At 72.2% G+C, this 102413-nt stretch carries 101 protein-coding genes and 1 tRNA gene; 48 read left to right on the top strand and 54 right to left on the bottom strand.

Annotated features, from left to right (window positions below; genetic code table 11):
* Nucleotides 1-447 precede the first annotated feature (447 nt).
* The 3 genes from VFJ21_15625 to VFJ21_15615 are packed head-to-tail and all read left to right on the top strand — an operon-like array spanning nt 448 to nt 1139.
* Nucleotides 448-699, top strand: a complete 252-nt coding sequence (locus VFJ21_15625) for a type II toxin-antitoxin system Phd/YefM family antitoxin (protein HET7408553.1) — start codon at nt 448-450, stop codon at nt 697-699.
* Complete coding sequence (locus VFJ21_15620) at nt 696-950, top strand: Txe/YoeB family addiction module toxin (protein HET7408552.1); 255 nt, start codon at nt 696-698, stop codon at nt 948-950. The genes VFJ21_15625 and VFJ21_15620 overlap by 4 nt, the downstream gene beginning before the upstream one ends.
* 60 nt (nt 951-1010) lie before the next feature.
* Nucleotides 1011-1139 carry a hypothetical protein gene (locus VFJ21_15615; protein HET7408551.1) on the top strand — a complete coding sequence of 43 codons (129 nt, stop codon included), beginning with the start codon at nt 1011-1013 and terminating at the stop codon, nt 1137-1139.
* A gap of 199 nt (nt 1140-1338) precedes the next feature.
* Here VFJ21_15615 and VFJ21_15610 read toward each other — a convergent pair whose 3' ends face one another.
* Together VFJ21_15610 and VFJ21_15605 are read right to left on the bottom strand one after the other, a co-directional pair.
* The gene (locus VFJ21_15610) at nt 1339-2502 is read right to left on the bottom strand and encodes a DUF222 domain-containing protein (GenBank protein HET7408550.1); all 1164 of its coding nucleotides are present in this window, start codon (nt 2500-2502) and stop codon (nt 1339-1341) included.
* 248 nt (nt 2503-2750) lie between these two features.
* Nucleotides 2751-3974 (bottom strand): cytochrome P450, encoded by a 1224-nt coding sequence (locus VFJ21_15605; protein ID HET7408549.1) that lies wholly within the window; start codon nt 3972-3974, stop codon nt 2751-2753.
* 100 nt (nt 3975-4074) lie between these two features.
* Between VFJ21_15605 and VFJ21_15600 the strand changes: the two genes are divergently transcribed.
* The gene (locus tag VFJ21_15600) at nt 4075-4266 is read left to right on the top strand and encodes a hypothetical protein (GenBank protein ID HET7408548.1); all 192 of its coding nucleotides are present in this window, start codon (nt 4075-4077) and stop codon (nt 4264-4266) included.
* Nucleotides 4267-4279: 13 nt separating this feature from the next.
* Here VFJ21_15600 and VFJ21_15595 read toward each other — a convergent pair whose 3' ends face one another.
* On the bottom strand, nt 4280-5554 hold the full coding sequence (locus VFJ21_15595; protein HET7408547.1) for an MFS transporter: 1275 nt from the start codon (nt 5552-5554) through the stop codon (nt 4280-4282).
* Nucleotides 5555-5580: 26 nt separating this feature from the next.
* The gene (locus VFJ21_15590; GenBank protein HET7408546.1) at nt 5581-6423 is read right to left on the bottom strand and encodes an acyl-CoA thioesterase domain-containing protein; all 843 of its coding nucleotides are present in this window, start codon (nt 6421-6423) and stop codon (nt 5581-5583) included.
* Nucleotides 6424-6535: 112 nt separating this feature from the next.
* Between VFJ21_15590 and VFJ21_15585 the strand changes: the two genes are divergently transcribed.
* The 7 genes from VFJ21_15585 to VFJ21_15555 are packed head-to-tail and all read left to right on the top strand — an operon-like array spanning nt 6536 to nt 14079.
* Nucleotides 6536-8413: a CocE/NonD family hydrolase gene (locus VFJ21_15585; protein HET7408545.1), complete on the top strand. Its 1878-nt coding sequence runs from the start codon at nt 6536-6538 to the stop codon at nt 8411-8413.
* Nucleotides 8410-9189, top strand: a complete 780-nt coding sequence (locus tag VFJ21_15580) for a thioesterase family protein (GenBank protein ID HET7408544.1) — start codon at nt 8410-8412, stop codon at nt 9187-9189. Before VFJ21_15585 ends, VFJ21_15580 begins: the two co-directional genes overlap by 4 nt.
* Before the next feature lie 3 nt (nt 9190-9192).
* Entirely contained in the window at nt 9193-10488 is a 1296-nt protein-coding gene (gene selA, locus VFJ21_15575; GenBank protein ID HET7408543.1) for an L-seryl-tRNA(Sec) selenium transferase, read from the top strand.
* Nucleotides 10488-12257 (top strand): selenocysteine-specific translation elongation factor, encoded by a 1770-nt coding sequence (gene selB / locus VFJ21_15570; GenBank protein ID HET7408542.1) that lies wholly within the window; start codon nt 10488-10490, stop codon nt 12255-12257. Before selA ends, selB begins: the two co-directional genes overlap by 1 nt.
* Nucleotides 12258-12278: 21 nt before the next feature.
* On the top strand, nt 12279-13265 hold the full coding sequence (moaA, locus tag VFJ21_15565) for a GTP 3',8-cyclase MoaA (GenBank protein ID HET7408541.1): 987 nt from the start codon (nt 12279-12281) through the stop codon (nt 13263-13265).
* A complete protein-coding gene (locus tag VFJ21_15560) occupies nt 13262-13828 on the top strand; it encodes an NTP transferase domain-containing protein (GenBank protein ID HET7408540.1) in 567 nt (188 codons plus the stop codon). Before moaA ends, VFJ21_15560 begins: the two co-directional genes overlap by 4 nt.
* Nucleotides 13825-14079: a DUF6457 domain-containing protein gene (locus VFJ21_15555; GenBank protein ID HET7408539.1), complete on the top strand. Its 255-nt coding sequence runs from the start codon at nt 13825-13827 to the stop codon at nt 14077-14079. Before VFJ21_15560 ends, VFJ21_15555 begins: the two co-directional genes overlap by 4 nt.
* A 1-nt stretch (nt 14080) precedes the next feature.
* Here the strand turns inward: VFJ21_15555 and VFJ21_15550 are convergent, their stop codons facing one another.
* Nucleotides 14081-14260 carry a hypothetical protein gene (locus VFJ21_15550; GenBank protein ID HET7408538.1) on the bottom strand — a complete coding sequence of 60 codons (180 nt, stop codon included), beginning with the start codon at nt 14258-14260 and terminating at the stop codon, nt 14081-14083.
* Nucleotides 14261-14425: 165 nt separating this feature from the next.
* On the opposite strand from VFJ21_15550, the gene VFJ21_15545 reads away from it, so the two are divergent.
* Complete coding sequence (locus VFJ21_15545; GenBank protein HET7408537.1) at nt 14426-14641, top strand: dodecin; 216 nt, start codon at nt 14426-14428, stop codon at nt 14639-14641.
* Nucleotides 14642-14645: 4 nt separating this feature from the next.
* Here the strand turns inward: VFJ21_15545 and VFJ21_15540 are convergent, their stop codons facing one another.
* Genes VFJ21_15540 through VFJ21_15530 form a run of 3 tightly spaced genes read right to left on the bottom strand, consistent with a single transcriptional unit; the run spans nt 14646 to nt 18454 of the window.
* Nucleotides 14646-16019, bottom strand: a complete 1374-nt coding sequence (locus tag VFJ21_15540) for a metallopeptidase TldD-related protein (protein ID HET7408536.1) — start codon at nt 16017-16019, stop codon at nt 14646-14648.
* Entirely contained in the window at nt 16016-17554 is a 1539-nt protein-coding gene (locus VFJ21_15535; protein ID HET7408535.1) for a TldD/PmbA family protein, read from the bottom strand. Before VFJ21_15535 ends, VFJ21_15540 begins: the two co-directional genes overlap by 4 nt.
* A 36-nt stretch (nt 17555-17590) precedes the next feature.
* The gene (locus VFJ21_15530; protein HET7408534.1) at nt 17591-18454 is read right to left on the bottom strand and encodes a hypothetical protein; all 864 of its coding nucleotides are present in this window, start codon (nt 18452-18454) and stop codon (nt 17591-17593) included.
* Nucleotides 18455-18583: 129 nt separating this feature from the next.
* On the opposite strand from VFJ21_15530, the gene VFJ21_15525 reads away from it, so the two are divergent.
* On the top strand, nt 18584-19057 hold the full coding sequence (locus VFJ21_15525) for a hypothetical protein (GenBank protein ID HET7408533.1): 474 nt from the start codon (nt 18584-18586) through the stop codon (nt 19055-19057).
* Nucleotides 19058-19067: 10 nt separating this feature from the next.
* Here the strand turns inward: VFJ21_15525 and VFJ21_15520 are convergent, their stop codons facing one another.
* The 3 genes from VFJ21_15520 to VFJ21_15510 form a co-directional block, all read right to left on the bottom strand.
* A complete protein-coding gene (locus VFJ21_15520; protein ID HET7408532.1) occupies nt 19068-19814 on the bottom strand; it encodes a sulfite exporter TauE/SafE family protein in 747 nt (248 codons plus the stop codon).
* Nucleotides 19815-19821: 7 nt separating this feature from the next.
* Nucleotides 19822-20583 carry a class II aldolase/adducin family protein gene (locus VFJ21_15515; GenBank protein ID HET7408531.1) on the bottom strand — a complete coding sequence of 254 codons (762 nt, stop codon included), beginning with the start codon at nt 20581-20583 and terminating at the stop codon, nt 19822-19824.
* Between the two features lie 94 nt (nt 20584-20677).
* Complete coding sequence (locus VFJ21_15510) at nt 20678-21139, bottom strand: hypothetical protein (protein ID HET7408530.1); 462 nt, start codon at nt 21137-21139, stop codon at nt 20678-20680.
* 104 nt (nt 21140-21243) lie between these two features.
* On the opposite strand from VFJ21_15510, the gene VFJ21_15505 reads away from it, so the two are divergent.
* Both VFJ21_15505 and VFJ21_15500 read left to right on the top strand, forming a co-directional pair.
* Nucleotides 21244-21552 (top strand): DUF3039 domain-containing protein, encoded by a 309-nt coding sequence (locus tag VFJ21_15505; GenBank protein HET7408529.1) that lies wholly within the window; start codon nt 21244-21246, stop codon nt 21550-21552.
* Nucleotides 21553-21664: 112 nt separating this feature from the next.
* The gene (locus VFJ21_15500; protein HET7408528.1) at nt 21665-21895 is read left to right on the top strand and encodes a hypothetical protein; all 231 of its coding nucleotides are present in this window, start codon (nt 21665-21667) and stop codon (nt 21893-21895) included.
* Nucleotides 21896-21898: 3 nt separating this feature from the next.
* Here VFJ21_15500 and sepH read toward each other — a convergent pair whose 3' ends face one another.
* Complete coding sequence (sepH, locus tag VFJ21_15495) at nt 21899-22744, bottom strand: septation protein SepH (GenBank protein ID HET7408527.1); 846 nt, start codon at nt 22742-22744, stop codon at nt 21899-21901.
* Nucleotides 22745-22781: 37 nt separating this feature from the next.
* Between sepH and VFJ21_15490 the strand changes: the two genes are divergently transcribed.
* Nucleotides 22782-23684, top strand: coding sequence for a TIGR03619 family F420-dependent LLM class oxidoreductase (locus VFJ21_15490; GenBank protein HET7408526.1), 903 nt, complete (start codon nt 22782-22784; stop codon nt 23682-23684).
* 19 nt (nt 23685-23703) lie between these two features.
* Here the strand turns inward: VFJ21_15490 and VFJ21_15485 are convergent, their stop codons facing one another.
* Together VFJ21_15485 and VFJ21_15480 are read right to left on the bottom strand one after the other, a co-directional pair.
* Nucleotides 23704-24447: an MBL fold metallo-hydrolase gene (locus VFJ21_15485; GenBank protein HET7408525.1), complete on the bottom strand. Its 744-nt coding sequence runs from the start codon at nt 24445-24447 to the stop codon at nt 23704-23706.
* Nucleotides 24444-25835 (bottom strand): wax ester/triacylglycerol synthase family O-acyltransferase, encoded by a 1392-nt coding sequence (locus VFJ21_15480; protein HET7408524.1) that lies wholly within the window; start codon nt 25833-25835, stop codon nt 24444-24446. The genes VFJ21_15485 and VFJ21_15480 overlap by 4 nt, the downstream gene beginning before the upstream one ends.
* A 129-nt stretch (nt 25836-25964) precedes the next feature.
* Between VFJ21_15480 and panC the strand changes: the two genes are divergently transcribed.
* The 3 genes from panC to panB are packed head-to-tail and all read left to right on the top strand — an operon-like array spanning nt 25965 to nt 28182.
* A complete protein-coding gene (gene panC, locus VFJ21_15475) occupies nt 25965-26861 on the top strand; it encodes a pantoate--beta-alanine ligase (protein HET7408523.1) in 897 nt (298 codons plus the stop codon).
* Nucleotides 26862-26878: 17 nt separating this feature from the next.
* A complete protein-coding gene (panD, locus tag VFJ21_15470) occupies nt 26879-27337 on the top strand; it encodes an aspartate 1-decarboxylase (GenBank protein ID HET7408522.1) in 459 nt (152 codons plus the stop codon).
* The gene (gene panB, locus VFJ21_15465) at nt 27334-28182 is read left to right on the top strand and encodes a 3-methyl-2-oxobutanoate hydroxymethyltransferase (GenBank protein HET7408521.1); all 849 of its coding nucleotides are present in this window, start codon (nt 27334-27336) and stop codon (nt 28180-28182) included. The genes panD and panB overlap by 4 nt, the downstream gene beginning before the upstream one ends.
* Here the strand turns inward: panB and VFJ21_15460 are convergent.
* The 4 genes from VFJ21_15460 to VFJ21_15445 all read right to left on the bottom strand — a co-directional run bounded on the left by VFJ21_15460 (nt 28173) and on the right by VFJ21_15445 (nt 31348).
* Complete coding sequence (locus VFJ21_15460; protein HET7408520.1) at nt 28173-29420, bottom strand: DUF222 domain-containing protein; 1248 nt, start codon at nt 29418-29420, stop codon at nt 28173-28175. The two genes, panB and VFJ21_15460, sit on opposite strands and share 10 nt — an antisense overlap.
* Before the next feature lie 201 nt (nt 29421-29621).
* The gene (locus VFJ21_15455; protein HET7408519.1) at nt 29622-29972 is read right to left on the bottom strand and encodes a VOC family protein; all 351 of its coding nucleotides are present in this window, start codon (nt 29970-29972) and stop codon (nt 29622-29624) included.
* A 61-nt stretch (nt 29973-30033) separates the two neighbouring features.
* Complete coding sequence (locus VFJ21_15450) at nt 30034-30471, bottom strand: SRPBCC family protein (protein HET7408518.1); 438 nt, start codon at nt 30469-30471, stop codon at nt 30034-30036.
* Between the two features lie 31 nt (nt 30472-30502).
* A complete protein-coding gene (locus VFJ21_15445) occupies nt 30503-31348 on the bottom strand; it encodes a hypothetical protein (GenBank protein HET7408517.1) in 846 nt (281 codons plus the stop codon).
* Between the two features lie 73 nt (nt 31349-31421).
* Here VFJ21_15445 and VFJ21_15440 point away from each other — a divergent pair, with 73 nt between their 5' ends.
* A complete protein-coding gene (locus VFJ21_15440) occupies nt 31422-31553 on the top strand; it encodes a hypothetical protein (GenBank protein HET7408516.1) in 132 nt (43 codons plus the stop codon).
* Nucleotides 31554-31601: 48 nt separating this feature from the next.
* Here VFJ21_15440 and VFJ21_15435 read toward each other — a convergent pair whose 3' ends face one another.
* Together VFJ21_15435 and VFJ21_15430 are read right to left on the bottom strand one after the other, a co-directional pair.
* On the bottom strand, nt 31602-33062 hold the full coding sequence (locus VFJ21_15435) for an amidase family protein (GenBank protein ID HET7408515.1): 1461 nt from the start codon (nt 33060-33062) through the stop codon (nt 31602-31604).
* On the bottom strand, nt 33059-33907 hold the full coding sequence (locus VFJ21_15430) for a MaoC/PaaZ C-terminal domain-containing protein (GenBank protein HET7408514.1): 849 nt from the start codon (nt 33905-33907) through the stop codon (nt 33059-33061). Before VFJ21_15430 ends, VFJ21_15435 begins: the two co-directional genes overlap by 4 nt.
* Nucleotides 33908-34072: 165 nt before the next feature.
* Here VFJ21_15430 and VFJ21_15425 point away from each other — a divergent pair, with 165 nt between their 5' ends.
* Together VFJ21_15425 and VFJ21_15420 are read left to right on the top strand one after the other, a co-directional pair.
* Entirely contained in the window at nt 34073-34750 is a 678-nt protein-coding gene (locus VFJ21_15425; GenBank protein ID HET7408513.1) for a hypothetical protein, read from the top strand.
* Nucleotides 34751-34754: 4 nt separating this feature from the next.
* Nucleotides 34755-35567, top strand: a complete 813-nt coding sequence (locus VFJ21_15420; GenBank protein HET7408512.1) for a maleylpyruvate isomerase family mycothiol-dependent enzyme — start codon at nt 34755-34757, stop codon at nt 35565-35567.
* Nucleotides 35568-35608: 41 nt separating this feature from the next.
* Here VFJ21_15420 and VFJ21_15415 read toward each other — a convergent pair whose 3' ends face one another.
* From VFJ21_15415 to VFJ21_15395, 5 genes are read right to left on the bottom strand one after another with little or no spacing between them, the layout of a single operon-like run.
* A complete protein-coding gene (locus tag VFJ21_15415) occupies nt 35609-36625 on the bottom strand; it encodes a hypothetical protein (protein ID HET7408511.1) in 1017 nt (338 codons plus the stop codon).
* 10 nt (nt 36626-36635) lie between these two features.
* A complete protein-coding gene (locus VFJ21_15410; protein HET7408510.1) occupies nt 36636-39707 on the bottom strand; it encodes an MFS transporter in 3072 nt (1023 codons plus the stop codon).
* Nucleotides 39704-41971, bottom strand: a complete 2268-nt coding sequence (locus VFJ21_15405; protein ID HET7408509.1) for an ABC transporter permease — start codon at nt 41969-41971, stop codon at nt 39704-39706. Before VFJ21_15405 ends, VFJ21_15410 begins: the two co-directional genes overlap by 4 nt.
* Nucleotides 41961-42143 (bottom strand): hypothetical protein, encoded by a 183-nt coding sequence (locus VFJ21_15400; GenBank protein ID HET7408508.1) that lies wholly within the window; start codon nt 42141-42143, stop codon nt 41961-41963. Before VFJ21_15400 ends, VFJ21_15405 begins: the two co-directional genes overlap by 11 nt.
* Nucleotides 42144-42164: 21 nt before the next feature.
* Nucleotides 42165-43982 carry a hypothetical protein gene (locus VFJ21_15395; GenBank protein ID HET7408507.1) on the bottom strand — a complete coding sequence of 606 codons (1818 nt, stop codon included), beginning with the start codon at nt 43980-43982 and terminating at the stop codon, nt 42165-42167.
* Nucleotides 43983-44049: 67 nt separating this feature from the next.
* Between VFJ21_15395 and VFJ21_15390 the strand changes: the two genes are divergently transcribed.
* The 3 genes from VFJ21_15390 to VFJ21_15380 all read left to right on the top strand — a co-directional run bounded on the left by VFJ21_15390 (nt 44050) and on the right by VFJ21_15380 (nt 45859).
* The gene (locus VFJ21_15390) at nt 44050-44655 is read left to right on the top strand and encodes a helix-turn-helix domain-containing protein (protein ID HET7408506.1); all 606 of its coding nucleotides are present in this window, start codon (nt 44050-44052) and stop codon (nt 44653-44655) included.
* 68 nt (nt 44656-44723) lie between these two features.
* Complete coding sequence (locus VFJ21_15385; protein HET7408505.1) at nt 44724-45170, top strand: prepilin-type N-terminal cleavage/methylation domain-containing protein; 447 nt, start codon at nt 44724-44726, stop codon at nt 45168-45170.
* Nucleotides 45171-45196: 26 nt separating this feature from the next.
* Nucleotides 45197-45859, top strand: coding sequence for a nitroreductase family protein (locus tag VFJ21_15380; protein HET7408504.1), 663 nt, complete (start codon nt 45197-45199; stop codon nt 45857-45859).
* A gap of 7 nt (nt 45860-45866) precedes the next feature.
* Here VFJ21_15380 and VFJ21_15375 read toward each other — a convergent pair whose 3' ends face one another.
* Entirely contained in the window at nt 45867-47144 is a 1278-nt protein-coding gene (locus VFJ21_15375) for a DMT family transporter (GenBank protein ID HET7408503.1), read from the bottom strand.
* 96 nt (nt 47145-47240) lie between these two features.
* Here VFJ21_15375 and VFJ21_15370 point away from each other — a divergent pair, with 96 nt between their 5' ends.
* A complete protein-coding gene (locus VFJ21_15370) occupies nt 47241-48887 on the top strand; it encodes an MFS transporter (GenBank protein ID HET7408502.1) in 1647 nt (548 codons plus the stop codon).
* Here the strand turns inward: VFJ21_15370 and VFJ21_15365 are convergent.
* Both VFJ21_15365 and VFJ21_15360 read right to left on the bottom strand, forming a co-directional pair.
* A complete protein-coding gene (locus VFJ21_15365) occupies nt 48869-50188 on the bottom strand; it encodes a cytochrome P450 (protein ID HET7408501.1) in 1320 nt (439 codons plus the stop codon). The genes VFJ21_15370 and VFJ21_15365 overlap by 19 nt on opposite strands.
* A 30-nt stretch (nt 50189-50218) precedes the next feature.
* Nucleotides 50219-51538: an ammonium transporter gene (locus tag VFJ21_15360; protein HET7408500.1), complete on the bottom strand. Its 1320-nt coding sequence runs from the start codon at nt 51536-51538 to the stop codon at nt 50219-50221.
* Nucleotides 51539-51609: 71 nt separating this feature from the next.
* On the opposite strand from VFJ21_15360, the gene VFJ21_15355 reads away from it, so the two are divergent.
* Nucleotides 51610-52989 carry an FAD-binding oxidoreductase gene (locus tag VFJ21_15355; GenBank protein HET7408499.1) on the top strand — a complete coding sequence of 460 codons (1380 nt, stop codon included), beginning with the start codon at nt 51610-51612 and terminating at the stop codon, nt 52987-52989.
* A 23-nt stretch (nt 52990-53012) separates the two neighbouring features.
* The gene (locus VFJ21_15350; GenBank protein HET7408498.1) at nt 53013-54251 is read left to right on the top strand and encodes a class I SAM-dependent methyltransferase; all 1239 of its coding nucleotides are present in this window, start codon (nt 53013-53015) and stop codon (nt 54249-54251) included.
* On the opposite strand, the gene VFJ21_15345 is transcribed toward VFJ21_15350, so the two are convergent.
* From VFJ21_15345 to VFJ21_15335, 3 genes are all read right to left on the bottom strand, one after another.
* Nucleotides 54248-55822, bottom strand: coding sequence for an AMP-binding protein (locus VFJ21_15345; protein ID HET7408497.1), 1575 nt, complete (start codon nt 55820-55822; stop codon nt 54248-54250). The genes VFJ21_15350 and VFJ21_15345 overlap by 4 nt on opposite strands.
* A complete protein-coding gene (locus tag VFJ21_15340; GenBank protein HET7408496.1) occupies nt 55819-57330 on the bottom strand; it encodes a carboxylesterase/lipase family protein in 1512 nt (503 codons plus the stop codon). The genes VFJ21_15345 and VFJ21_15340 overlap by 4 nt, the downstream gene beginning before the upstream one ends.
* 112 nt (nt 57331-57442) lie before the next feature.
* Nucleotides 57443-58312, bottom strand: a complete 870-nt coding sequence (locus VFJ21_15335) for an MOSC N-terminal beta barrel domain-containing protein (GenBank protein HET7408495.1) — start codon at nt 58310-58312, stop codon at nt 57443-57445.
* Here VFJ21_15335 and VFJ21_15330 point away from each other — a divergent pair.
* On the top strand, nt 58311-58970 hold the full coding sequence (locus VFJ21_15330) for an acVLRF1 family peptidyl-tRNA hydrolase (GenBank protein ID HET7408494.1): 660 nt from the start codon (nt 58311-58313) through the stop codon (nt 58968-58970). The two genes, VFJ21_15335 and VFJ21_15330, sit on opposite strands and share 2 nt — an antisense overlap.
* On the opposite strand, the gene VFJ21_15325 is transcribed toward VFJ21_15330, so the two are convergent.
* From VFJ21_15325 to VFJ21_15305, 5 genes are all read right to left on the bottom strand, one after another.
* Nucleotides 58963-59673: a histidine phosphatase family protein gene (locus tag VFJ21_15325; GenBank protein ID HET7408493.1), complete on the bottom strand. Its 711-nt coding sequence runs from the start codon at nt 59671-59673 to the stop codon at nt 58963-58965. The two genes, VFJ21_15330 and VFJ21_15325, sit on opposite strands and share 8 nt — an antisense overlap.
* Before the next feature lie 81 nt (nt 59674-59754).
* Nucleotides 59755-60078: an antibiotic biosynthesis monooxygenase gene (locus VFJ21_15320; protein ID HET7408492.1), complete on the bottom strand. Its 324-nt coding sequence runs from the start codon at nt 60076-60078 to the stop codon at nt 59755-59757.
* Nucleotides 60079-60115: 37 nt separating this feature from the next.
* Nucleotides 60116-60988, bottom strand: a complete 873-nt coding sequence (locus tag VFJ21_15315; protein ID HET7408491.1) for a 1,4-dihydroxy-2-naphthoate polyprenyltransferase — start codon at nt 60986-60988, stop codon at nt 60116-60118.
* Entirely contained in the window at nt 60985-62091 is a 1107-nt protein-coding gene (gene menE / locus VFJ21_15310) for an o-succinylbenzoate--CoA ligase (protein ID HET7408490.1), read from the bottom strand. Before menE ends, VFJ21_15315 begins: the two co-directional genes overlap by 4 nt.
* Nucleotides 62092-62144: 53 nt before the next feature.
* Entirely contained in the window at nt 62145-63056 is a 912-nt protein-coding gene (locus VFJ21_15305; GenBank protein ID HET7408489.1) for a 1,4-dihydroxy-2-naphthoyl-CoA synthase, read from the bottom strand.
* Between the two features lie 97 nt (nt 63057-63153).
* Between VFJ21_15305 and VFJ21_15300 the strand changes: the two genes are divergently transcribed.
* Both VFJ21_15300 and menD read left to right on the top strand, forming a co-directional pair.
* Complete coding sequence (locus VFJ21_15300) at nt 63154-64071, top strand: o-succinylbenzoate synthase (GenBank protein ID HET7408488.1); 918 nt, start codon at nt 63154-63156, stop codon at nt 64069-64071.
* Nucleotides 64068-65756 (top strand): 2-succinyl-5-enolpyruvyl-6-hydroxy-3-cyclohexene-1-carboxylic-acid synthase, encoded by a 1689-nt coding sequence (menD, locus tag VFJ21_15295; protein ID HET7408487.1) that lies wholly within the window; start codon nt 64068-64070, stop codon nt 65754-65756. Before VFJ21_15300 ends, menD begins: the two co-directional genes overlap by 4 nt.
* Here menD and VFJ21_15290 read toward each other — a convergent pair.
* Entirely contained in the window at nt 65746-66966 is a 1221-nt protein-coding gene (locus VFJ21_15290) for an isochorismate synthase (protein HET7408486.1), read from the bottom strand. The genes menD and VFJ21_15290 overlap by 11 nt on opposite strands.
* A gap of 13 nt (nt 66967-66979) precedes the next feature.
* On the opposite strand from VFJ21_15290, the gene VFJ21_15285 reads away from it, so the two are divergent.
* A complete protein-coding gene (locus VFJ21_15285; protein ID HET7408485.1) occupies nt 66980-68293 on the top strand; it encodes an alkyl sulfatase dimerization domain-containing protein in 1314 nt (437 codons plus the stop codon).
* 19 nt (nt 68294-68312) lie between these two features.
* On the opposite strand, the gene VFJ21_15280 is transcribed toward VFJ21_15285, so the two are convergent.
* The gene (locus VFJ21_15280) at nt 68313-68915 is read right to left on the bottom strand and encodes a phosphatase PAP2 family protein (GenBank protein HET7408484.1); all 603 of its coding nucleotides are present in this window, start codon (nt 68913-68915) and stop codon (nt 68313-68315) included.
* Nucleotides 68916-69022: 107 nt separating this feature from the next.
* Here VFJ21_15280 and VFJ21_15275 point away from each other — a divergent pair, with 107 nt between their 5' ends.
* The gene (locus tag VFJ21_15275) at nt 69023-69856 is read left to right on the top strand and encodes an SDR family oxidoreductase (protein ID HET7408483.1); all 834 of its coding nucleotides are present in this window, start codon (nt 69023-69025) and stop codon (nt 69854-69856) included.
* Between the two features lie 61 nt (nt 69857-69917).
* Here VFJ21_15275 and VFJ21_15270 read toward each other — a convergent pair whose 3' ends face one another.
* On the bottom strand, nt 69918-70436 hold the full coding sequence (locus tag VFJ21_15270; protein ID HET7408482.1) for a hypothetical protein: 519 nt from the start codon (nt 70434-70436) through the stop codon (nt 69918-69920).
* A gap of 193 nt (nt 70437-70629) precedes the next feature.
* Here VFJ21_15270 and VFJ21_15265 point away from each other — a divergent pair, with 193 nt between their 5' ends.
* Complete coding sequence (locus VFJ21_15265) at nt 70630-71004, top strand: GYD domain-containing protein (GenBank protein HET7408481.1); 375 nt, start codon at nt 70630-70632, stop codon at nt 71002-71004.
* Nucleotides 71005-71056: 52 nt separating this feature from the next.
* Here the strand turns inward: VFJ21_15265 and VFJ21_15260 are convergent.
* Nucleotides 71057-71142: transfer RNA gene (locus tag VFJ21_15260), tRNA-Leu, on the bottom strand.
* Nucleotides 71143-71222: 80 nt separating this feature from the next.
* Nucleotides 71223-72353: a lytic murein transglycosylase gene (locus tag VFJ21_15255; protein ID HET7408480.1), complete on the bottom strand. Its 1131-nt coding sequence runs from the start codon at nt 72351-72353 to the stop codon at nt 71223-71225.
* Nucleotides 72354-72447: 94 nt separating this feature from the next.
* Between VFJ21_15255 and VFJ21_15250 the strand changes: the two genes are divergently transcribed.
* Nucleotides 72448-73764 (top strand): M20/M25/M40 family metallo-hydrolase, encoded by a 1317-nt coding sequence (locus tag VFJ21_15250; protein ID HET7408479.1) that lies wholly within the window; start codon nt 72448-72450, stop codon nt 73762-73764.
* 12 nt (nt 73765-73776) lie between these two features.
* Here the strand turns inward: VFJ21_15250 and VFJ21_15245 are convergent, their stop codons facing one another.
* The 3 genes from VFJ21_15245 to VFJ21_15235 all read right to left on the bottom strand — a co-directional run bounded on the left by VFJ21_15245 (nt 73777) and on the right by VFJ21_15235 (nt 76080).
* Entirely contained in the window at nt 73777-73962 is a 186-nt protein-coding gene (locus tag VFJ21_15245; protein HET7408478.1) for a DUF5703 family protein, read from the bottom strand.
* Entirely contained in the window at nt 73955-74926 is a 972-nt protein-coding gene (locus VFJ21_15240) for a class I SAM-dependent methyltransferase (GenBank protein HET7408477.1), read from the bottom strand. Before VFJ21_15240 ends, VFJ21_15245 begins: the two co-directional genes overlap by 8 nt.
* Before the next feature lie 185 nt (nt 74927-75111).
* Nucleotides 75112-76080 (bottom strand): aldo/keto reductase, encoded by a 969-nt coding sequence (locus VFJ21_15235; protein ID HET7408476.1) that lies wholly within the window; start codon nt 76078-76080, stop codon nt 75112-75114.
* A 27-nt stretch (nt 76081-76107) separates the two neighbouring features.
* Between VFJ21_15235 and VFJ21_15230 the strand changes: the two genes are divergently transcribed.
* Genes VFJ21_15230 through VFJ21_15220 form a run of 3 tightly spaced genes read left to right on the top strand, consistent with a single transcriptional unit; the run spans nt 76108 to nt 78113 of the window.
* The gene (locus VFJ21_15230; protein HET7408475.1) at nt 76108-76794 is read left to right on the top strand and encodes a histidine phosphatase family protein; all 687 of its coding nucleotides are present in this window, start codon (nt 76108-76110) and stop codon (nt 76792-76794) included.
* Between the two features lie 36 nt (nt 76795-76830).
* Entirely contained in the window at nt 76831-77391 is a 561-nt protein-coding gene (locus tag VFJ21_15225) for a DUF3090 domain-containing protein (GenBank protein HET7408474.1), read from the top strand.
* Nucleotides 77388-78113: an SCO1664 family protein gene (locus tag VFJ21_15220; GenBank protein HET7408473.1), complete on the top strand. Its 726-nt coding sequence runs from the start codon at nt 77388-77390 to the stop codon at nt 78111-78113. The genes VFJ21_15225 and VFJ21_15220 overlap by 4 nt, the downstream gene beginning before the upstream one ends.
* A 25-nt stretch (nt 78114-78138) precedes the next feature.
* Here the strand turns inward: VFJ21_15220 and VFJ21_15215 are convergent, their stop codons facing one another.
* A complete protein-coding gene (locus VFJ21_15215) occupies nt 78139-79431 on the bottom strand; it encodes an AMP-binding protein (protein HET7408472.1) in 1293 nt (430 codons plus the stop codon).
* A 40-nt stretch (nt 79432-79471) separates the two neighbouring features.
* Here VFJ21_15215 and mshC point away from each other — a divergent pair, with 40 nt between their 5' ends.
* Nucleotides 79472-80689: a cysteine--1-D-myo-inosityl 2-amino-2-deoxy-alpha-D-glucopyranoside ligase gene (mshC, locus tag VFJ21_15210; protein ID HET7408471.1), complete on the top strand. Its 1218-nt coding sequence runs from the start codon at nt 79472-79474 to the stop codon at nt 80687-80689.
* Between the two features lie 10 nt (nt 80690-80699).
* On the opposite strand, the gene VFJ21_15205 is transcribed toward mshC, so the two are convergent.
* The 3 genes from VFJ21_15205 to VFJ21_15195 are packed head-to-tail and all read right to left on the bottom strand — an operon-like array spanning nt 80700 to nt 82961.
* Nucleotides 80700-81575: a PAC2 family protein gene (locus VFJ21_15205; protein HET7408470.1), complete on the bottom strand. Its 876-nt coding sequence runs from the start codon at nt 81573-81575 to the stop codon at nt 80700-80702.
* Nucleotides 81572-82504: an alpha/beta hydrolase gene (locus VFJ21_15200; protein HET7408469.1), complete on the bottom strand. Its 933-nt coding sequence runs from the start codon at nt 82502-82504 to the stop codon at nt 81572-81574. The genes VFJ21_15205 and VFJ21_15200 overlap by 4 nt, the downstream gene beginning before the upstream one ends.
* A 7-nt stretch (nt 82505-82511) precedes the next feature.
* Nucleotides 82512-82961 (bottom strand): universal stress protein, encoded by a 450-nt coding sequence (locus tag VFJ21_15195; protein ID HET7408468.1) that lies wholly within the window; start codon nt 82959-82961, stop codon nt 82512-82514.
* Between the two features lie 124 nt (nt 82962-83085).
* On the opposite strand from VFJ21_15195, the gene metH reads away from it, so the two are divergent.
* Together metH and VFJ21_15185 are read left to right on the top strand one after the other, a co-directional pair.
* The gene (metH, locus tag VFJ21_15190) at nt 83086-86568 is read left to right on the top strand and encodes a methionine synthase (GenBank protein ID HET7408467.1); all 3483 of its coding nucleotides are present in this window, start codon (nt 83086-83088) and stop codon (nt 86566-86568) included.
* Nucleotides 86565-87242, top strand: a complete 678-nt coding sequence (locus tag VFJ21_15185; GenBank protein HET7408466.1) for an HAD family phosphatase — start codon at nt 86565-86567, stop codon at nt 87240-87242. Before metH ends, VFJ21_15185 begins: the two co-directional genes overlap by 4 nt.
* A gap of 14 nt (nt 87243-87256) precedes the next feature.
* Here the strand turns inward: VFJ21_15185 and VFJ21_15180 are convergent, their stop codons facing one another.
* From VFJ21_15180 to VFJ21_15170, 3 genes are all read right to left on the bottom strand, one after another.
* Nucleotides 87257-89797 carry an FtsX-like permease family protein gene (locus tag VFJ21_15180; GenBank protein ID HET7408465.1) on the bottom strand — a complete coding sequence of 847 codons (2541 nt, stop codon included), beginning with the start codon at nt 89795-89797 and terminating at the stop codon, nt 87257-87259.
* 12 nt (nt 89798-89809) lie between these two features.
* The gene (locus VFJ21_15175; protein ID HET7408464.1) at nt 89810-90529 is read right to left on the bottom strand and encodes an ABC transporter ATP-binding protein; all 720 of its coding nucleotides are present in this window, start codon (nt 90527-90529) and stop codon (nt 89810-89812) included.
* A 181-nt stretch (nt 90530-90710) separates the two neighbouring features.
* Complete coding sequence (locus VFJ21_15170) at nt 90711-91577, bottom strand: RecB family exonuclease (GenBank protein HET7408463.1); 867 nt, start codon at nt 91575-91577, stop codon at nt 90711-90713.
* 114 nt (nt 91578-91691) lie between these two features.
* Here VFJ21_15170 and VFJ21_15165 point away from each other — a divergent pair, with 114 nt between their 5' ends.
* The 7 genes from VFJ21_15165 (at nt 91692) to prcA (ending at nt 99255) form a co-directional block, all read left to right on the top strand.
* Nucleotides 91692-92849 (top strand): site-2 protease family protein, encoded by a 1158-nt coding sequence (locus tag VFJ21_15165; protein HET7408462.1) that lies wholly within the window; start codon nt 91692-91694, stop codon nt 92847-92849.
* Nucleotides 92846-93754, top strand: coding sequence for a tRNA (adenine-N1)-methyltransferase (locus VFJ21_15160; GenBank protein ID HET7408461.1), 909 nt, complete (start codon nt 92846-92848; stop codon nt 93752-93754). The genes VFJ21_15165 and VFJ21_15160 overlap by 4 nt, the downstream gene beginning before the upstream one ends.
* Nucleotides 93755-93887: 133 nt before the next feature.
* Complete coding sequence (gene arc / locus VFJ21_15155) at nt 93888-95648, top strand: proteasome ATPase (GenBank protein ID HET7408460.1); 1761 nt, start codon at nt 93888-93890, stop codon at nt 95646-95648.
* A gap of 22 nt (nt 95649-95670) precedes the next feature.
* On the top strand, nt 95671-97194 hold the full coding sequence (gene dop / locus VFJ21_15150) for a depupylase/deamidase Dop (protein ID HET7408459.1): 1524 nt from the start codon (nt 95671-95673) through the stop codon (nt 97192-97194).
* 150 nt (nt 97195-97344) lie between these two features.
* Nucleotides 97345-97560: a ubiquitin-like protein Pup gene (locus VFJ21_15145; GenBank protein ID HET7408458.1), complete on the top strand. Its 216-nt coding sequence runs from the start codon at nt 97345-97347 to the stop codon at nt 97558-97560.
* A 65-nt stretch (nt 97561-97625) separates the two neighbouring features.
* Nucleotides 97626-98489, top strand: a complete 864-nt coding sequence (gene prcB, locus VFJ21_15140; protein ID HET7408457.1) for a proteasome subunit beta — start codon at nt 97626-97628, stop codon at nt 98487-98489.
* 40 nt (nt 98490-98529) lie between these two features.
* Nucleotides 98530-99255, top strand: a complete 726-nt coding sequence (gene prcA / locus VFJ21_15135; GenBank protein HET7408456.1) for a proteasome subunit alpha — start codon at nt 98530-98532, stop codon at nt 99253-99255.
* 80 nt (nt 99256-99335) lie between these two features.
* On the opposite strand, the gene VFJ21_15130 is transcribed toward prcA, so the two are convergent.
* From VFJ21_15130 to VFJ21_15120, 3 genes are all read right to left on the bottom strand, one after another.
* Nucleotides 99336-100181 (bottom strand): serine protease, encoded by an 846-nt coding sequence (locus VFJ21_15130; GenBank protein HET7408455.1) that lies wholly within the window; start codon nt 100179-100181, stop codon nt 99336-99338.
* Between the two features lie 150 nt (nt 100182-100331).
* On the bottom strand, nt 100332-101042 hold the full coding sequence (locus VFJ21_15125) for a dienelactone hydrolase family protein (protein ID HET7408454.1): 711 nt from the start codon (nt 101040-101042) through the stop codon (nt 100332-100334).
* A 92-nt stretch (nt 101043-101134) separates the two neighbouring features.
* A partial coding sequence (locus VFJ21_15120) for a hypothetical protein (GenBank protein ID HET7408453.1) occupies nt 101135-102413 on the bottom strand: 1279 nt, incomplete at its 5' end.

Below are 102413 nucleotides of genomic sequence, written 5' to 3'. Positions count from 1 at the left end.
GTGCGCACCGCCAGGCGACCTCGACCTCGACCTCGACATGCCGTTTGTCAGCGGCGAACGTGTTGGCCAGCCCGTCAGCGTCGAAGATTGATCGTTGAGCGTTGACAGGCGGACACGACATCTTTCGGTCGAAATGCTGTACGCGCGCCGCGCGGGCGAGGAATCGACTTGCCGGGTCGGCGAACAGTCGTTACGACCCCGTTGCCGCCGACGTCGGGGGGGAGAGGATTCACGTGAAGTGCGGCGCGGGCGTCATGCAGCTGTTGTGCAGGTTCTGGTTGATGTTGCGTACGCAAGAAAGCCCGGAAAAGCCCGAAGATCATTAGTGGGTAGGGCGGTTACCGTCGGTACGCAGCGGTCCGTCGCGGGCGGTCGCGGAAAGAAGTTTCCGCAGGTCGCACGGTATAACTCTGTCTGCCGTGCGGCCGAAGTGCCAGGTGGCGAAGGGTGTCACAAAACCCCCATCGGCGGGTTCGATTCCCATCCGCCTCCGCCACCTGTCCGGCGTCCGGGCCGGTGCGGTCGACGGCTGAGTTCACGTCGCGCCGCGGGGACGCCGTCTTGCTCTCCCGTCAGGAGTACGACGCGCTACAAGAGACAGCGCACCTTCTGCACGGGCCCCAGAACGCCCGCCGGCTTCTGGAGAGCCTCGAGCAGGCGCTGGCTGGTAAGCGCGAGGAGCACGAGCTGCAACGGTGAGGCTTGTCTTCACGCCGCATGGCTGGGAGGACTACCAGCACTGGGTCCAGACCGATCGAGCAACGCTCACGCGGATCAACCGGCTCATCGACGACGCCCTTCGCGACCCATTCACCGGCATCGGCAGGCCGGGGCAGCTCCGCGACGTCCTCTTCGGAGCATGGTCGCGACGAATCACCGAGGAGCACCGGCTCGTGCATCTCGTCGACGACGACGACCTGGTGATCCTGCAGGCTCGATACCACTACTGAGGTGCCGCTTCGCGGCAGTGGCCTCGGCGTAAGAGGTCCTGCTGTCCATACGGTTGTCGCGTGGCAGTCCAACGGATGGACACCATGGGCATCGTCGTCGAGGACCTCGCCGATCCGTGCCCGAATCTCCCGCCCGACGCCTTCGGTTGCGAGTCGGGACCGGATCGCGTCCTCGATGACCTGCGCTGACGTATCCCGTCTTTGCGGCCGAATGCGTCAGCGCAAGCACCAACAGCGGATATGCGATCCCCGATAGGCCCGACCCGAAGGCCGACAGCAACTGCCCCGACTGCAGCAGCATGAAGTCGCGGTTGCGCCACAGCGGTGCCCCGTGCATCGGGCGCAGGACTGCCAGAACCACACCAGCCCGGCCGGGAAGAATATGAGTTCATTCCCGTTGGGGTGGGTCGCGCCAGGTGCGGCCGTGCGGATCGGTCCACTCGACGGTGCCGTCGGGCAGGCGCCGGTAACGCCAGCGGGTGAACGTCTTGAGCCGGTGGTGCCGCCGGCAGAGCGGCACGAGGTTGTCCCGGTCGGTCTTCCCGCCTGTGCCGTGGGGGATCCGGTGGTCCAGGTCGGCGCGCTGGGCCGGCGTGGTGCAGCCGGGGAACCGGCAGCGCCGGTCGCGGGCCTGGATGAACTCCCGCAGTTTGCGGCTCGGCCGGTAGCGCGGGGTGCCGAGGTCGAGCAGCTCCCCGCTGACCGGGTCGGTGATCCACCGCTGCCAGTCCGCGTCTCCTGCCAGCGCCCGGCCCACCGCTGGCGGCAGTGGTCCGTAGCCGGGCAGCGAGACGGGATTGTCCGCTAGGCCGAGCGCGGTCGGCAGGTCGATCGTGACCTGCACGAGCGGCTGCAGCTGCGGCGCTTCGGCCTGTCCGGTGCACAGGGCGACCAGCGCGTCGGCCCGGCGCTGGTCCAGGGTCCGCTCGTCGTCGGTCCACGTCTCGGCTGTGCGGGTGAGGGCCTGCCAGACCGCATGGCCGTGCTCGGCGGTGAGCTGCGCGCACAGCGTGAACATGCCGTCCGGCTCGTTCCAGTGCTGCACCTGCCGGCCGGCCCGCGCCTGCTCCCGCCGCTGTGCCGCCCCTTCCGGGTCGGCGGCGATCACGGCCCGCCGGACAACGTTGCGGAACCGGCCCGGTGTCAGCTCGACCGCCTTGTCCAGCACCTGCTTGGTCACGAGTCGCGCGGTGTCGTCGTCGACCGCCTGCGTCTCCTCGATCAGCCCGATCGCCTGGATCACCGACAGCTGACCGGCTTCCATCGCGTCACGGGCGGCGATCAGCCGACCATCCAACACCTTCGCGTGCTCGATGCGCCGGTGCGCGGCTGCCGGTGAGATGGTGAGCGCGAGAGCAACGTGCTCGCGGGTGAAGTCCTCACTGTCCAGGGGATCGTCCGGGTCGGGAGCAGCCGCTGCCGCCAGGCACGCAGCCTTGCGGGCCTCCACCCAGGCGCTGACCCGCTCCCAGTCGGCGAGCGCGTCGAGCCGATCCACGGGAGACAGCTCCCACGGGTCGGTCCCCGCCAGCCGGGTCAGCAACTCCAACATGCGACCGACACTACGCGTGAGGTCTGACAGTTTCGGCGTACAGAAAACGCCTGTGGACAAGGAAAAACAGCGCACTGCCGACGCGGCGAGAGCACCCCTCAGCGGTTCCCCAAGGAGGAAGAAGCGCCCGCAACGAACTGCCCCGGCGCGTCGTAGCGGCAGGGAATCAGGCCGGCTTGTAACCGACTGCGGACCAGCCGGCCTCACGGGTCTTCACCTGCACGCCGACGCCCGCGCCGCTGCCGTGCTTACAGGACGTCCCAGGCGACCGGCAGGGTGAGCGGACCGCTGATGCCGACGACCGGCTTCCACGGCGCCGGGCCGGTCTGCCGGATGTTCGGCATCCGCTGCGCCATCAGGACCAGCGCCTCGGCCAGCTCGGCTTTCGCGAGGTGCACGCCGAGGCAGTAGTGGATCCCGCCGCCGAAGGTCAGCATCATCGAGTCCGGCCGGCGAGTGATGTCGAAGCGGTCCGGGTCGGGAAAGACGCTCGGGTCGCGGTTGGCCGCCGACGTGTTGACGTCGATGATCGTGCCGGCGGGGATCGTCACCCCGCAGAGCTCGACGTCCTCGGCGGCGACGCGCATCGTGCCGAAGATGATCGGGGAGTGGCGCATGACCTCCTCGACGGCTGACGCACCCAGTTCGGGGTGCGCGCCGAGCAGTCGCCACTGGTCCGGGTGCTCGCAGAACACCTGCACCGCGGCGGCCAGCTGGTTGCGGGTGGTGTCGGTGCCGGCGGTGAGGACGGCGCCGATGAGCATGCGCATCTCTTCATGGCTGAGCCGGTCGCCCTCTTCCTCGGCACGGATCAGGTCGGAGACGAGGTCGTCGGTCAGCGACCGCCGGCGTTCCTCGACCATCGCGTCGATGTAGGCATCGGACTGCTCGAATGCGGCGAGGATGGCCGGGCTGTCCTCGGCCACGTTGAAGTTGAAGATCTTGAAGATGTCGTCGGTCCAGGCGGAGAACTTCTCCCAGTCCTTGCGCGGGGTGCCGAGCAGCTGGCAGATCACCGCGATCGGGTAGGGCCGGGCGATGTCGGTGACCACGTCGCACTCGCGGCGGCCGGCCACCCGGTCGACGATCTCGCGGATGATGTCGACCATCGCCTCGCGTAGCCGCTCCGCCGCCCGCGGTTTGAACGCGTGCAGCACGAGCCGCCGCAGCCGGTGGTGCTCGTCGCCGTCGAGGCTCAGGATGCCCTTGACCACGCGGTCCCAGACGGGGCCCGACGTGATGCCCTGCAGCGACAGGCTCAACCCTTGCGGCATCACGAAGCGACGGTCGCGCAGGACGGTCTGCACGGCGTCGTACGACAGCACCTCGAGCCCGAGCGGCATCCGCGCCAGCGGGCCCAGCGCGAGTGCCGCGCGGTTCGCGCCGTGGGGGTCCGCCTGGTAGGTGTCGTCGAGCGTGTCGAGCGACGGTAGGTCGGCCAGCGTGCGGATCCCCGTCTCCTGCGCGGTCATCGCGCCTCCCCGTCTTCGGCAGCAGTGCAGGTGCAGCATCCCGCAAAGCCGTACCTGACGCACTCCTCAGGGTCGGTGCGCGCGGCGTAGCGTGCATTCCGTGGTCTACGTGTGGCTGCTGCTCGCTGTGCTGGCCGCGATCTTTCTCGCGTCCGCGGCCTACGACGCGCACTACCGCCGCAAGCACGGCCGTACGCCGAAGATCGGTCGTTACAAGCGTCAGCGCATGCGCGCCCTGGCCGAGCAGCGCCGGCAGGCGCGGATCTCCGGCCCGTATCCGCCGCGCCGTTGAGACCCGGCAGGGCCTAGGCCGGGATCGCCGCCTGGTGCTCGGCGCGTGCCGCCGTGATCGAGCGCGGGTTGACCGCCCGTGCCATCAGCACGCCGCAGACCGCGATCGCCACTGCGGCTGCGAGGAACGGTGACCGCAGTCCGAACGCCCCGGCCAGCAGGCCGCCGAACGCAGCCCCGATCGGCATCGACCCCCAGCCGAGGAACCGGTAGGCGCTGTTGACCCGGCCCAGCAGCCTGGGCGGGATGATCTCCTGGCGCAGCGAGACGGTGATCACGTTCCAGACCAGCGCGGCGAAGCCCGCCAACGCGAATGCCGTGCCCGCGACGTAGGCGTTCGTGGTGGCCCAGGCGCCGAGGTTGCTGCCCACCATGAGCAGCACCGACAGGTACAGCGTCCGCCCCTCGCCGAGGGCCTTGGCCACGCGTGCCGCCGTGAGGCTGCCGAGCAGGCTGCCGCCGGCGAACCCCAGCGACAGCAGGCCGAAGCCGGTGGAGTTCAGGTGCAGCACCTCGAGCGCCCAGAGCACCAGGATCGACTCGGTGGCGGTGGACATGAGGTTCATCAGCCCGAGCATCCCGGCCAGGGCGCGCAGCACCCGGTGGCGGGCCAGCCATCGCACCCCCTCACCGATCTCGTGCCGCAGCCGCGTCGGCGTGGCATTCGCGTCCTTCGGCTCGCGGAAGTCGCCCGTGAGTGACAGCACCAGCACAGCGGCGGCGAGGAAGGACGCCCCGTCGACCGCGAACGGCGCAGCGATCGCCAGGCCGAACAGCAGGCCGCCCAGCGGCGGGCCGGCGAACTGCTGGGTGATGATCTGCCCGGAGTACAGCCGGCCGTTGGCGGTGCTCAGCTGCTGGCGTCCCACGATCGCGGGCAGGATCGTCTGCGAGGCGTTGTCGAACATCGTCTCGGCCGTGCCGAGCAGGAACGCCACGCCCGCGATCAGGGCGATCGACGGTTTCCCGACCGCCACCGCGACGGTGAAGGCACCGACGACCGCGGTGCGGAACGCATCGGCGATCCACATGATCCGCCGCCGGTCCCACCGGTCGACGAGCGCGCCGGAGATCAGGGAGAACAGCAGCCACGGGGCGGCGCCGGCGATCGTCACCAGCGAGACCAGCCGCGGGTCCCGGGTGACGTGCGCGGCCAGCAGCGGCATCGCGACGAAGCGCACCCCGTCGCCCAGGTTGGAGATCGTCGAGGCGACCCACACCCGCCAGTACGCCGACCCGAGACCGCGCGGCGCGGCGGTCGCGACCGTCGCCGTCGCGGTCTCGTTCACCGGGACAGGTTAGGTGGGGACCGCCGTCAGTCGGTGCGAATGAGCCCTTCCTGGGCGATCGAGGCGCCGAGCGTGCCGTCGGCCGCGTAGAGCGAGCCGACCACCAGGCCCCGGGCGCCGGCGTTGGAGATCGGCCGCAGGTCGAACAGCACCCAGCCGTCCGGCCGGATGGGCCGGTGGAACCACAGCGCGTGGTCGAGGCTCGCGCCCATGCCCTTGCCCCACGGGACCTCAAGGGCGAGCCGGGCGGCGTAGACCGCGCCCATGTCCGAGATGTAGGTCAGCACGCACGCGTGCAGCGCTCGGTCGTCGGGCAGCGGACCGCGGGTGCGGATCCAGGCGCGCCGCGTCCAGGGGAACACCCCGCGCTCGTCCTTCGGCGCCGGGGCCAGCTCGCGGACCTCGAACGGCGACATCGTGTCGAACGCGCGCATGGGGCTGTCGTGCCAGCCCTCGGCCTGGTCGGGCGCGGGGAGGCCGGACGGGAGGGGTACGGCGTACTCGCCGCCGCCCTCGTCCTTGTGGAACGACGCCGACAGGCTGAAGATCGCCTCGCCGTCCTGGATCGCCACCACCCGCCGCGTCGTGAACGACTTGCCGTCGCGGATGCGGTCGACCTGCAGGATCGTCGGCCGGCCCGGCTGCCCGGGGCGCAGGAAGTAGCCGTGCAGCGAGTGCGGATGGTGCTCGACGTCGACCGTGTGCGTCGCCGCGCGCAGCGCGTGCGCCGCGACCTGCCCGCCGAAGAGCCGGCCGCCGTGGCGGTGCTCCGGGTTGTAGCCGCGGAACAGGTCGCGGTCCAGCCGCTCGAGCTCCAGGATCTCGAGCAGCCGGTCGACGGTCGGCGGGACGTCCTCCAGGTCGTTCACGGGCGACAGGGTTCCACAGCAGTGAGCACGCCCCGGCAGGAGTGATCCCGATCCCGGCGAAACGGTCGGTATGCGACCCGGACGACGCGCCACCGTGTCCCTGCTGGCTGCCGTGACCCTGACGCTGAGCGCCGCAGCGGCCGCGGCCGGCGTCACCGCGGCACTCCCCGCCTACACCTGGCACGAGGCGGCGGCGACCTACGGCGTCAAGCAGGTGACCGACGTCCCGGTCACCATGCGCGACGGCACGGTCCTGCGGGTCGACGTCTACTACCCGACCGACGCGAAGACCGGTGCCGAGGCCAAGGGCCCGTTCCCGGTGCTGCTCACCCAGACGCCGTATGGCAAGGGGTCGATGGGGGACACCTACTACGTCCAGCGCGGCTACCTGGAGGTCGTCGCCGACGTGCGCGGCACCGGCGCGTCGCACGGATCCTTCGGGCTGTTCGACCCGGTGCAGGCGACCGACGGCGCGACGCTGGTCGACTGGGCGGCCAGGCTGCCGCACTCCTCCGGCGAGGTCGGCCTGTTCGGCGAGTCCTACATGGCGATCACGCAGTTCATGACCGCGGCGGCGCTGCCGAAGGGATCGCCGCTCAAGGCGCTGTTCCCGGTCGTGCCGGGCAACGACCTCTACCGCGACACGGCGTTCCAGGGCGGCCTCATCGACGGCGAGTTCAGCCTGGCCTACCTCGGCCTGACCGGCGGCCTCAACATGCTCAACCCGGTCGCCGAGGGCCCGCACGACCCGGTCGACACGGCGCAGCTCGAGATGGAGCACGGCGGCGGCCTCGCGAGCTACCACGCGACGACGTTGATCAACGGCGAGACCGGTGGCGACCAGGCCTACGACGAGGCCTACTGGATGGCCCGCAACCCGCGCACGATGCTGCAGAAGGTCGTCGACAACGGCATCCCGGCATTCATGGTGGGCGGCTGGTTCGACCTCTTCCAGCGCGGCGAGCCGCTCGACTTCTCGGGCCTGCAGAACGCCTGGGCGGGCCGGCCCGTCTCCGCCCCGATGAGCCCGCGGCAGCCGGTGACCGGGCGCTACCAGCTGCTGATGGGCCCGTGGTACCACCTGACCGCCGGCAACGGCATCAACCTGCACGCCATCGAGCTCGAGTGGTTCGACACGTTCCTCAAGCACGAGCCCACCGGCATCGACCACACCAGCACGCCGCTGCACGTCTACCAGCTCGGCAGCGGCAAGTGGCTCGACGCACGCACCTACCCCTTCGGTGAGGCCACGCCGACCCGGCTGTTCCTCGGCGCGGGCAACACGCTGACCGCCAAGCGGCCGAGCGCCGACAAGACCGCCGCCGACCCGGTCGTCTGGTCGCCGGCGTCCAGCTTCTGTGACCGGCAGACCGAGCAGTGGATCATGGGTGCCGGCACCCTTCCGTCGACGTACGGCGCCCCGAACGATCCCTGCACGCAGGACGACCGCACCCTGCAGCAGGGCCCCGGGGCGCTGACCTACACGACCCCGCCGCTGGCGGCGCCCCGGGTGCTCGCCGGCCCGATCGACGCGACCCTGTTCGCCACCACCACGACCAAGGACGCGGAGTGGGTCGTCACCGTGGAGGACGTCGCGCCAGACGGCACGTCGACGCCGCTCACGGCCGGCGCGCTGCTCGGCTCGATGCGCGCGCTCGACAACTCCCGGACCTGGTGGGCCGCGCCGGGCCGGCCGCTGCTGCCCTACCACCCCTACACGCGGGCGGCGCAGAAGCCGGTCACGCCGGGGCAGGTGACGCGGTTCGACGTCGAGGTCTTCCCGACGTTCGCCTACATCGCCAAGGGCCACCAGATCCGCGTCACGCTGACCACCGCCGACACCCCGCACCTGATGCCGAACACGACGCAGCTCCCCAACCTCGTCGGCGGCGTCTACCAGGTGCAGCGCAACGCCGCGGCCGCGTCATGGGTCGAGCTGCCGCTGTCGGCGCCGTCGGCCTACGCCGCGACGTGCAGACTGTGTCGGTGAGCTCCGCCACCTCCTTCTACGAGCAGCTCGACGAGACGACGTTCCGCGCGACCGAGGCCACGGTCGGGCCGTGGGACGCCGCCTCGCAGCACGCCGGCCCACCCTCGGCCCTGCTCGGCCGCACGCTCGAGCTGGCCGATCCGCGGGAGGAGCTCATGCTCGCCCGGGTCACGACCGAGATCCTCGGTCCGGTGCCCACGCCGGCCGACCTGACCGTGACCGCGCGGGTGGCCCGTCCCGGCAAGCGGGTCGAGATGGTCGAGGCCGAGATGGCCCACGCCGGTCGTCCCGTGATGCTCGCGCGGGGTTGGCGGATCGCCCGCGTGGCGGCCGACCTGCCGGTCGACGACGCCCCCCGGCAGCCGCCACCGCTGCCGGCCGACAGCGATCCGGATCCGGGCAACTCCGGTGGCTACTTCACCAGCATGGAGTGGCGCTGGGTCAACGGCCACTTCACGGCGCTGGGTCCGGCGACGGTCTGGGCGCGGATGCGGGTGCCTCTGGTCGACGGTGAGGAGCCGTCGCCCTGGCAACGCGTGCTGTGCCTCGCCGACTCCGCCAACGGCATCAGCAACCGGCTCCCGATGGCCGACTGGCTGTTCATCAACACCGAGCTGACCGTGCACCTGTTCCGTGAACCGGTCGGCGACTGGGTGTGCATGGACGCCGTGTCCCACGCGGGCACCGACGGGGTCGGGCTGGCCACCTCGCGGCTCTTCGACGCGCAGGGCCAGGTGGGCCGCGGCGCGCAGGCGTTGCTCATCGCGGAGCGCTGAAGCGTGGTCGAGGACCTCCGGCGCCGGGTGCCGCGTACCGACGTGGTGCTGGCCGATCCCCGGCTGGTCGCGGCGACCGAGCGTCTGGGCCGCGCGGTGGTCAAGCAGGCGGTCGTCGCCGCGCAGGACGCCGCCCGCCGCGGCGACATCCACGTCACCGCGGTCGCCGACCATGCCGCCGCCCACCTACCGGCGCACGCGACGACGCTGCGGCCCGTCGTCAACGCCACCGGCGTGGTGCTGCACACCAACCTCGGCCGGGCGCCACTGTCGCCGGCTGCGGTCGAGGCGCTCACGCTCGCCGCGGGATACGTCGACGTGGAGTACGACGTCGCCACCGGCGAGCGGTCCGCACGCGGGCGCGGCGCACTCGAGGCCCTGCGCCTCGCCGTCCCCGACGCCGAGGACGTCCACCTCGTCAACAACGGGGCCGCGGCTCTCGTGCTGGCCGCCACCGCACTTGCCGCCGGGCAGGAGATCGTCGTCAGCCGCGGTGAGATGGTGGAGATCGGGGATGGCTTCCGGCTGCCCGACCTGCTGCAGTCGACCGGCGCGACGCTGCGCGAGGTCGGCACGACCAACCGCACGACGCTGGCCGACTATGCGGCAGCGATCGGCACTCGGACCGGCTTCGTCCTCAAGGTCCACCCGTCGAACTTCCGCATCGACGGCTTCACCTCGGCCGTCGCCGTCTCCGAGCTCGCCACTCTGGGCGTACCGGTGGTGGGCGACATCGGCTCGGGGCTGCTGGCGGCCGACCCGCTGCTGCCCGACGAGCCTGACGCGGCCGGCTGGCTGAAGGCCGGTGCGGCACTGGTGACGGCGTCGGGCGACAAGCTGCTCGGTGGCCCGCAGGCCGGGCTGATCCTCGGCCGCGCCGACCTCGTGCGCGCGCTGCGCCGCCACCCCCTCGCCCGCGCGTTGCGCACGGACAAGCTGACGATCGCCGCGGTCGAGGCGACCCTGCGCGGCCCGTCGCGTCCGACTCACGACACGTTGCACGCCGATCCGGAGGTCCTGAGACGACGGGCGGCGGGACTCGCCGAGACGCTGTCCCGGCAGGGTGTCGACGCGGTCGCGGTGCCCTCCGACGGGGCCGTGGGGGGCGGTGGCGCGCCCGGGCTCGCGCTGCCTGGCTGGGCGGTCAGCCTGCCGCCTGTCTACGCCGAGGCGCTGCGCCGTGGCAGTCCCTGCGTCGTCGGCCGGGTGGAGCGTGACCGCTGTCTGCTCGACCTGCGCTGCGTGCCGGCGGACCGCGACGACGACGTGGCGGCCGCCGTGCTGGCCGTCGGGGCCTGATGCACGTCATCGCCACCGCCGGCCACGTCGACCACGGGAAGTCGACGCTGGTCCGCGCGCTGACCGGCATGGAGCCGGACCGGTGGGCGGAGGAGCGACGCCGCGGCATGACGATCGACCTGGGCTACGCGTGGACCGCCCTGCCGTCCGGCGAGCAGGTCGCGTTCGTCGACGTACCGGGCCACGCGAAGTTCGTCGCCAACATGCTGGCCGGGATCGGTCCGGTGCCCGCCGTGATGGTCGTGGTCGCGGCGGACGAGGGCTGGAGGCAGCAGTCCGAGGAGCATCTGGCCGCCGTCGATGCTCTCGCCGTGCGGCACGGGCTGCTCGTCGTCACGCGGTCCGACCTCCTCGATCCCTCCCTCGCCCTCGCCGAGGCCCGTGAGCGGATCGCCCGTACCACGCTGGGCGAGGTCGAGGCGGTCGCCGTGAGCGGGGTGACCGGTGCGGGCCTCGAGGAGCTGCGCGCCGCGCTCGACCGGCTGGTCGGCGCGCTTCCCGCTCCTCGCGTCGACGGCGACGTGCGCTTGTGGGTCGACCGGGCCTTCACGATCCGCGGCAGCGGCACCGTCGTCACGGGCACCCTGGGCGCCGGCACGCTGCACGTCGGCGACGAGCTCGAGCTCGCTCCCGGCGGCGCTCGGGTCCGGGTGCGGGGTCTCGAGTCGCTGAAGCGGCACGCTGATGCCGTCGCCGCCGTCGCCAGGGTCGCCGTCAACCTGCGCGGCGTCGGGGTCGAAGACGTGTCCCGCGGTCAGGCCCTCGTCACGCCCGGGGCGTGGCCGGTGACCGCCGAGGTCGACGTACGAATCAGCTCCGACTCCAGGGACGTCCCCGCCGAGCAGCTGCTGCACGTCGGCTCGGCGGCCGTCACCGTGCACCTGCGGCCGCTCGGCGCGGATACGGCGCGGCTCCGGCTGGCCCGGCCGCTGCCGCTGCGACCGGGTGACCGCGCGCTGCTGCGCGACCCCGGGCGGCACCTGGTCACCGCCGGGCTCACCGTGCTCGATCCCAGGCCGCCGGCGCTGCGCCGCCGAGGAGCGGCGACCGAACGGGCGGCGGTTCTCGCCGGTGTCGGGGACTCGCCCGACGCCGCCGGGGAGGTGCTGCGCCGGGGCGCGCTGCGTCGGGCCGACCTGCTGGCGACCGGCGCCGGGGACCCCGGCGACGCCGTCGTCGCCGTAGGGGAGTGGTACGTCGCCCCGTGGCAGTGGCAGGCCTGGCAGCGCGCCCTGCGGGAAGCCGTCGCGACCCACGCAGCCGCGCACCCGCTGGAGGCCGGCCTTCCGGTTGAGGCAGCCCGGCGCGCGCTGGGTGCTCCGGACGTCCGAATCGTCGATGCGGTCGTCTTCGGCGACGACACCCTCGAGTCGTCGGCCGGCCGGATCAGGGCGCGAGGCACGGCGAGCGCGTTGCCGCCGGCGCTCGAGGGCCCGGTGGCGGAGCTCACGAACCGGCTGCGCGCCGACCCGTTCGCCGCCCCGGAGGCGGGTGACCTCGCTGCCCTCGGCCTGTCGCCGCAGATGCTGGCCGCCGCCTGCCGGGCCGGGCGGCTGCTGCGGGTGGCCGAAGGCATCTATCTCCTGCCCGACGCCGTCGACGAAGCCGTATGCCGGCTGGCCGAGCTGCCCCAGCCCTTCACCGCCAGCCAGGCCCGGCAGGCCCTCGGCACCACCCGGCGGGTCGCGATCCCGCTCCTCGAGCACCTCGACGCGCAGGGCCGCACCCACCGGCTCGAGGGAGCCGTCCGGACGGTGCTTCCCGGCTGATCGCCCGGGTACGCTGGCGCCATGTCCGCCCTCGTGGACCGGTTCGACCGTGTCCACACCGACCTGCGCGTGTCGTTGACCGACCGCTGCAACCTGCGCTGCCACTACTGCATGCCGCCGGAGGGTCTCGACTGGCTCCCGTCGCCGGACCTGCTGACCGACGACGAGGTGGTGCGGCTGGTCGCCCTGGCCGTGCGGCTGGGCATCCGCGAGGTCCGGTTCACCGGCGGCGAGCCACTGCTGCGGCGCGGGCTGGTCGACATCGTGCGGCGCACCGCGGCGCTGGAACCACGGCCCCAGCTGTCGCTGACGACCAACGGCATCGGCCTGGCCCGCATGGCGCAGGCCCTGGTCGACGCAGGTCTCGACCGGGTCAACGTCAGCCTCGACACCCTGCGCCCCGAGGTCTTCGCGCAGATCGCCCGCCGTGACCGGATCGACGACGTGCTCGCCGGCCTCGCCGCGGCCGCGGCGGCGGGGCTGCGCCCGGTCAAGGTCAACGCGGTGCTGCTCCGCGGCATCAACGACGACGACGCGCTGCCGCTGCTCGACTTCTGCCTCGAGCAGGGATACGAGCTGCGCTTCATCGAGCAGATGCCGCTCGACGCCCAGCATGGCTGGGACCGCACCCAGATGGTCACCGCTGACGAGATCCTCGACCGGCTCACCGTGCGGCACAGCCTCGCCGCGATGCCCGGTCGCGGCAGCGAGCCGGCCGAGAGCTTCCTCGTCGACGGCGGCCCGGCCCGGGTCGGCATCATCGCGAGCGTCACCCGCCCGTTCTGCGCGGCCTGCGACCGGGTGCGCCTGACCGCCGACGGGCAGATCCGCAACTGCCTGTTCGCCCGCGAGGAGTCCGACCTGCGCGGTCCGATGCGCGCCGGGGCGACCGACGCCGAGCTCGCCGCCCGCTGGCGCGCCGCCATCATCGCGAAGAAGGCCGGCCACGGCATCGACGACCCGACCTTCCTGCAGCCCGACCGGCCGATGTCCGCCATCGGGGGATGACCGCGCTTCCGCCGTACGACGCCGTCGTGCTCGCCGGCGGAGCTGCCACCCGCCTCGGGGGCGTCGACAAACCGGCCCTGCCGGTCGGCGGGCGAGCCCTGCTCGACCGGGTGCTGCGGGCCGTCGACAGCGCCGAGCGCCGCATCGTCGTGGGGCCGCAGCGCGCGACCGAGGTACCGGTGACGTGGTGCCGCGAGGAGCCGCCCGGCGGCGGCCCGGCGGCAGGCGTCGCCGCGGCGCTGCCCCTGGTCCGAGCGCCGTGGGTGGCCCTGCTCGCGGGCGACCTGCCGTTCGTGCGCAGCGGCGATCTCGCCGCCCTGCGCGCGGGGGCGCTCGGCCACGACGGCGCCGTGCTCGTCGACGACGCCGGAGCCCGCCAGTGGCTGCTCGGTGTCTGGTCGCGCGAGGCGATCCGGCGCTGCACCTGGGCCGCGGGCGGCTCGATGCGCCGGCAGCTGGGTGGGCTCGACGTCGTCGAGCTCCGCGCGCCCGACCGGGCGGACGCGCCCTGGCTGGACTGCGACACCACCGATGACCTGCAGCGAGCGAGAGGACTGGTGTGAGCACCCTCGACGACTGGACCCGTACGGTCACCACCGCGCTCGGGCTCGAGCACGAGGTCGACCGTGACCTGCTGCTCGACCTGGCGGCCGAGGTGGCCCACAACGTGGCGCGGCCGGCGGCGCCGCTGACCACGTTCCTCGTCGGGCTGGCAGCGGGCAAGGCCGGCGGCAGCGCCGACGACGTGCGGGAGGTGGCCCGCAAGGTCGCCGCCCTGGCGCAGGGCTACACGCAGCCCGACGGCGCGCCCTGACCTACTCGACCGGGTCGATACGGCGCAGGAACCCGCGGACCGACAGGAACGACCCCAGGGTCTCGCGGTGCTCACCGCAGGCCAGCCACGTCTTCTCGCGATCCGGCGTGTGCACCTTCGGGTTGTTCCAGACGAGCACCCATGCGGCCTCGGCCTGGCAGCCCTTGGCGGAGCACTTCATTGCGACACCCCAGGAAAAAGCCCGGGAAACAAGGAAAAAAGGGGTGCCGAGCGACCACGGGGGCAGTCGCCCGGCACCGCCGTCGAGGCTACACAACGGTGCGCTCCGCACAACGCCGTGTCCCCGTGGCGAGGTTCGCAGGCCGCGTCTGGTACCAACACCGTCATGGACAACAGGACCTACGGGGTCAGCGAAATCGTCGGCACGTCGACCGACAGCATCCAGCAGGCGATCCGCAACGGCGTGGCGCGCGCGTCGCGCACGGTGCGCAACCTCGACTGGTTCGAGGTGGGGGAGATCCGCGGGCACATCGACGACGGCCAGGTGGCGCACTTCCAGGTGCAGATGAAGGTGGGCTTCCGCATCGAGGAACCCTCGTAGCGGTCTACGACGCGGGGCTCACGGAGCTCATGTTGAAGTCCGGCACCCGCAGCGGGGCCATGCGGGTGCGGGTGAAGTAGTCGCCGAACTCCCGCGGCAGCGTCGGCTCGGCTCGGCCCGCCTCGGTGGCGCGCGCGAGCACGTCGAGCGGGCTCTCGTTGAACCGGAAGTTCGTCACCGCGCCGGCGACCTCGCCGCCCTCGACGAGGAAGACGCCGTCGCGGGTCAGACCGGTCACGAGCAGCGTCTGCGGGTCGACCATCCGGACGTACCACAGGCACGTCAGCAGCAGCCCCCGCTGCGTGGTGGCGACCATCTCGTCCAGTGACGCCTGGCTGCCGGCCGCCTCGAGGCCGAGGTTGCCGACCTGCGCGGTCACTGGCTGCCCCGTGATCCCGGCCGAGTGCCGGGTCTGCACCAGCGCGGTGAGCTCTCCGTCGCGGATCCAGTCCGTGCTGCGCAGCGGCAGACCGTTGTCGAACGCGGACACCCGCCGGGACGACGCGCCGGCCGCGATGAACGGCGCCGCCTGCAGGCCGCTCATCTCCGGGTCGCTGTAGAGGCGCAGCGGCAGTTCGGCGAGGCGCTCCCCGATGCGGGTGCCGCCCCCGGGCTTGCGGAACGCCGTACGCCCTTCGACGGCGTCGAGTGCAGTCATCGACCAGTAGGCGTAGACCATCAGGTCGCCGACGGCCGACGGCGGTAGCAGCGTCTCGTAGCGCCCGGCCGGGAGCTCGAGGCGCCGGCGTGACCAGTCGAGCCGCTGGGCGAGGACGCGGGCGTGTGCGGCGATGTCGACGTCGCGGAAGTCGCGGGTGCCCTGACCCGTCCAGGAGGACCGATCGCCGTTCGGCGTACGGGCGGTGAGCTCGAGCCGGCCGTGGGGCTGCGGGTGCCGCAGCCGCAGGCCGGTGCTGGACGCCAGGTAGGTCGTCGTCAGCTCGTGCTCGGCGTAGCCGTAGAGCGAATGTCCGGCCGCGCCGGCGGCACCGAACGCGTCCCGCAGCGCCGGGGCGAAGTGCTCGAAGACGCCGATCGAGGTGCGCTCCGCAGGCTCCTCCCAGGACGCCGACACCGACTCCGCCGGGGTGATCAGCGGCGCCGCGTCGTCCTCGGGCTCGCTCTCGGCGGCCGCGTCCTCGGCGGCGCGGACGGTCGCCTCGATCGCGTCGGCCGTGACCCGCGTGCGGCTGACCGCGCCGAGCCGGGCGCCGTCGAAGGCGAGCACGGTGAGGGTGCGGCCCTCGGTGACGCCGTTGGTCGTCAGCGTGTTGCCGGCCCAGCGCAGGTTGGCGCTGGTCGAGTCGTCGACCAGCACGATGCACCCGTCGGTCCGGGACAGCGCCAGCGCGCGCTCGGCGACCTCCTGCGGCGTCATCGGTGCCCCTCTGCCGTCGTGTTGAGCACCCGGATGCCGCGAAAGCGCGCCGTCGGGCAGCCGTGGGAGACCGGCGCCACCTGGGCCGGCTGGCCCTTGCCGCAGTTGAACGCGCCGCCGAGGAGGTAGGTCTGCGGGCCGCCGACCGCGTCCATGGCGTTCCAGAAGTCCACGGTGTTGGCCTGGTAGGCCACGTCGCGCAGCTGCCCGGCGAGGTGGCCGTCCCTGATGCGGTAGAACCGTTGCCCGGTGAACTGGAAGTTGTAGCGCTGCATGTCGATCGACCAGCTGTTGTCGCCGACCACGTAGATCCCGTCGTCGACGCCGGCGATCAGCTCGTCGGTCGACGGGCCGCCGGCTGCCGGCTGCAACGAGACGTTGGCCATCCGCTGCAGCGGCATGTGGTGCGGCGCGTCCGCGAACGCGCAGCCGTTGGAGCGGCCCAGACCTTGCAGCCGGGCCATCCGCCGGTCGAGCTGGTAGCCGACGAGGACCCCGTCGCGGACGAGGTCCCAGGTCTGCGCGGCCACCCCGTCGTCGTCCCACCCGACGGTTGCCAGGCCGTGCTCCGCGGTGCGGTCGCCGGTGACGTGCATGACCGGCGAGCCGTACTGCAGGTTGCCGAGCCGGTCGAACGTCGCGAACGTCGTACCGGCGTAGTTGGCCTCGTAGCCGAGCGCGCGGTCGAGCTCGGTCGCATGGCCGATCGACTCGTGGATCGTGAGCCAGAGGTTCGAGGGGTCGATGACGAGGTCGTAGGTGCCGGCGGCCACCGAGGGCGCGGTCGCCTTCTCGAGCAGCAACCCGGGCAGCTCGGCGATCTCGCGGTCCCAGTCCCAGCAGCCGTCGCCGCCGGTCATCCACTCCCAGCCGCGGCCGGCCGGCGGCGCCAGGGTCCGCATCGACTCGAAACGACCGCTCTCGTCGTCGATCCACATCGCCTGCAGCTCGGCCTGCATGCGGACTCGGCGCTGCGCGGTGCGGGTGCCGGCCAGGTCGGCGTAGAACTTCACCTCCTTCACCGCGAGCATCGACGCGTCGGCGTGCCGGACGCCGTCGGCACGGAGCAGCCGCCCGCTGAGCTCGGCGAGCAAGCCGACCTGGTCGCGTTCGGGCACGTCGAGGGGATCGACGGCGTAGGAGGAGATCCACGTGCCTTGATGGACCGGCTCGTCGGCGAGCTCGACCGGTTCGGTGTTGACGGGCGCGGTCACCGCCGCGACGTCGACGGCCGCCGACGCGAGCCGTGCTGCGGCGTCGGCCGAGACGTCGGTGCCGGCGGCGAATCCCCAGGTCGAGTGGTGCGCGCCGGCCGCGACCACCACGCGCACGGCCAGGCCGACGTCCTCACCGGTGTGGGCGGTCTGCACGCGCCCGTCGGACAGGCGCAGGGCGCGGGATGCGATGCGCTCGACCCGCACGTCGGCGTGCACGGCACCGAGCTCGCGGGCCCTCGACAGGGCGGCGTCGGTCACCGCGTCGAGCGGTAGGCCGCCGAGGTCGTCGGTGCGCGGGTCGGTCGTGGGGATCGGCACGAGGCCGACCCTAGGTCGTGGGACGGGAGCGGAGTCTCAATGGGCGGCGGGGAGGGTCGCCAGCCGCTGCTGGAAGAGTGCTACGTGACCCGCGGCGACCACGCCGACCGCGATCGTCGCCGCGATGATCAGGATGCCCGGAAGCCCGCCGGTCGAGCCGTCGTGCGGGATGCCGATGCGGTCGTTGCCGGCCACTTGCGGGGTGATGCCGGCGGCGAGCTGGGCCTGCTCGGCGGGGAGCATGGGCGCGGAGGCGACGCTCGGCGCGAAGCCCAGGTCGGCGGCCGACGGGGCGGTCCAGTTGGTGAGGCCGTAGGTGGACGCGGCACCGGCGAGCACCGGCGTCGCGCCACCGGCGCTCGCGGCGGCGTACTTGGCGGGAAGCTGGCCGACCGGCGCCAGCGGTGGCGTGCCGGTGTGCGAGGAACCGCTCGGCGTGGCGCCGGACCCGGGGAGCGGACTGGTGGGCACCGTGCCGGGCGGCAGCTGGTTGGTGACCGGCGCCAGGACGCCGCTGACGGCGCCGACGACAGAGTTGACCGCGCTGTTGAGAGGCTCGGGCAGCGGTGCCGGTGAGGGGGCCGCGGTCGGTGTGGGACTAGGGGTGCTGCTGCCGGTGACCGCGCCGGTCAGCGTGTCGACTACCGCGGTCACCGGGTCGGTGGGGGAGGTGCTGGTCGACGTTCCGGTCGCGCTCGACAGCGTGCTCGTGGTGGTGCTGGTGACCGTGCCGAGGGCTGCGTCGGTGGGGCTCGGCAGCAGCCCGGCGAAGGCCATGCCGCCACCGGAGAGGACGAGCGCCAGGGTGCCGGCGGAGACCGTGCCGGCGCGGCGCAGCGTCTGCCGCGGGGCGCGAGGCTTGGCGTGGCTGGGCGTGTAGCGGTGCGCTGGAGCAGGCATCTGGCGACCTCCGTGACGGCTTCCGGCTGGACCCTCACGGTCTGTAACGAGGGCGCCCCCCGCGCGTTACGGCTGAATGTGCGTTCCGGGATGTTCAGGACCGGGGTGTTTGGTGCCGAAACAGGCAGCGTGGAGTCTCGGGGCATGCTCGCGTCCGGCGGGCGGGCCGACCCCGGGGGCACGACGACGGTCATCCGACCGGCCGCCGTGCTGCCCGAGGCCGCGGCTCGTGCCGTGCTCTCGGCGCTCGAACGTCTCGACGTCTCCCGCGGTGGCTACTGGAACGCCTCGCCGGGCATCTGGCAGCGATACGACCGCCCCTGGGACGGCGCCGCCGGTAGCACCGGTAGCGCCCGGTTGGTCGGCACCATCGCCGCGGTCTACGGCACGCCGTCGCGCTACGAGATCACCATCTACCGCGCCACGATCACCGAGCACGGGCTCGGCACCGGCTGGACCGTGGAGTCGTTGTGCGACGACGCCCTGGGCCACGCCGGGCTCACCCTCGCCCGGTGCCCGCGCGCTGCGTTGGTGAGCCCCCCCGTCCCGGACCCCTTCCGCGGCCACCGCCCGACCCGTCCCGCGGCAACCCCGGGCACGTGACGGGGCCTGCTCAGAGCAGCAGGTCGACGGCCACAACTAGCCCGAACGTGACCACGGCGAAGCGCAGCACCCGTGGCGACATCCGCCGTGCCAGCGAGCCGCCGACGTGGCCGCCCACGAGACTCGACCCGGCGAGCACGGCCGCGACCGACCACACGACCGGTCCGAACACCGCGAACACCACCGCGCCGACGATCGACACGACCAGGGACAGCGCCGACTTCAGCGCGTTGAGCCGCTGGAGGTCCTCGGGCAACAACATGCCGAGCAGTGCGAGCAGCATCACGCCGAGCGCCGCGCCGAAGTAGGACCCGTAGACCCCGCCGAGGAAGACGCCGATGTGCAGCGGGACCGGGTAGTCGTGCCGCTCCGAGCGGCGCTGCAGCAGGGCGGCCACCCGGGTCTGCAGCAGCATCATCAGGCAGCCGGCGATCACCAGCCAGGGCACGATCGTGCGGAAGAACGACGCGGGCGTGGTCAGCAGCACCGCGGCGCCGGCGCCCGCGCCCAGGACCGCGGCCACGAGCAGGGACGGCAGGCGACCGCGCTGCCCGGCGAGCTCACGCCGGTAGGCGAGGCTGCCGCCGAGGTAGCCGGGCAGCAGGCCGACCGTGTTGGTCACGTTGGCGGGCAGCGCGGGATAACCGATCGCGAGCAGGGCGGGGAACGAGATCAACGATCCGCCGCCGGCGATCGCGTTGACGGCGCCGGCCCCGAAGCCCGCCGCGGCGACCCCGATCGCCTCCGCGGGTGTCACGCGGCGGTCAGTCGAGCAGGTCGGGCTGCTCGCGGACGATCTTCTCGTACAGCGGCTGGAACGACAGCCAGCCGACGAAGTCGGTGCCGACCTGGTCGTGGGTCTTGCGCGCTTCCTCGGGGTCGATGGGCACCGGCGTGCCGGCGGCCTTGGCGAGCAGCTGCACCTGGCAGGAGCGCTCCATGGTGATGAACCAGAAGACCGCCGAGTCGACGCTCTGCCCCGTGGTCAGCAGGCCGTGGTTGCGCAGGATCGCGGCCTTGTTGTCACCGAGCGCATGCGCGATGCGCTTGCCCTCCTCGGTGTCGAACACCACGCCGGTGTAGTCGTCGAACAGCGCGTGGTCCTCGTAGAACGCGCACACGTCCTGGGTGATCGGCTCGAGCAGCTCGCCCAGGGTCGACAGCGCCCGTCCGTAGGTCGAGTGCGAGTGCGCCGCCGCGACGACGTCGGGCCGCGCCTGGTGGATCTGCGAGTGGATCGCGAACGCCGCCCGGTTGACCGTGTGCCGGCCCTCTACGACCTCACCGTCGTGGTTGACGAGGATCAGGTCGCTGGCCCTGATGTGCGCGAACGGCACCACGAACGGGTTGACCCAGAAGTGGTCCGGCATCCCCGGGTCGCGCGCGGTGATGTGACCGGCCACGCCCTCCGCGAAGCCGAACTTCGCGAACAGCCGGAAACCCGCGGCCAGCCGTTGCTTGCGGTGCAGGCGTTCTTCCTCGACGGAGGTGAACGTCGGTGGCTGCGGGAAGATCAGGTCGGGCATCGCGCGCTCCAGAGCCGGGTGATCCACGTCACCGGTCAGCCTACGCGCCGCGAGGGGTCGTTCCCGGTGGATCGGCCGGGCCGCTTCCGGGGGATCAGGCCGGGGCGCCCATGTCGCGCAGCCGGAACGGCTTCGGCGGCGGGGTGAGGTCGGCCCGCGGGCAGGTGGCCAGCGACAGCCCGCCGTACGCCAGCGCCTCGTCGCACAGGGACGTGACCGTCCAGCCCTGCTCGGTGCCCAGCCGGGTGATCGTCGCGCGGAAGATCGTGATCTCGTAGCGGGTCGGCGTGCCGTAGGCGACCTGCATGGTGCCGACGAGCGCCGCGCTGCCGATGCTGCCGTCGGGCGCGTCGAACGGGCCGTCGTAGCGCCGCCAGAGGTTGGGCTCGGCCCGCCAGCAGCCGCCCATCCGGACGTCGAGCAACGACAGCTCCATGAGCACCGAGCGGGCTGCGGTCTCGGGGAGCACGGCCGCGGGGCGGATGACCTCCGTGACACAGCCTTCGTCGTACATCTCCGAGACGAGGAGCTCGAGCTCGTCCATGGGGTTGGTCACGTCTCCCTCAGGGGCCTAGGCGATCGCGGTCCATTCGCGGTCAATGCCTGTTTCGGCTCCTGGAGTGTCGGGCTGTATGGCCCGATGGGATTACCGTGGAGAACATGAGCTCGCAGACCGGGATCGTCACCGAAGAGCGGCACTACACCGACTACCGGCTCGACGAGGGCGACCACGAGCGGTTCTCCCACTACGCGGAGAAGGACAAGATCACCGAGGCGATGGTGACCGGCACGCCGGTCACCGCGCTGTGCGGGAAGGTCTGGGTGCCCAGCCGTGACCCGTCGCGCTTCCCGGTCTGCCCGATGTGCAAGGAGCTCTACGACATGGGCCCCGAGGGCCGGATGCGCTTCTGGCGCGAGCGCGCGGGCGGCGGCGACGGCGGGGCCGGTGGGAGCGGCGGGGAGCAGTAGCGGCTGTTGCCGGCCCCGGAGGAATGGACAGTCCGGGCGCTAGGCCGAACGGACGAGTACCGATTCGGCCGAAACGGGGACGCGCGCCGCTCGGCCCGGGAAGACTTTGCCCGTGCTGATCCCGCAGGACATCGCGCGGCTGGAGAGCCCGATGCTGCGGGCACGCCTGACCGCGCACCTGCTCGACGAGCCGCGCCCCGACCAGTCCCAGCTCCAGGAGATCTTCGACCACGCGCTCGCCGAGCTCATCGCCGCGGGGTTCACGGTCGCCGAGATCGCCACCGGCACGTTCCTGGAGGAGCGTGAGATCCGTCGCCGGCTGCTGACTGTGCACGGCGGCTGACGTTCAGGCCGGTGGTTCACCCCGGCGTCCACCGGCGATCTCGTCCCAGGACGGCACGCTCACCCGGCGCTTGCGGGCCGGTCGGGGAGCCGTCACGGCAGGCCGCGGCTCCTCCTCGACGTCGACCACCGAGGCCTCGTGCTCCTGCCCGGGCTCCTCGGATTCCTTGGGCACTGTCAGCTCGCTGGGCAGCTCCGAAGCCAGCTCCGACTCGGGCTCCGGCTCAGGCTCGGGTTCCGGGCGCACGACGTACGGCGCGAGCTGGGCCGACCGCACCGGGCGCAGGACCGCGGTCAGCTCGTCGTCGTCGCTGGCCTCGCGCAGCATGGCCTGGGCCTGCGGGTCGAGCGGGCGCAGCCGCCGCGTCTCGGGCGCCCACGACCAGCGCGCGCTGCGCCGCCGCTCGGTCTCGTCCCAGGCGACCTGCACCAGCCAGCTGCCGTCGGCGCGTCGCCAGGAGTCCCACTCCGCTTCGAGCGGGTCCAGGCCGGCGGCTGCCAGGTGGTCGGCCACGATCTCGTCGAGCCGCCGCCCGTCGACCTGGGAGCGGCGGGCCATGTCGGCGTGGTGCGCCCGCTCGGCGAGGACAGGAGCCTCGAACCGGGCGATCGACTGCACCGGCACGCCGGTTGCCTCGGCCAGCTGCACCGAGCTCGCGCCGTGGCGCAGCCGGTCCTGGATCTCCCGGGGTGTCAGCGCGCTCTCGACCGGGATCACGAGCTGGTGACCGCGGCCGGTCACCGCGGCGCGCACGTCGTCGTCGACACGCAGCCGGAACCGCTCCCCGTCGGTCTCGACGACGAGGGCGCCGTCGTCGCCGACGACCCCGACGTACCTCAACTCCCGCACCCGGACAGACTGTCACGGGTCGGCGGGAGGAGCAGCGATGGAAGTCGGATTCGCCGTCCCCATGTCGGGGCCCTGGGCCACGCCCGACAACGTCGCGCGGGTCGCTCGCCGCGCCGAGGAGCTGGGCTACGCGTCGCTGTGGACCTTCCAGCGGCTGCTCTGGCCGGTCGAGATCACGGGGCCGGCCGCCGCGCCCTACCGCGAGGTGATCGACCCCGTCGCGACGCTCGGTTACCTCGCCGGGGTCACCTCGCGGGCGCGCCTGGGGGTGGCGGTGCTCAACGCGCCGTTCTTCGCCCCGGCGCTGCTCGCCAAGCAGCTCGCCACCGTCGACATCCTGTCCGGCGGCCGGCTCGACGTCGGGCTCGGCCTGGGGTGGATGGAGCAGGAGTACGCCGCGACCGGCGTGCCCTACCGCGACCGCGGCGCGCGGCTGGAGGAGCACCTGCGCTGTCTCTACGCGCTGTGGGCCGACGACCCGGTGGAGTTCCACGGCCGGTTCTACGACGTGCCGCCGACCCACGCCGACCCGAAACCGGTCCAGCGTCCCCGCCCGCCGGTCGTGCTCGGTGGCACGGTCGAGGCCGCCCTGCGGCGCGCCGGCCGGCTGGCCGACGGCTGGGTGAGCAGCAGCCGGGCCGACCTCGGCCGGATCGGGCAGTCGATCGCCGTCGTGCGCGCGGGCGCCGAGGAGGCCGGCCGCGATCCCGCCGCGGTGCGAGTGGTGGTGCGTGGTGTGGTGCTGCTCGGGTCCGACGAGGGCAAGCCGCTCGCCGGCAGCCCGGAGAAGGTGCGGGAGGACCTGGCCTGGCTGGGGGAGCAGGGCGTGACCGAGGTCTTCGTCGACCTGAACTTCGACCCGCGCGTCCCCACCGCCGACCCGGCCACCGCCATGCGGATGGCCGAGGACGCGCTGGAGGCCCTCGCGCCGTCGCGCTGATCTGCCGCGGCCGAGGCGGTCAGACGTCGTAGGTCGCCAGGTCGGCCGCGGCCTCGACCTCTGCGCCGAAGGCGTCGCCCGCCTCGACCGCCACGCGCTGGGGATCCATCGGATGGGCGACGTGGGTGACGAGCAGCCGGCGGGCACCGGCCCGTTTCGCCAGCTCGCCCGCCTGCGTGCCGGTGCAGTGGAGGTCCCTCGGTTTCCCGTCGGCCGACCCCGCCCAGGTCGCCTCGCACAGGAACAGATCGGCCCCGCGGGCGGTCTCGACGAGCGCGTCGCACGGACCGCTGTCGGCGCTGTAGGCGATGACGGTGCCGTCGTGCTCCGCCCGGACCGCGAGGGTTGGCACCGGGTGCGCCGTAGACCGGAACGACAGCCGCACCGGACCGGCCTCGACGACATCGTCCGGCTCGACGGCGTGCAGGTCGAGCAGCGGGCGCAGCCGGTCGACGCCACCCGCGATCGTGCCCAGGTAGCCCCAGGTGTCGCGCTGCGCGTAGAGCCGCAGCGGCCGCGGGCCCGCCGGGTGGAACTGGAGCGCCGTGTGCAGCGCGTAGGCGTCGGCCAGGTGGTCGTGGTGGCGGTGGGTCAGCACCAGCGCATCGACGTCGTGCACGTCGTGCTCGCGCAGGAGGTTGGTCATCGCGCCGTTGCCGCAGTCGAGCAGCACGCGGTGCCCGCCGGCCTCGAGGAGGTACGACGAGCAGGCGCGGCCGGGCGCCGGGTAGGAGCCGGCGCTGCCGAGGACCGTCAGCCTCACGCGACCCGCTTCGCGGCCTTGACCAGCTCGGCCAGGCCGTCCTCGACGCCGGCGCAGAGCACGTCGATGTCACCGGCCGACTCGTAGTCCCCGGTTACCCCGACGTTGAGCGCGCCGCAGTAGGAGAAGATCGCGACTCCGATGCGAATCCCGTTGCCGATCGGCACGTAGGGGAACGCGTCGGTCATCCGGCGGCCGGCGGCGTAGAGCGGGAACTGCGGGCCGGGCACGTTGGTCGTCACGGTGTTGATGTTGCGCTGCGAGGCGCGGGCGGCGACCCGCGCCCCGAGCGCGAGCAGCAGGGGCGGGGCGAACCCCGACAGCGACACCAGCGTCTCGCCCGCGACCGCCATCTTGGAGTCCTTCAGGTGGCGCATCTGGGCCTCGATGGCCCGCAGCCGCTCGACCGGGTCGTCGATGCCGACCGGGAGGTCGGCGAACATCGCCGACACCCGGTTGTTGTGGGTGCCGCGCTCGTCGGGTCGGCGTACCGACACCGGCACGAGGGAGCGGACGACGGTGCCGCCGACCGGCTCGCCCCGCGACAGCAGCAGGTCGCGGAAGCCGCGGGTGATCGTCGTGAGGATCACGTCGTTGACCGTGCCGCCGAACACCCTCCGCACCGCCTTCACGTCGTCGAGGCTGGTGCACGCCCAGGCCCAGACCCGATGCGGGCCGATGGGTCCGGACAGCGACGAGTGCGCGGTGGGGTTCAGCAGCCGCCGCAGCGCGAACAGGCCCCGCCCGCTCTCCTCGGCCAGCCGCGCGAACTCCAGCGGTGCCCGCAGCAGGGCCCGGGCCCCGCGCAGCTGCTCGTAGGGGCTGGTGATGCGGTCGCGCAGCCCCGCGCCCAGCAGCTGCAGACCGGTCGGCTCGGGGCCCGGACTCCAGCCGTCGGTCGTCTCCGCCGGCCGCTGCGGTTCGGGTTCGACGTCGAGGACGAGTGCCAGCAGGTCGGTGCCGGCGACCCCGTCGACGAGGCAGTGGTGCACCTTCGACAGCAGCGCCCAGCGGTCGTCGTGCAGGCCCTCGACCATCCACATCTCCCAGAGCGGCTTCTCCCGGTCGAGACGCTGCGACATGATCCGGCCGACCAGCGCGCGCAGCTGCTCCGGGCTGCCCGGACTCGGCAGCGCCGTACGCCGCAGGTGGTAGGCCAGCCGGAAGTGGGGGTCGTCGACCCAGACCGGTCGCTCCAGGTCGAACGGCACCGTGCGCACCTTCTGCCGGTAGCGCGGCACCTGACCGAGCTTGTTGCCGACCATCGCGGACATCTCGTCGTAGGTCGGCGGCGGCCCTTCGAAGATCGCGACCGAGCCGATGTGCATCAGCGGGCCGGCGTCCTCGATGTGCAGGAACGATGCGTCCTGCGGGCTGAGTCGGTCCATGCTGTCCTCCGTCCGGTCGTGCCCCCCGGCGTACCCCCGTGCGGCGTACCCGGTGCGGCGAGTCTGACCGAGGTGCGCGCCGGGTACCATGGTCGTGTCGTCCGGTACCCGACGAGGACTGGAACGCGCATGACAGCTGCCGCGGCGCGCCTTGACGCGCCCGTGCTCGTCCACGACGAGCCGTCCCTCTGGGACGTGCTCGGCGAGCTGCACTCCGCCGACGCCGACGACGTCCGCCACGCGCTGGTCCCGACGATGGGCGCGCTCCACGCCGGGCACGCCGCTCTGATCCGCCGGGCCCGCGAGCTCGCGCCGGTGACCGTCGTCTCGATCTTCGTCAACCCGCTGCAGTTCGGGGCGGGGGAGGACTTCGACCGCTACCCGCGCACGCTCGAGGCCGATGTCGGCATGTGCGCGGCGGAAGGCGTCGACGTCGTCTTCGCACCGCCGGTTGACGAGCTCTACCCGCTCGGTGACCCGCGGGTGACGGTCAGCGCCGGCCGGCTCGGCACCGTGCTCGAGGGAGCGGCACGCCCGGGCCACTTCGACGGCGTGCTGACCGTCGTGCTCAAGCTGTTCCACCTCGTGCAGCCCGACGCCGCGGTGTTCGGCGAGAAGGACTACCAGCAGCTCGCGCTGATTCGCCGGATGGTCGCCGACCTCGACGTCGACGTGGACGTTGTCGGCGTCCCCACCGTGCGCGAGCCCGACGGGCTGGCCCTGTCGAGCCGCAACCGCTACCTCTCCGACGTCGACCGGCGCGCCGCTCTGGCACTGCCTCGGGCGCTGCAGGCCGGTGTCGCGGCGTCCGGCGACGGGGTCGCCGCCGTCCTCGCCGCCGCGCGTGCCGAACTCGAGACCGAGCCGGCCGTAACCGTCGACTACCTGTCGCTCGTTGATCCCGTGACCTTCGACGAGGTCACGACCGACACTGCCGGCCCCGGCCGGTTGCTGGTCGCCGCTCGCGTGGGCGGCACCCGGCTGCTCGACAATGCACCCGTAGACCTCGGCACCGCCCTGGGCTGAAGGAGAGGCATCCACTCGTGTTCCGCACCATGCTGAAGTCCAAGATCCATCGGGCGACCGTGACGCAGGCCGACCTGCATTACGTGGGATCGGTCACCGTCGACCAGGACCTGATGGACGCCGCCGACCTGCTGCCCGGTGAGCAGGTGGCGATCGTCGACATCAACAACGGCTCGCGGCTGGAGACCTACGTCATTCCCGGCACCCGCGGCAGCGGCGTGATCGGCATCAACGGTGCCGCGGCGCGGCTGGTCGCTCCCGGAGACCTGGTGATTCTCATCAGCTACGCGTCCGTGTCCGACGCCGAGGCGCGCTCGCTCGTCCCGAGGGTCGTCTTCGTCGACGCCGACAACCGGATCGTGGGCACCGGGGGAGACCCGGCCGAGGCGCTGCCGGAGTTCGGTCAGCTGCGGGGGGACCAGATCTACTCGCCGCGGGCCGCAGACCCGCACGACGCAGCGGGAGCGCGGTCATGACCCACCACGAGCCCATCATGCAGGCGCCCTACGGCGGGCTCCCGCGCGAGCAGCGCGTCACGGTCCGCGACCTTCAGGCGATGACCGACCGCGGTGAGAAGTGGGCGATGCTCACGTCGTACGACGCGATGACCGCGGGCATCTTCGAGCACGCCGGCGTGCCGTGCCTGCTGGTCGGTGACAGCGCGGCGATGACGGTGTTCGGCCACGGGTCGACGCTGCCGATGACGGTCGATCTCGCTGTGGCGCTGACGCAGGCAGTCGTGCGGGGGACGCACCGGGCGCTGATCGTCGCCGACATGCCCTTCGGGTCCTACCAGGGCTCGCCCCAGCAGGCGCTCGACGCGGCCGTGCGGCTGATGGCCGAGGGCGGCGCGCACGCGGTGAAGCTCGAGGGTGGCCGACGGGTACTGCCCCAGGTCGAGCTGCTGGTGGCCTCCGGGATCCCGGTCATGGGCCACGTCGGCCTCACCCCGCAGAGCGTCAACGCCTTCGGCGGCCCACGGGTCCAGGGTCGTGGAGATGCCGGCGATGCCCTCCTGGACGACGCGCTTGCGCTCGAGGCGGCCGGCGCGTTCTCGGTCGTCCTGGAGGCGGTGCCGGCCGAGCTCGGATCACGGATCTCGGAACACCTGCACGTGCCCACCATCGGGATCGGCGCAGGTGCGGGCACCGACGCCCAGGTCCTCGTCTGGCAGGACATGGCCGGGCTGACCGTCGGGCATCTACCGAAGTTCGTGAAGCGCTACGCCAACATCGCCGAGATCCTCGAGGAAGCGGCGCGCACCTACGTCAAAGAGGTCTCGGCCGGCATCTTCCCAGACGAGGAGCACGCCTACCGGTGAGACCCTTCCCCCCATTCGCGCTGTGGGGGGTCGTGCCAGCGTTTGCCGCGGGGGTCGGTCCATTCGACGGTGTTGTCGTCGTGTCGCTGGTAGGTCCAGCGGGTGTGGGTTTTGAGCCGGTGGTGGCGCCGGCATAGGGGGGTGAGGTTGTGTCTGGTGGTGGGTCCGCCGTCGCTGTGGGGGATGCGATGGTCGAGGTCGGTGCGGGTGGCGGGGGTGGTGCAGCCGGGGAAGCGGCAGTGCTCGTCGCGGGCTTGGATGAACTCGCGTAGCCGTTGGGTGGGGCGGTAGCGTGCGCGGCCGAGGTCGAGCAGGTCGCCGGTGGTGGGTTCGGTGATCCAGCGTTGCCAGTCGCTGTCTTGGGCGAGGGCTCGGCCGATGGCGGGGGGTAGGGGTCCGTACCCGGGGAGGTCGACCGGGTTGTCCGCCAGGCCGAGTGCGGTGGCCAGGTCGATGCGCACCGCCACCGCGGCCCGGCCGGGCGTTTCGGGTGTTTGGGCGGTGCCGGTGACCAGCGCGACGAGCGCGTCGGCGCGGCGCTGGTCCAGCGTGCGACCGTCCCCGCCGCCGCCGCCGTTTCCGTGCCTGTCCGTGTCTCGGTCGTTGTGGCTGTCGCGGGCCCAGGTGTCGGCCAGCGTGGTCAGTGAGCGCCAGACCGCGGTGGCGTGTTCGGCGGGTAGGCGGGCGAGTAGCACGCTCATCCCGTCGGGTTCGGCCCACTGCACGACCGCCCGGCCGGCCCGGGCCCGGTGGTGGCGTTCGGCCGCGCCGGCCGGGTCGGCGGCGATGACCGCCCTGCGGACCAGGGTGCGGAACCGGCCCGGGGTCAGCTCGCCCGCCCGTTGCAGCGTCTGCTTGGCGACCAGCCGGGCGGTGTCGTCGTCGACCGCCGCGGTCTCCTCGACCAGGGCGAGGGCCTGGATCGGGGACAGCCTGCCGGCGTGCATGGCGTCGCGGGCGGCGATCAGCCGGCCGTGCAACGCCCGGGCGTGGCTGATGCGCCGGTGCGCCGCCATCGGGGAGATGTTGAGCACCACGGCGATGTCTTCGCGCGCCCAGTCCTCATCCCAGCACGGCTCGTCGGCCTGCGGCACCGTCGCGGCGGCGGCCAGCCACTGCGCTTTCACCGCCTCCAGCCAGGCCGAAGCCCGCTCGAGCGCGACCAGCCCGTCGAGCCGATCCGACAGGGACAGCTCCCACGGATCGGCGTCGCACACCCCGGCCAACACCTCCAACATGACAGCGACATTACGTGCCGGCACCGACAATTCGGACCCCACGACCGAACACTGTGCACGACCGGAAACCCTTGTGGAACAAGGAGATCCAGGAGCGCATGGCTCAGCCGGAAGCGCGGCTGGTCCCGGGGTAGTGCGTGCGCAGGCGCCGCCGCCCACTAGCCCGACGATCCCGTAGGAGGTGGCCGTCCCCCTAGGCGTCTAGGGGTGATGCACGATGTTGATCACGGTGCCGTCGGGGGCCCGGACGAAGAACCGGTGCACGCCCCACGCCTCGGTGCCCAGCGGGTGCACGATCTCGTAACCCCGCTCCTGCGCCTCGGCGTACGCGGCCTCCACGTCGTCGGTGAAGATCGAGAGGACGGGCGCTTCGGGTGCGGTGGCGTCGCGGGTGACGAGCTGGATGTTCACGCCGGTGTCCGGCGAGGTGAAGCGGGCTACCCACCCCATGTTGAACTCTTCGGTGCTCAGGCCGAGAAAGTCGGTGTAGAAGCTCTTCGCCGCCTCGATGTCCGCCACCTGGAGGTCGGCGATGATGCGGGTGGCGCGCATGAAGTCCTCCTGCCGAATGGTCCGACGTGATCTCACCGACGCCGACGGCCGCTTCCCGCTACTACGCGAGGCGGGCGGCGAGGTTGCGGAGCGTCTCACTCTGCAGCCGGCGTACGCCGAGGGGCGCGAAGATGCCCTCGAAGAACCCGCCGATCCCACCCGCCCCCTGCCAGGTGGTCGTCACGGTGACGCGCGTGCCGCCCCCCACGGGGGCGAGCGCCCACGTGGTCGACAGCGACGACTGCTGGTCCTGCTCGACGAGCCGGTGACCTGCCTCGGCGTTGACGACCTGCATGCGGTAATCACGTTGCCGGCCGGCGGCGGACAGCCGGTAGGTGACGACGGTGCCGGCGCCGGTCCCGCCCTCGACGACCGCGTAGTCGCTGTACGCGGCAGGCAGGATCGCCGGGCGCACCGTCGTGTAGTCGGCGAGCGCGTCGTACACCGTCTCCGGCGACGCCGGGACGATCTGCGTGGACTCTGCCTTCACGACACCCATGTGGACGAGTGTCGCAGTCAGGGATGACCGGTCACGAGTGGGTGCTGTCGACCACCTCTTGAACGTCGCCGAGCCCGGTCTCGATGTATCCGTTGGCGATCCAGGTGCAGCCCGTCGGCGACAGCCACACGTCGATGTCATTCCTGCGTGGATAGCGGAAGGCGATGATCGTCGCTGAGCCCATGCCTGCCGGACAGTCGTAGGACGCGCCGCCGACGTGACTCAAAGACAGATGCTTCACGGCGGAGGAAATGCGGCGGGCCTGATCGGCGTCGAGGGCACGCTGCGTGCGCAGCAGGCCCGTTTGTGAGGGCCCGGCGACGCGTCCGTCGTTCTCCTGTCCGCTGGAGTACTCGCACACGAGGCCGGCCGTTGGCTGACCGCCCGGAAGCAGCCGTGACGTCAACTCCGATCCGGAATTGGTGACTCCTACGAACTCGAAGACGCTCGGCGGGCACGGACCGTCGACGTCGACGTGCAGCCGCTGCCCCTGTGCTGCGTCTCTCATCGGTGTCGGGTCCAGCCAGACGACCACGCCGTCGGCGCGGATTGCGCTGCGGTCCTTGCCGTCGGGCGCGACGGCCACTTCCAGCTCTGCCGTTTGCCAGGTGTCCGAGGCCGGCGCACTGTAGGTGTCGCCACTCCACTGGGGAGCGTTGGCGAAGCCGCCGGACCCCGATCCCTGGTGGGCGAGCCCGTGCGGCGGGTGGGCCTTCATCCAGGCCAACGCCTGGCCGAACGGCATCGCCACCGTCCAGTACCCGGACTTGTCGACCAGCGATTCCGCGGCCGGCACTCCCAGCACCGGTTGGGCCAGCGCCTTCGGAGGGTTGCCCGTCTCGCCCGCGCCGTCGGGCAGCCGGACGAGGGACAGCAACCGGGACGCCTCTCGTGCCGCGGCCTGCTGGTTCGACGCAGCGCCCGGGTCGAGCGACGGCGACTCGGCGGCCGTGACGGAGGACGGCGGCGACCCGCTGCGCACGGTCACCGTCGTCGCGCCGCACCCCGCGGCACCGACGACCACCGCGACGACGGCTCCCGCGACGACGGCTCGCACGACGACGGCTCGCACGACGATGTGACGCGGGCCGCGCACCGTCGGTTCCCGCGACCCCGCGCTCGCGAAGATCTCAGCCGGCGGAGACCGGTGGTCGGCGGTCGGCCCAGGGCTTGGCCCGCTCGAGCTGCGACGCCAGCGTGACGAGCAGGGGTTCGCCGGCGTACGCCGCGACGAACTGGATCCCCACCGGCAACCCGTCGGCCGTCCAGTGCAGCGGCAACGACACGGCGGGTTGGCCGCTGACGTTGAACGGTGGCGTGAACGGCATCAGCGAGGTGATCCGCCGGCCGGCCTCGCCCACGTCACCGCCGGCGTCGAGCCAGCCCAGCTCGGGCGGGGGAGCGGTCAGCGTCGGGGTGACCAGCACGTCGAACCCGGCCCCGCCGGAGTCGGCCGGCTCCCACCACGACGCGGTGCGGCGGGTGAAGCCGTTGAGCCAGTCGCGGGTCTGCAGGTACGCCGCCGCCGTGATGTTCCGTCCCATGTGCCGGTAGACGACGTTGCGGGGTTCGAGCTCGTCGTCACGGATCTCACGCCCCAGCCGGTGCGGCCACTCGTGGTCCAGAGCCCACGCCATGTCGGCCGCGATCGTGTTGACGAAGTGCAGGCCGAACTCGGCCTCGGTCAGGGTGGGGGGATGGCCTTCGGATACGTCGTGCCCGAGGTCGGCGAGCAACCGGGCGACGTCGGCCATCGCCTGCGCGATCTCGGGATGGAACGACACGTCCGGCAGCGGTGAGGCCGTGACCACACCGATGCGCAGCCGCCCGGGATCACGGCCGACGCAGGTGGACAGCGGCGGGTCGAGAGCCGGTGCCCAGTAGGGGTCGCCGGGCATCGGCCGGCTGATCGCGTCGAGTGCCGCAGCGGTGTCGCGCACGCTGCGCGAGACCACCCCGTCGATCGTCGCGCCGGCCCACGACTCGCCGGTCTGCGGACCCTTGCTGACGCGCCCGCGCGACGGCTTGAGGCCGACTACACCGCACTCGCTGGCCGGGACGCGGATCGAGCCGCCGCCGTCGGTCGCGTGCGCGATCGGCACGAGCCCGGCGGCGACCGCCGCCGCGGAGCCGCCGCTGGACCCGCCGGTCGAGTGTGCGGTGTTCCACGGGTTGCGGCACGGCCCGTTGGCGACGGGTTCGGTCGTGACCGTCGTACCGAACTCCGGCACGTTGCTGCGACCGAGCGGCACCAGCCCGGCGCCGCGGAACAACCGCGACAGGTGGCTGTCGTCGGGTGAGCGCCAGCCGGCCTCCTTGGCGAACCGCGTGCCGGCCCACATCGGGTCACCCGCCATCAGGCAGCCGAGGTCCTTGAACAGCATCGGTACGCCGCGGAACGGCCCGTCCGGCAGGTCGCCAGCGGACTCCGCCCGGGCCGCGTCGAACCGTTCGGTGACGAGCACACCGAGCTGCGGATCGTGCCGTTGCAGCCGCTCGATCGCGGCGTCGACCAGCTCGCTGGGCGAGGCCTGGCCCGAGCGCACCAGCTCCGCCTGCGCCGTGGCGTCGAGCCACGCCAGGTCGCTCATGCGGCGAACGTGAAGCGCCCGCGGTCGATGACGACCGTGCCGTCGGCCTTCGCCGTCCGGAACGTCGCGGTGTCGCCGTCGACCCACATCGACACCGTCAGCGCATCGCCCGGCAGCACGGGTGAGGTGAACCGCGCGTCCATCGACCGGAAGCGCGCGGGATCGGAGGCGCACAGCGTGTGCAGCAGCGCCCGGCCGGTGAACCCGTAGGTGCACAGGCCGTGCAGGATCGGCCGCTCGAAGCCCGCGCGCGCGGCGAACTTCGGGTCGGAGTGCAGCGGGTTGCGGTCACCGGATAGCCGGTAGATCAGCGCCTGCTCCGGCCGGGTTTGGTAGGTCACCGTGTGGTCCGGTGCGCGGTCGGGCTTGTCCCACGAGCCCGAGGGACCACGGTCGCCGCCGAAGCCGCCCTCACCGCGGATGAAGGCACCCGAGCGGGTCTCCACGACGAGCTGGCCGGTGGCGGTGTCGCGGCCGGTTGTCTCGCTGACGACCAGCGCGCCGGAACCCTTGTCGTAGATACCGGTGATCTTCGACGTCACCTCGATGCTGCCTTGTGGTGACAGCGGCCGGTGCAGTGTCAGGCCCTGCTCGGCGTGCACCAGCATCGCCGGGTCGAACTGCCCCATCGAGCGACCGCGCCCGCCGGCATTCAGCACCACGGCGTAGGTCGGCAGCACCTGCTGCTCGACGCCGTCGGAGTTCTCGGTCGTGAACGGCAGCTCTTGCAGCGGCGCGTCGAGGCCTGCGCCGACGCCGAGCGCGTAGAGCAGCGCGTCCTTGGACGTCCACGACCTGGTGACCGGGTCGCTCTCGATTCCGATGACGGAGTGGTCCAGTGGCACGGCGTGATCCTTCCGATCCGGGGAGTCGGTCTCCTTGCCGAGATGTGCCGCCAGCGCGCCGGCAGCGTCACGACGGACATCATGGACAACGCACGGTGGCAGCCGCTCCCGAGGTGGCCGGCGACGGCCCTGGTCACAAACCGAATCGCATTCTAGAGTGCGCGAATGGAGCAACCGGCCTGGGTCGAGTTCTTCTTCGACCCGATCTGCCCGTGGGCCTACCAGACCAGCCTCTGGATGCGCGATGTGCGCGACCGGACCGACCTCGACGTGCGCTGGCGCTTCTTCAGCCTCGAGGAGATCAACCGGGTCGAGGGGAAGAAGCACCCCTGGGAGCGGCCGTGGTCCTACGGCTGGTCGCTCATGCGGGTGGGTGCCCTGCTGCGGCGTGAGGAGCCGGCCCTGCTCGACCGCTGGTACGCGGCGACCGGCGAGGCGCTCTTCGAGCAGGGCGAGCCGGTCTTCCTGCAGGAGGGCGCCGAACGCGTCGCTGCGGAAGCCGGGCTGCCAGCGGACGTCGTCGCGCGGGCGCTCGCGGACGAGACGACGCACGACGACGTGCGCAGTGACCACGACCACGTGGTGTCGACCTACGCCGGCTACGGCGTACCGACGTTGGTCTTCCCTACGGGACAGGCGATCTTCGGCCCTGTCGTCGTTCCCGCGCCGCGGGGTGACGATGCGCTTGCGCTGTGGGACGTCGTACGTGGTTGGCTGCAGTTCCCGCACCTGTACGAGATGCGTACGCCGAAGCGCCGGGCCGACCACGAGCACATCGCTGCGGCGTTCGAGCCGTATCTTCGGGCCCGCAAGTGGCAGACCATCCAGAACCCCGTGGAGTAGGCCGATGCGCGAGCCCGTCATCGAGACGCTGGGTGCCGTCTGGCACTCGATCTCCGAACTGTGCGACGACTTCGACGAGCAGCAGTGGAGTGCGCCGACCGAGTGCCCCGGTTGGAGTGTGCAGGACCAGGTATCCCACCTGGTGGGCTCCGAGTCGATCTTCATGGGTCAGCCGATGCCCGAGCACTCCCTGGCTGCGCCCGCGCCGCACGCCCGCAACCCGATGGGTGAGCGCAACGAGGTGATCGTCGACTACCGGCGCTCGCGCAGCGGGCGCGAGGTGCTCGAGGAGTTCCGCGCGGTCACCTCCGAGCGGCTGGCCCAGCTGCGAGCAATGTCGCCCGACGACCTCGCGGCCGAGACGATGACCCCGGTCGGGCCCGGCACACTGCGGGACCTGCTGGCGATCCGTGCCTTCGACGCGTGGGTGCACGAGCAGGACATCCGCCGCGCGGTCGGCCGGCCCGGCGAGCTCGGTGGCGTGGGCGCCGCGCACTCCGTGCAGCGCTGCTTCCTCGCCATGCCCTTCGTCGTGGGCAAGAAGGCCGGCGCCCCCGACGGCAGCAGCGTCGTCTTCGACGTCACCGGCGAGTCGCCGGCGACCCTTTCCGTCCTCGTCGCCGACGGTCGCGCCACGGTGCTCGACCGGTCGCCGGCCGATCCCACCGTGCGGCTCACCATGGACGTCGAGGCCTTCACCCGGCTCGGTTGCGGGCGATGGGAGCCGCAAGACGCGATCGACTCCGGCGCCGTACGCATCGAGGGTGACCGTGCACTCGGCGAGCGAATCCTCCAGCAGATCAACTTCATGATCTGAGCCGGAACGCTCAGCAGCGACGTCGACGCCGAGCGGCCCGATCAGGTTGCTTCGGGTTCGCGCGGCGGAGGCGGGTCGAACAGGTTGCGGCGCGGCCGGCCGCCCTCGGTCGCTCGCCGGTTGCCGTCCCACCAGATGTAGATGCCGATGTTCGCCACCAGCAGGATCAGGATGATCCGGCCGCGATCCCACCGCGTGGTCTGCACGGCGACCGGCCGCAGCGCCTGGCTGCCGCCGGCCACCTGGGGCGCGACGCCCGTCGATCCGCCGTCTGTGGCCGTCGCGGGGGCCACGACCGGAGACTGATCGAGCCCGGGCGAGGACGCCAGCGGTGGCGTGAAGGCTGCGCTCGGCATGCTGGGCACCCCGTCACCGCTCGCCGGCGCGGGAGCGACCGCGCCACCGGTGTCACCGCCGACGGGGGTGCCGCCGGTGGCTCCCTGCGTCACGTCGATCTGGCTCTCGGTCACCTTGGCGAATGCGGCGTCGAACGCCGGATAGACCTGCGACGGCGCCCCCGGCACCGTGCCGCTTGCCGGCGGGTTGACCTGCCCCGGCAGCATCTCGATGTCGACCGTGTTGCCGAGATCGAGCAGCGACAGGTCGAACTTCATCGTCTTCTGGTCCGCCGACAGCACCCCGCTGACGCTGCCGTGGCTGCAGTCCGCCGCCGGCGCCGACGAGAGGTCGCCGTGCCCGCCGGCGGGCTCCTGCCACGAGCCCTTCGTCGGGCAGGCCAGGATCGGGGTCGCGTTGAGGCCGGTGGCCGCGGCCGCGCCGGCCGACTCGAGCTGGGCGACCTGCAGGGTCACCACCGGCGCGCTCTCGCCGTCGGCCAGGGTGAAGCGCAGCGTGGACACGGCCTGGGCGCCGGCCGGGCTGGCCGACACGTAGAGCCCGCCGGCCGGCACCTGCGGCGCGGCGCCGGTGGCGTTGCCCTGCCACCAGTACGCCGCGGTCACGCCGGACACCGCGAACGCCGGTAGCGCCGGCAGGTACATCGCGAGAGCAGCGGTGGCGCCGGCCATGGCGCCGGCACGGCGCAGCATCGTCGTCATCCCCGCCTCCTCAGGGCCGGTCTTTCGTGGCCGTGGACGCACGGGGTCGCCGCGCTCGGGGCGGTGCCGCCGCTGCGGTGTCGCCCGACCGGTTGATCGCCGCCTCGTTGGTGCCGAGGTACGACGCGACCACGCGCGGGTGCCGCACGACCTCCTGCGGGGTGCCGGTGGCGATCACGGCGCCGAGCTCCAACGCGATCATCGTGTCGGAGATGCTCGTGATCAGCGGCATGTCGTGCTCGATGACGAGTAGGGCGCAGCCCAGCTGCTCCTTGATCCGGAGCAGCAGCGGGCCGAGGGCCTCGGTCTCGCGCTGGGCGATGCCGGAGCTCGGCTCGTCGAGGATCAGGACCGACGGCTTGTGCGCGATCGACATCGCGATGTCGACGATGCGCCTGCTGCCGGTCGACAGCTCCGACACGTACTTGTTGCGGAACGCGTCGAGGCCGAGCACCTCCACCAGGTCGTTGACCTGCCAGGCCACGTCGCTCTCGCTGTCGGCGACCGCGGGCAGCCCGAGGGCCGCCGCGACCGGGTCGCGCACGGCGATGTGCCGTTCGAAGGCGGTGGCGATGTTCTCGACCACGGTCATCGACGGGAACAGGCGCGCGTCCTGGAACGACCGGCCGAGTCCGGCCAGCGCCCGCCGGTCCGGCGACCACGGCGTGATGTCCTGGTCCTGGAACCGGATCCAGCCGTGCTGCGGCCGCACGAATCCCGAGATCGTGTCGAAGATCGTCGTCTTGCCCGCGCCGTTGGGCCCGATCAGGCCGAGCACCTCTCCCTCGCGCAGCTGGAAGCTGGCGTGGTCGACCGCCTGTACGCCGCCGAAGCGCACGACGACGTCATCGAGGCTGAGCAGCACGGGGGCGTCGGCGGGGATCGGCGGCCGGCGCTGCTCGGCGCGCGCGGCGGTGACCCCGTTGGAGCCCCTCGGCGGGGTGGGGGCAGGGATGGACGCCTCGGGCGCGATGCCGGCCTTCGCGGCGCCTTCGAGGAACACCGAGCGCAGGATGTCGTCGCGGGCCAGCAGGTCGGCCGTCGGCCCGGAGAAGCGCACCTCGCCCTTCTCCATGAAGACCGCCCGCTGGGCCAGCGTGAGTGCGACGTTGACCGACTGCTCGACGATGACGATCGTCGTCCCTTGCTCGTGGATCTCGCGCACGACGTCGACCAGCTGGCCGACGATCGTGGGCGCCAGGCCGAGGCTGAGCTCGTCGATCATCAGCAGGCGCGGCTTGGAGATCAGCGCCATCGCCAGGCCGAGCATCTGCTGCTCGCCGCCGGACAGGTTGCCGGCGAGCTGGTCGCCGCGGGACTCGAGGATCGGGAACAGCTCGCGGGCGCGGACGGTGGCGGCCTTGACGTGCTCCGCGTCGTTCTTGCGGTAGAGCCAGCCGGCCAGCCGCAGGCACTCGTTGACGGTCAACGTCGGGAAGACGCTGCGACCGCCGGGCATCTGCACGATGCCCAGCTCGGTCGACGTCATCGGGTCGAGGTGCGTGACGTCGCGCCCCTCGAAGAAGATCGCGCCGCCCGCCGGGTCGACCAGCCCGGAGATCGCCTTGAGCAGGGTCGACTTGCCGGCACCGTTGGTGCCGAGCAGCGCGACGATCTCGCCCTCGTCGATCTCCAGGTCGACGTTGAACAGCACCTGCACCTTGTCGTAGGCGACGTCGAGCTTGCTGACCAGCAGCAGGGCCTGCGCCCCGGCCTCGCGGCGCCGGCGTCGCATCTCGACCGTGGTCGCCAGCGTGCGCAGCGCGCGGTCGGCGTCGCGGGCGACGAACCGCTTCGCGGACGCCAGCGTCGCGCCGCCGATCAGCCACCAGGGCAGCAGCGCGCCGAGCGCCAGCCGGTAGTCCTGGTGGTTGCCCTTCGCGGACAGGTTGGCCGCGGGCCAGAAGGTGCCGACGCCGATGACCCAGATCAGCACCACGCCGGCCACCAGGAACAGCGACCCGAAGCCGAACGACAGCGTGCGCACGCGGGCGGGGGAGACCATCGACTGCACGGTGTAGAAGGGCGGGTAGAACGCACCGCCGAAGAAGCTCGTGACCAGTCCGACGACGATCGACACCGGCAGCGTGGGCGCCAGGGCGACGCCGAGCAGGCCGAGGCCGACGAGGCCGAGCGCGTAGCCGGCGTACTTCAGCGGCTCGCCGCTGTCCTTGGCCAGCCAGCGCCGGGTGAGGATGCCGGCGACGATGACGCCGGCGAACTGCGCCGCGGCGTTGCCGGCGCCGATGATGCCCCGGCCGAGCGGTTCGACGCCGTAGACCCGTTGCAGGTAGAGCGGCAGCACGAAGGACAGCGGGATGACCCCGGCGCCGATAAACAGGTTGGCGATGTACTGCCGGTAGAGCGTCGGGACCGCGAGCAGCGTGCGCATCGCCTCGGAGAACTTCACCGGCTCCTCGGCCTGCGCCTCGGCCGCGGCGTCGGGGTCGTCGGTGCCGCCGCGCTGCGGCTCCTTCAGGCGCAGCGCGAGGATCGCCGCGCCCACCGTCGGGAAGATCAGCGCGATGAACGCCGCGCGCCAGTCGAACAGCGACGCCAGGCCACCGGCGAAGGCCGGGCCCACGATCGCGCCGAGGAACAGCGCATTCTGGTGGACCGCGTAGGACCGTGGTCTCTCCTCGGCCGGGAAGTAGTCGGCGAGCAACGAGTTGTGGATCGGGTTGTTCGCGACCACGCCGATGCCGTTGCCCAGCCGCACCAGCACGAGGAACAGCACCGAGCCGACCACGCCGGTGAAGAACGAGAAGATCCCCGCGATCAGCCCGCACAGCACGACCAGCTTGGAGCGCGGCAGCCGGTCGGCGAAGTGGCTGATCGGGATCGACAGCGCCAGCACGATCGAGACGTTGCCGATGACGATGAGGCCGAACTGCTTGTCGGTGAGCCCGAACGCCTTCTCGATGTTCGGCGCGAGCACGCCGAAGGCGGCGGTGTCGAACTCGTCGAAGAAGAAGATCGCGGTGAGGATGGCGAGCGCGAACATCGCCATCGGCGCCCGGTTGCGGCCACTCGGCTCGGGCTGCGCGGTCGCGGCCGCGGGCGCGTGCCCGACGGTGGTCATGCCGTCCTCCCCGCGGGGCTCGGCTCTGCGGGGGTGTCCGCGGACAGGTCGACCCCGGGTGGTGGCTCTCGTGGCGTGGCGTGGGCCAGCTCGACCGCGGCCGTCGCCGTGAGCAGCGCGTCGTCTTCGGCGGCTGCGCCCGACGGGTCGTCGCGCGCGTCCGCCACCAGGCTGGGCACGAGGATGCCCCGGTGCTGGGCGAGCGCGCGCAGCATCGCGTCGCGGGCGCCGTAGAACCACTGGGCGAGACCACCGGGCACGACGTACAGCAGGAACAGCACGCCCAAGCCACTGGTCAGCACCTGGGCCTGCGCCGACAGGCCCCCGTACTTCAGCCCGCCGATGAACAGCGTGCCGAGGATCGCGCCGGGCAGCGAGGTGACGCCGCCGATGACGACGATGCTGAGCAGCAGCAGGCTGATCGTCGGGTCGAACGCCGCGGTCTGCACCGTCTGCTCGTGGTAGGCGAACAGCGACCCCGCGACCGCGGCCCAGAAGCCGGAGATGGCGAACGCCGACAGCCGCGCGGCCGGTACCGAGATCCCATAGCTCTGCGCGCCCCGCTCGTTGTCGCGCGCCGCGATCATCACCCGGCCGGCGCGGCTGTTGCGCAGCGCCCGCGCCGAGAGCAGCGCGAGGGCCAGCACGCCGAGGGCGAGGAAGTAGAAGTTCTTCGGATCGTCGATGGAGTAGTGCCCGAACAGCAGCGGCCGCTCGATCTGCTGCACACCCTGCGGGAGCAGCGAGGGGAAGTAGTTGGGAGAGAGCAGGTAGACCTGCACCGCGATGCCGAAGGCCAGCGTGGTCACCGCGAGGTAGAGGCCCTGGATGCGCAGCGCCGGCAGTCCGATGAGCACCGACACGACCGCGCCGGCGAGGCCGGACACGACCATCGTGACGAAGAAGTCGCCGTGCAGGTGCAGGCCGACCGCGCTGGTCATGAGCGCGCCCACGCCGGCGAAGCCCCACTGCCCGAGGCTGATCTGCCCGGCCCAGCCGGTGAGGATCACCAGCGACACGGCGACCATGCCGTAGATGACGACGACCGAGGCGAGGATCTGCTGCTCCAGTCCCGCGACGAAGGGCAGCACGGCGAGCAGCGCCATGGCCAGCAGACCCATCCCGAGGCGCGCCCACTGCACCTCGGCGAGGTTGCGCAGCTCCGGCGGCACGGGCCGGAACATCGTCGACAGCGACCACGACGCGAATCCGGAGTCCTGCCCTCGCGACAGCTTCCGCCGCTGCAGCAGCATCGCGGCGAGCAGGATCGGCAGCATCAGCGCGCTGGCGATCGACTGGTCGTGGCTGAAGTAGTAGAGCGACTGCTCGAGCACGCCGATCGCGATGCCGGCGAAGATGGCGATCGAGAACGACTCCATCCGCGCGATGACGGCCGCGGCCAGGGCGTAGAGCAGCACGTAGGGGCCGATGTCGGCGCCGATCGGCAGGCCGATGACCGGGATGCGCAGGAAGACGCCGAGGGCCGACAGCGCGGTGGCCAGCATCCAGACGTACGACGAGAGCCGGTTGGTCGAGATCCCGAGCAGCTTGGCGCGGTCGGCGTTCTCTGCTGCGGCGCGGACCGCGATGCCGACGTCGGTGTAGCGGAAGAACAGCGTCAGGCCGATGACGACGGCGGCGGCCGCGAACACGATGACGATGGAGTTGGCGTCGAAGACCAGTGGGTCGATCTTGAACGACAGCCCGGAGAAGGGCGTCTTCGGCGGCGTCGGGTTGACGAGGAAGTTACCGCCGATCCACTTCGGCATGTAGAACTGCAGCACCGCGAAGATCAGCGAGACGCCGATGGTGGCGACCGATAGCACCAGGCGCGGCGCGGTCGCGAAGCGGCGGACGATCAGCAACTCGACCAGCCAGCCCGAGGCGATCGCAGCGACCATCGCGATGGCGAACGCAACCAGGTAGGGCACGTGCTGCACCTTGATGAGCAGCACGGCGAGCACGGCTGCGACGGCACCCATCTCGGCCTGGGCGAAGTTGATGATGCGGTTGGCCCGGTAGATGAGGATGAGCCCCAGGGCCACCATCCCGTAGAGCAGCCCGATGAGCGCACCGAAGACGAGCACGCCGGCGGGCACCGGGTTGCTGTGCATCGAGAGCCGCAGGATCCCGAACAGCGCGGCGTAGGCCAGGACCACCTTGAGCACCGGTCCGCCCAGCCGGCTGCCCCAGACCTGCTGCACCCACGGGTGCTGCATGGGGCTGAGCGCGCGCTCGCGCAGCGCGGATGCGTCAGGGAGCACAGGAGCCCCCGGGCACCGCGACGCCGCTCTGCGTGGCGCCGGCTCCGCCCGGCGTGCTCGCGCAGGTGGCGGGCGGGGTCGACGGTGCGATGTAGACCAGGGCGATCTGCACCGCGACCAGCAGGGCGAGCGGCGCGTAGCGGCGGCCGATGACCTCGGGCTTGACTGCCATGGCGGGTCGTCGATCCTTCCGTCAGCCCGGGCAGGGGCCGCTGGGGAACACCTTGACCTGGTCGGTGAACTGGCCGGTCTGGTAGCGCCGGCCGTTGTCGACGGGGACGTAGGTGCCGGGGTTGTTGTTCAGCGACGAGTTCTGCGTGGGGCAGTACCACACCGCGCGCACGTCGTCCTGCGAGCTCCACGCGTACGGCGCCTTGTAGGAGACCCGGAAGTTGACCGGGTCGCCACCCATCGGTGGCGCGTTGACCGAGCCGGTGTGGATGCTGTCGGGCGTCGGCCTGGGACCGGCGTTCTCGAACATGTCGGCCATGATCTGGATGAAGGTCCAGGACAGGTTCGCGGTCTTGTCGGGCTCGCCGGAGTTGCCGACGTCGTGCCAGGCCTTGACCGCGTTGGTGTCGGAGAACGGGATCGTCTGGCCGAGCAGCGAGACGCCGAACGCGTAGCGCCAGACGTTGGGGTTGTAGAGCTGGGCGAGCGCGTCGTAGTCGATGAGCGCCGCCCCGATGATGAAGACTTCGGGGTGGTACTGGTTGGAGTCCGCCGCGTTGCTGAGGAACACCGGTGCGATCGGGTCGCACCAGCAGGCCATGGTCGTGACGCCGGCCTTCTTCAACGCGGCGACCGTCGTGCTGGCCTGCTGCTGGGCGGTGTTGATGTCGCTGGCGTAGCTGAACTCGACCACCTTGCCGCCGCCACACTTCTCCACTGCCTGGGCGAACCGGTCGACCGACAGCTTCGTCGTGACGTCGCCGTTGTTCTCCGGGAAGACGATGCCGAGCTTGCGCGTCGGCGCCTTCGTGCCCGGAGCGCCCATCACGTCGAGTCCGGCGAACTGCACGGGCTTGCCGGCCAGCTTCTTGCAGTAGTACTCGGAGTTGAGGTCGGCGAGCTGGGTGCCGTTCATCGACACCTCGTAGAAGTACGGCGCCAGCTGGTCGTGGTAGGCCTCCGGCGCGTTGAAGCCGCCGTCGACCAGGATGTGGTTGCGCGCGAGCTCGTAGGAGAACGACGGGTCGGCGGTCGGCACGATGACGAAGGCCGGCTTCAGCTGCTTGGCGATGAGGTCCGCCTCCGCCTTCTCACAGGGCGCATCGGGCGGCGTCAGCGAGCACTGGCCTTGGAAGTAGGGGTAGTGGCAGTTGCTGCCCAGCGCCTTGCCCGAGTGGTTTCCCGGGCCGTCGAGGCTCACGAACTTGCGGCCGTAGAGCTCGAAGCGCTTGTTGACGTAGGCCGTGAACGCCTGCATCTGCGTGCAGAACTGGTCGTCGGTCGCCGCAAGGTTCTTCTGCGCGAGCAGCGCGTTGACCTGGGCGTTGCCCTGCGCGCGGTAGTAGACGAAGCGGATCTCCTTGTCGGTGACCCCGGTCATCGTGGCGCCGCCGTTGTCACCCCCGTGCCAGACCGGCTTGCACGGCGGGGCGTAGGCCGTCGGCATGATCTGCAGTCCGGCCTTGTCGCACTTGCTCAAGTCGGAGCTGGCGTAGCCGAACTGGTTGAGCTTGCCGCCGCCGGCTCCGGTGCCACCCGCGCCGCCCGTGCCGCCCGCCGCACCGGTGCCACCGGTGCCGCCGGTCGGGGTGGCGGCGCCGGACCCGGTCGTGCCGCCCGTACCGCTCGAGCCGCTGCCGGTCGACCCGAGGCCGAGGCTCTGGCCCCCGCCGCCCGTGGCGCCGGAACCGATGCTGGAGCTCTGGGTGCCCCCCGGACCGGCGACCTGGGACACGGTGTTGGAGCCCGACGGAGCAAGCGCGACCAGGAGGATCTCGACGAGCGCGATCAGCAGCAGGGGCGTGTAGCGGTGGCCCAGCTCGCTAGGTGAGGCAGCCATTCGCGCTCCTTGTCCGCGATGTGACGTCTGTCACGGCGCTGGCGAAGGTAACGACTACTATTCGCGGGTGTCTACGAAGGTTCCTGCCGCGGAGGCGGGCCAGTCCGCGACCCGGGAGCGCTTGCTCAGGGCGGCGGCGGACGTCTTCCGGGAGCAGGGCTACGAGGGCACCAGGGTCGGCGAGGTGGCGCGCCGGGCCGGCCTGACCACCGGCGCGATCTACGCCAACTTCCGGGGCAAGAGCGAGCTCCTGCAGGAGGTCGTGGCCTCGGGGTCTGCGGAGCTGGTCGAGCAGATCGCGGCGGAGCGTCGCGCCGGCGCCTCGCACCGCGACATCCTGGAGTTCCTCGGTCGCCGCATCGCCCGGCCGGCCGTGCACGGGCCTGACCGCAGGCTGTTGATCGAGGCCTTCGCAGCCGCCCGCCGCGACCCGGAGGTCGCCCAGGCCATGCGGCGCAACCTCGACCAGGGCGCGGGCCGACTCGCGACCACGGTGGAGCGGGCCAAGGCCGAAGGCTCGATCGTCGCCGACGTCTCGGTCGACGCGGTTGTGCGCTTCGCGCAGGCTCTCGCCTTCGGGCTCTACCTGCTGGAGAGCATGGACACGTCGATGCCCCCCGCCGAGGAGTGGGACGCGCTGATCCACCGCGTGGTGGGGTCACTCGCGACCTGATCCGAAGGGACCATGCAGGATCCGGCGAAACCAGCCGACAACCCCGTGAACGTCACGGGGAGGTTGTCATGCGGCGTACGACCGCGGGGGCGGACGAGCGTGGCTTCACGTTGGTCGAGCTGCTGGTCACGATGGTCATCATCGGCATCCTCGCCGGGATCGCCATTCCCGTCTTCCTGCGCCAGCGGGAGAAGGGGATGGACAGCCAGGCCAGGTCCGACGTCTACAACGTGGCGCTGGCCGAGGAGTCCTACTTCGTCGACCACGATCACTACGCGACCCAGATCAGCACCGCCGCCATCCCGGACCCGCCGGCGGCGGACACCGTCTACTACCGGAACTCGCCCGACGTCGACATGGCGAGCCTCGTGCTCGTCTCTGACGACGGGAGCGCGGTCACGACGGACACCGACAAGGCCTTCTGCGTCGAGGTGCAGTCACACTCCGGCGCGTGGTTCTCCTACAACAAGGGCACCGGCGGCATGCGCCCGAAGGGAGACCGCTGCCCGACGTGATCGTTTCCATCTGCTAGAGAGTGCGGATGGACGTCTACGAGGTGCTCTACACGACCCGCGCGCACCGCCGGGTGAAGCCCGACCCGGTGCCGCACGAGGTGCAGGCGCGCATCCTCGACGCCGCGATCCGGGCGCCGAGCGGTGGCAACAGCCAGGACTGGCGTTTCCTGCTGCTTGACGACCCCGACCGCAAGGCGAAGGTCGGCGAGCTCTATCGGCACTCCATCGGCCAGCTGTGGGTGACGGTCTACGCCGACCGCATCGCGGCAGCGCAGAAGTCGCCGGAGACGCCGGAGTCGAAGCAGATGCTGCAGGTGCAGCGGTCGGCGCAGCACCTCGCGGACCACTTCGAGGAGACGCCGCTCTTCCTGTTCGCCTTCAGCCGGTTCGACCCGAGCGGCGGGTCGATCTACCCAGCGATCTGGAGCGCGATGCTGGCCGCCCGCGCGGAGGGCGTCGGCACGGCGCTGACGACCGTGCTCAGCTTCTTCCACCACGACGAGGTGCTCGAGATCCTCGGCGTACCGCGCGACGACGGCTGGCGGATGGCGTGCTGCGTGTCGTTCGGCTACCCGACCGGCCGGTGGGGGGTCGCCGAGCGGGTGCCGGTGCACGAGGTCGCCTTCCGCAACGGGTGGGGCGACCCGCTCGGCTTCGAGGTGCCCAAGCCGCTCTGGCAGCCGTCCTGAGCAGGTCCTAGGGCGACGACTTGCTCGCCTCCACCGCCTCCGCGGTGAGCTCACGGGCCCGCTCGCGCAGCCGTTCGGCCCGGCCGTGGAGCCGTTGCGCGCGCTGGTCGATCTCCTGCTCGCGTAGGTCGAGCAGGGGGTCGTGCTCCTCGTAGAAGTGCCGACGCTCCGCCGCCGTACGTGACTCCATGTGCTCGCGTTCGGCGGCGCGGTGCCGGCGGATGTCGTCCTGCAGCGCGCACAGCCGCTCGACCTCGGTCTCGATGCGCGCGAGGTCGTGCCCGATCTGCTTGCGGTCCTTGCGCAGCAACGCGGGCTCGCCGAGGTGCTGCTCGAACCGGTCGAGGTCGAGGTTGAGCTGCAGCAGGTCGCGCTCGAGCTCCTCCTCGGTGCGGTAGGCGAGCCCCTCCTCGTGCCGGCGCTCGAGCCGGTCGAGCTGTCCGGTCACCAGCGGCGAGCTCGCCAGCAGGTAGATGCCCCCGACCATGACCGCGATCCCCGCGATCTCGATCGCGAAGGGCAGTGGAGCGAACCGGATCGACCCGCCGAGCACGCCGACGCCGAGGGCGATGCCCACGAGAGGCTCGACGGTCACGAGCGCCGGAAAGGACGCGGGCAGGGGCGCACTCTCGTAGGCGCTCTGGATGAGCAGGGTGCCGAACAACGCGACCGCGGCGACGGCGTAGGGATGCCAAGACGTCAGCATCCCGGTCAGCCCGTCGGACTTGAGGATGTGCATGGCGCTGCCGGTCAACGCGGCCTGCAGGCCGAACGTCAGCCCCGCGCCTGCGGCCAGCAGGACAGCAGCTCGCACCGGGTCGAGCCGACGGGCGACCACCATCAGCACGAGTGCAAGCCCGATCAGCGCGCCGCCCATGATGATCCAGCTCGTGTTGGACGCCGTGTCGGGGGTGCCCTGGTGCGGGTTGCCGGCGACGACGAACATCGCCAGACCCAGCGACGTCGCCAGCGCGCCGGCCCAGTCGCGGCGCGGGACCGAGCGGCGCATCCATGCCGCCGCCAGGGGGAGTGCGAAGAGCAGGCGTACGACGAACAAGGGCTCGACCAGCGCGATGCTGCCGCGACCGAGCGCGTTGGCGGCGAAGAGGTTGCCGACCAGGGCGAAGGCGACGCCGGCCAGCCACAGCGGGCGGTGCACCAGCCACAGCAGCAACCGCCACGACAGCACGTCCTCCGGTGGCGCTTCGGAGGCCGCGCGCTGCTGCACGACCGAGCCGGCGCCGAAGCACAGCGCGGCCAGGATCGACAGCACGTAGACCCACACGAAGGCGCCCTACCCACATCCGTGGCGGCCGGCCCGGGGCCTGCCGAGATCGTTGGTGCAGCGTTTGCCTTCGACAGCAGCGAGCACGACTTCTGCGTGCCTTCCGTGACAGTGCGGACACCGGCGGCGTCCGCCACCCCTGCCCCGCGCGGCGGCGGTCACTGGGCTCTGGTCACCCTCTGCACGATCCTCTTCCTGACGTTCCTCGACAACACGGTCGTCAGCGTCGCCCTCGCCGACATCCAGTCGAGCCTGCATGCGGGCGTCACCAGCCTGCAGTGGGTCGTCAACGGCTACGCGCTGACTTTCGCCAGTCTGATGCTCGCCGGTGGGCGGCTCGGCGACCAGTACGGCCGCAAGCGCGTGATGCTCGGCGGGGTGCTGGTCTTCTGCGCCGGCTCGGTCGTCTGCGCGCTCGCCACGAGCAGCACGATGCTCATCGCGGGCCGTGTCGTCATGGGAGTGGGGGCAGCGGCGTCCGAGCCCGGCACCCTGTCGGTGATCCGGCACGTCTACCCGGAGCGGCGGGCCCGCGCCCGCGCGCTGGGTGCCTGGGCGGCGGTCGCCGCCCTCGCGCTGGCGCTCGGCCCGGTGGTCGGCGGGGCCCTGGTCGGGCTCGCGGGCTGGCGGGAGATCTTCTGGTTCAACCTGGCGTTCGGGGCGCTGGCCGTCGTGGCGGCGGTCGTCACGCTGCCCGAGCACGCCGACCCCCGTCCCGGGCGGCTGGACCTGCGAGGGTTCCTGCTCGGCGCCGTGGCGCTGGCGGCGGCGATCTTCGCGGTGATCGACGGTGAGCAGCGCGGTTACACGACGTGGTGGATCCTCGCGCTGTTCGCGTTCGCCGTGCTCGCCGGTGCGCTGTTCGTGCGCACGGAGCGCCGCAGCGAGAGCCCCGTGCTGGACCTGCGCTTCTTCCGCAATCCGACGTTCAGCGGCGCCAACACGGTGGCGTTCGCGACCTACTTCGGCGTGTTCGCCATCTTCTTCTTCGTCGCGCTCTACCTGCAGGTCATCGCCGGCTTCGGCGGCTACCGCACCGCCGAGCAGTTCCTGCCGATGACCGCCGTGATGATCCTCGCCTCCGCCGGCGCGGGCCCCTGGGTCGCGCGCATCGGGCCGCGCCTGCCGATGACGCTCGGCTGCCTCTGCGCGGGCGCCGGCATCCTGCTGACCGGCGCGGTGCTCGGTCCGCACGTCGGCTACCTGCCGCTCGCCGGATCGCTCGTGCTCGTGGGCCTCGGCTTCGGGCTCGCCGTGGTCCCGGTGACCTCGTCGGTCCTGACCGTGGTCCCGGCCCGCCGGTCGGGGATGGCGGCCTCGGCCACCAACACCAGTCGCGAGCTCGGCGCGGTGTTCGGCGTTGCCGTGCTGGGCGCGGTCGTCAACTCCCAGCTCACCGCCGACCTGACCCACCGCCTGCAGGTGCTGGGCATCCCGGCCAGCTTCCAGGCGATCGTCATCGACGCCGTCGAGCACGGCGGGCTGCCGAGCGGCGGCTCCGGCGGCGCGGCTGCGGCGTCGGCCAACCCCGCAGCCGCGGGACACGCCGGTCTCGTCCAGCAGGTGATCGACGCGGCGTACAGCGCGTTCTACTCCGGGCTCGACATCGCCCTGCTGCTGTCGGGTGCGCTGGTGCTCGCCGCGGCGGTCATCGCGTGGTTCTGCGTGGGCCGCGAACCCGCCGACCTGGAGGAGTTGCCGGACGACGTCGACGAGGCCGACGGCTACGCACCGACCGGCTGAACCGGCCGGCTGCTGCCGTGCAGCGCCACCGGCATCGCGTCGTAGCCCCACAGCGTACGGGTGTCACGGCGGTGCGGCTGCCCGGCGAGCGACAGGTCCGGGAACCGGTCGAACAGCATGCGCAGCGCGACCTCGCCCTCTAACCGAGCCAGGTTCGCGCCCAGGCAGTAGTGGACGCCGCTGGAGAACGCCAGGTGCTCGCGAGCGTTGGCACGGCGTACGTCGAAGCGGTCGGGCTCCGTGAAGACCGCGGGATCGCGGTTGGCCGCGCCGAGCAGCGTCACGACGATCGTCCGCCGCGGCACGTGGACGCCGGCCAGCTCCACGTCCTCGGTCGCGAGGCGGCCGGTGCTCTGCACGGGGGAGTCGAAGCGGAGCACCTCCTCGACCGCGTTCGGCCACAGCTCGGGCTCGGCCTGCAGGGCTTCGAGCTGCTCCGGGTGCTGCACGAGGGCCAGGGCGCCGTTGCCGATGAGGTTGACGGTGGTCTCGAAGCCGGCACCGAGCAGGAGCAGGGCGGTCGCCATCAGCTCGTCGTCGTTGAGCCGATCGCCCTCGTCCTCGAGCGTGGCGAGCGCGCTGATGATGTCGTCCTTGGGGTTGCGACGAACGGCCTCGAAGTGCTCGCGGAACCAGCCGTTGAGCCCACGCAGCCCGTGCATCGCCCGCTGGTAGTCGCGGTAGGGCAGGCCGATGTCGAGGGTGAGGGCGGCCTCGTTGCCCCACTCGAGGAACTGCGCGCGCATCGACGTCGGCACGCCGAGCATCTCCGCGATGACCGTCACCGGCAGGATGCCCGCGTAGTCGGCGGCCAGGTCGACCGAGGGCCGCCGGGCGAGGTCGTCGAGCAGCTCCTCGGTGATCTCGTGCACCCGGTCGCGCAACCGCTCGACCGCGCGCGCGGTGAAGGCCTTCTGCACGAGCTTGCGGTAGCGGGTGTGCTGCGGCGGGTCGACGGCGAGCATCGACGGCGGTTCGACCGGGTTGAACAGGCCCTTCTCGTGCGAGACCGCGATCGCGGCCCGGATGTACCACGGGGTGTCGTCACCGTCGAACCGGACGCTGAACCGGTTGTCGCGCAGCACCTCGGTGACGACGTCGTGGTGGCCGGTCGCCCAGGCGAACGTCCCGGGTACGACCTTGCCGCGGCGGCGCACCTCGTCGTAGATCGGGTAGGGGTCGTCGCTGCCGCCCTCGAGCATCAGCGCCGGCACCAGGTCGCCCTTGCGCCGGGCCCGCCGCATCAGCGCCCGCGCGGACCCGTGCATGAGCGCCCAGCGCGCACCCTCGGCAAGCGACATGTCGTCTCCCGATGTTCCCCGTAACGGTGGTTATGTACGGTACGCCACCGTTTGCGGGGCATCGCCGGAGGTGCCCGGCACTCGAGCGGTGAGCGCGCCGCCGGTGCGGACGGCCCCGAGGTCGTACGCCGTCTCCGCGTGCAGCGTCGCGTCGAGCCCGGCGTGCTCGTCGTCGCGGCTCACCCGCAGCCCGATGACCTTGTCGAGGAGCTTGGCGAGCAGGTAGGTGACGACGAACGAGTAGCCGACGGCGGTCACGACGGCGAGCGCCTGCTCGCCGAGGAGGCCCGCGCTGCCGCCGTAGAACAACCCGTTGGCACCCCCCACCCGGGCGGTGCCGAAGAAGCCGATGAGCAGGGCGCCGAGCACCCCGCCGACCAGGTGCACCCCCACGACGTCGAGCGCGTCGTCGTAGCCCAGGCGGTACTTCAGGCCGATCGCGCAGGCGCACACCGCGCCGGCGACCAGGCCGATCGCGATCGACCCGAGTGGGCTGACGTAGCCCGCGGCGGGGGTGATCGCGACGAGCCCGGCCACCGCGCCGGACGCAGCACCCAGCGTCGTCGGGTGACCGTCGCGCAGCCGTTCGACCAGGAGCCAGGCCAGCATCGCCGCGGCCGTCGCCGTGTTGGTGTTGACGAAGGCGTAGGCCGCGGTCTGGTTGGCGCCCAGGGCAGAGCCGGCGTTGAAGCCGAACCAGCCGAACCACAGCAGGCCGGCGCCGAGCAGCGTGAACGGCAGGTTGTGCGGGCGCATCGGTTCTCGCGGCCAGCCGACCCGCTTGCCGAGGACGAGCACCAGGGCGAGTGCGGCGGCGCCTGCGTTGGCGTGCACGACGGTGCCGCCCGCGAAGTCCTCGGCGCCCCGCTGGAAGAGCCAGCCCTCGGGGGAGAACACCCAGTGGGCGATCGGCGCGTAGACGACCAGGAGCCAGATCACGACGAACACGGCGAACGCGCCGAACTTCACCCGGTCCGCGATGCCGCCGGTGATCAGGGCCGGGGTGATGACGGCGAACATCAGCTGGAAGGCGACGAACGCCAGCGGCGGGATCGACTGCGCCAGCGCCCCGTGATAGCCGGCGACCGCCTCCTGCATGTGCGCCAGCCCGAACTGGTGCGCGTCGCCGATCAGGCCGAAGCCGGCGTCCTTGCCGAACGCCAGGCTGTAGGCCGCGAGCACCCACAGCACGCCGACGATGCCCATGCACACGACGTTCTGCATGAGCATCGCGAGCACGTGCTTGGACCGCACCATCCCGCCGTAGAAGAACGCGAGCCCCGGGGTCATGAGCAGCACGAGGGCAGCGCTCACCAGCACCCAGGCGGTCGCGCCGCTGTCGATGTGCATGGCGGGGAGCGTCCGCCGATCAGGTTTCCGCATCGCTGCGCGTGTGTTTCGGCGTGATGAACAATGCAGGGATGACGCTCACCGAGTCGTCGAAGACCGCCGGACCGGCGTACGCCGCCTACCGCGCCGCCGTCGACCGGCTGCGGGCCGACCTGGCGGCGGCCCCGCCCGACGCCGCCGTGCGGCTGGGCAAGCGCACGTCGAACCTGTTCCGCACCCGGCAGCGGTCGGGCGTCACCCGGCTCGGCGTCGACGCGTTCTCCGGCGTCCTCGCGATCGATCCGCAGGCGCGGACCGCGGACGTGCTCGGGATGACGACCTACGAGGACCTCGTCGCGGCGACGCTGCCGCACGGGCTGATGCCGCTGGTCGTGCCGCAGCTGAAGACCATCACGCTCGGCGGTGCGGTGACCGGGCTGGGCATCGAGTCGACGTCGTTCCGGCATGGCCTGCCGCACGAGTCCGTGCTCGAGATGGACGTGCTCACCGGCGCGGGCGAGGTGCTGTGCGTGCGGCCGCAGGGCGAGCACCGCGACCTCTTCTACGGCTTCCCGAACTCCTACGGCACGTTGGGCTACGCGCTTCGGCTGCGCATCGAGCTGCAGCCGGTGCGGCCCTACGTCGCGCTGACCCATCACCGCTTCTCCTCCGCGGCCGAGTGCTTCGCGGCGATGCAGCGCCTGGTCGAGGACGACATCGACTTCCTCGACGGCGTCGCGTTCTCGCCGGAGGAGCTCTACCTGACCACCGGGCGTTTCGCGGACACCGCCGCGCGGACCAGCGACTACACCGGCGAGCACATCTACTACCGGTCGATCCAGCAGCGCGAGACCGACTACCTGACGATCCACGACTACCTGTGGCGCTGGGACACCGACTGGTTCTGGTGCTCCGGGGCGTTTGGCGTGCAGCGGCCGCTGGTGCGCCGCTTGTGGCCGAAGCGGTGGCTGCGTTCCGACGTCTACTGGAGGCTGGTCGCGCTCGAGAACCGCTACGGCGTCAAGCGCCGCTACGACCGGTTGCGCGGCCGGCCCGCCACGGAGCCGGTCATCCAGGACGTGGAGATCCCCGTCGGCCGGGCCGGTGACTTCCTGGCCGCGTTCGACCGCGACGTCGGCATGCGGCCGGTGTGGATGTGCCCGTTGCGCCAGCGCGACCGGTCGAGCACCTGGGACCTCTACGCGATGGATCCCGGCGCGCTCTACGTCAACTTCGGCTTCTGGGGCACCGTGCCCCTGGCACCCCGTCAGCCCGCCGACACGCACAACCGTCGGGTCGAGGCACTCGTCGGCGAGCTGGGCGGGCGCAAGTCTCTCTACTCGACGGCTCACTACACGCCGGAGGAGTTCTGGCCTCTCTACGGCGGCAGCACCTACGGTGACCTCAAGCGTCGCTACGACCCCCACGGCCGGCTGCTCGACCTCTACGCGAAGTGCGTCGAGCGCCGCTGACCCCCGCAGGAAGGTGAAGACCCGTGCAGATCGCGGAGGCGTTCCACCATGTCGTCGCCGGTCAGGACGGCGTGCGCTTCACGGCGTACGACGGCAGCACGGCCGGGCCTGTCGACGCCGACATCCACGTGGCGATCCGCTCGCCACGTGCCGTGTCCTACCTCGTCTCGTCACCCGGTGAGCTCGGTCTCGCGCGTGCCTACATCGCCGGCGAGATCGACGTCGACGGGGAGATGTACGCCGCGCTCACCCGGCTCTCGCAGCCGTCGGTGACCGCGCTGTCGTGGGCCGACCGCGCCGAGATCGCCCGAACCCTCGGCCCGGCTGCGCTACGACGGCCGCCCAAGCCGGCGCAGGAGGTGCGGCTGCGCGGCCGGCGGCATTCCAAGGGCCGCGACGCGCAGGCGATCTCTCACCACTACGACGTGTCGAACACGTTCTACGAGTGGCTGCTCGGGCCCTCGATGGCCTACACCTGCGCGGTCTTCCCGCGCGCCGACGCGAGCCTCGAGGAGGCGCAGTACGAGAAGCACGACCTGGTGGCCCGCAAGCTAGGGCTGCAGCCCGGCATGCGGCTGCTCGACGTCGGCTGCGGCTGGGGCGGCATGGTCATGCATGCGGCCCGGCACTACGGCGTGCAGGCGATCGGCGTCACCTTGTCGCGGCAGCAGGCCGAGTGGGCGCAGAAGGCCATCGCCGAGGCCGGCCTGTCCGACCTGGCCGAGGTGCGGCACATGGACTACCGCGACGTACGCGAGGACGGTTTCGACGCCGTCTCGTCGATCGGGCTGACCGAGCACATCGGCAAGGCCCAGCTGCCGGCCTACTTCTCGTTCCTGCAGTCGAAGCTGCGCCCGCAGGGCCGGCTGCTCAACCACTGCATCATGCGGCCGACGACCACCGAGTCGGTCATCAAGCGGCGTGGCTTCATCCATCGCTACGTGTTCCCCGACGGAGAGCTGCTCGGTCTCGGCCACATCGTCTCGGTGATGCAGAACCACGGCTTCGAGATCCGCCACGAGGAGAACCTCCGCGAGCACTACGCGAAGACCCTCACCGCCTGGTCGGCCAACCTCGACGGCCACTGGGACGAGGCCGTCGAGGAGGTCGGCATCGGCAAGTCGCGCGTGTGGCGGCTCTACCTCGCCGCGTCGCGGCTGGGGTTCGAGACCGACCGGATCCAGCTGCACCAGGTGCTCGGAGTCAAGCTCGGGCCCGACGCGGCCTCCGGCATGCCGCTGCGGCCCGACTGGGGCAGCTAGGCGTACATCTCCCGCAGCTTGCGGCGGTAGAGCTTGCCGTTGTCGTGGCGCGGCAGCTCGGCGACGAAGTCGACGCTGCGCGGGCACTTGTAGTGGGCCAGCCGGTCGCGGCACCACTGCATGAGCTCGGCGGCCAGCGCCTCGGAGGGCTGGTGGCCGGCGCGCAGCTCGACGACCGCCTTGACCTCCTCGCCCCACTCGACGTTGGGCACGCCGATGGTGCCGGCGTCGCCGACGGCCGGGTGCTCGAGCAGCACCGCGTCGACCTCGGCCGGGTAGATGTTGACCCCGCCGGAGATGATCAGCTCCGCGATGCGACCGGTCAGGAACAGCCAGCCCTCGTCGTCGAGGTAGCCGTGGTCGCCGAGGGTGAAGTAGTCACCCCGGTAGCTGCCCTCGGTCTTCGCCTCGTCCTTGAAGTAGCGGAAGCGGCCGTTCTGCGACGCGCGCATGTAGACCGTGCCCACCTCGCCGGCGGCCAGCAGGTTGCCCTCGTCGTCGAGGATGCGGATCAGATCGTCGACCAGCGGCTTGCCGACGGTGCCCGGCCGGGCCAGCCACTCCTCGGAGCCGACGAACGTGCCGCCGCCCTCGGTTGCCGCGTAGTACTCGAACACCACCGGCCCGAACCACTCGATGATCCCCTTCTTCACCTCGACCGGGCACGGCGCGGCGCCGTGCACGACGAAGCGAAGCGACGAGACGTCGTAGCGCGCCTTGACGTCGTCGGGTAGCGCGAGCAGCCGGTGGAACATCGTGGGCACGACGTGGGTGTGGCTCACTCGGTGCGCGTCGACGAGCCGCAGCATCTCCTCCGGGTCCCACCCGTCCATCACGACGGTCGTGACCCCCGCCCCGAGGGGACCCGCGAGGGAGAAGGCGAGCGGCGCGGCGTGGTAGAGCGGCCCGGTGCACAGGTGCACGTCGGTCGCGGGGTCCTGGCGGGCCGCGGCGGCGACCGCGATCGTGATCGCGCCTGGGTCGGGACGCCCGGTGACCGGCGGCCGGTCGACTCCCTTGGGCCGCCCGGTCGTCCCCGAGGTGTAGAGCATCCCCTTGCCGAGGACCGGGTCGTCGATGTCGTCGGCGGACTGGCCGGCCAACGCGTCGTCGTAGGCCGTGAAGCCGTCGATCGGTCCGGCCACCGCGAGCTTGACCCTGACGTGCGGGGCGGCGGCGACGGCCTCGCGGACGGCGGCGGCGAAGAGCACGTCGGCGACGACGGCCTTGGCCTCGCAGTCGTCGACGATGTAGCCCATCTCCTCGCCGGTGAGGTGCCAGTTGACCGGCGTGATGCGCAGCCCGGCGCGCAGGCACGCGTAGTAGACCTCGGCGAACTCCGGCCGGTTGCTGCAGACGAGCGCCAGCGCGTCGCCGGCCTGCAGGCCCTGGCCGCGCAGGTAGCGGACGAGCCGGTTGACGTTGGCGTTGAGCTCGCCGAACGTCCGGTCGCCGTGCGGGGTGAGAAGCGCCGGGTGGTCCGGGTCGGCGCTCGCGTGCAGGGCGAGCGTCATGCCGACGCCCGCCGCCGCCCGGACCTGCTCCGGGGTGCGGCTCTCGACGGCGGTCACGCGTCGTCCCGGTAGAGCAGGGCGGCCACGGTGCCCCGCTCGTCGTCGTAGGGCGCGTCGACGATCGCGTGCTCGGTGCCGATGACCAGGGTGGGGCGGCGCCGGGCGTCATAGCCGGGCCATCTCCCGAGCGCCTCGGTCGACGGGTCGCCGGTGCGGGCGAAGGCGAGCCAGGAGTCCATCAGCCACTCCGACAGCCGGTCGGCCTCCGGCCCGCTGCCGGTGAACAGCGCGGTCTCGGCCTGACCCTGCGTGCCGAACACGAAGGCGATCTCGAGTGCGTGGCAGGCGCCGAGCCAGCCGTGCATCGCCGGCGAACCGTAGGTGAAGAGGTAGGCGAAGGTCGCGGGCTGGTGGGCGGCCAGGGTCTCGGCGGTGCGCATCGCCGGCGCCCGGAAGACGCGCTCGGTCTCGAGTGCGAACCACAGGTCGTTGGGCGCGATGGCCTGGCCGGTGGCGGCGCGGGCCCGGGTGAACTCCTCGACCAGCGCGTCGATCTCGGCGTCGGTCGCGTCGTAGACCCGGCTCAGCCGCCGGCGCAGGCCGGCGTCGTCGAGGTCGCGCGAGCGCGGGTCGGCCGGCGCCCACAGCTTCCACTCCTCGCGGTTGGTGCCGATCACGGTCGGTACGTGCGCGGCCGCGCCGGAGGCGAGGGCGGCCAGGGGTGCCCGGTCGAGGAAGTGGCCGTCGACCGACGGGATCAGCCGAAGGGCGGCGTCCTCGGCGTCGATCTGCTGCTGGGCGGCGAGGATCGCCGGAACCGGCACGTCGCGCAGCTCGGCCACCGACGTGACGCCGGCCGCCTTGGCGAGCCGCTCGGCGATCTCCGCGGCCTGGTCGAGGGCGAGCGCGGACGGGGCGCCGGACTGCAGGATCGCCTTGTGGAGGAGGCCCTTCGTCGACGGTGACGCGAGCAGGCAGCCGATCGCCATCGAGCCCGCCGACTCGCCGAAGACCGTCACGTTGCCCGGGTCGCCACCGAACGCCGCGATGTTGTCGCGCACCCACTGCAGGGCCGCGACCTGGTCGAGCATGCCCCAGTTGCCGGCGGGCCCGCCGTCGCCGTCGCGCAGGTCGGGGTGGGCCAGGAAGCCGAGGGCGCCGAGCCGGTAGTTGAGCGAGACGACGACGACGTCGCCGCGGCGAGCCAGCGCGGCACCGTCGTACATCGCGCTGCGCGCCGCTCCTTGCCGGAACGCGCCGCCGTGCACCCAGACCATCACCGGCCGCCGGCCTGCCACGCCGGGGGTCCAGACGTTGAGCGTCAGGCAGTCCTCGTCCTGGACCGCGCCGACCGGGAGCAGCGCGAGCATGCCGTCGGGCTGCGGCGCGACGGGCCCGAACGCCGTCGCGTCGCGCTCGCCGGTCCACGGTTGTGCGGGCGCGGGGGCCCGCCAGCGCCCGGCGCCGGCGGTCGTCGCCGCGAACGGGATGCCGAGGAACCGGCGCAGGCCGTCGACCTCCTCGCCCCGGACGCGACCGTCCCTCGTCTCCACCACTGCGGTCATGCGGCGCTCCCCTCGGCCGTTCCGAACGTCGTTCTACAACGTCCGGGCGCGAATAGACAGCATCCTGCGGCGATTTGCCGCCCCGATGCCTCGGACGGCGAGGGGATTCGCCCTACCGGGTGAGGGAGTCGCCCACGCTGATCCGGCCGGGCGTGCGCACGTTGCAGTAGACGCCGACGTTCTGGTTGGCGTCGCGCACGACCGTGCGCAGCAGCGGCTTGTCGGCGGGCAGCCCCTGCTGCGGCAGCTGCACCATCGAGCAGCGTGGGCAGTCGGTGACCACCTCGATCTCGACCTCGCCCACCCGGACGGTCGAGCCGATCCAGTCGCGCTCGGGGAAGCCGTCGGCGTCGGGCGTGTCGACGAGGATGGTCGGCCGGAACCGGCGTACGTCGGGCGCATCGCGCTCCCCGAGCCGGCCGAGCGTGCGCAGCGTGGCCGTCGTGACGATGTGCACCGGGTAGGCGTCGTAGTAGGTCCCGGGCGGCGACTCGAACTCGAAGATCACCGGTGGCAACCCCGACAGGTCGGGCAGCGGCTCGTCCTCGCCGCGCCCGAAGATGTCCCGCAGCTCCTCGACCACGTCCTCGTGGTCGGCCGGGCCGCGGCGGTAGTGGTCGAGGTCATCCGCCGGCTGCAACGGCCACAGCGTGACGGGGTGGTTGATCGCCCGGCTCAACCGCGTCGCCGCGTCGGAGTCGTCGCTGCGCACCGCGGATCCGTCGGGCAGCGTCATGACCACGTGCGGGGTCGGGCTGTCGGGCGTCGGCTCGGCGACGTAGGTCGCGGCGCACAGCATCAGGTCGCGGATCTTCTTCGCGCCACGGATGCCGCCCCGCCGCTCGTCGCGAGTGGCCCACCCGCGGTCGCCGAGCAGCCCGGTGGCGGTCAGGTGCGCGGCGTCCATGCGCTCGCCCCGCATGCTCTTCACCGGGTAGCGCCAGATCTCCTGGATTTGCCCTGCCACGCTGTCGTTCGCCATGCTGCCATCTTTCACCCGCCGCCTCGAGGTGGCGCCGGAACGGCTCGAACGCTGGCTGGACGGCTTCGCCGAGCGGCACGGGCCGGTCACGGTGACGGCGTACGCCGACCGGGTCGAGCTGCGCGCCGCCGACGGTGCTGCCGTCACGGCGCACGTGCCGTTCCCGCCGCTGGCGGAGTGCACGGCGGCCTACGCCGGGCTCGTCGCGCACGCGCTGGCCGAACGTCGGGTGGGAGTGCTGCTCGTGCGCCTCGGCGGCTACGCCGTGGGGGTCTTCCAGGGTGCGACGCTGACGGCCTCCAAGGTCGGCGCGCGACCGGTGCACGGGCGCTCGGCCGCAGGGGGCCAGTCGCAGCAGCGGTTCGCCCGCCGGCGCGAGGGCCAGGCGCGGGTCGCCCTCGCCGCGGCGGCCGACACCGCCGCGCGCGTCCTGCTGCCGGTTGCCGACATCCTCGACGCGGTGGTCGTCGGCGGCGACCGCCGTGCCCTCGACACCGTGCTCGAGGACCGGCGGCTCGCCCCGCTGGTCCCGCTGGTCGGCCAGTGGCACCTCGACGTGCCCGTGCCGCGCCGGGCCGTCCTCGACGACATGCCGCGTCGCTTCCGGGCGGTGCGGATCGACCTGACGGAACCGGCTGGTGCCGGCCCGGCTAGGTGAGCGGGTCGGGCTCGACGCTGAAGAGCGGGCCGAGGTGCGCGGTGTCGTTGAACCGCCGCACGATCCAGCGCTCGCCGGTGACCACGATCTGCGAGATCGACGCGTTGTCGGCCCCGAGGAACGCGAACGGCCGCGACCGGCTGGCCAGCGACAGCACCTGACCGATGACGCCGCCGTGGGTGAACACCACCACCCGGCCGTCCGGGTGGGCGGCGGCGATCTTCTCCACGGCGCCGCGGACGCGGGCGGCGAAGTCCTCGGACTTCTCGGCGTTGGGGATCACGTCCCAGCGCTCCTGCAGGCCCATCTGCACGGCGATCGGGTGCCCCTCGGAGACGTGCTTGCGGAAGATGCCGCTCTCCCAGTCGCCGAGGTGCACCTCCCGGAACTCCCGCTCCACGGTGGCCTCGATGCCGAGGCGGTCGAGCAGCGGCTGGGCGGTCTCGCGGGTTCGCCGCAGCGAGGTCACGTAGACCGCGTCGATCGGCTCGTTGCACAGCCGCTCGGCGACCCGCCTCGCCTGCTCACGACCCTCCGGGGCGAGCTCGGGATCGCCCTGGCCGTCGACGAGCTCGAACGGCCGGTCCTCGCGCGCGGGGGCGGACTCACCGTGGCGCACCAGCAGGATGTCGGTCGCTCCCGGCGGGGGAGCGAAGCGGTGCTGGCGGTACTCCTTCGGCTCGGTGTCGTCCTCGGTCGTCACGCCTCGCGACTCTAGTGGCCGGCAGATTGCGAGGCGTTCAGGCGGCCTCGGCGGCCGACGGGCCGACCGACCCGGATCCGGTCAGAGGCTCAGGCCGTGAGCGGCTTGCGGGCTCAGCCGGTGCACCACCGGCGGTCCGGCCACCAGGCCAGCCAGCCGGCTGCCGATCTCGCGCAGCGCGCTCCCTTTGCTGTGGGCCGCGGCCGCGTCGGCGGACGCGTAGAGCTCGTAGAACCAGACGGTGGTCTCGTCAGCGTCGTCGGTGTGCATCGCGTAGACCAGCGTGTCGGGCTCGCCGTCGCCGACGGCCTTCACGAGATCACGTAGCACGGCGACGAGCTCGTCGCGCTTGCCGTCGGCGGCGGTGAGCTGGGCGATCGCGGCGACCTTGGTCGTTGCGGCCATCGAGGTTCCTTTCGCAGGGGGAGGGCCCACTCTAGATTCAGCTCACCGCGAGGCCGACGGCGAACAGCGCCGCGTAGACGAGCTCGGCCCGGCCGGTGCCGGCGAGGACCGGGATGAGGTCGCGTCCTGAGGCGCCTCCCAGCACGGTCCTTGCCAGCCGGACGGCGACGGGAACCGTGGCGAGCGCGATCAGGGTCACCGGATGCGCCGGCGCCACGGCGAGGCAGGCCAGCACGGGGAGGGTCACGAGGGCGGCGTACAGGATCCGGCTGCGCCGAGCGCCGAGGACGACCGCGAGGGTGCGTTTGCCGGTGGCAGTGTCGGTGGGGATGTCGCGCAGGTTGTTGGCGACGAGGATCGCGCAGGCCCACGCGCCGATCGCGACCGCGCCGGCGGCGGCCGGCCAGGTGACCGTGCCGGCCTGCACGTAGGTCGTGCCGAGCACGGCGACCAGTCCGAAGAACAGGAAGACGAAGACCTCTCCCAGCGCCCGGTAGCCGTAGGGCAGTGGTCCGCCCGTGTAGGTCCACGCGGCGACCAGGGCGGCGGCGCCGACCAGCAGCAGCCACCAGGAGGTCGTCGCGGCCAGGACGAGGCCCGCGGCGGCGCCGACGGCGAACGCCGCCAGCGCGGCGGCGCGCACGCTGCCCGGCGAGGCTGCGCCCGATCCCACGAGCCGGAACGGCCCGACGCGGGTGGCGTCGGTGCCGCGGACCCCGTCGCTGTAGTCGTTGGCGTAGTTGACGCCGACCTGGAGGGCGAGGGCGACGACGAGGGCGAGCAGCGCCTTCCACCAGATGCCGTCGTCGACGGCGACCGCCGCGCCGGTCCCCACGGCCACCGGTGCGATCGCCGCCGGCAGCGTGCGTGGGCGGGCCCCCTCGACCCACTGCTGCGCGGTGGCGGTCACGCGCCGGTCACCAGACGGCGTACGGCGTCGCGGTCGGTCTTGCCGGAGGCCAGCAGTGGCAGGGCGGCGACGACCACGACCTCGCGGGGCAGGGCGTGACGCGGCAGCGCGGTCAGCCCGGCGCGCACCGCGTCGAGGGTCGGCGGCCGGCTCGGGTCGGCGGCGACGACCGCGGCGACGACGCGCTGCCCCCACTCGCGGTCCGCGACGCCCACGACGGCCGCGGCGCGCACGCCGGCCAGGGCGCACAGCGCCGCCTCGACCGGGACCGGGGCCACCTTCTCGCCGCCGGTCACGATGACGTCGTCACGGCGGCCGAGCACCTCGAGCCGCCCCCCGTCCAGCCGGCCGATGTCGTTGGTCACGTGCCAGGTCGTCCCGTCGGCGGTCTCCAGCGCGGCGGCCGTCAGGTCCGGCCGCAGCCGGTAGCCGCGGAAGACCGTCGGGCCGCCGAGCAGGATGCGCCCGTCGCCGGCGAGGCGCACCCGCACGCCGTCGAGCGGCAGCCCGTCGTAGACGCAGCCGCCGGCGGTCTCGCTCATCCCGTAGGTGGTCACCGCCCGGACGCCGGCGTCGCGGGCGCGCGCCAGCAGGGCCGGGGGAGTGGCCGCACCGCCGACGAGCACCGCGTCGTACGACGTGAGCGCGGCCGGCGCGTCGTCGAGCAGGCGGGCCAGCTGGGTGGGCACCAGGGCGGTGTAGCGGCGTTGGGCGGTGAGTGCCTCCGTTGCCGCCGCGAACCCCTCGGCCGTGAAGCCGCAGGACAGATCGAGGCAGACCGGCGGGGTGTTCGCGAGCAGCGAGCGGACCAGCACCTGCTGGCCCGCGATGTGGGTCACCGGCAGGGCGAGCAGCCACTGTCCCTGCCCGCCGAGCCGCTCGAGGGTTGCCGCGGCGGAGTGCCGCAGCGCCGCGGTCGTGAGCTGCGCGCCCTTCGGTTCGCCGGTCGACCCGGACGTGGGCACGACCAGGGCGACGTCGTCGTCGATCGGCTCGCCGGCGCGCCCCATGGCGAGGACGCCGTCCGCTGCCGGCCCGTCCGGCACCGGCAGCAGCGCCGGCCCGCCGCCGTCGAGCGCGGCCGCGAGCGGCTGCCACCAGATGTCGAGAACCGCCGGCCCGGTCGGGCAGGGCCGCGGCTCGAGCGTGCGGGCCACTAGAAGTGCCAGGGGAACGCCGACCAGTCCGGCGGCCGCTTCTCGAGGAACGCATCGCGCCCCTCGGCCGCCTCGTCGGTCATGTAGGCCAGCCGCGTCGCCTCGCCGGCGAACACCTGCTGGCCGACCAGCCCGTCGTCGACGAGGTTGAAGGCGAACTTCAGCATCCGCTGCGCCGTCGGGCTCTTGCGGTTGATCACGCGGGCCCAGTCGAGGGCCACCGACTCCAGGTCGGCGTGCGCGACGACCTCGTTGACCATGCCCATGCGGTGCGCGGCCTCGGCGTCGTAGTCCCGGCCGAGGAAGAAGATCTCGCGCGCGAACTTCTGCCCCACCTGGCGGGCGAGGTAGGCCGACCCGAAGCCGCCGTCGAAGCTCGCCACGTCGGCGTCGGTCTGCTTGAAGCGCGCGTGCTCGCGGCTGGCGAGGGTGAGGTCGCTGACCACGTGCAGGCTGTGCCCGCCACCGGCGGCCCAGCCGGGCACCACGCAGATGACGACCTTCGGCATGAAGCGGATGAGCCGCTGCACCTCGAGGATGTGCAGCCGGCCGGACCGCGCCGGGTCGATGCTCGCCGCGTCGGTGCCCTCCGCGTAGCGGTAGCCGTCGCGCCCGCGGATCCGCTGGTCGCCGCCGGAGCAGAACGCCCACCCGCCGTCCTTCGGCGACGGGCCGTTGCCGGTCAGCAGCACGCAGCCGACGTCGGAGGTCTGCCGCGCGTGGTCCAGCGCCCGGTAGAGCTCGTCGACCGTGTGCGGCCGGAACGCGTTGCGCACCTCCGGCCGGTCGAACGCGACCCGCACGGCGCCCGTGTCGACGGCCCGGTGGTAGGTGATGTCGGTGAAGTCGAAGCCCGCCACGGGCCTCCATGCCGCCGGGTCGAACAACTCCGAGACGGCCCGCTCACCCACGTCCGGGATCATAGGTCGCATGCCGCAGCCCACCGCCGACGGGACGGAGACCCCGCCGCCCGCTGGCCTGTCGGCTCCCGTGACCGTCGCGATCCCGATGCGCACGCGGTTCCGCGGCATCACGACCCGCGAGGCGGTGCTCTGGGAGGGGCCGGCCGGTTGGACGGAGTTCTCGCCGTTCTGGGACTACGACGCCGCGGAGTCGGTTGCCTGGTGGCGGGCGGCAGCGGAGTCGGCCGAGCGGCCATGGCCCGCCCCGGTGCGCTCGTCGGTGCCGGTCAACGTCACCGTGCCGGCGGTCGGCCCCGAGCAGGCAGCCGAGGTCGTACGCCGGTCCGCCGGCTGCCGCACGGCGAAGGTGAAGGTTGCCGAGCCGGGGCAGCCCGAGTCGGCCGACCTCGAGCGGGTGGCCGCCGTCCGCGACGCGCTGGGCCCGGGCGGGCACGTGCGGGTCGACGCCAATGCCGCCTGGGACGTCGAGACCGCGGTCGCTCGCATCCGCGCGCTGGACCGGGCGGCGGGTGGGCTGGAGTACGTCGAGCAGCCCTGCCCGACTGTCGAGGAGCTGGCCGCCGTCCGCCGCCGGGTCGACGTGCCGATCGCTGCCGACGAGTCCGTGCGCCGGGCGTCGGACCCGTTGCGGGTGGCCCGGCTGGGCGCGGCGGACATCGTCGTGCTCAAGGTGCAGCCGCTCGGCGGCGTGCACGCCTGCCTGCGGCTGGCCGACGAGTGCCGGTTGCCGGTGGTCGTGTCGTCCGCGCTGGAGACCTCGGTCGGCATCGCCGCAGGTGTCGCGCTGGCCGCCGCGCTGCCGGAGCTGCCGCACGCCTGTGGTCTCGCGACCGTGCAGCTGCTGACCGCCGATGTGGTCGACGACCCGTTGCTGCCGGTCGACGGAGCCCTGCCGGTGCGACGTCCGGCACCCTCGCCCGAGATGCTCGCCGCCGTCGCCGCGGACGAGCAGGCCACGGAGCTGTGGCGGGTGCGCCTGCACGCGGTGCGGGCGCTGGCGTGAACCCCTCGACCGTCTTCGCGACCGTGCTGGTCGACGAGCTCGTGCGCTGCGGCGTACGCGAGGCCGTCCTCTCGCCCGGGTCCCGCAACGCCCCGCTGTCGTTCGCCTTGCACGCCGCCGATGCCGACGGGCGGTTGCGGCTGCACGTGCGCGTCGACGAGCGGTCGGCGGCGTTCCTCGCGCTCGGCCTGGCCAAGGCCTCGGGCGCGCCGGTGCCGGTCTGCTGCACCTCGGGCACGGCCGCGGCCAACCTGCACCCGGCAGTCCTCGAGGCGGCGGAGTCGGGCGTGCCGCTGCTCGTGCTCACCGCCGACCGGCCGCCGGAGCTGCGCGGAGCCGGGGCCAACCAGACGGTCGACCAGGTCAAGCTCTACGGGGACGCCGTCCGCCTCTACGCAGAGATCGGCACGCCGTCGGAAGCGGGCGGAGCGGCCTACTGGCGGACCGTGGTCGACCGGACCCTTGCCGCCGCGACCGGCGCCCTGACCGGCGACCCCGGGCCGGTGCATCTCAACCTGCCGCTGCGCGACCCGCTCACCCCCGACTCTGGCACCGCACCGCCCGGCCGGCCGGGCGGTGCGCCGTGGACGCACGTCGGACCGGCCGAGGTGAGACCGGCACCGATCGACCCCCGGCCCGCACGCACGCTGGTCGTCGCCGGTGACGCGCCCGGTGACCTCGGCGTCCGGGCGGTCCGGCTCGCCGAGGCCGCCGGGTGGCCGGTCCTCGCCGAACCTTCCAGCGGCGCGCGGGCGGGAGATCACGCGGTCACGACCTACCCGCTGCTGCTGGCGGTCCCCGGCCTGCTCGACGAGCTGCGACCGGAGCGCGTGCTCGTCGTCGGCCGCCCGACACTGACCCGCGGGGTGCAGGCGCTGCTGCGCGACCCGGCGATTCGCACCGAGGTGCGGGTGGCCGGCCCGCGGTGGGCCGACGCCGGGCGGCAGGCCGCATCCGTCGCGCTGGGTCTGCCGGCGGAGATCGCCGGCGCGGAGCCCGACGCGGACTGGCTGCTCGCCTGGGTCCAGGTGGAGGCCCGCGCCCGCGCCGCTCTCGACGCAGTGCTCGACGGCGAAGGTTCCCTGTCGGGCCTGCGCGTCGCTCGTGACCTCGCTCGCACCGCGCCCGCGGGTTCGCTGGTCCTGCTGGGATCCTCGTTGCCGGTTCGTGACTTCGACATCGCGGCGGGCGACCTCGGCGCACTTCGGGCGCTCGCTAACCGCGGGGTGGCCGGCATCGACGGCACGGTCTCGACCGCGGTCGGCGCGGCGCTCGCGCACCAGCGGACGACGGGCGGCGCACCGGCCTACGCGGTCGTCGGCGACCTGACGTTCCTGCACGACGCGAACGGCCTCGTCATCGGCCCGGGCGAGCCGAGGCCGGACCTGACGATCGTCGTCGTCGACAACGACGGCGGCGGCATCTTCGGGCTGCTGGAGCAGGGCGCGCCCGAGCACGCGGCCGCCTTCGAGCGCATCTTCGGCACGCCGCACGGCACCGACCTGCAGGCGCTGTGCGCGGCCACGCGTACGTCGTACACCCGGGTCGATACGCCGTCCGACCTCGCGGCGGCCGTTCGCCCGAGCGACGGGATCCGGGTCGTCCACATCCGCACCGACCGGCGGCAACTGCTCGCCCAGGTCGAACGCATCCGCGGGGCCGTCGCGACCGCGGTCAGACCGTGAGCGCCTGCCGGATCGGCAGCAGCTTGGCCTCCCACTCGGCGGCCTCTGCCTCGGGGTCGGACTCACCGACGATGCCGCAACCGGCGTAGAGCCGCAGCCGGTCCCCGTCGAGCGCCGCACAGCGCAGCGCGATGCCCCACTCGCCGTCGCCGGCCGCGTCGAGCCAGCCCACCGGTCCGGCGTAGCGGCCGCGGTCCACGTCCTCGAGCTCGGCGATCACCGCGAGTGCGTCCCGGGTGGGAGTGCCGGCCACGGCGGCGGTGGGGTGCAGGGCCGCCACCAGGTCGAGCGCCGAGGCCTCATCGGCGACCCGGCCGCGCACGTCGGTGGCGAGGTGCTGCACGTTGGCGAGCGGCAGGAGGTACGGCGCGGAGGCCGTGACCTCGCTGCAGCACTCCCGCAGGGACGCGGTGACCGAGTCGACCGCGAACCGGTGCTCGTCGAGGTCCTTCGACGACGTCGCCAGGGCCTGGGCCAGCAGGTGGTCCTCCTGCGCGTCGTCACCGCGGGTGATCGTCCCCGCCAGCACCCGCGATCGGACCTCGGTGCCGAGCCGGCGCACCAGCAGCTCCGGCGTCGCGCCGACCAGCCCGTCGACCGCGAAGGTCCAGCAGTCGCCGTAGCGGTCGGCGAGCCGGGCGAGCAGCCAGCGGGGGTCGACGGGCGTCTCGGCCTGCGCGTCGACGGCCTTCGCGAGCACGACCTTGCCGAGCTGGCCGGCGTGGATGCGGCGTACGGCGTCGGCCACCGCGGCCCGCCAGCCGGCCGGCGCGTGCAGGGCGGTCCGGTAGCGCAGGCCCCGCGGCGCCGTGACCGGCTCCATGGCCGTGATGGACGGCGCCGGACCGATCGTCGTGCGCCAGCTCCGGCTGTCGCGGCGACCGACGACGTGGCGCGGCACGACCAGCACCGACGCGCCGGCGTCGTCGAAGGCGAACGACCCGAACGCCACCGGCCCGCTGCCGGGCACCCCCACCTCGTCGACGACGGCCACCGCGGCGAGGTATCGCTGCCACCAGGCCTGCGCCTGCCGGAACCGCCCCGGCCCGCGAAACTCCGCCCGGGCCGCCTCGCCCCAGCCGACCAGACCGTCGCCCTCGCGGACCCACGCCAGCGCGCCCGGCACCGGCAGGCCGTCGAGCAGGGCCCCGGGATCCGGCACCGCGACGGTGGTGACGACCGGAGCGTGCGTACCCTCGGCGGTCGTCATGCGTCCAGCGTAGGTGGGGGTCGACACCGTGCCGCAGCCCAGCATCCGTGATCTTGCCGACAGGCACTGGCGCGGCGAGGTCGACATCGCGCACGTCGAGCACCCGGTGCACCCGGTCGCCGACCGGCAGGCCGACGAGATCGCCGACGGCGTCCTCTACATGAAGAGCATCGCTGCCGCGACCACCCTCGACACCGGCGACGGCCTGGTGATGCTCGACACCGGCAGCCAGCTCGACTCCGACCTCGTCTTCGAGCAGGCCCGCGACTGGCGCCCGGACGCGCCGCTGGCGGCCGCCGTCTACTCGCACCACCACGTCGACCACGTGTTCGGCACCCTGCGGTTCGACGCCGAGGCCACCGACCGCGGCTGGCCCCGCCCGCAGGTCTACGCGCACGCCGGCGTACCCGCGCACTTCGACCGCTACCTGCGCACGCTCGGCTGGAACTCCGCCATCAACCAGCGGCAGTTCGCCCTGCCGATCGACCGTTTCCGCTGGCCCGACGCCTACCGCTACCCCGACGTGACGTACGACGACCGCCTGTCTTTCCACCGCGGCGATCTCACCTTCGAGCTGCGCCACGCCCGTGGCGAGACCGACGACGCGACCTGGACGTGGGTGCCGGAGAAGCGGCTGCTGCACCCCGGCGACCTGTTCATCTACGCGGTGCCCAACGCCGGCAACCCGCAGAAGGTGCAGCGCTACCTGTCGGACTGGGCCGCCGCGCTGCGCGAGATGGCCGGCCTCGGCGCGGAGCTCATGGTCTCCGGGCACGGGCTGCCGGTCTTCGGCGCCGACCGCATCCACGCCGCGCTGACCGACACCGCCGAGCTGCTCGACGCGATCGAGTCGCAGACCCTCGCGCTGATGAACCAGGGCAAGCCGCTCGACGAGGTGCTGCACGCGGTCGAGGTCCCGGCGCACCTGCGGGACAAGCCCTACCTGCGGCCGGTCTACGACCACCCGCAGTTCCTGGTGCGCAACGTCTGGCGACGCTACGGCGGCTGGTACGACGGGGAGCCCGACAACCTGCTGCCCGCACCGCGCCGGCAGCAGGCGGCGGAGTGGGTGGCGCTGGCCGGCGGGGTCGAGGCGGTCCTGTCGCGGGCGCGTGATCTGGCCGACGCGGGCGATGCTCGGATGGCCTGCCACCTGGTCGAGTTCGCCGCGCTGACCGCACCGGACTCGACCGACGTGCACGCGGTGCGTGCGCAGATCTATGCGGCCCGCGCGGCGACGTACGAGTCGTCGATGGCCCGCAACATCCTCAACCACGCGGCCGTGTCGAGCGAGCGGGGCAGGCGCGACCTCGCCGGCGACTACTGAGCCGCGCCGCGGCCGGTGGTCAGCGGCTCACGAAGATCGGTCCCAGCGCGGTCGACGCCAGCCAGTCGAAGATCCAGCGCAGCAGCGGCTGCATGAACGTGCGCCCGACGAGGACCACCGCGGTGCCGAGCCCGAGGCCGGCGACGACGTCGTGCGGGTAGTGCACGCCCGTGTAGACCCGCGAGAACGCGAAGACGATCGCCGCGCACCAGGTGAAGATGCCGAGCCGCCGGTCGACGAACAGCAGCGCCGTGGCGATCGCGCCCGCGACCACCGCATGGTCGGAGGTGAAGGCGAAGTCGGTCGAGCGGTGAGTCAGCACGAGTACGTGCGGCAGCACCCGGAACGGCCGCGGTTCCGCGACCGTGTGCGAGATGAGCTGGTTGAGGCCGAGCGCGACGACCGCGCCGATGCCGCCCCAGAAGACCCCCGCGACACCGGCGATGTCCTCCCGGTAGCGGGCGATCAGGTAGCCGACGACGAGCACCAGGCCGAACAGGATGATCCCGTAGCCGGTGAAGCCCCGCATGAAGCCGTGCAGCCAGTGGCTGTCCTTGGCGAAGTCGTTGATGACGCGGAAGTCGCCCGCGTCACCGGCGGGACCGGCGAGCAGAAGGGTCACGGTGCCTCATTCACATGACGAGTACGACGGATCGGCGACCAGTCTCCCAGCAGCCGCCCGCCGAACGTCGGTGACGCCCCGAACGGCGGTGTGGTGAGATCACCGCCATGAGTGGTCGCCTCGAGGGCAAGGTCGCGGTCGTCACCGGCGGCGGCAACGGCATCGGCCGCGCGTGCTGCGAACGGTTCGCGGAGGAGGGCGCGGCCGTCGTCGTCGCCGACCTCCTCGACGGGCCCGGTGGGGAGACGGTCGAGGCGGTCGAGCGGCTCGGCAGCAAGGCGACGTTCGTGCACCTCGACGCCGCCAGCCCGGCCGACAACGCCACGATGGTGCGCACCGCCGTCGAGGCCTTCGGCGGCATCGACGTGCTGGTCACCGCCGCAGGCATCTCGCACGCCAACTACCAGAGCGGCGACCGCAGCCGCGAGGTGGACATGATCGCCCGGCAGGCGAAGGCGTTGGAGAACCCCGCGCTGCCCTTCCTCGAGCTGACCCTCGACGACTGGCAGCGAGTGGTCGACGTCAACCTCACCGGCACGTTCCTCGCCGTGCAGGCGGCGGCAGCGCACATGGTCGAGACCGGCCGCAAGGGCTCGATCGTCACGATCGCCTCGGTCGCGGCCAAGAACCCCAACGCCGGGCCGCTGCCCTACGCGGTGAGCAAGTCCGGCGTCTGGATGCTGACCAAGCACGTCGCCCGCAGCCTCGGGCCGGCCGGCATCCGCATCAACGCGATCGGGCCGGGGTTCATCGACACCAACATGACCCAGCTGCTGCAGGACATCCCCGAGATCCACCAGCAGTTCCTCGCCACCCTGCCCCTGCAGAAGATGGGCACTCCGCGCGACATCGCCAACACCGCGCTGTTCCTCGCGAGCGACGAGGCGGGCTACTACACCGGTGCGATCCTGCATCCCGACGGCGGCTACTTCACCGGCTGAGCGGTCGCCCTGCAGGTCTTCCCGGCCGCGCAGCCGCAAGGGTGCTGCCCCGGGCCGGGGGCTAGATGCTCGGGTACGGCGTACCGCGCGGCGCGACTGCCTCTACCAGGAACTCCACGGTCACCAGGTCGCCCGGCTGCACCCCGACGGGCAGCGAAGTGAGCCCTTCCTGGTCGAGCAGGTCCTGGGCGGTCAGCGGCGCGCCGCCCGGCGTCTGGGCCTGGTAGAAGAAGCAGTTCACGGAGAACGACTGCTGATCGGAGCCTTTCGTCTGGCTGCCGATGAGGAAGGACTGCCCGGCATCGATCAGCAGGACGCTGACCGACGTCGGCACCAGCACGTCATGCGTCCCGTAGATGTGCGCGGCGCCCCATCCGCCGGACCGGTTCGAGCTGTTGTCGTTCACCACGAGAGTCGCCGGCTCGGCGGACTGTGGCGACCCGCCGCACTGACCGGTGATCGTCGTCATGCCGTTGCCCGCGGGGTTCGGCGTCGCCTTGACGGCGGCGGCCGCAGGAGTGGCACCCATCAGCGCGGCGACGACGAGGAACGTGCCGGTGACACAGCTCCGATGGCGCATGAGTCCTCCACGTCGGTAGGGGTGCCCGGCCCGGTGTGATTTGGGCGGACATGGTGCCCAACAGGACTGCCTGCCATCACGCTCAGATACCGGACGTCTTGTCAGCGCGGCAACCTGAGCCGACCATGCACCTGACGCGAGCGCCGCACCTGACGCGATCGCGGAGAACACGGCGCCGGAAGGGGGGCCGCAGATGGCTCACTACCTGATCGAGGTCGGTTACACACCCCAGGCATGGAATAGCCAGGTCGAAACGCAACCGAATGTCGTGGACCGGATCACGCCGGCCGTCAAGGCGGCGAAGGGCAAGATCGAGTCGGTGTACTACGCGTTCGGAGACGCCGATCTGGTCTGCATCATCGACTTCCCGACGGCGGAGGACGCCGCGGGTTTCGCTCTTGCCGTGACGAGCGGTGGCGCCCTGCGGTCCTACAAGACCACCCCGCTGCTCACGGTGGACCAGGGCATCACCGCCATGCGACGCGCCGCCGAGATCCGTGCGAAGTACACCTCGCCGTTGACGGTCGACCTGGTCGGCGGGCGCGCGTCGACGAAGGCCCGCGCTTGACAGTGGGTCGGCGATCGCACGGCAACGCCGCTCCGCCGAACGATGCGCCAGGTGGTGTCCGAGGGGGGAGTTGAACCCCCACGCCCTTGCGGGCACTAGGCCCTCAACCTAGCGCGTCTGCCATTCCGCCACTCGGACTTGGACTGCGCCGGTTCCCCGTGACAGGGGTCGCTCCACCGGCCGCAGCGAGAGCCAACGCTACACGATCGCGGCGGGCCTCAGCCCGGCGTCCCGGCGTACTTCGCGGCCAGCGCGAGCACCATCTGGACGTACCAGTCGGCGTGGTTGTAGTTCCAGATCGCGGTGTAGAGACCGCCCGACGTCGCCGCTCCGTTGCGGCACAGGTAGCGGGCAGCGGTGAAGATCGCGTCCGCCGGATCCAGGATGTTGACGACCCCGTCGCCGTCGCCGTCCACGGCGTTCGCGGCGAAGGTCGCCGGCAGGAACTGCATCGGCCCCATGGCGCCGGCGTACGACGTGGACGTGTCCCGCCCGTGCCCGCTCTCCACCTGCCCGATGGCGGCGAGCACGGTCCACGACAACCCCGGACACGTCGCGGCTGCCGAGTGGTAGAGCGCCATGTAGTCCGCGGAGCCCGGCAGGATGCCGACTGCGGAGGCCTGCGCGGTGGTGATCCGGGCGATCGCGAGCCGTTGCGCGGCCAGCTCCGCCCGCGCCGACTCGATCGCCTGCAGCGTGCCGACCCGTGCCTGCGCCTGGTCGAGCAGCTGCTGCTCCTGGTCGAGCAGTGCCTGCATGCGATCCGACACCTGCTGCACCGACCGCGCGGTCTCGACCTTGGCGGTGACCCGTGCCGCGGCCGCGCCGGCCGTCACGTCGGCCTGCCGGGCTTCGCCGGCGAGCGCGTCGGACACCGACTTGTCGATCGAGACGACCGCGCGCACGTAGGTCAGCCGACCGGACAGGTCCGCGAAGCTGTCCGCGTCGAGCACGGAGGCGTAGAGCGCCAGCGGCCCGCCCGACATGTAGAGCCCTCTAACCCGGTCGTTGACCTGCTGCTGGGCAGCGTCGGCTTCGTTCGCGAGCTGCTGCGCGGCGCGCTGGGCGAGCACCCCCTGCGTGACGCTCGCGCCGAGGTCGGTCAGCGCGGCGTCGTACGACGACGCAGCCGTGGTCGCCTGCTTCTGCAGCTGCTGCACCTGCGCCAGGATCGCGCGCGCCTTCGCCTGGGCGTCGGAGACCGACTCGGCTCCGGCGGGACGGGCGAAGGGCAGCACGGCGCCCGCGGCCACGACGGCAACGGCGGCGCAGCGCACGGCGCGGCCGCGGATGCCGACGAACGACCCCATACCGATCACGTCGGCGCCGCGGAACACCGCCTGAAGCACGTGGGCGCCGGCCTTCGGGCGCCGCGGGCGACTGGAACCGCCGCTCGGGATGCTGCAGGCTGCAGTCCGGAGCAGCCGTCAACGAAGGAGCACCGTGCCCGCCGCCGAGCCGACCGCCGCCGAGCAGGAGGTCGTCGACCTCTGCCGTGATCTCATCCGCATCGACTCGGCCAATCCCACGAGCAACGAGCGCAAGGCGGCGGAGTACGTCGCGGAGAAGCTCTCCGACGTCGGGCTCACCCCCGAGGTCTACGAGTCGCAGCCGGGCCGGGCCAGCGTCGTGACACGCATCCCTGGAGCCGACCCCTCACGGGGAGCACTGCTCATCCACGGCCACCTCGACGTCGTGCCGGCCGATGCCGCCGACTGGAGCGTGCACCCCTTCTCCGGGGAGATCCGCGACGGTTGCATCTGGGGCCGCGGGGCCGTCGACATGAAGGACATGGACGCGATGACGCTCGCGGTTGTCCGCGACGTGGCCCGCAGTGGGCGAAAGCCCCCGCGTGACGTCGTCGTCGCGTTCGTCGCCGACGAGGAGGCGGGCGGGGTCTTCGGCGCGCGCTACCTCGTCGACCAGCACCCCGGACTCTTCGAGGGCTGCACCGAGGCGATCAGCGAGGTCGGGGGATTCAGCATTACGGTCGGCGACCGCCGGCTCTACCCGATCGAGACCGCGGAGAAGGGCATGGCCTGGATGCGGTTGACCGCCCGCGGCCGCGCCGGGCACGGCTCGATGATCAACGCCGACAACGCGGTGACGGCCCTGGCAGCTGCCGTCGCCCGGATCGGCGCGCACGAGTTCCCGGTGCGCCTCACGCCCACCGTGCGGGCGTTCCTCGTCGAGGCGGCCGCGGCGCTCGGCCTGCAGCTGGATCCGCAGACCGCCACCGACGCCGAGCTGGAGGCGACACTGACCAAGCTCGGGCCGGTCGCCAAGGCACTGCACGCGACTCTGCGCAGCACCGCGAACCCCTCGATGCTCGAGGCCGGCTACAAGGTCAACGTCATCCCGCAGGCCGCGCACGCGCAGGTCGACGGGCGCTTCCTGCCGGGTTTCGAGGACGAGTTCTTCGCCGCGATCGACGAGCTGCTCGGCCCGGGCGTCGAGCGCGAGATGGTGCACCACGACATCGCCTACGAGACGACGTTCGACGGCCCGCTGGTCGATGCGATGGTCGCCGCCGTGCGCGCGGAGGACCCCGACGCGCGGCCGGTGCCCTACTGCCTGTCGGGTGGCACCGACGCCAAGTCGTTCTCGCGGCTCGGCATGCGTTGCTTCGGCTTCTCACCGCTTCGGCTGCCGCCCGAGCTCGACTTCATGGGCATGTTCCACGGCGTCGACGAGCGGGTGTCGATCGAGGGCCTGAAGTTCGGCGTACGCGTCCTCGACCGCCTTCTCGCCACCTGCTAGAGGGCCGGCCGGCTAGAGCGTCGCGCGGACCCGGATGATCTTCCGGCGGAGGATCACGCGCCGGCTGCCGTCGGGGTAGAGGCGCAGCCGGTCGAGCTCCCAGTGCCCGTACTCCGCGTGGTCGGTCAGCACGCGCTGCGCCGCCCGCCGGGAGGTGCCGCGCGGGAGGTACATCCGCTGGTACTCCCAGTCAGCCATCGCCCGCCCATTCTGCCCTGCCGCCGTCGTCGGGGAGGCACAACAGCGCCCATGGCCGGTCCGACACGCGGGTCATGACGAGCACCGCCCGGGTCGGTCCGGCCAGGGGCAGCCGGCGCCGGATGGCGGCGACGTCGCCGGCCAGCCCTCTGCGGCGTACGTCCAGGGCGCCCACCTCGTGCCGGCGCACGGCCGCCTTGATGTCACGCAGCCGCCACGGCATCGACTCCAGCACGCGCAGGCAGCGGCCGAACGGCGTACGCACGGGCCGGTCGGTGGTCAGGAACGCGATGCGGTCGTCGATCTTGCACGCGCCGAGCATCCGGGCCAGCTCCTCGACCGCCCCCGCCCGCGTGACGGCAGGGCTGGGGTCGAGGAGGTACGCCGCGGGCGGAGCCGTCGCCACCGGAGGACCGTCGCAGGGCACGAGCGTGTGGCCGCCGGGCAGGACGGTGGCCCGCGAGGCCGTCGTCGCGTAGGCCGGCGACCACAGCACGGCCTCCTTGAGATCGCGACCCACCGCCACGAACTCGGTCTCCCAGCCGGCGGGGACAGCGGAGCGGTCGAGACCCGGCGCGGCCTTGACGGTCACCTGCGCCACCCGGTCGGCGAGCCCGAAGCACCAGTCCAGCGGCGGCTCCGACCGGCCGTGCGCTCGGCCGTGCTCGTCCCGGCGGGCCGGGTCGACGAAGACGGCGTCGGCAGCGGAGAGGTCGGTGTCGCGCACGTCCTCGACCCGTGCCGCGGCCGCCACTCCGTAGACCGAGGCGTTGTGCTCGGCCATCGCCGCGTGCACCGGGTCGCGGTCGACGCCGCAGGTCTCGCGCCCGTCGCCCAGGGCCAGCAGGTCACCGCCGATCCCGCAGCACAGGTCGACCACCCGGCCCGGCGCCACCCGCCCGGCGCGGTGTCGTGCGACCAGCTCCGAGGAGGCCTGCTCCAGCCCCTCACGGGTGAAGAACATGGCCGCCGCCCGATCGAACTTCGCCGCGGCTCGCTCCCGCAGCTCGGCCTGGGCGAAGGCGGCCGCGACCAGGTCGGGCGGCCACGCCGACCGCAGCCGGGTCGCCCGCGCGAGGTCCCGCGGCCCCTCGGCCGCCGCGGCGAGCAGCCCCGGCGCCGCGCGCAGCGCCGCGAACAGCTCCGGGGTCAGAAGTGCTCCGGGTAGCTGCGCCTCGGCGCCGACACGTCGTCGAGCGCCGCGACGATCTCTGCGGGCAGCACGACGTTCTCCGCGTCGAGGGATCCGGCCAGCTGCCCGGCGGTGCGCGCCCCCACGATCGGCGCGACGACGCCGGGCCGGTCGCGCGCCCAGGCCAGTGCCACCGCGACCGGGGAGACCCCGAGCCCGTCGGCCGCGGTGAGCACCGCGCCGACGATTCGGTCTGCCCGCTCACCGAGGTAGGGCTGCACGAACCGGCTGTACTGCGGCGACGCGCCGCGCGAGTCGGCCGGCGTGCCCTCGCGGTACTTGCCGGTCAGCACCCCGCGGCCCAGCGGTGACCACGGCAGGACCCCGACACCGAGGTCCATCGCGGCCGGCAGGACCTCGCGCTCGATCCCGCGCTGCAGCAGCGAGTACTCCATCTGCGTCGACACGATCGGGGCACGGCCCGGCCACGCCTGCTGCCACGTCGCAGCTTTCGCGGTCTGCCAGCCGTTGTAGTTGGAGATCCCGACGTAGCGGGCGCGGCCCGACGACACCGCGGCATCGAGCGCGGCCAGCGTCTCGTCGAGCGGCGTGTCGGGGTCGTAGGCGTGCAGCTGCCACAGGTCGACGTACGCCGTCTGCAACCGCTCGAGCGACGCGTCGAGGGCGGCGAGCAGGTGCCGCCGTGACGCGTCCCGGCGGCGGTCACCCCCGCGCACCGAGACGGCCTTGGTGGCCAGCACGACCCGCTCGCGGTGGCTGCCGTCACGGAGCAGCCGGCCGAGGATCCGCTCGCTCTCGCCGTCGACGTAGACGTCGGCGGTGTCGACCAGCGTGCCGCCCGCGTCGAGGAACGTCGACAGCTGCGCCGCCGCGTCGTCCTCGTCGGTGTCCCGCCCCCACGTCATCGTGCCGAGGGCGAGCCGGGAGACGTAGAGGCCGGTGCGACCCAGGCGGCGTTGGTCCACGGCTGCGCAGGCTACCGTCGCCCCACCATGGGAACGCTGCTGCTCGTCCGGCACGGGCTCACCGAGCAGACCGGGCCGGTGCTCACCGGTTGGACGCCGGGCGTGCACCTCGACGACCGCGGCCGCGAGCAGGCCCGCGCGCTGGGTGAGCGGCTGGCCGGCCTGCCGCTGGCAGCCCTGGTGTCCAGCCCGCTCGAGCGCTGCCAGGACACTGCGGCCGCGATCGCCGCCGGGCGTGACCTGGAGGTGCAGACCGACGAGCGGCTGGGGGAGTGCCGCTACGGCGCCTGGACCGGCCAGGAGATCAAGAAGCTGGTCAAGGACCCGCTGTGGAAGGTGGTGCAGGCCCATCCGTCGGCGGTGACGTTCCCCGAGGGCGAGGCGCTGCGCGACACGCAGGCCCGGGCGCTGGCCGCCGTGCGGGACTGGGACGCCCGGCTCGGCGGGGAGGCGACGTGGTGCGCGGTCAGCCACGGCGACGTCATCAAGGCGATCGCGGCCGACGCCCTGGGGATGCACCTCGACGCCTTTCAGCGGATCACGGTCAACCCGTGCTCGCTGACGGTGATCCGCTACACCCCGCTGCGTCCTTTCGTGCTCCGTCTCAACGACAGCGGAGGCAGTGTCGACGACCTGCGCCCACCCAAGGGCCGGCGCCGTCGCAAGGCCTCCTCCGACGCCGCCGTCGGAGGCGGCGCGGGCGGCTCCGCCTGACGTTTCGTCGCGTCCCGGTCGACATAGGGTGACCGCATGCCGCGACAGGTCCACGAGTTCGACCCACCGGACCGGTTCGTCGCGGGCACGGTCGGCGCGCCCGGCGAGCGGACCTTCTACCTGCAGGCCACGGGCGCGGGGCGGCTGGTCAGCGCGGCGCTGGAGAAGGTGCAGGTCTCAGCCCTCGCGGAGCGGGTCGACCAGATCCTCGACGAGGTGCGCCGCCGCGAGGGGGCCGACTCCGACGTGCCGGTGACCGTGCCCGCCGAGGCCGAGGATCTGGCCCCCCTCGACACGCCGCTGCTCGAGGACTTCCGGGTCGGCACGATCGGGCTGGCATGGGAGCCCGAGACGCGCCAGATCGTGATCGAGGCGCAGGCCGTGAGCGAGAGCGGCGAGGCCGCCGACCTCGTCGAGGACGACGCCACCGAGGGGCCGGACCTGCTGCGGGTGCGCCTGTCCCCGATGGCGGCGCGCGCGTTCGCGAAGCGGGCGTCGTCGCTGGTCGCGGCCGGCCGGCCGACCTGCCAGCTGTGCGGGCTGCCGATGGACCCGGCCGGCCACGTCTGCCCCCGGCAGAACGGTCATCGCGGGTGATCCCACCGGCGCTCTCGCTGGAGGACGCGCTGCGACTGCTGCGCGACGGGACGATGACGGTCGAAGGCCGGATCCTCGACGCGTCCAACGCCACGCTCTACTGCACGATCACGCTCGACGACGTCGAGTCGGCCTGCGTCTACAAGCCGATCTCCGGGGAGCGGCCGCTCTGGGACTTCCCGACCGGCACCCTGGCCTACCGGGAGGTCGCGGCCTACGCCGTGTCCGCCGCCACCGGCTGGGACATCGCCCCGCCGACCGTGCTGCGCGACGGACCGTTCGGGCCCGGCATGGTGCAGCTCTGGATCGACGTCGACGAGACCGTGGACCTGGTCGCGCTGGCCCGCTCCGACCACCCGCAGCTGCAACGGATGGCGGTGTTCGACGCGGTCGTCAACAACGCCGACCGCAAGGGCGGCCACCTGCTGCCGACCACCGACGGGCACGTGTTCGGCGTCGACCACGGCGTGTGCTTCTCGGTCGAGGACAAGCTGCGCACGCTGCTGTGGCAGTGGCGCGGCCGGCGGCTGCCCGACGAGGCGCTCGACACCCTGTCGGCCGTGCGGGCGCTGCTCGAAGGCCCGCTCCGCGAGACCCTGTGCACCCTGCTCGCGCCGCGCGAGGTGGCTGCCACGGTCGTTCGGGTCGACCGGCTGCTGACGACGTCGCGCTACCCGCAGCCCTCCGAGGAGTGGCCCGCCATCCCGTGGCCACCTTTCTAGCCTCGAGCCGCCACGCAGGGCTTCGCTAGACGAGGCGCGACTTCTGCACCTTGCCCATGGGGTTTCTCGGCAGTGACTCGACGAAGCGGATCTCCCGCGGCCGCTTGTGCGGGGCGAGACTCCGGGCTACGTGGTCGATCAGCGCTTCGCCGGTGACGCCCTCGGCGACCACCCACGCGACGATCCGCTCGCCGAGGTCGTCGTCGGCGAGGCCGAGCACCGCGGCTTCCGCGACGGCCGGGTGGCCGAGCAGGGCGTTCTCGACCTCGCCGGCGCCGATCTTGTAGCCGCCGGACTTGATCAGGTCGGTGGCCTTGCGGCCGACGATGCGCAGCTGGCCGTCGTCGGCGTACGACGCGAGGTCGCCGGTGCGGAACCAGCCGTCCTCGGTGTACGCCGCCGCAGTGGCCGACGGGTTGTCGAGGTAGCCGCTGAAGACGCTCGGCCCGCGCACGTGCACCTCTCCGATGCCGTCGGACACGTCGGCGAGCCGCAGCTCGACCCCCGGGAGGGGGGTGCCCACGCAGCCCGGGCGGCGCTCGCCGCCGGCGCGCGCGGCGGTCGTGATCAGCGTCTCGGTCAGCCCGTAGCGTTCGGCGACCCGGTGCCCCGACTGCGCCGCGACGCGCTCGAAGACCGGCACCGGCAGCGCGGCCGAGCCCGACACGAGCAGCCGCGCGCCCCGCATCTCGTCGAGGTCTGCGCCGGACAGCCGCGACCACATCGTCGGCACCGCGAAGTACAGCGACGCGTCACACGGCCCGAACCGCGGCAGGTGGCGCAGCGGCGACCCGATCCGCAGCGGGCCGAGCACGCCGAGCACGAGGCCGTGCACGTGGAACAGCGGCAGCGCGTGTGCGAGCACGTCGGCGGCCGTCCACGCCCAGGTGTCGGCCAGCGCGTCGAGGTCGAAAGCCAGGGCGCGGCGGGGGAGCACCGCGCCCTTGGGCGGGCCGGTCGTCCCCGAGGTGTAGATGATCAGCGCCGCGCCCTCGTCGGCCGGCGGTGCCGGGGGCAGGTCCGCACGCGCGCCGATGTCGAACCGGTCGAGGAACGCGTCGGGCTGGCTGTCGCGGATCACGTGCTCGCGCTCTGCCACGCCGGCGGCGGGGTTCAGCGGGACTGCGGTCGCCCCGGCGGCGATCACGCCCGCCACCGCGACCGCGGTCGACAGCGACGGGGTGGCCTCGACCAGCACCCGCCGGTGCCCGGTGACGCGCGCGGCGATCGCCCCCACGGCTCCGGCGAGCTCTTCCCCGGCCAGCGCGCCGTCGGCGAACCGCAGGTCGGCACGGCCGTCGTAGAGCGCGCTCAGCATGCGACCAGCCTGGCACGCACGCCGCGGATACCCTGCGGGCATGCAGTCCTGGGCCGCCGTCGACGTGCCTCACCTGCCCGGCCGCGGTCCGGCGCTGCAGGTCTTCGACACGGCCTCGCAGTCGCTCCAGGAGATCGAGCCGGGCGCAGGTGAGCCCGCGCGGATGTACGTCTGCGGCATCACGCCCTACGACGCGACCCACCTCGGCCACGCCGCCACCTACCTGTCCTTCGACCTGCTCCAGCGGGTCTGGCGCGACCGCGGTCACCGGGTGCACTACGTGCAGAACGTCACCGACGTCGACGACCCGCTCTTCGAGCGCGCCGCGCAGACCGGCGACGACTGGGAGCAGCTCGGGCTGCGCGAGGTCGAGCTGTTCCGCACGGACATGGCCGCGCTGCGCGTCCTGCCGCCCGACGACTACGTCGGTGCGGTCGAGGCGATCCCACGCATCGTCGGGTTGATCGAGCGGCTGTGCGAGCGGGGGGCTGCCTATGAGCTCGACGGCGACGTCTACTTCGCGGCCGACGCATCACCGCACTTCGGCCAGGTGAGCCATCTCGCCCCGGCGGCGATGGTCGCGCTCTCGCGCGAGCGCGGCGGCGATCCCGACCGGCCGGGCAAGAAGGACCCGGTCGACTGCCTGCTCTGGCAGGCCCGGCGCCCGGGCGAGCCGGCGTGGGAGTCGCCGTTCGGGCCCGGCCGGCCCGGCTGGCACGTCGAGTGCGCCGCGATCGCGCTCGACCGGCTCGGCCCCACGATCGACGTGCAGGGCGGGGGCAACGACCTCGTCTTCCCGCACCACGAGCTCGGCGCCGCCGAGGCACACGCCGCGACCGGCGAGTGGCCCTTCGCCCGGGCCTTCGTCCACGCCGGCATGGTCGGCCTCGACGGTGAGAAGATGTCGAAGTCCCGGGGCAACCTCGTCTTCGTGCACAAGCTGCGCGCCCACACCGACCCGATGGCGGTGCGGCTCGCGCTCCTCGCCCATCACTACCGGGGTGACTGGCACTGGTCGCTCGACGACCTGCCGGCAGGGGAGCGGCGGCTGGACACGTGGCGCGCCGGCGTACGCCGACCCAGCGGCCCCGACGGCGCGGCGCTGCTCGCCGAGGTGCGGGCGGCGCTGGCAGCCGACCTCGACGCCCCGCAGGCGCTGGCCGCCGTCGACCGCTGGGCCGCGGGGGACGGCGCCGACGCCGGGGCGCCGGCGATGGTGCGCGACACGGTCGACGCGCTGCTCGGCGTCGCGCTCTAGTGCCGAGCCGCTAACCGTCGCCGGGGCTGGGCCAGCCGGGGTTCTCCCCGCGCCGGCGCAGGTAGCGCTCGAACTCCCGCGCGATCGCCTCGCCGCTCGCCTCCGGCAGGTCGGTCTCGGGCTCCCGCGACTCGAGCTGGCGCACGTAGTCACCGATCTCGCTGTCCTCGCGGGCCAGCTCGTCGACGCCGCGCTCCCAGGCGCGCGCCTGCTCGGGGAGGTCGCCGAGGGGTACGCCGACGCCGAGCACGTCCTCGACCCGGTTGAGCAGCGACAGCGTGGCCTTCGGGCACGGGGGCTGCGCCACGTAGTGCGGCACCGCCGCCCACAGGGAGACCGACGGCAGGCCACCGTGGGCGCAGTAGTCCTGGAAGACCCCGACGATGCCGGTCGGCCCTTCGTAGCGGGACCGCTCAAGGTCGAGCCGGTCCGCGGTCTCCTGGTCCGACGCGGTGCCCGTCACCGGCACCGGGCGGGTGTGGGGCGAGTCCGACAGCAGCGCGCCGAGGGTGACGACGAACTCGACGCCGAGCTCCTTCGCCATCCCGAGCAGCTCGTCGCAAAAGCCGCGCCAGCGCATGTTGGGCTCCAGGCCGCGCAGCAGGACGACGTCGCGGTCCAGGCTCTCGTCCTGGTCGCGGGAGGCGACCGACAGCCGGGTGGTCGGCCACTCGATGCGCCGGGTCACCCCGTCGATCAGCGACACGGTCGGACGGTTGACCTGGAAGTCGTAGTAGTCGTCGGGGTCGAGGGCCGCGAGCGGGCGGGCACCCCAGACCCGCTCCAGATGCTCGACCGCGCCGGTGGCCGCGTCGGCCGCGTCGTTCCACCCCTCGAACGCCGCGATCAGCGCCGGCCGCTCCAGGTGGGGCAAGTCGTGGGTCACGGTGCCGCGGCTCCTCGTGCCGATCGGGTCTCCTGGGCGGCAGCACCGATGAGGCCGGCGACCAGTGCTGGCCACTGCAAGGGTACGTCGTGCAGCGCCCCCGCCCAGCGTTGCAGCCGAGGCGCGTCGAGGGCCTCCGTCGCTCGCTGCAGGCCCGCTTCCTTGCGCAGCGCCCAGCCCACCGTGCGGGCGTCGCGCTCGACGGTCGGCAACGGCTCGCACGACACCAGCCAGACGGGGCACCGCACACCGGCGTAGAGCGCCGTCGGGTCGAAGTCGAGCAGCGTGTCGACGATCCGCATGTGCCGCTCGAACGTCAGCCGCGCCCGCGCCAGCCCGTCGTCCCCGACCGCGAAGCCGGGCAGGACGGCCGCCGCCAGGTCCTCGGACCACCAGGGCCCGAGCGGCCCGCGTGCGAGCATCCCGACCAGCTCGTCGGGCGGCAGCGCGAACCGCGGCGGCTCCATGCGCTGCCGCAGCTGCTCGCGCGGCAGCTCGCGGTCGCCGGGCACGGTGAAGCCGCCGTCGATGGCGACCACGGCGAGCGCGCGCTCGGCGTGCCGGGCGGCGAACGTCAACGCAACCGACGCACCCCACGAGTGGCCGACGACCACCGCGCGAGACAGCCCCAGCGCGTCGAGCGCCGTCGCCACGTCGTCGGCCGCCGCCTCCTGCGAGAAGTCCGGGGCGCTGTCGTCCGGCGACTCGCTGTCGCCGTGGCCGCGCTGGTCGAGCGCGACCACCGGCGCACCCAGCAGGCTCGGGACGACGAGGTCCCAGAAGTGCCGCTGCGACGACAGCCCGTGCAGCAGGACGATGGGCGGGCCGGCGCCCGGCCAGCGGGTGGCGCCGAGGCGGATCCCCGCGCCCGGCAGCGTCACGTCGATGCCGCCGGCCACCGGCGTACGCCGACCGAGCGCGCGTGGCACGGTCGCCTCAGGTGGTGTGCACGATCAGCACGTCGCACTTCGCCCGGTGGCTGACGTTGGCCGGCACCGAGCCCAGCAGCCGGCCGGCGAGGCTGTGCAGGCCGCGGTTGCCGACGACGACGAGGTCGACGCCGTGCCGGTCGGCGCTGGCGACGATCTGGTCGACCGGGTCGCCCTGCACCGGCTCCAGCCGCACGTCGGTGGCGCCGGCCGTCTTGGCGCGGGCCGCGGCGTCACGCAGCACGTCCTCCGCCGGGTTGGACCCCATGACCTGGTAGGCCTGCTCGCCGAGCTCGGCCGCCGCGCGCGCCTTCTCCCGGTCGGACAGCGGCTGGTAGGCGCACAGCAGCACCAGCGTGGCGCCGGCGTCGCGCGCCAGCGCGGCCGCCCGGTCGACGGCGCGGTAGGACGACTCGGAGCCGTCGGTCCCCACGAGCACCGTGCGGTAGCTGGCCACGTGCACCTCCGTTGAGATCGTCGGGCCGCACGCTACCCGCCGGAGGCGGCCGCTACGCGAACTGGGCGACGCAGGTCACGCCGGTAGACTGAGGCGTCGGTCCGCTCCCCGGGAAGCCCACATCGTGTCCGCTACGTCCGCGTCGCTACTGCGCGCGCTCTCCGAGCGCGTGGTCGTCGCCGACGGTGCGATGGGCACCATGCTGCAGGCCTACGACCTCTCGCTCGACGATTTCGAGGGCCACGAGGGCTGCAACGAGATCCTGAACGTCAGCCGACCCGACGTCGTCCGCGCGATCCACGACGCCTACCTCGATGTCGGTTGCGACGCGGTCGAGACCAACACGTTCGGCGCCAACCTGGCCAACCTCGGCGAGTACGGCATCGCCGACCGCATCCACGAGCTGGCGCTCGCCGGCGCGCGGATCGCCCGCGAGGCGGCCGACGCCCGGTCGAGTGACGACCGGCCGCGCTGGGTGCTCGGCTCGGTCGGGCCCGGCACGAAGCTGCCTACCCTCGGCCACGTCACCTACCGGGAGCTGCGCGACGCCTATGCCGCGCAGGTGACCGGCATGATCGAGGGCGGCGTGCATGCCGTGCTCGTCGAGACCGCGCAAGACCTCCTGCAGGCCAAGGCGGCAGTCAACGGGGCGCGTCGGGCCTACGCCGAGACCGGCACCCGGCTCCCGTTGTTCGTGCAGGTGACCGTCGAGACAACCGGCACGATGCTGCTGGGCAGCGAGATCGGTGCGGCGCTGACCGCGCTCGAGCCGCTGGAGATCGACCTCATCGGGCTCAACTGCGCGACCGGCCCGGCGGAGATGAGCGAGCACCTGCGCTACCTCGCCCAGCACGCCCGCATCGGCCTGTCGGCGATGCCCAACGCCGGCCTGCCCGAGCTCACCGCCGACGGCGCCCGCTACCCGCTCACCCCCGAGCAGCTGGCCGACGCCCACGACACGTTCACCCGCGACTACGGGCTCGCCCTGGTCGGCGGTTGTTGCGGCACCACCCCCGAGCACCTGCGACTGGTGGTCGACCGGGTCCATGGCCGCGAGCTGCGGCGGCGCGAGCCGGTGTTCGAGCCGTCGGCCGCGAGCCTCTACCAGCCGGTGCCGTTCCGGCAGGACACGACCTACCTGACGATCGGCGAGCGCACCAACGCCAACGGCTCCAAGGCGTTCCGCGACGCGATGCTCGCCGGCCAGTGGGACCGCTGCGTCGAGATCGCCCGCGAGCAGACCCGCGACGGTGCCCACCTGCTCGACGTCTGCATCGACTACGTCGGCCGTGACGGCGTCGCCGACATGGCCGAGATCGCCGGCCGTTTCGCCACCGCCTCGACGCTGCCGTGCGTGCTCGACTCCACCGAGCGCGACGTCGTCGAGGCCGGGCTCGAGCGGCTCGGCGGCCGGTGCGTGGTCAACTCGGTCAACTACGAGGACGGCGACGGCCCCGACTCGCGGATTGCCCGCATGATGCCGCTGGTCCGCGAGCACGGCGCCGCCGTGGTCGCGCTCACCATCGACGAGGAGGGCCAGGCCCGCACGGCCGAGTGGAAGGTCAGGGTCGCCGATCGGCTCATCGACGACCTCACGACCAACTGGGGCATGGACGTCGGCGACATCATCGTCGACTGCCTGACCTTCCCGATCGCCACCGGTCAGGAGGAGACCCGCCGCGACGGGCTCGAGACGATCGAGGCCATCCGGCAGGTGAAGGCCCGCCACCCCGGCGTACAGACGACGCTCGGCGTGTCCAACGTGTCGTTCGGCCTGAATCCCGCCGCACGCCAGGTGCTCAACTCGGTCTTCCTGCACGAGTGCGTGCAGGCGGGCCTCGACTCGGCGATCGTGCACGCGGCCAAGATCCTGCCGCTGTCGCGGATCCCCGACGAGCAGCGCGAGGTCGCGCTCGACCTCGTCCACGACCGTCGCCGGGAGGGCTACGACCCGCTCGAGCGCTTCCTGGCGTTGTTCGAGGGCGTCGACGCGCAGGCGGCGCGGCAGTCGCGGGCCGAGGAGCTCGCCTCCCTCCCACTGGCCGATCGGCTGCAGCGGCGGATCATCGACGGTGAGCGGGGCGGCCTGGAGGCCGACCTCGACGAGGCGATGGGCATCGGCTGGTCGCCGCTGGAGATCATCAACGAGCACCTGCTCGAAGGCATGAAGGTCGTCGGCGAGCTCTTCGGCTCCGGGCAGATGCAGCTGCCGTTCGTGCTGCAGTCGGCCGAGGTGATGAAGGCTGCGGTCGCGCACCTCGAGCCGCACATGGAGGCGACCGGCGAGTCGGGCAAGGGCACGATCGTGCTCGCCACGGTCAAGGGCGACGTGCACGACATCGGCAAGAACCTCGTCGACATCATCCTGTCCAACAACGGCTACCGCGTCGTCAACCTCGGCATCAAGCAGCCGGTCTCGGCGATCCTCGACGCCGCCGACGAGAGTGCCGCCGATGCGATCGGCATGAGCGGGCTGCTCGTCAAGAGCACGGTGATCATGAGGGACAACCTCGAGGAGATGAACTCCCGCGGCCTCGCCTCCCGCTGGCCGGTGCTGCTCGGCGGCGCGGCGCTCACCCGGGCCTACGTCGAGCACGACCTCGCCGAGCTCTTCGACGGCGAGGTGCGCTACGCGCGCGACGCGTTCGAGGGGCTGCGGCTCATGGACGCCGTGATGGCGGTCAAGCGGGGTGAGCCCGGCGCCGCGCTGCCCGCGCTGCGGGGGCCGCGGGTCAGTGCCCGCGCGCGCGTCGAGGAGACCCCGCCGGAGGAGATGCCGGCCCGTTCCGACGTCGCGGTCGACGCGCCCATCCCGACGCCGCCGTTCTGGGGCGACCGGGTGGTCAAGGGCATCCCGCTCGGCGACTACGCGGCGATGCTCGACGAACGCGCGACGTTCCTCGGCCAGTGGGGGCTGCGGCCGTCGCGGGGCGAGGGCGGCCCGTCGTACGACGACCTGGTCGAGACCGAGGGGCGCCCGCGGCTGCGGATGTGGCTCGAGCGGATGCAGGCCGAGCGCATGGTCGAGGCCGGCGTGGTCTACGGCTACTTCCCGTGCGTCAGCAAGGGCGACGACCTCATCGTCCTCGGCGAGGACGGCGGGGAACGGACCCGCTTCACCTTCCCCCGGCAGCGTCGTGACCGGCACCTGTGCCTGGCCGACTTCTTCCGGCCCGAGGAGTCGGGGGAGACCGACGTCGTCTGCTTCCAGCTGGTGACGGTCGGCTCCCGGATCAGCGAGGTGACGGCGGAGCTGTTCGCCCGCGACGCCTACCGCGACTACCTCGAGCTGCACGGTCTGTCGGTGCAGCTGACCGAGGCGCTGGCGGAGTTCTGGCACCGGCGGGTGCGCGACGAGCTCGGCATCGCCGGCGACGACGCCACGTCGCTGGACGAGGTGCTGGCCCATCAGGGCTACCGCGGCTCGCGCTACTCGTTCGGCTACCCGGCCTGCCCGGACCTCGAGGAACGCGCCAAGGTCGTCGAGCTGCTGCACCCGGACCGCATCGGCGTGACGCTGTCCGAGGGCTGCCAGCTGCACCCCGAGCAGTCGACCGACGCGATCGTCGTCCACCACCCCGAGGCGAAGTACTTCAACGCCAAGTGAGCGGGGTCGCCGCCGCGGTCCTCTTCGACATGGACGGCCTGCTCGTCGACTCGGAGCCGCTCTGGACCGTTGCCGAGGAGGAGCTCGCCGCCGAGTTCGGCGGTGTCTGGTCGGAGCAGATCAAGGCGGCGATCGTCGGGACCCGGCTCGACGTCTCGGTGCCGGCGATCCTGGAGTGGTACGCCGTGCCGCCGACCCCCGACCGGGTCGAGTGGGCCGCGTCATTCCTGCTGCGACGGATGGTGGAGCTCTTCGAGTCCGAGCTGCCGCTGGCACCGGGCGCCGTGACGCTGCTCGATGCCCTCGGCGCCCGCCGGGTGCCGGTGGGCCTGGTCTCGTCCTCCTACCGCGTCCTCGTGGAGGCGGCGCTCGGGCAGCTCGGCCGGGAGCGGTTCGCGGTGACGCTGGCCGGTGACGAGGTCGGGCACGGCAAGCCGCACCCGGAGCCCTACCTGACGGCATGCGCCGCCCTGGGCGTCGACCCGGCCGGCTGCGTGGTGCTGGAAGACGCCCCCTCGGGGATCGCCGCGGCGGAGGCGGCCGGCTGCATCGCGGTCGCGGTGCCGAGCGTCGCGGCGATCGTCGCGACGCCTCGCCGCCCGGTGGTCGAGTCGCTGGCCGACATCGACCCCGACTGGCTGCTGAGCCTGCCGGACCACCCTGCGGCGGTCTGACCCGCCGAGAGCCGCTACTCGGTGGCGATCGCCTGCAGCACGTCGAGCCGCGCGGCACGGCGAGCCGGCCAGATCGCGGCCAGCACGCCGACCAGACCCGCCACGACGACGAAGACCACGACGTTGCCGCCCGGGATCGCCATCTCCTTGATGCCCGTGCTCGCGAGCGTGCCGACGAGCGACACCCCGAACACCAGCCCGAGCACGACGCCGAGAAGTGCGCCGTAGACGGAGATGACCACCGACTCCAACCGCACCATCCGGCGCAGCTGCCTGCGGGACATCCCGACGGCGCGCAGCAGCCCGATCTCGCGGGTGCGCTCGACCACCGACATCGCGAGGGTGTTCACGATGCCGAGGACCGCGATGAGGATCGACAGCACGAGCAGCGCGTTGACGATCAGCAGCAGCTGGTTGACCTGAGCCTTCTGCTCGGACTTGAACTCGGTCTGGTCCTTGAGCGTGACCACCGGGTAGCCCGCGAGGGCGTTGTCGAGCCCCGACCGCACCGCGGCCGCGTCGGCTCCCGGACGCACGTCGACGTAGACGAAGCGGTCCTGCGTGGTGCCCCCGGTGGCGACGAACGTGTCGAGCGGCAGGACGTACTGGCCGACGACCTGGTTGGCCGCGTAGATCCCGCCGACCGTCAGCGTGCGCCTGTCGCCGCTCTCGAAGAGCACGGGCACCTGGGTGCCGACCTTCCAGCCGCGTGCCTGCGCGGTCACCTTGTCGACCAGCAGGCCGTCGCCGGTGAGACCGGCGGTCGAGCCGGACTGGTAGTCCAGCTTGAGCGACTGGTCGAGCGAGCCGGGATCGACGGCGGCGAAGAACGTCTTCTTGCCGTCGATCTCCGCCTGGCCGAAGCGTTCGCGGGTGACCGAGGCGACGCCGTCGACCTTGGCGACGCGTTGGGCGATCTCCGCGGTGAACGGCTGCTGGGTCTGGCTGGACACGATGAAGTCGGCGCCCACCGACTCGTTGATCAGCGCGTCGACCGAGGAGTTGGCCGACGCACCGAGCACCGAGAACGCCGTCACCAGGGCGAGCCCGATCATCAGTGCGCTGGCGGTGGCCGCGGTGCGCCGCGGGTTGCGCAGAGCGTTCTCGCGGGCCAGCGACCCCGGCCGGCCGAACAACCGGGGGAGCGCCCGACCGACCACGCGGATGAACGGACGCGACAGCACGGGGCTGAGGACGATGCCCGCAACGACGAGCAGCATCGAGCCGAGCCCGACGAAGCCGGCGGCCTGGCCGGCGTTGGAGTCGGCGGAGGTCAGGCCGCCGACGATCGCCAGCACGGAGACGGCGAGCAGGGCCGCCCCGATGATCGTGCGCCGGCGCAGGGAGCGTTCGGCGAGCGGCGCGTCGGCCCGCATCGCGACGACCGGCGGCACCTTGGCGGCGCGACGCGCCGGGAGGTAGGCCGCCAGGCTCGTGACGACGACGCCGACGACGTAGGCCCAGAGGACGGTGCGCGGCTCGAGCACGAGGCCACCGTCGAGGGTGAGGCCGAACCTCCCGAAGATGCCGCGCAGTCCGGTTGCGATGCCGAAGCCGACGGCGAGGCCGACCGTCGAGCCCACCAGCCCCAGCGCGAGCGCCTCGTAGAGCACGGAACGGGTCACCTGCGACCGGCTGGCTCCGAGGGCTCGCAGCAGCGCCAGCTCGCGGGTGCGCTGGGCGACCAGCATCGAGAACGTGTTGAGGATGATGAACGAGCCGACGAACAGCGCGATGCCGGCGAAGACAAGGAGGAAGATGTTGACGAACTTCAGGCCCTTGCCGATGTCGTCGGCGGCCGATGTCGCGCGCTCGTCCTTGGTCTCGACCTTGTAGCCGGGTCCGATCGCCTCGACGATGCGGTGCTTCACGGTCTGCTGGCTCACGCCGCTGTCGGTGAGCACGCTGACGCCGCTGACCCGGCCGGGATTGCCGAACAGCTGCCGCGCCTGTGGGGCGTCGAACGCGGTCAGCGAGGCACCGGCCAGACCGCCGGTGTTGCCGAACCGGAACACCCCGGTCAACCGGGCGTCGACCGCACCGGCCGGGGTGAGCACCCGGATCCGGTCGCCGACGTGGTAGCCGGTCTTGTCGACCGTCTTCGTGTCGAGTGCGATCTCTCCGGGGGCGTCCGGGGCGGAGCCGTCGAGCAGGTGCAGGGCGGACAGCTTCTCGTTGGGGTCCCAGTCGATGCCGACGCCGGGGGCTCCGCCGGTCTGGACCACCTTGCCGGCCCGGTCGAGCACGTAGACGCCGTCGCTCTGGATGTAGCCGTGGGCGGCCGCGACGCCCGGCAGCTTGCCGATCGCCGCCGCCAGGTCGGCGGGCACGTCGAGCGCGCTGCTTCCGCCGCTGTCCCCGAACAGGCCCGAGTCGAACGCCGGTTGCTTCGTCACGGTGACGTCGGCGGAGGTTGCCGCGAACAGGTCCTTGAACGTCTTGCCGAGCGTGTCGGTGAAGATCAGGGTGCCGGCGACGAAGGCGACCCCGAGAACGATCGCGATACCCGACATGACCAGGCGCAGCTTGTGCGCCAACAGGTTGCGCAGGCTCACGTGGAGCAAGGGTCAGCCTTGCTTCTGCGGAGCCGCAACGTCAAAGCTCTTCATCTGGTCGAGCACCCGCTCGGCCGTCGGGTCGGCCATCTCGTCGACGATCCGCCCGTCGGCCAGGAACAGCGCGCGGTCGGCGTAGGCCGCGGCGGCCGGGTCGTGCGTCACGATGATGATCGTCTGGCCCATCTCGTCGACCGACGCGCGAAGGAACGCGAGCACCTCGCCGCTGGAGCGCGAGTCGAGGTTGCCGGTCGGTTCGTCGGCGAAGACGACGTCGGGCCGGCTGGCCAGCGCCCGGGCACAGGCGACCCGTTGCTGCTGGCCGCCGGACAGCTCGCTCGGCCGGTGGTCGAGCCGGTCGCGCAGACCGACGGTGTCGACGACCCGGTCGAGCCACGCCTGGTCCGGCTTGCGACCGGCGAGGTCGAGCGGCAGCGTGATGTTCTCCAGCGCGGTGAGCGTTGGTACCAGGTTGAAGGCCTGGAAGACGAACCCGATGCGGTCGCGCCGCAGCTCGGTGAGCCGCTTGTCGTCGAGCGCGGACAGCTCCGCGTCACCGACGAAGACCTGCCCGCTGGTCGGCGTGTCGAGCCCAGCCAGGCAGTGCATCAGCGTGGACTTGCCGGAGCCGGACGGCCCCATGATCGCGGTGAGCTGGCCGGAGGCGAACTCCACGGTCACGTCGTCGAGGGCGACGACGCGGGTGAGGCCCTCGCCGTAGACCTTGGTCAGGTCCCGGGCGCGGGCGGCGGCGCCGCCGGGTCGGACGGCGCCGTCTGAGGCAGGCTGAGCCGGCTGGGCCGTGGCAGGCACGAGTCAACTCCATGCAGAAGTGCGGGGGTGAGTGCGCCCCAGGCTAGGCCAACCTGACCGGCTCGACGTGGGATTTCGGGCCGAATCGACGGGACGAACGTCACGCCTCCGCGGCGGTGGCTGGGATGTCCGTCGGGGTGGCAGACGGCGGCGGCAGTGGCGGTGGCGTGCCGCCGAACGCGGGGCAGAAGGCCTTGTGGTCGCACCAGTCGCAGAGGCGGCTCGGTCGCTCGCGCCAGTCGCCGGTCTCCATCGCCTTGCTGATCGCGGCCCACAACGCCTCGACCTTGCGCTCGGTGGCCACCAGGTCGCGCTCGTCGGGTGCGTAGCGCAGCACCTCGCGGTCGCCCAGGTAGATGAGCTGCAGCAGGCGGGGGATCTCACCCGTCGATCGCCACAGCACCAGCGCGTAGAACTTCATCTGGAAGAGCGCCTTGGCCTCGAAGGCCTCACCGGGCGCCTTGCCGGTCTTGTAGTCGACGACCCGCACCTCGCCGGTCGGCGCCCGGTCGAGCCGGTCGACGAACCCGCGCAGGCGCAGCCCGGAGTCGAGCACCACCTCGACCAGCTGCTCGCGCTCGGCCGGGTCGAGGCGGCGCGGGTCCTCGAGGGTGAAGTAGCCGTCGAGCAGGCTCTGCGCCGAGACGAGCCACTGGCCGAGGTCGTCGTCGCCGTCGAACATCTCGGCCAGCTCGGGCTCGGCCGCGACCATCTCCTCCCACGCCGGCCGCAGCAGGTCGGCCGCCGCCGCGGGTGTGCGCAGTGGCGCCGGCAGGTCGAACAACCGCTCGAGCACCGAGTGGACCATCGTGCCGCGGGTGGCCTCGCGACTCGGCCGCTCGGGCAACCGGTCGATGACCCGGAAGCGGTAGAGCAACGGGCAGGTCATGAAGTCGCCGGCCCGTGAAGGTGACAGTGAGCCGATGACGTCGACGACGCCTGGCGGATCGGTCTCGAGCGCGGTCACAACGGGACCGTACGGCAGCTCGCCGACAGTTTCCGGCCGAGCGGGCTCGATGGGGAAAAGTGTCGCGATTTCCATCGGCGCCCATGATCGCTTCCGCGCCGTAGCATCGGAGAGGTGAGCCAGGAGCAGCCCCGCCGCCAGCCCCCCGGCTGGCTGGTCAACGGGCTGTCGGCCGGCCGCATCTTCGGCATCCCCATCTACTTCGCGCCGTCCTGGTTCCTCGTCGCCGCATTCATCACCTGGCAGTTCGGGCCCATCGTCAACGACCGGGTCGGCGGACTCGGGGCGTGGCAGTACGCCGTGGCGCTGGTCTTCGCCTTGCTGCTCTACGGCTCGGTGCTGATCCACGAGATCAGCCACTCGGTGGTCGCCAAAGCGCTCGGCCTGCCGGTGCGCCGGATCGTGTTGCAACTGCTCGGAGGGGTCTCCGAGATCACCCGGGAGCCGCAGACGGCCGGCCGGGAGTACCTCGTCGCGGTCGCGGGCCCGCTGACGTCAATCTTCCTGGCCGGGGTCGGCGCCGCCGTCGTGCCCGCGCTGGAGAAGAACACCGTCGGCTGGGCGATCGCCTACGAGTTCGCCTTCGCCAACGCGATCGTCGCCGTCTTCAACCTGCTGCCGGGCCTGCCGCTCGACGGTGGGCGGGTCCTGCGAGCGGCGCTGTGGCGGCTGTCCGGCGACAAGGTCAGAGGGACCCGCGCCGCCGCGAACTTCGGCCGAGGCCTGGCGGTCGTCATGGCCCTCGCGCCGGTCGCCGCGGGGCAGATCTCCGGCGGCCAGCAGGCCGCGGGCTCGCTCATCTACCTCTGGCTGCTCGCGCTGTTCATCTGGACCGGCGCCACGCAGTCGCTGGTGCACACCCAGGTCACCGCGACGCTGCCCCTGCTCCGGGTGCGTGAGCTGCTGCGCCCGGCGACGCAGGTCGCCCCGGACCTGCCGCTGGCAGAGGCCCTGCGGCGGGCCCGTGAGGCCGGCGCGCGCGCGCTGATCACCGTCGACCGCGACGGCGCCCCCGAGGGGGTCGTGTCGGAGGCCGCCGTCCTCGCCGTACCCGTCGAGCGGCGGCCCTGGGTCCCGGTCGCCTCGGTGACCCACACGCTCGATGCCGGCATGCGGCTGCCGCTCGACCTCGAGGGCGAGGCGCTGGTCGACGCGATCAAGCAGGCCCCGGCCGGCGAGTACGTCGTCGTCGGGGACCGCGGCGAGGTCGCGGGGGTGCTCGTGCAGGCGGATCTGGCCACCGCCCTGCGCAGCGGGGTCGCCGCCCGGTGAGCCGGCACGAGCCTGCCGGCGCACGAGGCCGGCGCGGACCGTTCGCGGCCGGTGACACCGTGCAGCTCACCGACGCGAAGGGCCGGCACCACTCGTTCGTGCTCGAGTCCGGCAAGGAGTTCCACACCCATCGCGGGTCGATCGCGCACGACGACCTGATCGGTGGACCGGAAGGGGTCGTCGTGAAGACCTCGGGCAGCGCGGCGTACCTCGCGCTGCGGCCGCTGCTCGCCGACTTCACCCTCGGGATGCCGCGGGGAGCCGCGGTGGTCTACCCCAAGGACGCCGCCCAGGTGGTTCACCTCGGTGACGTCTTCCCAGGGGCGCGGGTGGTCGAGGCCGGGGCCGGCTCGGGCGCGCTGTCCTGCGCGCTGCTGCGGGCCGTCGGCGACTCCGGGCGGGTCTGGTCCTACGAGCGCCGCGCCGACTTCGCGGAGGTCGCCCGGGCCAACGTCGAGCGGTTCTTCGCCGGACCGCACCCGGCGTGGACCCTGACCGTCGGCGACCTGGTCGAGAGCCTCGCGGCCGAGCCCCTCGCCGAGCCGGCCGACCGGGTCGTGCTCGACATGCTCGCGCCGTGGGAGGTCGTCGACGCCGTGGCCGGCGTGCTCGCGCCGGGCGGCGTCGTCACGGCGTACGTCGCCACCACCACCCAGCTGTCGCGCACCGTCGAGACCCTGCGTGGCCACGGCGCGTTCACCGAGCCCACGGCCTGGGAGTCGCTCGTGCGCGGTTGGCACGTCGAAGGACTCGCCGTACGCCCCGAGCACCGCATGATCGGGCACACCGGGTTCCTCGTCACCGCCCGCCGGCTGGCGCCGGGCGTCGAGCCCCCGCCGCGCCGCCGCCGGCCCGCCAAGGGAGCACAGCCGGCAACGGGCACTCCAGAGTCGGATCGATGTTGACGACAACCTGCGTGTTGATCCCGCCGTATCGGAGGGACATGGAGCAGTGTCGAGCCTTGCAACAGGCGTCCACGTCCGTGGCGCCGACGGTAGGGTGACTTCCTAGCCGGTACGCCGGAGGAGGTGAGGGCCCATGCCTCGCGACGACGCTGAAGAGCGCGCGGCGCGCTACGAGAAAGAGGTCCACGACCTCTCGACGCAGCTCGCCTTCCTCGAGGAGGAGGTCGCGCTGCTGCGCCGCAAGCTCGCCGAGTCCCCACGCCAGGTCCGGGCCCTCGAGAGCCGGCTCGCCGACGCGCAGGCAAACCTCTCCGGCGTCGTCGGTCAGAACGAGCGTCTCGTCTCCACCCTGAAAGAAGCACGCGAGCAGATCGTCGCGCTCAAGGAGGAGGTCGACCGGCTCGCCCAGCCACCGAGCGGTTACGGCACGTTCCTGGCCGCCCAGGACGACGGCACCGTCGACGTCTTCACCGGCGGCCGCAAGCTGCGGGTCAACGTCAGCCCCGACATCGAGGTGACCTCGCTGCGCAAGGGCCAGGAGGTCATGCTCAACGAGGCGCTCAACGTGGTGCTCGCCCGTGAGTTCGAGCGGCAGGGAGACGTCGTGCTGCTCAAGGAGCTGCTCGAGGGCGGCGACCGCGCACTCGTCATCGGCCATGCGGACGAGGAGCGCGTCGTCATGCTGGCCGACTCCCTCGTCGACCAGCCGATCCGTGCCGGCGACTCCCTGCTCGTCGAGCCGCGTTCCGGCTACGCCTACGAGCGGATCCCGAAGTCCGAGGTCGAGGAGCTCGTCCTCGAAGAGGTGCCCGACATCGACTACGCGTCGATCGGTGGCCTGCGCGACCAGATCGAGCAGATCCGCGACGCGGTCGAGCTGCCCTACCTGCACAAGGACCTGTTCTCCGAGCACCAGCTCAAGCCGCCCAAGGGCGTGCTGCTCTACGGCCCACCCGGTTGCGGCAAGACGCTGATCGCCAAGGCCGTCGCCAACTCGCTCGCCAAGCAGGTGGCGAAGGTCACCGGCAAGCCGGAGGGGCGGTCGTTCTTCCTCAACATCAAGGGCCCGGAGCTGCTCAACAAGTACGTCGGGGAGACCGAGCGCCACATCCGGCTGGTGTTCCAGCGGGCTCGCGAGAAGGCGAGCGAGGGCACGCCGGTCATCGTCTTCTTCGACGAGATGGACTCGATCTTCCGCACCCGCGGCAGCGGCGTGTCCTCCGACGTCGAGAACACGATCGTGCCCCAGCTGCTCTCGGAGATCGACGGCGTCGAGGGGCTCGAGAACGTCATCGTCATCGGCGCGTCCAACCGCGAGGACATGATCGACCCCGCGATCCTGCGCCCCGGGCGCCTCGACGTGAAGATCAAGATCGCCCGGCCCGACGCGGAGGCCGCGCGCGACATCTTCTCGAAGTACCTCACCGAGTCGCTGCCGTTGCACCCCGACGACCTCGCCGAGCACGGCGGCAGCGCCGACGCGTGCGTGCAGGCGATGATCCAGACCGTCGTCGAGCGGATGTACACCGAGACCGAGGACAACCGCTTCCTCGAGGTGACCTACGCCAACGGTGACAAGGAAGTCCTCTACTTCAAGGACTTCAACTCCGGCGCCATGATCGAGAACATCGTGGCGCGGGCCAAGAAGATGGCGATCAAGGACTACCTCGACACGAATCAGAAGGGCATCCGGGTCGCCCACCTGCTCGCCGCCTGCATCGACGAGTTCAAGGAGAACGAAGACCTGCCCAACACCACCAACCCCGACGACTGGGCGCGGATCTCGGGCAAGAAGGGCGAGCGGATCGTCTACATCCGCACGCTGGTCTCCGGCAAGGGCACCGACACCGGCCGTTCCATCGACACCGTGGCCAACACGGGCCAGTACCTCTGAGCGCGACGCCTACGCTGAACCCATGACGGTCCGGCGGGTCATGGGCACGGAGACCGAGTACGGCATCGCGGTGCCCGCGGTCGCCGGCGCGAACCACATGATGGCGTCGAGCCAGATCGTCAACGCCTACCTCGCCGCGACCACCCGCACCGCCGACCGCCGACCGCGGTGGGACTTCGAGGAGGAGTCCCCGCTGCGCGACGCTCGTGGGTTCGAGATGGCGGGCAGCATGCGCGAGAGTGTCGAGCCGCTGTCCGACGAGGAGCTGGGCCTCGCCAACGTCATCCTGACCAACGGCGCGCGCTTCTACGTCGACCACGCGCACCCCGAGTACTCCACTCCGGAGTGCACCAACCCGCTCGACGTCGTGCTCTGGGACAAGGCGGGGGAGCGGGTCATGCTCGCGGCCGCCGAACTGGCCGGCCAGATCCCCGGCGCCTCGCCCATCCAGCTCTACAAGAACAACACCGACAACAAGGGCGCGTCGTACGGCTGCCACGAGAACTACCTGATGGCCCGGGCGACGCCGTTTGCCGACATCGTCCGGCACCTGACGCCGTTCTTCGTCTCCCGGCAGGTCGTGTGCGGCGCCGGGCGCATCGGGATCGGGGCCGATGGGCGGGGGCAGGGCTTCCAGATCTCCCAGCGGGCCGACTTCTTCGAGGTCGAGGTCGGCCTGGAGACGACGTTGAAGCGGCCGATCATCAACACCCGGGACGAGCCGCACGCCGACCCGGAAAAGTACCGCCGGCTGCACGTGATCATCGGCGACGCCAACATGAGCGAGGTCTCGACCTATCTCAAGGTCGGCACCACCGCGCTCGTCCTCGCCATGATCGAGGACCGGTGGCTCTCCGACAACGCGATGGACTTCACCGTGGAGACACCGGTGGCCGCGTTGCGGGCGATCTCGCACGACCACACGCTGTCCCACCAGGCGGTCCTGCGCGACGGCCGCCGGATGACCGGCGTCGAGCTGCAGATGGCGTACCTGGAGCAGGCTCGCAAGTACGTCGAAGACCGCTACGGCGTCGACGCCGACGAGCAGACGCTCGACGTGTTGCACCGCTGGGAGGCGACCCTCGACCGCCTCGTCGACGACCCGATGTCGCTCGCCGGTGAGCTCGACTGGGTGGCGAAGCTGTCGCTGCTGCAGGGCTACCGCGACCGCGAGGGTCTCGACTGGGGGGCGCACAAGCTCGCGCTCGTCGACCTGCAGTACTCCGACGTACGCCCCGGCAAAGGTCTCTACAACCGGCTCGTCGCGCGGGGGCGGATGCAGCGTCTCGTCGACGAGGACGCCGTACGCCGCGCCGTCACCGAGCCGCCCGAGGACACCCGGGCCTACTTCCGTGGCCGCTGCCTCGACAAGTACGCCGCCTCGGTGGCGGCCGCCTCCTGGGACTCGGTCATCTTCGACGTCGGCCGGGAGTCCCTCCAACGGGTGCCGACCCTGGAGCCCTTGCGCGGTACCCGCGCGCACGTGGGCGACCTGCTCGACCGCTGCGACACCGCGGCCGAGTTGGTGGACGCGCTCGGCCGCTGACGTCCGAGGGGCGCGCGTTTCCGCGTCTTCGTTCGCCTTCTCCCGTGTCAACCGGCGGTGCGCGGACAGCAGCGCGTGCCTCGGAACGTCATGGGTCGGGGATAGGGTCGGCGATGCGGGATGTTTCCGACGACACCTGCGGAGGGACCGATGGCTACCACCGACAGCGGCGGACAGCAGCGCCAGACCCGGCGCTCGGACGAGGCCGACGAAGCCGCCGTCGAGGCGGCACCGTCGAGCGACGTCCAGGAAAGGCACGAAAAGCTCAGCGAAGATGTCGACGACATGCTCGACGAAATCGATTCCGTGCTCGAGGAGAATGCGGAGGACTTTGTCAAGAGCTATGTACAGAAAGGCGGAGAATGAAATAGAAGTCTTGGATTCCGCATCGATCTTCTGCTCGCCGCTGTCAACTATCTCGGAGGACCCAGGTGTCGCTAGATCACGGTGGCGCCGGGCGTCTCCCGACCGCGTTCCTCACGCCGGGCGTGAGCTCCTTCGCCGAGTTCCTCTCCGCGCACGCACCCGACCTCCTTCCTGGGCGGCGCCTCATGGCTGACGGGCACCCACCGCTCGAGGTCCCGCACGGCACCACGATCGTGGCCGTGACCCACCGCGGTGGTGTGGTCATGGCCGGCGACCGGCGGGCGACGATGGGCAACGTCATCGCCCAGCGCGACATCGAGAAGGTCTTCCAGGCCGACGAGTTCTCCTGCGTCGGCATCGCCGGCACCGCGGGTGTGGCGGTCGAGCTGGTGCGTCTGTTCCAGGTCGAGCTCGAGCACTACGAAAAGATCGAGGGCACGACGCTGTCGATGGACGGCAAGGCCAACCGGCTGTCGATGCTCGTCCGCGGCAACCTGCCGATGGCCATGCAGGGCCTCGCCGTCGTGCCGCTCTTCGCGGGTTACGACCACGAGGTCGACGACCCGACGAAGGCCGGGCGCATCTTCTCCTACGACGTGACCGGCGGCCGTTACGAGGAGCATTCGTTCCACTCGGTCGGCTCGGGCAGCCTGTTCGCCCGCGGCGCGCTGAAGAAGACGTTCCGCGACGACTTCACCGAGGACGACGCGGTGCTCGCCTGCGTCAACGCGCTCTACGATGCCGCCGACGACGACTCCGCCACCGGCGGTCCCGACCTGACCCGACGCATCTTCCCGGTCGTCGCGTCGGTCACCGACGAAGGTTTCCGCCGTCTCGGCGAGGACGACGTGGCCTCCGTCGTACACACCGTCGTCGACGAGCGGATGACAAACCCGGGCGGCGTGCCCGCGCCGCTGCGCACCACCTGAGCCCCCCACACCCCTCCGACCGCCGCGAGGAGCGCCGCCCGTGACGATGCCGTTCTACGTCTCGCCCGAACAGGCGATGAAGGACAAGGCCGACTACGCCCGCAAGGGCATCGCGCGCGGCCGCAGCGTCCTCGCCCTCGCCTACGAGGACGGCATCCTCTTCGTCGCCGAGAACCCGTCGAGCGCGCTGCACAAGGTCAGCGAGATCTACGACCGCATCGGCTTCGCCGCGGTCGGCAAGTACAACGAGTTCGAGAACCTACGCGTCGCCGGGGTGCGCCTGGCCGACATGCGCGGCTACTCCTACGACCGCCGTGACGTGACCGGGCGCAGCCTCGCCAACGCCTACGCCCAGACCCTCGGCACGATATTCACCGAGACCAACAAGCCCTACGAGGTCGAGATCGTCGTGGCGGAGGTGGGGGAGAGCCGCGCCGACGACCAGATGTACCGGTTGACCTACGACGGCTCCGTCGCCGACGAGCAGGGCTTCGTCGTCATGGGCGGTCAGGCCGACACGATCTCGACCCGGCTGCGGGAGACGCACCACGACGACATGCCGCTCGCCGGCGCCCTACGCGCGGCGGTCGAGGCGCTCGATGCCGCTGACGACACCCGGAGCTTGACCTCGTCGCAGCTCGAGGTGGCCGTTCTCGACCGCAACCGGCCACGCCGCAAGTTCCGGCGGATCACCGGCCCCGCCCTCGAACGGCTCCTGTCGGCCGACGGCGCGGCCGCACCGCCGGCGAACGGCGAAAAGGGCTAGAGCCGCGCATCGGCGCAGACGAAGAGCAGGGACCGCCCCGGCGGGACGGTCCCTGCTCTCGTGTCGAACGAGGACTCGGCCTACAGCCCGCCCACGCCCAGGATGCCTGGCGTGAACGGCGTCGAGCTGGTCACGAGGTGGACCGGCGACCCGTTGCTGCCCTGCAGCTGGCCGAGGTGACCGTTGAGCCAGGTCAGCTCGTGGGAGAGGTCGCCAACGTTGTTGCTGCCGGGTACCGGCGCGACCTCGACCGTGCTGAGCACGCCGAGCGCCTTGCCGTCAGCGGTCAGGAACCCGCTGCCCGAGTCACCCGGGATGCCCGGCGTCATCGTGTAGACCTGGTGCGTCCAGCCGCCGGCCGAGTCGCCCAGGCTGATGCCCTCCTTGGGCGAGAGCTGAGTCAGGCCGAGGCGGAGCTCGGAGTTGCCGTAGCTGTAGACCATGTCGCCCTGCTGGGTGCCGGTCGTCGCCAGGCCGGTGGGGCCACCGAAGAACGGAACCGTCGGGCTGACCTTCGCCGCGTCGGCACTCGGGATCGCGATCAGCGCCAGGTCGTTGTAGGCGCAGGCGTTCGCGTCGTTCGCGTCGTTCGCGCCGACCTTCTGCATGGCCAGCCACGAGTTGTAGACCATCGTGCCGGTCACGGTCGTCCCGTCGTCGGCGAGGACGTCGACCTTCGTGCCGAGCGGGAGCGAGCCCGACGTGCAGCCGTCGGTCGCGGTGTTGCCGCCGGTGCCGGAGCAGTGGGCGGCCTGGCCGAGGTAGGTGGTGCTTCCGTCGGTGTAGACGAAGTTGGCGGTGCACTGCGCGCCGTTGGTCATCGTCTGCACGCCGGGGTGGATCGTCGGCACCGTCGTCGCGGCCGTGGCCGGCACCGCCGCGTAGGCCGACGCGGCGAGCGTCATCGCGCCCGCCACCGCAGTCACACTGCGCCAAGCTCTCACCGTTGCTCCCGGGGGTTTCGAGGTGCGGTCACGGAGCCCAACGAGCGCCAACCCCCACGGGTTACGCACGGATGTGCCCGGTTTGTGACTCTAGTCACCCCTGCGGGGCTTGGGGCGGACTTGGTCCGACGTTCAGCCGAGGTGCTTGCCGAACCAAGCCAGCGCCCGGGACCAGGCGTCGCGCGCCGCGCTCGCGTGGTAGTCCGGCCGCTGGTCGCAGTGGAAGCCGTGACCGGCATCGGGGTAGCGGACGACCTCGGTCGGTACGGACGCGCCGGCCGCGACCTCCCGCAGCCGCTCGACGTCCTCGACCGGGATCGACTGGTCGAGGTCTCCGTAGAGGCCGAGCCACGGAGCCTGCAGGTCCCGCGCCAGGTCGACACCGGCCGGCATGCCGAACCGCCCTTCGGCGACGCCGCCGCCGTAGAAGCTCACGCCGGCACCGATCGGTAGCCGAGCAGCGGCGAAAAGCGTGATGGTGCCGCCCATGCAGAAGCCCACGACGCCGATCTGCTTGGCGACGAAGCCGGCGTCCTCGAGGTAGCCGAGCGACGCATCAAGGTCGTCGAGCAGCCCGTTGTAGGTCAGCGCGCCCGCGTGCGGCATGACCTCCTGGAAGTTGCCGTAGGCGATCACGCCGTCGCCGGTGCGGTAGTAGAGATGCGGCGCCACCGCTCGGTAGCCCTCCGCGCCAAAACGGCGGGTCACGTCCTCGATGTGGTCGTTGACGCCGAACGCCTCCTGGATAACGACGATGGCGCCCTTGGCCTGGCCGTCGGGACGGACGTCGTAGAGCGGCATCCGCCCCTGGGTGGTGGCAACGTTGACGGTGGCTGTCTGCATGGGCGCCATACAACCACCGGCCTCGGAGACGCGGAACGGGCGTCGCGCTGGCGGCGCGACGCCCGTTCTGGAGTGGTGATCTGCGTTCGTTGCTACGCCGTACGCCGCTTCCGTCCGGCGACCATGAGGAGTCCGCCACCGAGAAGCGCGCCCAGCCCGGAGGTGAGGAGCGCACCGGTGTGGCTCGCCCCGGTGAACGGCAGGGTGGTGGCCTGGGTGGCCGCGACCTGCGGAGTCGCCGAGCGAGTGAACTTCTCCCCGAGCACCTGAGTGCTCGGCGTGCTGGTGACGACCTTCACCGGGCTGACCTGCGTGCCCGACGGAGGGGGCGTCTGCGGGTGGACGACCGGCGGAGTGACTACCGGCGGTGTCACGACCGGCGGCGTCGTGGTGCCTCCAGGCGTGTTACCGCCACCCGGAGGTGTACCGCCCCCGCCGGGAGGAGTGACGGATCCGACCGTGGCGACTGCATTGGTGAAGGTCACCGTGACGGTCGGAACGCTGCCGCTCGGGTTGGTGACGTCAACGGTGGCGGTCCCAGTCTTGACGTCCCCCGAGCCGGCAGTCGACGGGTTTACCGAGATGGCCTGCAGCGTGTAACCGTTGGCCGGCACTTCGGTGACCGTCACTGTCGTTGCCTTGGCGTTCGGGGTCAGCGGAACGCATGGGCCTCCGGCGGTTACCCGCACGCTGTTCGGTGTGGCGCCCGTGACGTTGAAGCGGAAACTCGGCGCCGCAGCGCCCACCGGGAGGCCAGAGATGGTCGCCTTGCAGACCTGGACACCGCTGGGCGTTGATGTCGTCCCGCCCGGTGTGCTGCTCTGGTTGCAGTTCACCCAGAACACCTTGTGCTTGACGCCGTTCGGGCCGGGCTGGCCCGTCGTGACGGTCAACTGGACGTGGTAGCCCTGCTGCGGCTGGTACGTCAGGCCCAGGGTCTGCGCCTTGTCGGCGTCGAAACTCCAGGTCTGCGTCGCATCCTGGAAGCTACCCGAGTTGCCGTTGCCGTCCGCGTCCGTGGTGACCGGATTCACGCTCGACCCCACCAGGGTGATGACGTTGCCGTTCGGGGCGTTGAGGTCCTCGCCGTGACCGGACGGCGGCTGTGCGACGAAGGCAGCGCTGAGCGGCTGGTTCGCGTCGAAGCCGAAGTAGTCGGTCACGAACGTGCAGCCGACGTGGGGTTGATTGCGCGGATCGGGGTCGGTGGCGGCGTTCGCGCCGACGTCGTGAATCTTCACCGTGCCGTTGTTGCCGGGCGGGTTGTTCGTGTTGTTCCCGCCGCCCCCGTTGTTGCCGTTGTTGTTTCCGGCCACACCTGTGCCGCCTGCACCTGTACCCGTCGCGCCCGAAGGGCAGTTGGGGTTGCTC

The organism is Mycobacteriales bacterium (genome assembly GCA_035690485.1).
Lineage (GTDB): Bacteria > Actinomycetota > Actinomycetes > JAFAQI01 > DASSKL01 > DASSKL01.
This window is presented reverse-complemented; position numbering and strand designations above follow the sequence as displayed.

Coding starts and splice junctions, on each gene's coding strand:
- VFJ21_15610 (HET7408550.1), bottom strand. CDS start 2,502: ATGTTGGAGTTGCTGACCCGGCTGGCGGGGACCGACCCGTGGGAGCTG.
- VFJ21_15605 (HET7408549.1), bottom strand. CDS start 3,974: ATGACCGCGCAGGAGACGGGGATCCGCACGCTGGCCGACCTACCGTCG.
- selB (HET7408542.1), top strand. CDS start 10,488: ATGCACGTCATCGCCACCGCCGGCCACGTCGACCACGGGAAGTCGACG.
- moaA (HET7408541.1), top strand. CDS start 12,279: ATGTCCGCCCTCGTGGACCGGTTCGACCGTGTCCACACCGACCTGCGC.
- VFJ21_15560 (HET7408540.1), top strand. CDS start 13,262: ATGACCGCGCTTCCGCCGTACGACGCCGTCGTGCTCGCCGGCGGAGCT.
- VFJ21_15550 (HET7408538.1), bottom strand. CDS start 14,260: ATGAAGTGCTCCGCCAAGGGCTGCCAGGCCGAGGCCGCATGGGTGCTC.
- VFJ21_15545 (HET7408537.1), top strand. CDS start 14,426: ATGGACAACAGGACCTACGGGGTCAGCGAAATCGTCGGCACGTCGACC.
- VFJ21_15540 (HET7408536.1), bottom strand. CDS start 16,019: ATGACGCCGCAGGAGGTCGCCGAGCGCGCGCTGGCGCTGTCCCGGACC.
- VFJ21_15530 (HET7408534.1), bottom strand. CDS start 18,454: ATGCCTGCTCCAGCGCACCGCTACACGCCCAGCCACGCCAAGCCTCGC.
- VFJ21_15515 (HET7408531.1), bottom strand. CDS start 20,583: ATGCCCGACCTGATCTTCCCGCAGCCACCGACGTTCACCTCCGTCGAG.
- VFJ21_15505 (HET7408529.1), top strand. CDS start 21,244: ATGAGCTCGCAGACCGGGATCGTCACCGAAGAGCGGCACTACACCGAC.
- VFJ21_15490 (HET7408526.1), top strand. CDS start 22,782: ATGGAAGTCGGATTCGCCGTCCCCATGTCGGGGCCCTGGGCCACGCCC.
- VFJ21_15480 (HET7408524.1), bottom strand. CDS start 25,835: ATGGACCGACTCAGCCCGCAGGACGCATCGTTCCTGCACATCGAGGAC.
- panC (HET7408523.1), top strand. CDS start 25,965: ATGACAGCTGCCGCGGCGCGCCTTGACGCGCCCGTGCTCGTCCACGAC.
- panB (HET7408521.1), top strand. CDS start 27,334: ATGACCCACCACGAGCCCATCATGCAGGCGCCCTACGGCGGGCTCCCG.
- VFJ21_15460 (HET7408520.1), bottom strand. CDS start 29,420: ATGTTGGAGGTGTTGGCCGGGGTGTGCGACGCCGATCCGTGGGAGCTG.
- VFJ21_15455 (HET7408519.1), bottom strand. CDS start 29,972: ATGCGCGCCACCCGCATCATCGCCGACCTCCAGGTGGCGGACATCGAG.
- VFJ21_15450 (HET7408518.1), bottom strand. CDS start 30,471: ATGGGTGTCGTGAAGGCAGAGTCCACGCAGATCGTCCCGGCGTCGCCG.
- VFJ21_15435 (HET7408515.1), bottom strand. CDS start 33,062: ATGAGCGACCTGGCGTGGCTCGACGCCACGGCGCAGGCGGAGCTGGTG.
- VFJ21_15425 (HET7408513.1), top strand. CDS start 34,073: ATGGAGCAACCGGCCTGGGTCGAGTTCTTCTTCGACCCGATCTGCCCG.
- VFJ21_15420 (HET7408512.1), top strand. CDS start 34,755: ATGCGCGAGCCCGTCATCGAGACGCTGGGTGCCGTCTGGCACTCGATC.
- VFJ21_15415 (HET7408511.1), bottom strand. CDS start 36,625: ATGACGACGATGCTGCGCCGTGCCGGCGCCATGGCCGGCGCCACCGCT.
- VFJ21_15410 (HET7408510.1), bottom strand. CDS start 39,707: ATGACCACCGTCGGGCACGCGCCCGCGGCCGCGACCGCGCAGCCCGAG.
- VFJ21_15400 (HET7408508.1), bottom strand. CDS start 42,143: ATGGCAGTCAAGCCCGAGGTCATCGGCCGCCGCTACGCGCCGCTCGCC.
- VFJ21_15395 (HET7408507.1), bottom strand. CDS start 43,982: ATGGCTGCCTCACCTAGCGAGCTGGGCCACCGCTACACGCCCCTGCTG.
- VFJ21_15385 (HET7408505.1), top strand. CDS start 44,724: ATGCGGCGTACGACCGCGGGGGCGGACGAGCGTGGCTTCACGTTGGTC.
- VFJ21_15380 (HET7408504.1), top strand. CDS start 45,197: ATGGACGTCTACGAGGTGCTCTACACGACCCGCGCGCACCGCCGGGTG.
- VFJ21_15365 (HET7408501.1), bottom strand. CDS start 50,188: ATGTCGCTTGCCGAGGGTGCGCGCTGGGCGCTCATGCACGGGTCCGCG.
- VFJ21_15360 (HET7408500.1), bottom strand. CDS start 51,538: ATGCACATCGACAGCGGCGCGACCGCCTGGGTGCTGGTGAGCGCTGCC.
- VFJ21_15355 (HET7408499.1), top strand. CDS start 51,610: ATGACGCTCACCGAGTCGTCGAAGACCGCCGGACCGGCGTACGCCGCC.
- VFJ21_15340 (HET7408496.1), bottom strand. CDS start 57,330: ATGACCGCAGTGGTGGAGACGAGGGACGGTCGCGTCCGGGGCGAGGAG.
- VFJ21_15330 (HET7408494.1), top strand. CDS start 58,311: ATGCTGCCATCTTTCACCCGCCGCCTCGAGGTGGCGCCGGAACGGCTC.
- VFJ21_15335 (HET7408495.1), bottom strand. CDS start 58,312: ATGGCGAACGACAGCGTGGCAGGGCAAATCCAGGAGATCTGGCGCTAC.
- VFJ21_15320 (HET7408492.1), bottom strand. CDS start 60,078: ATGGCCGCAACGACCAAGGTCGCCGCGATCGCCCAGCTCACCGCCGCC.
- VFJ21_15300 (HET7408488.1), top strand. CDS start 63,154: ATGCGCACGCGGTTCCGCGGCATCACGACCCGCGAGGCGGTGCTCTGG.
- VFJ21_15290 (HET7408486.1), bottom strand. CDS start 66,966: ATGACGACCGCCGAGGGTACGCACGCTCCGGTCGTCACCACCGTCGCG.
- VFJ21_15275 (HET7408483.1), top strand. CDS start 69,023: ATGAGTGGTCGCCTCGAGGGCAAGGTCGCGGTCGTCACCGGCGGCGGC.
- VFJ21_15270 (HET7408482.1), bottom strand. CDS start 70,436: ATGCGCCATCGGAGCTGTGTCACCGGCACGTTCCTCGTCGTCGCCGCG.
- VFJ21_15265 (HET7408481.1), top strand. CDS start 70,630: ATGGCTCACTACCTGATCGAGGTCGGTTACACACCCCAGGCATGGAAT.
- VFJ21_15245 (HET7408478.1), bottom strand. CDS start 73,962: ATGGCTGACTGGGAGTACCAGCGGATGTACCTCCCGCGCGGCACCTCC.
- VFJ21_15240 (HET7408477.1), bottom strand. CDS start 74,926: ATGTTCTTCACCCGTGAGGGGCTGGAGCAGGCCTCCTCGGAGCTGGTC.
- VFJ21_15230 (HET7408475.1), top strand. CDS start 76,108: ATGGGAACGCTGCTGCTCGTCCGGCACGGGCTCACCGAGCAGACCGGG.
- VFJ21_15225 (HET7408474.1), top strand. CDS start 76,831: ATGCCGCGACAGGTCCACGAGTTCGACCCACCGGACCGGTTCGTCGCG.
- VFJ21_15215 (HET7408472.1), bottom strand. CDS start 79,431: ATGCTGAGCGCGCTCTACGACGGCCGTGCCGACCTGCGGTTCGCCGAC.
- mshC (HET7408471.1), top strand. CDS start 79,472: ATGCAGTCCTGGGCCGCCGTCGACGTGCCTCACCTGCCCGGCCGCGGT.
- arc (HET7408460.1), top strand. CDS start 93,888: ATGCCTCGCGACGACGCTGAAGAGCGCGCGGCGCGCTACGAGAAAGAG.
- dop (HET7408459.1), top strand. CDS start 95,671: ATGACGGTCCGGCGGGTCATGGGCACGGAGACCGAGTACGGCATCGCG.
- VFJ21_15145 (HET7408458.1), top strand. CDS start 97,345: ATGGCTACCACCGACAGCGGCGGACAGCAGCGCCAGACCCGGCGCTCG.
- VFJ21_15125 (HET7408454.1), bottom strand. CDS start 101,042: ATGCAGACAGCCACCGTCAACGTTGCCACCACCCAGGGGCGGATGCCG.